General features: G+C 73.8%; 103 protein-coding genes, 5 tRNA genes, 1 pseudogene and 1 riboswitch (1 of these 110 cut by a window edge). Of the genes and pseudogenes, 52 read left to right on the forward strand and 57 right to left on the reverse strand.

What is annotated here, in order from left to right:
* Positions 1-359: 359 nt before the first annotated feature.
* Positions 360-1,604: pseudogene (locus ACWD4U_RS16525) on the reverse strand (PP2C family protein-serine/threonine phosphatase); the annotation flags it as partial.
* A gap of 228 nt (positions 1,605-1,832) precedes the next feature.
* A complete protein-coding gene (locus ACWD4U_RS16530) occupies positions 1,833-3,173 on the reverse strand; it encodes an NAD(P)/FAD-dependent oxidoreductase (protein ID WP_363459534.1) in 1,341 nt (446 codons plus the stop codon).
* A gap of 413 nt (positions 3,174-3,586) precedes the next feature.
* Between ACWD4U_RS16530 and ACWD4U_RS16535 the strand changes: the two genes are divergently transcribed.
* Both ACWD4U_RS16535 and ACWD4U_RS16540 read left to right on the forward strand, forming a co-directional pair.
* A complete protein-coding gene (locus tag ACWD4U_RS16535) occupies positions 3,587-4,327 on the forward strand; it encodes a TetR/AcrR family transcriptional regulator (protein WP_449787210.1) in 741 nt (246 codons plus the stop codon).
* 290 nt (positions 4,328-4,617) lie between these two features.
* Entirely contained in the window at positions 4,618-6,642 is a 2,025-nt protein-coding gene (locus ACWD4U_RS16540) for a sigma-70 family RNA polymerase sigma factor (protein ID WP_363459524.1), read from the forward strand.
* Between the two features lie 6 nt (positions 6,643-6,648).
* Here ACWD4U_RS16540 and ACWD4U_RS16545 read toward each other — a convergent pair whose 3' ends face one another.
* The 3 genes from ACWD4U_RS16545 to ACWD4U_RS16555 form a co-directional block, all read right to left on the reverse strand.
* A complete protein-coding gene (locus tag ACWD4U_RS16545; protein WP_363459523.1) occupies positions 6,649-7,344 on the reverse strand; it encodes a DsbA family oxidoreductase in 696 nt (231 codons plus the stop codon).
* 120 nt (positions 7,345-7,464) lie between these two features.
* Positions 7,465-7,950, reverse strand: coding sequence for a universal stress protein (locus ACWD4U_RS16550; protein ID WP_363459531.1), 486 nt, complete (start codon positions 7,948-7,950; stop codon positions 7,465-7,467).
* A gap of 201 nt (positions 7,951-8,151) precedes the next feature.
* Positions 8,152-10,275, reverse strand: a complete 2,124-nt coding sequence (locus tag ACWD4U_RS16555; RefSeq protein WP_363459521.1) for an asparagine synthase-related protein — start codon at positions 10,273-10,275, stop codon at positions 8,152-8,154.
* A gap of 663 nt (positions 10,276-10,938) precedes the next feature.
* On the opposite strand from ACWD4U_RS16555, the gene ACWD4U_RS16560 reads away from it, so the two are divergent.
* The 5 genes from ACWD4U_RS16560 to ACWD4U_RS16580 all read left to right on the forward strand — a co-directional run bounded on the left by ACWD4U_RS16560 (position 10,939) and on the right by ACWD4U_RS16580 (position 16,125).
* Entirely contained in the window at positions 10,939-12,357 is a 1,419-nt protein-coding gene (locus ACWD4U_RS16560; RefSeq protein ID WP_363459519.1) for an MFS transporter, read from the forward strand.
* 78 nt (positions 12,358-12,435) lie between these two features.
* Positions 12,436-13,662, forward strand: coding sequence for an L-2-hydroxyglutarate oxidase (gene lhgO / locus ACWD4U_RS16565; RefSeq protein ID WP_363459517.1), 1,227 nt, complete (start codon positions 12,436-12,438; stop codon positions 13,660-13,662).
* 99 nt (positions 13,663-13,761) lie between these two features.
* Positions 13,762-14,592 carry a tRNA (guanosine(46)-N7)-methyltransferase TrmB gene (gene trmB, locus ACWD4U_RS16570; protein WP_363459515.1) on the forward strand — a complete coding sequence of 277 codons (831 nt, stop codon included), beginning with the start codon at positions 13,762-13,764 and terminating at the stop codon, positions 14,590-14,592.
* 111 nt (positions 14,593-14,703) lie between these two features.
* Positions 14,704-16,002, forward strand: coding sequence for a PrsW family intramembrane metalloprotease (locus ACWD4U_RS16575; RefSeq protein WP_363459513.1), 1,299 nt, complete (start codon positions 14,704-14,706; stop codon positions 16,000-16,002).
* Positions 16,003-16,051: 49 nt separating this feature from the next.
* Positions 16,052-16,125 (forward strand) — tRNA-Met (locus ACWD4U_RS16580).
* Between the two features lie 379 nt (positions 16,126-16,504).
* Here ACWD4U_RS16580 and ACWD4U_RS16585 read toward each other — a convergent pair.
* The 3 genes from ACWD4U_RS16585 to ACWD4U_RS16595 all read right to left on the reverse strand — a co-directional run bounded on the left by ACWD4U_RS16585 (position 16,505) and on the right by ACWD4U_RS16595 (position 18,703).
* Positions 16,505-17,212 carry a class I SAM-dependent methyltransferase gene (locus ACWD4U_RS16585; RefSeq protein WP_363459511.1) on the reverse strand — a complete coding sequence of 236 codons (708 nt, stop codon included), beginning with the start codon at positions 17,210-17,212 and terminating at the stop codon, positions 16,505-16,507.
* A gap of 119 nt (positions 17,213-17,331) precedes the next feature.
* Entirely contained in the window at positions 17,332-18,042 is a 711-nt protein-coding gene (locus ACWD4U_RS16590) for a sensor domain-containing protein (RefSeq protein WP_363459509.1), read from the reverse strand.
* A 97-nt stretch (positions 18,043-18,139) separates the two neighbouring features.
* Positions 18,140-18,703 (reverse strand): GNAT family N-acetyltransferase, encoded by a 564-nt coding sequence (locus ACWD4U_RS16595; protein WP_363459507.1) that lies wholly within the window; start codon positions 18,701-18,703, stop codon positions 18,140-18,142.
* A 50-nt stretch (positions 18,704-18,753) separates the two neighbouring features.
* Here ACWD4U_RS16595 and ACWD4U_RS16600 point away from each other — a divergent pair, with 50 nt between their 5' ends.
* Entirely contained in the window at positions 18,754-19,668 is a 915-nt protein-coding gene (locus ACWD4U_RS16600; RefSeq protein WP_363459505.1) for a hypothetical protein, read from the forward strand.
* Between the two features lie 18 nt (positions 19,669-19,686).
* On the opposite strand, the gene ACWD4U_RS16605 is transcribed toward ACWD4U_RS16600, so the two are convergent.
* Positions 19,687-20,469, reverse strand: coding sequence for a M23 family metallopeptidase (locus ACWD4U_RS16605; RefSeq protein ID WP_363459503.1), 783 nt, complete (start codon positions 20,467-20,469; stop codon positions 19,687-19,689).
* A 10-nt stretch (positions 20,470-20,479) separates the two neighbouring features.
* Positions 20,480-20,646, reverse strand: a riboswitch (cyclic di-AMP (ydaO/yuaA leader).
* 226 nt (positions 20,647-20,872) lie between these two features.
* Between ACWD4U_RS16605 and ACWD4U_RS16610 the strand changes: the two genes are divergently transcribed.
* From ACWD4U_RS16610 to ACWD4U_RS16670, 13 genes are all read left to right on the forward strand, one after another.
* Positions 20,873-21,163, forward strand: coding sequence for a YiaA/YiaB family inner membrane protein (locus ACWD4U_RS16610; protein WP_363459501.1), 291 nt, complete (start codon positions 20,873-20,875; stop codon positions 21,161-21,163).
* 143 nt (positions 21,164-21,306) lie between these two features.
* The gene (locus ACWD4U_RS16615; protein ID WP_363459499.1) at positions 21,307-22,128 is read left to right on the forward strand and encodes an alpha/beta fold hydrolase; all 822 of its coding nucleotides are present in this window, start codon (positions 21,307-21,309) and stop codon (positions 22,126-22,128) included.
* Positions 22,128-22,694, forward strand: coding sequence for a TetR-like C-terminal domain-containing protein (locus ACWD4U_RS16620; protein ID WP_363459498.1), 567 nt, complete (start codon positions 22,128-22,130; stop codon positions 22,692-22,694). Before ACWD4U_RS16615 ends, ACWD4U_RS16620 begins: the two co-directional genes overlap by 1 nt.
* A gap of 30 nt (positions 22,695-22,724) precedes the next feature.
* On the forward strand, positions 22,725-22,928 hold the full coding sequence (locus tag ACWD4U_RS16625; protein WP_363459496.1) for a hypothetical protein: 204 nt from the start codon (positions 22,725-22,727) through the stop codon (positions 22,926-22,928).
* Between the two features lie 173 nt (positions 22,929-23,101).
* On the forward strand, positions 23,102-23,320 hold the full coding sequence (locus ACWD4U_RS16630; protein ID WP_363459494.1) for a hypothetical protein: 219 nt from the start codon (positions 23,102-23,104) through the stop codon (positions 23,318-23,320).
* Between the two features lie 95 nt (positions 23,321-23,415).
* Positions 23,416-25,587, forward strand: a complete 2,172-nt coding sequence (locus ACWD4U_RS16635) for a SpoIIE family protein phosphatase (protein WP_363459492.1) — start codon at positions 23,416-23,418, stop codon at positions 25,585-25,587.
* A gap of 91 nt (positions 25,588-25,678) precedes the next feature.
* Entirely contained in the window at positions 25,679-26,938 is a 1,260-nt protein-coding gene (locus tag ACWD4U_RS16640; RefSeq protein ID WP_363459491.1) for a sensor histidine kinase, read from the forward strand.
* Entirely contained in the window at positions 26,922-27,338 is a 417-nt protein-coding gene (locus ACWD4U_RS16645) for a roadblock/LC7 domain-containing protein (protein ID WP_363459489.1), read from the forward strand. Before ACWD4U_RS16640 ends, ACWD4U_RS16645 begins: the two co-directional genes overlap by 17 nt.
* The gene (locus ACWD4U_RS16650) at positions 27,335-27,679 is read left to right on the forward strand and encodes a DUF742 domain-containing protein (RefSeq protein ID WP_363459487.1); all 345 of its coding nucleotides are present in this window, start codon (positions 27,335-27,337) and stop codon (positions 27,677-27,679) included. Before ACWD4U_RS16645 ends, ACWD4U_RS16650 begins: the two co-directional genes overlap by 4 nt.
* A complete protein-coding gene (locus ACWD4U_RS16655) occupies positions 27,657-28,256 on the forward strand; it encodes a GTP-binding protein (RefSeq protein WP_363459485.1) in 600 nt (199 codons plus the stop codon). The genes ACWD4U_RS16650 and ACWD4U_RS16655 overlap by 23 nt, the downstream gene beginning before the upstream one ends.
* A complete protein-coding gene (locus ACWD4U_RS16660) occupies positions 28,253-29,677 on the forward strand; it encodes a cytochrome P450 (protein WP_363459483.1) in 1,425 nt (474 codons plus the stop codon). Before ACWD4U_RS16655 ends, ACWD4U_RS16660 begins: the two co-directional genes overlap by 4 nt.
* Complete coding sequence (locus tag ACWD4U_RS16665; RefSeq protein WP_449787211.1) at positions 29,641-30,750, forward strand: cytochrome P450 family protein; 1,110 nt, start codon at positions 29,641-29,643, stop codon at positions 30,748-30,750. The genes ACWD4U_RS16660 and ACWD4U_RS16665 overlap by 37 nt, the downstream gene beginning before the upstream one ends.
* 72 nt (positions 30,751-30,822) lie before the next feature.
* A complete protein-coding gene (locus ACWD4U_RS16670) occupies positions 30,823-31,080 on the forward strand; it encodes a hypothetical protein (protein WP_363459481.1) in 258 nt (85 codons plus the stop codon).
* A gap of 22 nt (positions 31,081-31,102) precedes the next feature.
* Here the strand turns inward: ACWD4U_RS16670 and ACWD4U_RS16675 are convergent, their stop codons facing one another.
* A complete protein-coding gene (locus ACWD4U_RS16675) occupies positions 31,103-31,924 on the reverse strand; it encodes an isocitrate lyase/PEP mutase family protein (RefSeq protein WP_363459479.1) in 822 nt (273 codons plus the stop codon).
* Entirely contained in the window at positions 31,921-32,394 is a 474-nt protein-coding gene (locus tag ACWD4U_RS16680) for a carboxymuconolactone decarboxylase family protein (RefSeq protein ID WP_363459477.1), read from the reverse strand. The genes ACWD4U_RS16675 and ACWD4U_RS16680 overlap by 4 nt, the downstream gene beginning before the upstream one ends.
* A gap of 50 nt (positions 32,395-32,444) precedes the next feature.
* Between ACWD4U_RS16680 and pdxR the strand changes: the two genes are divergently transcribed.
* Together pdxR and ACWD4U_RS16690 are read left to right on the forward strand one after the other, a co-directional pair.
* Complete coding sequence (gene pdxR, locus ACWD4U_RS16685; protein WP_363459475.1) at positions 32,445-33,869, forward strand: MocR-like pyridoxine biosynthesis transcription factor PdxR; 1,425 nt, start codon at positions 32,445-32,447, stop codon at positions 33,867-33,869.
* A gap of 191 nt (positions 33,870-34,060) precedes the next feature.
* Positions 34,061-35,878 (forward strand): RICIN domain-containing protein, encoded by a 1,818-nt coding sequence (locus ACWD4U_RS16690; RefSeq protein ID WP_363459473.1) that lies wholly within the window; start codon positions 34,061-34,063, stop codon positions 35,876-35,878.
* Positions 35,879-35,966: 88 nt separating this feature from the next.
* On the opposite strand, the gene ACWD4U_RS16695 is transcribed toward ACWD4U_RS16690, so the two are convergent.
* From ACWD4U_RS16695 to ACWD4U_RS16770, 16 genes are all read right to left on the reverse strand, one after another.
* On the reverse strand, positions 35,967-36,143 hold the full coding sequence (locus ACWD4U_RS16695) for a DUF6126 family protein (protein ID WP_363459471.1): 177 nt from the start codon (positions 36,141-36,143) through the stop codon (positions 35,967-35,969).
* Positions 36,144-36,179: 36 nt separating this feature from the next.
* Positions 36,180-36,785, reverse strand: coding sequence for a helix-turn-helix domain-containing protein (locus ACWD4U_RS16700; RefSeq protein WP_363459469.1), 606 nt, complete (start codon positions 36,783-36,785; stop codon positions 36,180-36,182).
* A 70-nt stretch (positions 36,786-36,855) separates the two neighbouring features.
* Positions 36,856-38,589 carry a pyruvate dehydrogenase gene (locus ACWD4U_RS16705; RefSeq protein WP_363459467.1) on the reverse strand — a complete coding sequence of 578 codons (1,734 nt, stop codon included), beginning with the start codon at positions 38,587-38,589 and terminating at the stop codon, positions 36,856-36,858.
* Between the two features lie 93 nt (positions 38,590-38,682).
* Positions 38,683-39,798 carry a S53 family peptidase gene (locus ACWD4U_RS16710; RefSeq protein WP_449787215.1) on the reverse strand — a complete coding sequence of 372 codons (1,116 nt, stop codon included), beginning with the start codon at positions 39,796-39,798 and terminating at the stop codon, positions 38,683-38,685.
* A 156-nt stretch (positions 39,799-39,954) separates the two neighbouring features.
* The gene (locus ACWD4U_RS16715) at positions 39,955-42,357 is read right to left on the reverse strand and encodes a glycoside hydrolase family 65 protein (RefSeq protein ID WP_363459463.1); all 2,403 of its coding nucleotides are present in this window, start codon (positions 42,355-42,357) and stop codon (positions 39,955-39,957) included.
* Positions 42,354-43,106: an HAD family hydrolase gene (locus tag ACWD4U_RS16720; protein WP_363459461.1), complete on the reverse strand. Its 753-nt coding sequence runs from the start codon at positions 43,104-43,106 to the stop codon at positions 42,354-42,356. The genes ACWD4U_RS16715 and ACWD4U_RS16720 overlap by 4 nt, the downstream gene beginning before the upstream one ends.
* A 114-nt stretch (positions 43,107-43,220) precedes the next feature.
* A complete protein-coding gene (locus ACWD4U_RS16725) occupies positions 43,221-43,598 on the reverse strand; it encodes a hypothetical protein (protein ID WP_363459459.1) in 378 nt (125 codons plus the stop codon).
* Between the two features lie 99 nt (positions 43,599-43,697).
* Positions 43,698-44,165, reverse strand: coding sequence for an SRPBCC domain-containing protein (locus tag ACWD4U_RS16730; protein ID WP_363459458.1), 468 nt, complete (start codon positions 44,163-44,165; stop codon positions 43,698-43,700).
* A gap of 54 nt (positions 44,166-44,219) precedes the next feature.
* A complete protein-coding gene (locus tag ACWD4U_RS16735; protein WP_363459456.1) occupies positions 44,220-44,837 on the reverse strand; it encodes an SDR family oxidoreductase in 618 nt (205 codons plus the stop codon).
* A gap of 73 nt (positions 44,838-44,910) precedes the next feature.
* Positions 44,911-45,459, reverse strand: coding sequence for a GNAT family N-acetyltransferase (locus tag ACWD4U_RS16740; protein ID WP_363459454.1), 549 nt, complete (start codon positions 45,457-45,459; stop codon positions 44,911-44,913).
* A 70-nt stretch (positions 45,460-45,529) separates the two neighbouring features.
* Positions 45,530-47,296 carry an ABC transporter ATP-binding protein gene (locus ACWD4U_RS16745; protein ID WP_363459452.1) on the reverse strand — a complete coding sequence of 589 codons (1,767 nt, stop codon included), beginning with the start codon at positions 47,294-47,296 and terminating at the stop codon, positions 45,530-45,532.
* Between the two features lie 179 nt (positions 47,297-47,475).
* Positions 47,476-49,770: a discoidin domain-containing protein gene (locus ACWD4U_RS16750; protein ID WP_363459451.1), complete on the reverse strand. Its 2,295-nt coding sequence runs from the start codon at positions 49,768-49,770 to the stop codon at positions 47,476-47,478.
* Positions 49,771-49,879: 109 nt separating this feature from the next.
* The gene (locus ACWD4U_RS16755; RefSeq protein ID WP_363459528.1) at positions 49,880-51,223 is read right to left on the reverse strand and encodes a GH1 family beta-glucosidase; all 1,344 of its coding nucleotides are present in this window, start codon (positions 51,221-51,223) and stop codon (positions 49,880-49,882) included.
* 41 nt (positions 51,224-51,264) lie between these two features.
* Positions 51,265-52,107 carry a carbohydrate ABC transporter permease gene (locus ACWD4U_RS16760; protein WP_363459450.1) on the reverse strand — a complete coding sequence of 281 codons (843 nt, stop codon included), beginning with the start codon at positions 52,105-52,107 and terminating at the stop codon, positions 51,265-51,267.
* Positions 52,104-53,093 (reverse strand): carbohydrate ABC transporter permease, encoded by a 990-nt coding sequence (locus ACWD4U_RS16765; RefSeq protein WP_449787212.1) that lies wholly within the window; start codon positions 53,091-53,093, stop codon positions 52,104-52,106. The genes ACWD4U_RS16760 and ACWD4U_RS16765 overlap by 4 nt, the downstream gene beginning before the upstream one ends.
* A 1-nt stretch (position 53,094) precedes the next feature.
* Positions 53,095-54,411: an ABC transporter substrate-binding protein gene (locus tag ACWD4U_RS16770; RefSeq protein ID WP_363459448.1), complete on the reverse strand. Its 1,317-nt coding sequence runs from the start codon at positions 54,409-54,411 to the stop codon at positions 53,095-53,097.
* A 142-nt stretch (positions 54,412-54,553) separates the two neighbouring features.
* Here ACWD4U_RS16770 and ACWD4U_RS16775 point away from each other — a divergent pair, with 142 nt between their 5' ends.
* A complete protein-coding gene (locus tag ACWD4U_RS16775) occupies positions 54,554-55,792 on the forward strand; it encodes an ROK family transcriptional regulator (RefSeq protein WP_363459446.1) in 1,239 nt (412 codons plus the stop codon).
* Positions 55,793-55,843: 51 nt separating this feature from the next.
* Here the strand turns inward: ACWD4U_RS16775 and ACWD4U_RS16780 are convergent, their stop codons facing one another.
* Positions 55,844-57,139 carry an acyltransferase family protein gene (locus ACWD4U_RS16780; RefSeq protein WP_363459444.1) on the reverse strand — a complete coding sequence of 432 codons (1,296 nt, stop codon included), beginning with the start codon at positions 57,137-57,139 and terminating at the stop codon, positions 55,844-55,846.
* A 325-nt stretch (positions 57,140-57,464) separates the two neighbouring features.
* On the opposite strand from ACWD4U_RS16780, the gene ACWD4U_RS16785 reads away from it, so the two are divergent.
* The 4 genes from ACWD4U_RS16785 (at position 57,465) to ACWD4U_RS16800 (ending at position 61,063) form a co-directional block, all read left to right on the forward strand.
* Positions 57,465-57,623 carry a hypothetical protein gene (locus tag ACWD4U_RS16785; protein WP_363459442.1) on the forward strand — a complete coding sequence of 53 codons (159 nt, stop codon included), beginning with the start codon at positions 57,465-57,467 and terminating at the stop codon, positions 57,621-57,623.
* 180 nt (positions 57,624-57,803) lie between these two features.
* The gene (locus tag ACWD4U_RS16790) at positions 57,804-57,998 is read left to right on the forward strand and encodes a hypothetical protein (RefSeq protein WP_363459440.1); all 195 of its coding nucleotides are present in this window, start codon (positions 57,804-57,806) and stop codon (positions 57,996-57,998) included.
* Positions 57,999-58,084: 86 nt separating this feature from the next.
* Positions 58,085-59,941, forward strand: coding sequence for a BTAD domain-containing putative transcriptional regulator (locus tag ACWD4U_RS16795; RefSeq protein ID WP_449787213.1), 1,857 nt, complete (start codon positions 58,085-58,087; stop codon positions 59,939-59,941).
* A 126-nt stretch (positions 59,942-60,067) separates the two neighbouring features.
* Positions 60,068-61,063 (forward strand): LuxR C-terminal-related transcriptional regulator, encoded by a 996-nt coding sequence (locus ACWD4U_RS16800; RefSeq protein WP_363456805.1) that lies wholly within the window; start codon positions 60,068-60,070, stop codon positions 61,061-61,063.
* Between the two features lie 39 nt (positions 61,064-61,102).
* Here ACWD4U_RS16800 and ACWD4U_RS16805 read toward each other — a convergent pair whose 3' ends face one another.
* The 17 genes from ACWD4U_RS16805 to ACWD4U_RS16885 form a co-directional block, all read right to left on the reverse strand.
* The gene (locus ACWD4U_RS16805; protein WP_363456802.1) at positions 61,103-62,719 is read right to left on the reverse strand and encodes a DHA2 family efflux MFS transporter permease subunit; all 1,617 of its coding nucleotides are present in this window, start codon (positions 62,717-62,719) and stop codon (positions 61,103-61,105) included.
* 41 nt (positions 62,720-62,760) lie between these two features.
* The gene (locus tag ACWD4U_RS16810; RefSeq protein WP_363456799.1) at positions 62,761-63,945 is read right to left on the reverse strand and encodes a hypothetical protein; all 1,185 of its coding nucleotides are present in this window, start codon (positions 63,943-63,945) and stop codon (positions 62,761-62,763) included.
* A complete protein-coding gene (locus ACWD4U_RS16815; RefSeq protein WP_363456796.1) occupies positions 63,942-64,793 on the reverse strand; it encodes a 4'-phosphopantetheinyl transferase family protein in 852 nt (283 codons plus the stop codon). The genes ACWD4U_RS16810 and ACWD4U_RS16815 overlap by 4 nt, the downstream gene beginning before the upstream one ends.
* On the reverse strand, positions 64,793-67,114 hold the full coding sequence (locus tag ACWD4U_RS16820; protein ID WP_363456793.1) for a beta-ketoacyl-[acyl-carrier-protein] synthase family protein: 2,322 nt from the start codon (positions 67,112-67,114) through the stop codon (positions 64,793-64,795). The genes ACWD4U_RS16815 and ACWD4U_RS16820 overlap by 1 nt, the downstream gene beginning before the upstream one ends.
* The gene (locus ACWD4U_RS16825) at positions 67,114-68,151 is read right to left on the reverse strand and encodes an aminomethyl transferase family protein (protein ID WP_363456790.1); all 1,038 of its coding nucleotides are present in this window, start codon (positions 68,149-68,151) and stop codon (positions 67,114-67,116) included. Before ACWD4U_RS16825 ends, ACWD4U_RS16820 begins: the two co-directional genes overlap by 1 nt.
* A 60-nt stretch (positions 68,152-68,211) precedes the next feature.
* Positions 68,212-70,245: a GNAT family N-acetyltransferase gene (locus tag ACWD4U_RS16830; RefSeq protein ID WP_363456787.1), complete on the reverse strand. Its 2,034-nt coding sequence runs from the start codon at positions 70,243-70,245 to the stop codon at positions 68,212-68,214.
* 54 nt (positions 70,246-70,299) lie between these two features.
* Positions 70,300-70,836: a 3-hydroxyacyl-ACP dehydratase FabZ gene (gene fabZ, locus ACWD4U_RS16835; protein WP_363456785.1), complete on the reverse strand. Its 537-nt coding sequence runs from the start codon at positions 70,834-70,836 to the stop codon at positions 70,300-70,302.
* Positions 70,837-70,838: 2 nt separating this feature from the next.
* A complete protein-coding gene (locus ACWD4U_RS16840; RefSeq protein ID WP_363456782.1) occupies positions 70,839-71,129 on the reverse strand; it encodes an acyl carrier protein in 291 nt (96 codons plus the stop codon).
* Positions 71,130-71,187: 58 nt separating this feature from the next.
* A complete protein-coding gene (gene fabG, locus ACWD4U_RS16845) occupies positions 71,188-71,940 on the reverse strand; it encodes a 3-oxoacyl-ACP reductase FabG (protein WP_363456779.1) in 753 nt (250 codons plus the stop codon).
* Complete coding sequence (sbnB, locus tag ACWD4U_RS16850; RefSeq protein WP_363456776.1) at positions 71,937-72,965, reverse strand: 2,3-diaminopropionate biosynthesis protein SbnB; 1,029 nt, start codon at positions 72,963-72,965, stop codon at positions 71,937-71,939. The genes fabG and sbnB overlap by 4 nt, the downstream gene beginning before the upstream one ends.
* Positions 72,962-74,032: a 2,3-diaminopropionate biosynthesis protein SbnA gene (gene sbnA / locus ACWD4U_RS16855; protein ID WP_363456773.1), complete on the reverse strand. Its 1,071-nt coding sequence runs from the start codon at positions 74,030-74,032 to the stop codon at positions 72,962-72,964. Before sbnA ends, sbnB begins: the two co-directional genes overlap by 4 nt.
* Entirely contained in the window at positions 74,029-76,398 is a 2,370-nt protein-coding gene (locus tag ACWD4U_RS16860) for a lantibiotic dehydratase (RefSeq protein WP_363456770.1), read from the reverse strand. The genes sbnA and ACWD4U_RS16860 overlap by 4 nt, the downstream gene beginning before the upstream one ends.
* Positions 76,395-77,600: an aminotransferase-like domain-containing protein gene (locus tag ACWD4U_RS16865; protein ID WP_363456768.1), complete on the reverse strand. Its 1,206-nt coding sequence runs from the start codon at positions 77,598-77,600 to the stop codon at positions 76,395-76,397. Before ACWD4U_RS16865 ends, ACWD4U_RS16860 begins: the two co-directional genes overlap by 4 nt.
* Positions 77,601-77,613: 13 nt before the next feature.
* Positions 77,614-77,868 carry an acyl carrier protein gene (locus ACWD4U_RS16870; RefSeq protein ID WP_363456765.1) on the reverse strand — a complete coding sequence of 85 codons (255 nt, stop codon included), beginning with the start codon at positions 77,866-77,868 and terminating at the stop codon, positions 77,614-77,616.
* Complete coding sequence (locus ACWD4U_RS16875) at positions 77,849-80,461, reverse strand: AMP-binding protein (RefSeq protein WP_363456763.1); 2,613 nt, start codon at positions 80,459-80,461, stop codon at positions 77,849-77,851. Before ACWD4U_RS16875 ends, ACWD4U_RS16870 begins: the two co-directional genes overlap by 20 nt.
* Before the next feature lie 93 nt (positions 80,462-80,554).
* Positions 80,555-81,352: an ABC transporter permease gene (locus tag ACWD4U_RS16880; RefSeq protein ID WP_363456761.1), complete on the reverse strand. Its 798-nt coding sequence runs from the start codon at positions 81,350-81,352 to the stop codon at positions 80,555-80,557.
* Positions 81,352-82,308 (reverse strand): ABC transporter ATP-binding protein, encoded by a 957-nt coding sequence (locus ACWD4U_RS16885; RefSeq protein WP_363456758.1) that lies wholly within the window; start codon positions 82,306-82,308, stop codon positions 81,352-81,354. Before ACWD4U_RS16885 ends, ACWD4U_RS16880 begins: the two co-directional genes overlap by 1 nt.
* 707 nt (positions 82,309-83,015) lie before the next feature.
* Here ACWD4U_RS16885 and ACWD4U_RS16890 point away from each other — a divergent pair.
* The 6 genes from ACWD4U_RS16890 to ACWD4U_RS16915 all read left to right on the forward strand — a co-directional run bounded on the left by ACWD4U_RS16890 (position 83,016) and on the right by ACWD4U_RS16915 (position 88,602).
* Positions 83,016-83,582, forward strand: coding sequence for a TetR/AcrR family transcriptional regulator (locus ACWD4U_RS16890; protein WP_363456755.1), 567 nt, complete (start codon positions 83,016-83,018; stop codon positions 83,580-83,582).
* 114 nt (positions 83,583-83,696) lie between these two features.
* Positions 83,697-85,223: an MFS transporter gene (locus ACWD4U_RS16895; protein WP_363456814.1), complete on the forward strand. Its 1,527-nt coding sequence runs from the start codon at positions 83,697-83,699 to the stop codon at positions 85,221-85,223.
* 2 nt (positions 85,224-85,225) lie between these two features.
* Positions 85,226-85,666, forward strand: a complete 441-nt coding sequence (locus tag ACWD4U_RS16900) for an SRPBCC family protein (RefSeq protein WP_363456752.1) — start codon at positions 85,226-85,228, stop codon at positions 85,664-85,666.
* 86 nt (positions 85,667-85,752) lie between these two features.
* Complete coding sequence (locus ACWD4U_RS16905) at positions 85,753-87,129, forward strand: carotenoid oxygenase family protein (RefSeq protein WP_363456750.1); 1,377 nt, start codon at positions 85,753-85,755, stop codon at positions 87,127-87,129.
* 274 nt (positions 87,130-87,403) lie between these two features.
* The gene (locus ACWD4U_RS16910; protein ID WP_363456747.1) at positions 87,404-87,820 is read left to right on the forward strand and encodes a hypothetical protein; all 417 of its coding nucleotides are present in this window, start codon (positions 87,404-87,406) and stop codon (positions 87,818-87,820) included.
* On the forward strand, positions 87,817-88,602 hold the full coding sequence (locus ACWD4U_RS16915) for a hypothetical protein (protein ID WP_363456744.1): 786 nt from the start codon (positions 87,817-87,819) through the stop codon (positions 88,600-88,602). Before ACWD4U_RS16910 ends, ACWD4U_RS16915 begins: the two co-directional genes overlap by 4 nt.
* Positions 88,603-88,609: 7 nt before the next feature.
* On the opposite strand, the gene ACWD4U_RS16920 is transcribed toward ACWD4U_RS16915, so the two are convergent.
* Complete coding sequence (locus ACWD4U_RS16920; protein WP_363456741.1) at positions 88,610-89,119, reverse strand: carboxymuconolactone decarboxylase family protein; 510 nt, start codon at positions 89,117-89,119, stop codon at positions 88,610-88,612.
* A gap of 261 nt (positions 89,120-89,380) precedes the next feature.
* Here ACWD4U_RS16920 and ACWD4U_RS16925 point away from each other — a divergent pair, with 261 nt between their 5' ends.
* The 3 genes from ACWD4U_RS16925 to ACWD4U_RS16935 all read left to right on the forward strand — a co-directional run bounded on the left by ACWD4U_RS16925 (position 89,381) and on the right by ACWD4U_RS16935 (position 90,536).
* Complete coding sequence (locus ACWD4U_RS16925; protein ID WP_363456739.1) at positions 89,381-89,647, forward strand: hypothetical protein; 267 nt, start codon at positions 89,381-89,383, stop codon at positions 89,645-89,647.
* Positions 89,644-89,907, forward strand: a complete 264-nt coding sequence (locus tag ACWD4U_RS16930) for a hypothetical protein (protein ID WP_363456737.1) — start codon at positions 89,644-89,646, stop codon at positions 89,905-89,907. Before ACWD4U_RS16925 ends, ACWD4U_RS16930 begins: the two co-directional genes overlap by 4 nt.
* 98 nt (positions 89,908-90,005) lie before the next feature.
* Entirely contained in the window at positions 90,006-90,536 is a 531-nt protein-coding gene (locus ACWD4U_RS16935; protein WP_363456734.1) for an NUDIX domain-containing protein, read from the forward strand.
* Here the strand turns inward: ACWD4U_RS16935 and ACWD4U_RS16940 are convergent.
* A complete protein-coding gene (locus ACWD4U_RS16940) occupies positions 90,533-91,957 on the reverse strand; it encodes a hypothetical protein (RefSeq protein WP_363456731.1) in 1,425 nt (474 codons plus the stop codon). The genes ACWD4U_RS16935 and ACWD4U_RS16940 overlap by 4 nt on opposite strands.
* A gap of 211 nt (positions 91,958-92,168) precedes the next feature.
* Here ACWD4U_RS16940 and ACWD4U_RS16945 point away from each other — a divergent pair, with 211 nt between their 5' ends.
* Genes ACWD4U_RS16945 through ACWD4U_RS16955 form a run of 3 tightly spaced genes read left to right on the forward strand, consistent with a single transcriptional unit; the run spans position 92,169 to position 92,934 of the window.
* Complete coding sequence (locus ACWD4U_RS16945; protein WP_363456728.1) at positions 92,169-92,345, forward strand: hypothetical protein; 177 nt, start codon at positions 92,169-92,171, stop codon at positions 92,343-92,345.
* A 56-nt stretch (positions 92,346-92,401) separates the two neighbouring features.
* On the forward strand, positions 92,402-92,635 hold the full coding sequence (locus ACWD4U_RS16950; RefSeq protein WP_363456725.1) for a hypothetical protein: 234 nt from the start codon (positions 92,402-92,404) through the stop codon (positions 92,633-92,635).
* Entirely contained in the window at positions 92,632-92,934 is a 303-nt protein-coding gene (locus tag ACWD4U_RS16955; protein ID WP_363456722.1) for a hypothetical protein, read from the forward strand. The genes ACWD4U_RS16950 and ACWD4U_RS16955 overlap by 4 nt, the downstream gene beginning before the upstream one ends.
* Before the next feature lie 379 nt (positions 92,935-93,313).
* On the opposite strand, the gene ACWD4U_RS16960 is transcribed toward ACWD4U_RS16955, so the two are convergent.
* Together ACWD4U_RS16960 and ACWD4U_RS16965 are read right to left on the reverse strand one after the other, a co-directional pair.
* Positions 93,314-93,389, reverse strand: a tRNA-Lys gene (locus ACWD4U_RS16960).
* Positions 93,390-93,534: 145 nt separating this feature from the next.
* On the reverse strand, positions 93,535-94,206 hold the full coding sequence (locus ACWD4U_RS16965; RefSeq protein WP_363456719.1) for a nucleotidyltransferase domain-containing protein: 672 nt from the start codon (positions 94,204-94,206) through the stop codon (positions 93,535-93,537).
* Between the two features lie 283 nt (positions 94,207-94,489).
* On the opposite strand from ACWD4U_RS16965, the gene ACWD4U_RS16970 reads away from it, so the two are divergent.
* Positions 94,490-95,680: a DNA glycosylase AlkZ-like family protein gene (locus ACWD4U_RS16970; RefSeq protein WP_363456716.1), complete on the forward strand. Its 1,191-nt coding sequence runs from the start codon at positions 94,490-94,492 to the stop codon at positions 95,678-95,680.
* Positions 95,681-95,743: 63 nt separating this feature from the next.
* Here the strand turns inward: ACWD4U_RS16970 and ACWD4U_RS16975 are convergent, their stop codons facing one another.
* Positions 95,744-96,358 carry a transglutaminase domain-containing protein gene (locus tag ACWD4U_RS16975; RefSeq protein WP_363456713.1) on the reverse strand — a complete coding sequence of 205 codons (615 nt, stop codon included), beginning with the start codon at positions 96,356-96,358 and terminating at the stop codon, positions 95,744-95,746.
* Between the two features lie 137 nt (positions 96,359-96,495).
* Here ACWD4U_RS16975 and ACWD4U_RS16980 point away from each other — a divergent pair, with 137 nt between their 5' ends.
* Together ACWD4U_RS16980 and ACWD4U_RS16985 are read left to right on the forward strand one after the other, a co-directional pair.
* Complete coding sequence (locus ACWD4U_RS16980) at positions 96,496-97,245, forward strand: SDR family oxidoreductase (RefSeq protein WP_363456711.1); 750 nt, start codon at positions 96,496-96,498, stop codon at positions 97,243-97,245.
* A 143-nt stretch (positions 97,246-97,388) separates the two neighbouring features.
* Positions 97,389-98,090, forward strand: a complete 702-nt coding sequence (locus ACWD4U_RS16985) for a tyrosine-protein phosphatase (RefSeq protein ID WP_363456708.1) — start codon at positions 97,389-97,391, stop codon at positions 98,088-98,090.
* Between the two features lie 94 nt (positions 98,091-98,184).
* Here ACWD4U_RS16985 and ACWD4U_RS16990 read toward each other — a convergent pair whose 3' ends face one another.
* Positions 98,185-99,330 (reverse strand): low temperature requirement protein A, encoded by a 1,146-nt coding sequence (locus tag ACWD4U_RS16990; protein ID WP_363456705.1) that lies wholly within the window; start codon positions 99,328-99,330, stop codon positions 98,185-98,187.
* Positions 99,331-99,499: 169 nt separating this feature from the next.
* Between ACWD4U_RS16990 and ACWD4U_RS16995 the strand changes: the two genes are divergently transcribed.
* Complete coding sequence (locus ACWD4U_RS16995) at positions 99,500-99,799, forward strand: hypothetical protein (RefSeq protein ID WP_363456702.1); 300 nt, start codon at positions 99,500-99,502, stop codon at positions 99,797-99,799.
* Positions 99,800-99,865: 66 nt separating this feature from the next.
* On the opposite strand, the gene ACWD4U_RS17000 is transcribed toward ACWD4U_RS16995, so the two are convergent.
* The gene (locus ACWD4U_RS17000; RefSeq protein WP_363456700.1) at positions 99,866-100,678 is read right to left on the reverse strand and encodes a TIGR02452 family protein; all 813 of its coding nucleotides are present in this window, start codon (positions 100,676-100,678) and stop codon (positions 99,866-99,868) included.
* A gap of 162 nt (positions 100,679-100,840) precedes the next feature.
* Here ACWD4U_RS17000 and ACWD4U_RS17005 point away from each other — a divergent pair, with 162 nt between their 5' ends.
* Positions 100,841-101,248 (forward strand): YciI family protein, encoded by a 408-nt coding sequence (locus ACWD4U_RS17005; protein WP_363456697.1) that lies wholly within the window; start codon positions 100,841-100,843, stop codon positions 101,246-101,248.
* 7 nt (positions 101,249-101,255) lie between these two features.
* Positions 101,256-102,395: an RNA polymerase sigma factor gene (locus ACWD4U_RS17010; protein ID WP_363456695.1), complete on the forward strand. Its 1,140-nt coding sequence runs from the start codon at positions 101,256-101,258 to the stop codon at positions 102,393-102,395.
* 60 nt (positions 102,396-102,455) lie between these two features.
* On the opposite strand, the gene ACWD4U_RS17015 is transcribed toward ACWD4U_RS17010, so the two are convergent.
* A complete protein-coding gene (locus ACWD4U_RS17015) occupies positions 102,456-104,786 on the reverse strand; it encodes a DEAD/DEAH box helicase (protein ID WP_363456692.1) in 2,331 nt (776 codons plus the stop codon).
* 202 nt (positions 104,787-104,988) lie between these two features.
* Here ACWD4U_RS17015 and ACWD4U_RS17020 point away from each other — a divergent pair, with 202 nt between their 5' ends.
* On the forward strand, positions 104,989-105,591 hold the full coding sequence (locus ACWD4U_RS17020) for a hypothetical protein (protein WP_363456689.1): 603 nt from the start codon (positions 104,989-104,991) through the stop codon (positions 105,589-105,591).
* Positions 105,592-105,633: 42 nt separating this feature from the next.
* Here ACWD4U_RS17020 and crcB read toward each other — a convergent pair whose 3' ends face one another.
* Entirely contained in the window at positions 105,634-105,993 is a 360-nt protein-coding gene (gene crcB, locus ACWD4U_RS17025) for a fluoride efflux transporter CrcB (RefSeq protein ID WP_363456686.1), read from the reverse strand.
* Positions 105,990-106,436 carry a FluC/FEX family fluoride channel gene (locus ACWD4U_RS17030; RefSeq protein ID WP_363456683.1) on the reverse strand — a complete coding sequence of 149 codons (447 nt, stop codon included), beginning with the start codon at positions 106,434-106,436 and terminating at the stop codon, positions 105,990-105,992. The genes crcB and ACWD4U_RS17030 overlap by 4 nt, the downstream gene beginning before the upstream one ends.
* A 103-nt stretch (positions 106,437-106,539) precedes the next feature.
* On the opposite strand from ACWD4U_RS17030, the gene ACWD4U_RS17035 reads away from it, so the two are divergent.
* The 5 genes from ACWD4U_RS17035 (at position 106,540) to ACWD4U_RS17055 (ending at position 107,980) form a co-directional block, all read left to right on the forward strand.
* Positions 106,540-106,881 (forward strand): metallopeptidase family protein, encoded by a 342-nt coding sequence (locus tag ACWD4U_RS17035; protein WP_363456811.1) that lies wholly within the window; start codon positions 106,540-106,542, stop codon positions 106,879-106,881.
* A gap of 119 nt (positions 106,882-107,000) precedes the next feature.
* Positions 107,001-107,073, forward strand: a tRNA-Glu gene (locus tag ACWD4U_RS17040).
* Positions 107,074-107,115: 42 nt separating this feature from the next.
* Positions 107,116-107,189 (forward strand) — tRNA-Asp (locus ACWD4U_RS17045).
* A 28-nt stretch (positions 107,190-107,217) separates the two neighbouring features.
* Positions 107,218-107,291: transfer RNA gene (locus ACWD4U_RS17050), tRNA-Phe, on the forward strand.
* A 143-nt stretch (positions 107,292-107,434) separates the two neighbouring features.
* Positions 107,435-107,980, forward strand: a complete 546-nt coding sequence (locus tag ACWD4U_RS17055; RefSeq protein ID WP_363456680.1) for a Uma2 family endonuclease — start codon at positions 107,435-107,437, stop codon at positions 107,978-107,980.
* Between the two features lie 130 nt (positions 107,981-108,110).
* Here the strand turns inward: ACWD4U_RS17055 and ACWD4U_RS17060 are convergent, their stop codons facing one another.
* Both ACWD4U_RS17060 and ACWD4U_RS17065 read right to left on the reverse strand, forming a co-directional pair.
* Positions 108,111-110,738, reverse strand: a complete 2,628-nt coding sequence (locus ACWD4U_RS17060) for an RICIN domain-containing protein (RefSeq protein WP_363456677.1) — start codon at positions 110,736-110,738, stop codon at positions 108,111-108,113.
* A gap of 138 nt (positions 110,739-110,876) precedes the next feature.
* A protein-coding gene (locus ACWD4U_RS17065; RefSeq protein ID WP_363456675.1) for a serine hydrolase domain-containing protein crosses the window boundary here: on the reverse strand, positions 110,877-112,105 show its 3' portion. Its footprint extends 148 nt past the window's final position; the window shows 1,229 of its 1,377 coding nt (coding positions 149-1,377); its start codon lies off the right edge, out of view; its stop codon occupies positions 110,877-110,879.

The following is a 112,105-nucleotide window of genomic DNA, read 5'->3' on the forward strand; positions in this document are numbered from 1 at the left end:
CGCTGTTGAGTTCTCAAGGAACGGACACTTCCTTCAGGCGGCCTTCCGACCGACCCTCCGGGCGCTTCGTTCTTTCGTGTTCCCAGCTTATCAGATCCGAGCTTGTGCTCTTTCCCGACTCGCTTTCGTCTTCTGCGACCTGACGGCCCGTCCGACGTTTCAAACTCTAGCCGATCCCCGCTCCGAAAAGCGAATCGGCCGCAATCTCCGAAAAAGCGCGCAGCAAATACGAACGGAGACGCGAAAAGACGCGACCCGGTACGGATCAGCTGGTGGTTCTCAGGGATTGGCCACCCCGGGACCGTCCACGTCGACACGTGTCCGGTGCTCCCTGTCGGGCAACTCGAAGAACTTTACACACCTGTGGGCCCGGGTTCAAGTGGCACCTGGAAGACCAGTACCGCGACGTCGTCGTCGTGCTCGGCGGAGACGCCGAGGGCGCGCAGGAGGCGGGCGCAGACGGTGTCGGGGGTGCCGACGGGGCCGGTGAGGGTGTGGGCGAGGAGGTCGAGGCCCTGGTCGATGTCCTCCTCGCGGCGTTCGACCAGGCCGTCGGTGTAGAGGACGCCGGTGGTGCCGGGGAGGAGGCGGAGGGTGTGGGACAGGTGGCCGGCGCCGCCGGTGCCGAGGGGTGGGCCGTTCTGTTCCTCGCCGCGCAGGACGGTGCCGTCGGGGCTGCGCAGGAGGAGGGGGAGGTGGCCGGCGGAGGCGTAGACGAGGGTGGTGGTGGCGGGGTCCCAGACGGCGTAGGTGCAGGTGGCGATCTGGTTGGCGTCGATCTCCATGGCGAGGCCGTCGAGGAGGGTCATCACCTCGTGCGGGGGGAGGTCGAGGCGGGCGTAGGCGCGGACGGCGGTGCGGAGCTGGCCCATGACGGCGGCGGCGCGCAGGCCGCGGCCCATCACGTCGCCGATGACGAGGGCGGTGCGGCCGCCGCCGAGGCCGATGACGTCGTACCAGTCGCCGCCGACGGCGGCGTCGGTGCCGCCGGGTTGGTAGGTGGCGGCGACGCGGAGGTCGGCAGGCTGTTCGAGTTTCTGCGGGAGCAGGCTGTGCTGGAGGGTGACGGCGGCTTCGCGTTGGCGGCGTTCGGCTTCGCGGAGGCGGCCGGCGGCCTGGACCTGGTCGGTGACCTCGGTGGCGAAGATGAGGACGCCGGTGGCGGCGGCGTGTTCGTCGGGGCCGAGCGGGACGCAGGCGATGTTGTAGTACCGGTTGCCTCCGAGGCCGAGGATGCAGCGGGACTTCACGCTGCGCGGGCGGCCGCTGCGCAGGACCTGGTCGAGCAGCGGGAGCACGCCGAGGGCGGTGAGTTCGGGGAGCGCTTCGGCCGCGGGGCGGCCGGTGGTGCGGGCGCCGAACAACTCGCGGTAGGCCTGGTTGGCGTAGCCGAGCAGGTGCTGCGGGCCGTGGGTGAGGGCGATCGGGGCGGGCAGCCGGCGGACGACGTCGCGGAGGTCGTAGCGGAGGTCGGGGTCACGGGGTTCGGCGGCGGGGGTGCCGGGGTCGCGCTGGCCGGGGACCGTGACGGGTTCGTCCGCGGTGGTGGGAGCGGTCCGCCATGCGGCTCCGGCGAGCCGGGCGCTCCAGCGCATGAGGTTCAACGTCGGCCGCTTCCTCGGTACGGGTGGGGGTGGTCCTCGGTGAGACGGGATGCGGTGTGATCATCACGATGTGTGCGCGGTGTGGTACACGCCGTGATGGTCCGGTGGGGTCGATCCTGTCAGGCTCCGGTGTGATTCCGGAAGTCGAGCCCCCGGAACGGCGCGTTTCGGGGGCGCACGCCGGGGGCGCGCCTCACCTGCCAGCACGTGCGCGTGGGGATCGGCGGATCAGGTGCCGGGTCCGCCGGTGAGGTCGGACTCGAAGCCGGACTCGAACTCGGCGCGCGGATGCTCGATGGCGCCGATCGAGACCACCTCGCGGTGGAAGAGTCCGCCGAACAGCCAGTCCATCAGCACCCGGACCCGGCGGTCGGCACTGGGCAGGCGCCGGAGTTGCCGGGCCCGGTGCAGCCACCAGGCGCGGCGGCCGGTGAGCCTGGTGCCGCGGCGGGTGTGGGCCACCGCGCGGCGCAGGCCGAGCGAGGTCGAACAGGCCGGGCGGTCGGGACGATAACCGGCCAGCGGGTGGCCGGCCAGCTCGGCGGCCAGGTTCTCGGCGAGCAACTTGGCTTGGGCGAGGGCGTGTTGGGCGTTGGGGGTGCAGGGTTCGCCGTGTTGGTCGGGGACGGCGGCGCAGTCGCCGGCGGCCCAGGCGTCGGGCAGGGGGGTGCCGTCGGGGCCGGCGATGCGCAGGGTGGGCAGGCAGCGGATCCGGCCGGCGGCGTCGAGCGGGAGGTCGGTGAGGGAGAGCACCGGCGCGGGGCGGATGCCGGCCGTCCAGACCAGGGTGCGGGCGGCGAAGCGACTGCCGTCGGAGAGCACCATCAGCCGGTCGGCAGCGGATTCCAGGGTGGTGCCGAGCCGGACGTCGATGTTGCGTTCGCGCAGTTCGGCCAGGGTGTGGGCGGCGAGTTCGGGGGTCTCCTCGGTGAGGATCCGGTCGGTGGCCTCGACCAGGATCCAGCGCAGGTCCTCGGGCGCGAGGTTGTGGTAGCCCTTGGCGGCGTAGCGGGCCATGTCCTCGAGTTCGGCGAGGGCGCCGACGCCCGCGTAGCCGGCTCCGACGAAGACGAAGGTGAGCGCCGCGTGGCGGAGTTCGGGGTCGCGGGTGGAGGAGGCGAGGTCGAGCTGTTCGAGGACGTGGTTGCGCAGGGCGACCGCCTCGCCGACGGTGGCGAAGCCCATGCCGTGCTCCGCGAGGCCGGGGACGGGGGCCGTGCGGGAGACCGAGCCGGGGGCCATCACCAGGATGTCGTACGGGAGTTCGGTGGGCAGCCGGAGTTCGCCGCGCGGGGCGGCGTCCACCCAGGCGCGGCGGGTGGCGTGGTCGATCTTGGTGACCCGGGCGGTGAGCACCCGGCAGTCGGGCAGCGCGGTGCGCAGCGGGACCACCACGTGGCGGGGGTCGATGGAGCCGGCCGCGACCTCGGCCAGCAGCGGCTGGAAGGTGAGGTACGGCTGCGGTTCGACCACCGTGATCTCGACCTGCTCGTCCCTCAACTGTGCGCGCAGCAGGTGTTGCAGGCGTAGGGCGGCGGTCAGTCCGGCGCAGCCGCCGCCGATGATCAGGACTCGAATGGGGCACCTCCGGCCGGCCTCGGGCTGTGACCCGCTTCACGTTCCCCCTATGACGCACCCCCGGACGGGTTCTTGTCCACACTCCGGGCGGGATCGGTCCGAACCGTTCCGGTGGAGGGTCCACTTCTGCGGCGAACTTCCTTGAACTATGGTCGGATTGTGCTTCGGACCGCCGATGGTGCCGGTCCATGCCTGGGGCCTGGTGGCATCGGCGCGGACTGCCCGGCAGCCATCCGGGGAAGGGTAGTGCGCGGACGTCGGACGATGGCCGGTGTCGGCAGCGCGTGCCAGGGGCGCAGTAACCGTTCGGGTACCCGGGACGGGGTGCCTCGGGGGAGGTTGGCATGTCGGAGCAGGATCAGGTGGCGGGGCGTTTGCCGGTAACGGCGTTCGGAAGGACCGCGGTGGACGTGGTGCCCGAGCAACGCGGGCCGGGTGAGCGGGAGCGGTACGCCTTTCCCCGCCCGGAGCGTCCGGCGGAGGGCGGCCGGGGTTCCGGTTCGCGCCTGCGGGTGGACGCCCGGCGGAATCTGGAGAGCGTCTTGCGGGCCGCCCGCGAGGTGTTCGGTGAACTCGGCTACGGCGCTCCGATGGAGGAGGTCGCCCGGCGGGCCGGGGTCGGCGTCGGCACGGTGTACCGGCGCTTCCCGAGCAAGGAGGTGCTGGTGCAGCGGATCGCCGCCGAGGAGGTGTCCTGGCTGACCGCGCAGGCCCGGGAGTCGCTGTACGGCGGCCTGACCGGTCCGTGGGACGCGCTGGCGGGCTTCCTGCAGCGGGCGGTGGCGTCCGGCGCGGGCCGGCTGCTGCCGCCGGAGGCGTTCCGGTACGCCGAGGAGATCGGTCGGGTCCCGGAGCAGCGCGGCGCCGAACTGCGGGCGCTGAACGTCGCGTCGGTGCAGGCCGAGGGTGAGCAGAGCGCCGATCCGCGGCTGCTGCTGCACCTGCTGGCGGCGCTGGTGGCGCGGGCGGGGGCGGCCGGCGAGCTGCGTCCGGGGGTGACGGTGGCCGACGTGGTGCTGGTGCTCACCGCGGCCGTTCCGGTGCACGCGACGACTGCCGTGCCGGCGGCGCAGGACGGCGTCGCGGAAGGGGCGGCCGGCAACCGGCTGCTGCAGATCCTGCTGCAGGGCCTGCGGGCGGTCTGACGGGCGCTCGGTTCGACCGGACGACGGCCGGTGTGGACGCGGTGGCGGCGGCACCGCGTCTCGCACGCCGGGTGGGTGACGGTCCGAACGCCTTGTCGAGGGACGGTCCGAACAAGTCCGCGAGCGGCGGCCCGGAAGAGTGGGTCGGGGCCGGGGCGGCTACCGGTGGTGGCTCCGCTATGCCATTCTTTGCCCGTGGTTGGAGCCATTGTCCCGTTGCGCACCGTGACCGCCGTCGACTCCGAGGGGCGGCCTGCGGCGTGCGCCGGACGGGCCCTGGACGGTCTCCGGTGATCCCCGAAGAGCCGCTCGACGCCGGGGAGTTCGGATCCGGCCTGGAGACGCCCGGCCAGGTACCGGACCAGGGCGGCAGCCCGGCCCGTGAGTCGCTCAGCGGCCGGGTCCCGGGCCAGGCCGCCGCCGGACGCGGCGGGGTGACCCCGGAGGCCTTCGTCGGAGAGGACCGCCCGGTGCGCGTCACCGTTCCCGCCCCCGCCGATCCCGTCGACGGTGAACGTCCGGCTTCCGACGCCGAGTTGACGGCCCGGGTGCGGGCCGGCGACGACGCCGCCTACGAGGAGATCTACCGTCGGCACGCCGACGCCGTCCGGCGCTACGCGCGGACCTGTTGCCGGGACAGCTTCACCGCCGAGGACCTGGCCGGCGAGGTGTTCGCCCGTACCCTGCAGGCGCTGAAGGCCGGCAAGGGACCCGAGTTCGCCGTCCGCGCCTACCTGTTGACCGCGGTCCGCAACGTGGCGGCCGCCTGGGCCCGCTCCGACCGGCGCGAGCAGCTGGTGGACGACTTCTCCACCTTCGCCGAAGTCTCCGCCGCCACCGTCGAGTTCGACCTGGCCGACCCGGGCGCCGACGCCTGGGCGATGGCGCTGGCCGACCAGCGCATGGTGATGCGCGCGTACGCCGAACTCCCGGAGGACGACCGGGTGGTGCTCTGGCACACCGAGGTCGAACGGGAGTCGCCGAAGACCGTCGCGGTGATGCTGGGCAAGACCGCCAACGCCACGGCCGTCCAGGCCCACCGGGCGCGTGACCGGCTCGCCGCCGGCTTCCTGCAGGCCCATGTGTCGGGCAGTCAGGACACCGCGTGCGCCGGGTACGCCAACCGGCTCGGCGCCTACGCCCGCGGCTCGCTGCGCAAGCGCGCGTCGGCGGAGGTCGGGCGGCACGTCCAGGACTGCACCCGGTGCACCGCCGCGTACCTGGAGCTCGCCGACATCAACCACGGTCTGCGGGCGGTGCTGCCCGGCGGAGCGCTGCTCTGGGTCGGTGCCGGGTACTTCTCCGCCGCGGCGGCCGCGGTCGGCGCCGGGGTGGCGGCGACCGGTGCGGTGGCGGGCGGCGCGGCGGTCGCGGGTTCGTCGGCGGCGGGGACCACCGGCGGTGCGGGTACCGCGGCGGCGGCCGGGTCGGCGGGCGGCGCGGCCGGATCGTCCGGCGGTGGCGCCGGGGCGGCGGCCGCGGAGGGGCTGGGGACCGCGGCCAAGGCGGGGATCTCGGCGGCGATCGCGGTGGTCGCGGCGGCGGTGGCGGCGTTCGCGCTGACCGGTTCGCCGGCGCCCAAGCCGCCGGTCGCCGCGCCGCCGCCGTCGGCGGCGCCCGAGTCGCCCGCCCCGCCGGCGCCGACGCCCTCGCCGTCGCCCTCGGTGCCGGAGCCCTCGCCGAGCCCGACGCCGTCCCCGACGCCCACTCCCACTCCCACGCCGTCCCCGACGCCGAGCCGTCCGCCGGTGCGGGCGATCACCCCGACGCCGACGCCGCCGGTGGTCGAGCGCCCGGTGGTGCCGGACCCGCCGGTCGTGCCGACGCCGACGCCGCCGGTCGTCCCGACCCCGGACCCGCCGAAGCCGCCGCCGACGCCCAGCCAGTTCTGGCTGGACGACCTGCCGTTGAACCGCGGACACCGCGAGTCGGCCGAGCAGCCGACGATCCGCGGCGGCGGCCGGGTGGCCCAGCGCGACGGGGCGTGGATGCGCGGCACGTACTACACGCACGTGCTGGCGGTGCCGATCCCCTCCCGGGTGACCATCGACCTGAACCGCTCCTGCACGGCCTTCGACGCCGTCGCCGGGCTGGACGACCTCGACGTCACGCTGGGCCGGGTGGTCTTCTCGGTCCAGGGCGACGGCGGTCAGGTGCTGTGGTCATCCGGCGAGCTCGGGCCCTGGGACAAGCCGGTCCGGGCGCACGTCGCGCTGACCGGGCAGCGGACCGTCCGACTGGTCGTCACGCCGACCCGGGGGACCGTCCAGGTGATCGACGTCGCGGACTGGGCGCAGGCCCGACTCACCTGCTGAGGACCGTCAGATCGCGCAGCTGTCGTCCGCGCAGGCCTCGCCGGCCGGGGCGAGCTGGGTGATCTTCTTGGCGGTCTCGGCCTCGACCTGGCGCAGCACCTGGAGGAAGGTCTCGGCCTCCTGGCCGCCCTGCACGGCCCACTGGCCCTCGAAGACGAAGGTGGGGACGGCGGAGATGCCGAGCTGCCGGGCCTCGTCGAGCCGGGCGCGGACCTCGGCGACGCCCTCGCCGCCCGCGAGGTACGCGGCGGCGCGGTCGCGGTCGACGCCGACCTCGGCGGCCAGGTCGGCGAGCACGGCGGGGTCGCCGACGTTCAGGCCGTCGGTGAAGTGGGCCTTGAGCAGGCGCTCCTTGAGCTCCGCCTGGACGGTCGCGCCGTACTCGGTCTCGGCGAGGTGCAGCAGGCGGTGCGCGGTGAGGGTGTTGACCTCCAGCGCGGCGTCGAAGTCGTAGTCGATACCGAGGGTCCGGCCGAGCTCGGTGATCCGGTCGTCCATGGCGACGGACTGCGGGCCGTAGCGCTCGGCGAGCCACTCGCGGTGCGGCCGGGCCTGCTCGGGCGCGTCGGGGACCAGCTGGTACGGGCGGAAGACCACCTCGACGCCGTCCTTGCCCTCGAAGCGGGCGAGCGCCTGCTCGAACCGGCGCTTGCCGACGTAGCACCAGGGGCAGGCGATGTCCGAGTAGATTTCGACCTTCATGGGTGGGCGGGCTCCTGTCGGTGGTTCTCGGCGGCCGGGCGGCCTCGGTCGCGGCCCGGGCGGCCTTCGACAGGAAGGTGAACGCTCAACGATCCGGAGTCATTCCAGCTCAGCCGCCCGTCAGGTGGCCGCGGCGGGGGCCGGGACCACCAGCACCGGGCAACTCGCGTGGTGGACGGCGGCGGTGGAGACCGAGCCGAGCAGCAGCCTCGTGAAGCCGCCGTTGCCGCGGGTGCCCAGCACCAGGGTGTGCCGGCCGGTGGCGGCCTGCAGCAGCACGTCGATGACGTTGCCGAGCACCACGTGCAGGCCGAGCTCGCCGCCGTACGGACGCGGCCGGGCGGCCTGGACGGTGGCGACCGCGCGGCGCAGGCCGTCGGCCATCGACTCGGTCAGCCGCTCGACGCTCTCCTGGACCAGCTCCGCCATGCCCGGCGGGTAGCCGGTCGGCGACGGGTTGACCACCGCGAGCACGTGCAGCGGCAGGCGGTACGCCTCGGCCTCGGACATCGCCCGGTCGAGCGCCCAGAGCGAGGCGTCGGAGCCGTCGCAGGCCGCGAGGACGGCTGCGCCGGGCGGGGGCGGATCACTGCGCACGGGAAGCATCTCGGTCACCGGTGTCCTCCGGGGTCGGGGTTGCGACGGTAACCCGCCGCCGGCTGGGGCGAAGGGAGGACGCGCGGAGCCCTGCGGGCAGCACGCGCGACGCTCTACGTGGGGAGACAAGCGCGGGAGCAGGGCAAACGGGCGGGACTGCGCGGACGGCGGGCAGCACGCGCGGTGGGTGCCGATGGGTGTGACGGGGCCTCAGGGGGTAAGGGCGGTGCGGCGGGGGGTGGGGAGGCCGGTCCAGGAGGAGCCGGGGCGGCGGGCGGCGAGGCGGCGGAGCCAGAGTTCGGTGGCGACCAGGTCGGCGAGGGCGGCCAGGACGGCGGGCGGGGCGGGGCGGTGGCCGGGGTCGGTGGCGGCCGCCAGGGCCTTGCGGACGGCGGGGGTGTCGATCAGTCCGGCGTCCGCGAGCAGCGGCCGGTCGAACAGCTCGGTGAGCTGCGGGGCGGCGGCGCGCAGGCCCGCGCGGGCGGGGGCGTGCGGGTCGGGGCCGGGGGTGCGGCCCCAGTCGGCGGGCAGGTCGGCGCGGCCGGTCCCGGCCAGCACCGCGGCGAGCAGGGCGTGCCGGGCACCGGGGTGCAGCCGCACGTCGTCGGGGAGCAGGCGGGCGGCGCGGACCACCTGGTTGTCCAGGAAGGGCGCGTGCAGCCGCTGCCCGTGCTGCTCGGTGGCGTGCACCAGGGTGCGGAAGTGGGCGGCGTGCCGGTGCAGGGCGAGGCGGGCGCGGCGGGCGCCGGGGGGTTCGGTGGGCGCGGGTTCGCGGGCGGCGGTGCGCAGGTGCTGGGCGAGGGCGGCGAGCGGTTCGTCGGCGAGCAGGTGGGCGGCGGGGCCGGGGAGGTGCCAGGCGAGGTCCGCGGCGAGGTGGCCGCCGACGGTGGCGCGCTCGGCGGGTGGGTGACGGAGCGTCAGGCGCAGCGCGAGTTCGTCGAGGGCGTCGGCGTAGCGGGCCCGGGCGAGGCGGCGGGCGGCGCGCAGCACGGTGACGGGGGTGCGCAGGGTGCCGGTGAGGGCGCCGGCGGTGGCGCGGTCGGCGCCGGCCAGGGCGGCGACGGGGGCCAGCAGGTCGAGGGAGCGGCCGGAGCGGATCAGGTCGGCGAGCCGGGCGGGGTGGCCGTCCAGGACCTGGCGGGCGCCGTGGCCGGTGAGGTGGTCGGCGCCGCCGGCGCGGTGGGCGGCGGTGTACCGGGCCGTTTCGAGCAGGGCCGGGCCGGGTTCGTCGGTGAGCGGTCCGGCCTCGGGGTACCAGCCGGCTTCCGTCGCGGCCGCGGACGGGTCGCCGAGGCCGGCGTAGGGCGGGCGGTCGGGGACGACGAGGTGCCGCAGCCGGGGGGCGTGCACGGCGAGGGCGAGTCCTTCGGCGGCGCCGAGGGTGACGGCGGCGAGGCTCTCGGGGGCCGCGGTGTCGTCGGGGCGGCGGGTCCAGGAGCCCTTGACCGCGCCGCTGCGCGGGGTAGGGAGGTCGGCGGCGGTGCGGTCCGCGGACGGGCTCGCGGGCAGCGGGACGGCGGCGGCGAGCAGGGCGACGGTGGCGGACGAGGTGCCGTATGAGAGGTCGACGCCGAGCCGCGGCCGGTCGGCGGGGGCGGTGGCGCGGACCCGGCAGCGGACGGCTTCCAGCAGGGCGCGGGTGAGTTCGCGGACCGCGGGGGCCTCGGCGCGCGGTTCGGCGGGGTCGTCGAGGTAGGAGGTGTGGTCGGCGCGGCCGCCGCGGATGCCGAGCGCGCTGCCGGGCGGGACCCGGCGGACGCCCCGGTACGGGGTGCGGTCGCCGAGGGTCTCCGGGGTCTCGGGGGTGGCCAGCCGGGCGGCCAGGTGGGCGGCGTCGACGGGGGCGCCGACCAGGTCGGCGAGCGGGAGCGCGGCGGTGGCGTACGCGGTGCCGCCGGCGAACGGGGTGTGGAAGACGGGCTGGGCGCCGGCCAGGTCGGTGAGCAGCACGGTGGAGCGGGTGCCGGCGCGCAGCACCACGGTGTAGCTGCCGGGCCAGTGGGTGAGGTGGCGCAGCGCGCCGCCGCGGGCGGCGGCGATGCCGTCGGCGAGTTCCCGGTCGGTGGCGCCGCAGCGGCCGACCACGGCGAGGCGCAGGGTGGCGGGGGTGTCGCGGTCGGCGTTGTCGGCGGGGTCGTGCGGGTCGAGTCCGCCGCGGACCGCGGCGGGACCGCCGGGGCGCAGGACGGCGACGCGCAGTTCGTCGGGCCGCCAGTCGCCGACCGCCCAGAGCGGGTTCGGGCCGCCCCACAGCAGGGTGGCGGCCAGGGGGCGGACGGCAGCGAGGGCCGGGTCGGCCGCGGTCAGCCCGCTCCAGCCGGTGAGCCACCGCATCGCGCCTCCACCTGACGTGCCGCAGCGCGCGCCGAACGCCCGTGCGGGCGTCGCGGTGTGGCGCGCCGTCAGGAGACATCGTGCCACCGATGGGGCGATCGAGCGCCCGGCTTTCCGGCAGGACGGGCTGCCGGACCGGGCTCCCCCCTCCGGGGCCCGGGCCGTGCGGTGCCGCCCGTCGCGGCCGGGAACTCGCGTTCCGGGCGCGGACGGTGGGCTTCGGGCGGCGGTCCGTGGACGTCCGCACTCGGCCGCGGATGGCCGAAAGCCGTCGCACGGTCCGGGAGGGCATCCGCATGCCCTCCCGGACCCGCCGCTGCCCGCGGGGATTGAGGCAGCGTTTCCCCCGGCCCGCCGGGTCCTCGGCGGCGGGCCGATCCACAGGCTCCAGCGAATCGCCGACCTGCCGCTGCGGCCTAGGGAGCACGGGTGGCGCATGCGGGCACGGGACCGGAGCACGCGCGTCCGGCAGGTGCCCGCGGACCCCGGCGCGGGCATCCGGCCGCCCGCCGTGCAGGGTGCGCGTTCCCGCCATCCGGAATGCGGCCTCTTAACCCTCGGAACGCGGACGACTACGCTAGGTGCAGCAGTCCGGTGGCGCGCTGCTGCCGTCGCACTCGCCGCCATCCGCGCACGACGTCGCCAGGGGGTGCCACCGCCACCATGACCGTCAGCTCACGAGGGCCGAACGACCGGCTGGGCGCCCTCCTCGCGCTCGCCCAGATCAGCAACGCCGGACTTGCCCGCCGGGTCAACGACCTGGGCGCGCAACGCGGCCTGACCCTTCGTTACGACAAGACCTCGGTGGCCCGCTGGGTGACCAAGGGCATGGTCCCGCAGCGCCCGGTGCCGCACCTGATCGCCACCGCGCTCGGCAACAAGCTGGGCCGGCCGGTGCCGCTGGAGGAGATCGGCCTGGCCGACTCGCACCCGACCCCGGAGCTCGGCCTGGAGTTCCCGCGCGAGGTGCCGGAGGCGGTCCGCTCGGCCACCGAGCTGTGGCGGGTCGACCTGGACCTGCGCCGCGGCCCCGGCGGCGGGCGCTGGAGCGACAGCCTGGCCGGCACCTTCTCGGTGGCCGCGTACGCCACCCCGGTCTCCCGCTGGCTGATCACCCCCGCCGACGGCTCGGTGGCCCGCGAGGCCGTCCCCGACCTGTCCGGCTACCGGGTCGGTCACGCGGACGCCGCCAAGCTCCGCGAGGCCGCCCAGGAGGCCCGCCGCTGGGACTCCAAGTACGGCGGCGGGGACTGGCGTTCCTCGATGGTGCCGGAGTGCCTGCGGGTGGAGGCCGCGCCGCTGCTGCTCGCCTCGTACAGCGACGCGATCGGCCGGGCGCTGTTCGGTGCGACCGCCGAACTGACCCGGCTGGCGGGCTGGATGGCGTTCGACACCGGCCAGCACGAGGCCGCCCAGCGCTACTACATCCAGGCCCTGCGGCTGGCCCGGGCGGCCGGCGACGTGCCGCTCGGCGGGTACGTGCTGGCCTCGATGAGCCTGCAGGCGTCCTACCGGTCCTTCCCGGACGAGGCGGTCGACCTGGCGCAGGCCGCGCTGGAGCGCAACCGGGGCCTGGCCACCGCCCGCACCATGAGCTTCTTCCACCTGGTGGAGGCCCGGGCGCACGCCAAGGCCGGCAACGCCGCCGCCTGCGGCACCGCGCTGGCCGCCGCCGAGGCCGCCCTGGACCGGGCCCGCCCCGGCGACCAGGACCCGACCTGGATCGACTTCTACGCCTACGACCGGCTCGCCGCGGACGCCGCCGAGTGCTTCCGCGACCTCGGAGTCCCGTCCAAGGTCCGGCAGTTCACCCGCGAGGCGCTGGCCCGCCCGACCGAGGGCTTCGTCCGCTCGCACGGCCTGCGGCTGGTGGTCTCCGCGATGGCCGAGGCCGAGGCGGGCGACCTGGACGCCGCGGTGGCCGCGGGCGAGCGCGCCGTCGAGGTGGCCGGGCGGATCTCCTCCCACCGCAGCCGCGAGTACGTCGTCGAGCTCCTGCGCCGCCTGGAGCCCTACCAGAACGAGCAGCGGGTCAAGGAACTCGCCGAACGCGCACGGCTGGTGCTCACGGCCTCCACCTGACCGTTTCCCGGTACCCCCGCCACCCGCCCGTGGCACCATCGGGGCGGGGGTCGGGTCGCGGAGGATCGGGGTGCGGGGTTGAAGCACGACGTCGAGGTGCTGGTGGTCGGCGGTGGCATCGTCGGGCTGTCCACGGCGTACGCACTGACCCGGGCCGGGCACGGGCGGTCGGTGACCGTGCTGGAGAAGGAGGGTGCGCTCGCCGCGCACCAGACCGGGCGCAACAGCGGGGTCATCCACAGCGGCGTCTACTACCGGCCCGGTTCGCTCAAGGCCCGCTACGCGACCGGCGGCGCCGCCGAGATGGTCGAGTTCTGCCGCGACCAGGGCATCCCGTACGAGGTCACCGGCAAGCTGATCGTCGCCACCGACCCCGCCGAACTCCCGCGCCTGGCCGCCCTCGCCGAACGCGGCCGGGCCAACGGCATCCCGCTGCACGAACTCGACGCCGCCGGGATCCGCTCGTACGAACCGGAGGTCACCGGCATCGCCGGACTCCACCTCGCCACCACCGGCATCTGCGACTACCCCGCGGTGGCCCGCCGCTACGCCGCGCTGGCCGCCGAACGCGGCGCCGAACTGCGCCTCAACACCTCGGTGCTGGACATCGCGCGGCGCGCGGACGGGGTGACGGTGCAGACCTCCGGCGGCGAGCTGCGCTGCGCGGTGCTGGTGAACTGCGCCGGACTGCACAGCGACCGGATCGCCCGGCTGGCCGGCGACGACCCCGGCGTGCGGATCGTCCCGTTCCGCGGCGAGTACTACGAACTGGCGCCCGAGCGGCGGACCTTGGTGCGCGGGCTGGTCTACCCGGTGCCCGACCCGGCGTTCCCGTTCCTCGGCGTGCACCTCACCCGCGGCATCCACGGCGACGTCCACGTCGGCCCCAACGCGGTGCCCGCGCTGGCCCGCGAGGGCTACGACTGGCGGACCGTCAGCCTGCGCGACCTGGCGGAGACGGTCCGCTTCCCCGGCGCCTGGCGGATCGCCCGCCGGCACTGGCGCTACGAGATCGGCGAACTCCACCGCTCGCTCTCCAAGCGCGCCTTCACCACCGCCGTCCGCCGCCTGCTGCCCGCCGTCACCGAGGCCGACCTGGTCCCCACCGCGGCCGGCGTCCGCGCCCAGGCCGTCGCCGCGGACGGCACCCTGCTCGACGACTTCGCCTTCGCCGGCTTCGACCCGGACGACCCGCGCTCCCCGCGCCGGGTGGTCCACGTCCTCAACGCGCCCTCGCCCGCGGCGACCGCCTCGCTGGCGATCGGCCGGGAGGTCGCCCGGCGGGCGGTCGCCGCACTCGCCTGAGGCCCCGCGCGGCCGCCCGCGAACCTGGTCCCGGCCCGGTTGTAAGCCTTGTCACGACCCGGTCCGGGGCCGGAGTCCGACCCGTAGACTGGTGCGATTGTGACTGCCACCGCCCCCAGCTCCCAGTTGACCCCGTCCGCCCGGCTCTCCGCCGCCCCGGCGGCGTACCCCGCGCCGATGTACCCGCACAAGGCCACCGAAGCCCAGCACCGCGAGCAGCGGATCCGCAGCTTCCAGCCGCGCCGGGGCCGGATGACCAAGGCCCAGGCCGGTGCGCTGGACCGCAGCTGGGAGGCGTACGGCTTCGCCATCGACGGGACGCCGCTGGACCTGGTCGCGATGTTCGACGGCCGTCCGGTGACCCTGGAGATCGGCTTCGGGATGGGCGACACCACCGCCGCGATGGCCGCCGCCGACCCGTCCGCGGGCATCCTCGCCGCCGACGTGCACACCCCCGGCCACGGCAACCTGCTGCAGTTCCTGGAGCGCGACGGCTCGGACAACGTCCGCCTGGCGGCCGGCGACGCGGTGATCCTGCTCCGCGACATGCTGCCCGACGCCTCGCTGGCCGGTCTGCGGGTGTACTTCCCGGACCCGTGGCCGAAGCCCAAGCACCACAAGCGCCGGCTGATCCAGCAGTCCTTCCTCGACCTGGTGCTGCCGCGCCTGGCCCCCGGCGCGCTGGTGCACTGCGCCACCGACTGGGAGCCGTACGCCGAGCAGATGCTGGCCGTGCTGTCGGACTCACCCGAACTGGAGAACCTCCACCCCGAGGGCGACGGCACCGGCTGGCTGGAGCCCGCCGAGCACCCCGAGGGCAGCCACCCCGGCTACGCGCCGCGGCCGGACTGGCGCCCGGTCACCAAGTTCGAGCGGACCGGCCTGGCCAAGGGGCACGTCGTGCACGACCTGCTGTTCCGCCGCCGCTGACCCACCTCCGGGGTCACGGCAGTTGACCCCATATCACCAACCGTCACCGGGTGGGTACGGTTCGTCCCGACCCCTCCCGCCGGAACGGGGCCTTCGCCTACGCTTCTGCAGGTGAGCAGTCCGCCCAGCGGCAACGCCATTCCCGGCGGGCCCGTCGGCGCGGCCGCCATGGCCGCCGACGACCCGACGACCCCTGCCGGTGTCCGGCCGAACCCCGCGTCCGGGGTCCGCCGGGCCGGTCGGCTGCTCCCGCACCGCCCGCGCCGCACCGTCCTGAGCGGGCGCATCCCCGGGCAGCCCACCTCGTCACCCGGCACCGACTCCCCCGCCCCCGCCGACGCCGCCGCCCCGGTCTCCGGTGCGGCGGCCGTCCTGCCCCGGGCACTCCGGCTGCTGCGGCGGCTGCTGCCGATGCGCCGGCCGGCGCTCTCCTCCGCGCTCGCGGCGCTGGCACTGGCCGGGTCCGGGCTGCTGATCCTGCACCTGGTGCAGCGGCAGACCGGTACCACGGGGCTGCTGGTCGGACTCGGACTGGCACTGCTGCCACTGCCGTTCGTGCTGGGCTCGCTGGCCTGGCTGAACCAGACCGCGCGGGTGCCGATCCGGCACACCCTGTTCTGCCTCGCCTGGGGCGCGTGCGCCGCGACCACCGTGGCGATCATGGCGAACGGCTGGGCCAGCGACTTCCTGGTCGCCCACCAGGGCGCGCGCGGCGAGACGCTCGGCGCGGAGTTCGCGACCCCGCTGATCGAGGAGGTCGCCAAGGGCTCGGCGCTGGCCATGTTGCTGCTCCCGCTGCGCCGCCGGCACCGCTGCGACGCGGCCCGCCCCTGCGGACGCCTGCGCCGCCTGCTCTGGCACCGCGGCGGCCGCACCGCGCCCTACCTGCGCCCCGCCCCCCGCCGCCGCTCCCGCGCCAACCCGCGCACCCTGGCCGCCGGGATGGTCCTCGGCGGGGTCACCGCCTGCGGCTTCGCCTTCACCGAGAACGCGCTCTACCTCGGCCGCGCCTTCACCGCCGACCAGCAGGCCCGGCTGGACTCCATCGGCCTCGGCCAGACCCCCAGCCTGCGCGACTTCGACGGCACCGTGCACACCTTCGTGCTGCGCGCCCTGCTGTCCCCCTTCGCCCACCCCCTGTTCACCGCGCTGACCGGACTCGGCCTCGCCGTCTCCCTCACCACCGGCCGCCGCTGGCTCGCCCGCCTCGCCGCCCCCGTCGGCCTGCTCCTCGCGATGTCCCTGCACGGCGCCTGGAACGCCGCCGCCGACCTCGGCACCGACGGCTTCCTCCTGGTCTACGGCCTGGTCATGGTCCCCGCCTTCGCCACTCTGGTCTGCTTCGCCGTCTGGGCCCAGACCCGCCGCGCCCGCCAACCGGTCCGCCCGGCCCCCGACCCCGCCCCGTGAAACCCGATTTCCTTTTCCCGTGGCTCTCACGTACTGTTGGGTTCACCGACGCGGGGTGGAGCAGCTCGGTAGCTCGCTGGGCTCATAACCCAGAGGTCGCAGGTTCAAATCCTGTCCCCGCTACTCAGTAGCACGAAGGCCCGGAGGCATCGCCTCCGGGCCTTCGGCCTTTCTGTGCGAATAATCCGTTGCCTCCGGCGGAGGGCGGTGCCTATGGTGGCGGCACACTGAAAGGAGGTGATCCTGAATTGAGTTCCATCAGGATGCGTGAGGTGGCTGCTCGCTAGAGCCGCCCCTGCCTGTGCAGGATGAGGCCGCCTGGCCTCCGGCTCAGGCGCAGACCCAAGCAGTCACCCGGCCCGTGGGCTCACCGGTACATCCCCGGTGCCTCGACCGCCGCTCCCGCCCTCGTGCGGGACCCCGGCCCGAGGAAGCAGCCCACGGGCCGCCTGCTTTTCCGGTGCGTTTTCCGGTGCTTTCCCGGCCAGGTCGCGGCGAGTGGTCAGCGGCGGCGCAGGACGAGGGTGCGGTGCGGGGGGCTGGTGGTGAGGACCCGGCCGGCGATGCCGTGGTGGCGCAGCGCGGCCCGCAGTTCCGGGAGGTGGGGGCAGGGGCGCCCGGTCCCGTCGAACAGCGGGTAGACCCGGACTTCGCCGGTGGGGGCGGTGACGCGGGTGAGTTCGAGGAGGGCTCGCAGCTGCTCGGCGGGGGCGAAGTGCGCCGGGTACGCGAAGAGCAGGTAGGAGCTGAGGGTGAGCGCGAAGGTGTGGTCGGCGAACGGGAGCCGGGGCAGCGCGGCCGCGATGTAGCGCTCGGGGTGGGCGGCGGCGTCGGCGGTGAAGAGCCGGCGGGCGCGGTCCCAGCTGCGCAGGTACTTGTCGGGGTGGTGGCGGCCGGGCGGCAGGTGGCGGCGGGGGTCGCGGTGGATGGCGCCGGCCATCCGGTCGCGTCCGGCGTCGGCGAGGGCGGCGAGGCGGTCGGGGCCGGCGGCGTACGCGGGGTCGGCGGCGATCACCTCGCAGCCGAGGGTGCGGGCTTCGGCGGCGAGCGCGGCCGCCCCGCCGGGACAGTCGAGGACCGGTCCGGGCAGGGCGGCGAGGTCGGCGCGGGTGAGGCCGAAGTAGGCGCAGTACTCGTCCAGCGGCCGGGAGGTGACCAGGACCGCCTCGCGGTCCGGTCGCTGACGCAGCGTCGGGGGCGCGGCGCTCATCGGGCTCCTTCGGCGGAGGGGCTTCGGCCCGTCCCATCCGAACACGGGGCCCTGGGCGGCGCATGTTCGTGCGTGCGGTCGGCACGGGGCCGGGCGCTGGGCCCGGCCCCGGCGCGTGGTCAGTGGCCGGCGAGCAGGGCGCGGGCGGCGAGGCGGTTGACGTTGGTCAGGCCGCGGATCAGGTGCGGGGTGAGGAAGACCAGGACCAGGCCGACCACGGTGACAGCGGCGATCTGCCAGAACGAGGTGAGCTCGTAGACGTGGTGCACGCCGTGGCTGTCGGTCCAGTCGGCGACCCGGTAGCCGTTCCAGTCGGTGTAGCGCGCGAAGACCCACTGGTAGGCGGGGAACAGCACGAGCGCCCAGCCGACGGTGAAGAACACCAGCGAGACGCTGAAGCTGAACACCGCCCACGGGAACATCACGAACTGGTGCAGCACCGCCTTCCACCCCGCGGCGTCGCCGAGCCGCGCGGTGATCGCGCCCCACACGCCCTCCCGACGGACCGTCACCGGCCGCGGCGCGGGCAGCTCCAGCCCGAGCAGGCTGCCGACCCGGTACCGCTCCCCGGCGCCCAGCCCGCGGGCCGCCACCAGCAGCAGCGCCAGCACCGGCAGCCCCAGCATGGTGACCGCCGTCCCGATCCCCAGGCAGAACAGCGTCACCACCACCGTGAACCCGAGGATCGCCATCGGCAGTCCGGTCAACGTGTACCCGAACTCGCGGAACGTGAAGGAGGAGAACGGCGCCCGCCAGAACCCCGGCCGCGATTCAACGGCCGGCTTGCGCGAGACGCTCGGAGCGGAGACCGGGTGCGAGGCGGTGGACATCAGCGGGCCCTTCGGATCGGGTGACTGGCTACTCCTCCAAGGTGCCGCAGCGGGCTGCCCGGTCGGAATGACGCCTGCTGCCGGATCCGAGGTGGGGTTAACCCCCCTGCCTGCGCTGCAGCTCCTGCCACTCCGGGGCGAGGAGGGAGTACTGGAGGGCGTCGTGCCAGGTGCCGGAGCGGTGGGTGTCGTGGCGGAGGCGGCCCTCGTAGTGGAAGGCGGCGCGGGTGAGGACACGTTGGGCGGGGGTGTTGGCGGGGTGGGTGCGGGCGGTGAGGCGGTGCAGGGCGAGGTGGTCGAAGGCGAGGGTGCAGAGCAGCGCGGTGGTCTCGGCGGCGTAGCCGTGGCCCCAGGTGTCGGGGCGCAGGGCGACGCCGAGTTGGGCCGCGTGGTCGCCTTCGCGGGTGAGCGCGGCCTGGCCGATCACCTCGCCGGAGAGGTGCTCGACGGCGAGGCGGTAGTGCTCGCGGGGCTCGCGTTCGGCCTCGTCGAGGTAGAGCTCCAGCTGGTCGGCGCAGCCCTCGAAGTCCTGGGCTTCGAAGGCCAGGTGGCGGACGACTCGCGGGTCGCCGTGCACGGCCTGCAGCGCGGCGACCTCCTCCGGGGTGTGCCGGTACTCGCGGAGGGTGAGCCGGGGCCCGGTCAGCCGGACGGTTTCCATGGCGCCCGACCCTACCCGGCGGTGGGGTGGGGACCGGTTAACGTACCTGGGTGGATGACGACGACCTGCAGCTGCTGCCCCGTACCCGGACCGCCGACCTGCTCGACTGGGCGGCGGGCGAGGGCCTGCCGCCGGTGGACGAGGGGGCGGTGCGGGCCGTCCTGACGCTGTTGGAGCTCGGTGGGGCCCGGCTGCACGACGGGTTCCCGGAGCTGTCCTCACCGATGGTGGAGCAGCTGCTGTACGAGCGCCTGCACCTGTACGTCCAGCCGGACGGCGACCCGTTGGCGTACGGCGCGGCGGTGCGGCTGCTGATCGACCGTCAGCGTACGGCGCGGCGGCTGAACGCCAAGCGGTGGGAGCGGCTGCACGAGGAGGCCGACTGGCAGGGCGAGCTGCTGGCGGGGCTGCTGCGGCGCTCGGACCTGGTGACCTGGCCGCGGCTGTACGCGTTGCTGCTGCGGGCGGACGGGGTGCCGGAGTGGGACCTGGACGCGGTGCGGGTGTGGCTGGACGGCTTCCGGGAGTTCACGCAGGAGGAGCGGCAGGCGGCGTTCGAGCAGGTGCCGGGCCTGGAGCCGGGCGACGCGTGGAGCCCGGAGCGGATCCGGGTGGTGGGGATGGCCACCGACGGGGCGCGGCGGCTGCTGGAGCAGGGCCTGATGCACCGCTCGTACCGCAACCTGGCCGAGCTGACCGCCCGCGGGCTCCCGATGCCGGCCGAACTCGCCGGTGACTTCGAGGGGTTCGAGGCGGCGGTGGCCGAGGCCGCGATCGACCTGTGCGGCGAGTGGACCGTCCCGGGCCTGGCCCGCCTGCTGCTGGAGGAGTACCCGGACCTGGCGCCGGAGGACTACGTGCCGGGTCCGGCCCAGCGGGAGGCGTTCGCGGACCTGGCGCCGGAGGAGTACCTCCCGGGCCAGGCCGAGCGGGACGGGCTCCCGGGCCTGGACCCGGAGGGATAGCCGGTCAGGCGGCGGTGCCTACGGCTGGAGGCCGTGGGCGGTGAGCCACGGGAGCGGGTCGATCGGGGCGCCCGCGGCGGGGCGGACCTCCAGGTGGAGGTGGGGTCCGGTGACGTTGCCGGTGGCACCGACCGCGCCGAGGACGGTGCCGGCGGTGACCTGGCCGGACGGGGTGGCGATCTGCGACAGGTGGCAGTACCAGATCTCGGTGCCGTCGGGCAGGGTCTGGATGACGCGGTAGCCGTAGGCGCCGGACCAGCCGGCCGAGGTGACGGTGCCGGCGGCGACGGCGGCGACGGGGGTGCCGGTGCGGGCGGTGAAGTCGAGGCCGGTGTGCAGCAGCGCCCAGTGGTCGCCGGACTGCGCGAAGTGTGCGGTGAGCTGGTAGTCGGCGAGCGGGAGGGCGTAGGCGTCGCGGTGCGTCCCGGCCTGCTGGGCGGCCCGCTTGGCCTCGGCCTCCTGGGCGGCGGCGACCCGGGCGCTCTCGTCGGCCGCGGTGCGCTGGCCGTCGGCCTGCTGCTGGATGCGGGCGGCGAGGGCGAGCCCGGGGTCGGCGGCCAGCAGGCCGTCCGACGCCTCGTCAGCGGCGGTCACGGCGGGTGCGGCGGGTGCCGGGGCGGCGGCCTGCGCGGGGGCGGCGGCGAGTCCGGTGGCGCCGAGCGCGGCGGTCATCGCGGCGGCGCCGAACAGCGGGGCTGCTCCGGCGCGGGACTGGCGGGGCAGGCGGTGCCGGACGGCGTCCTGCTCGGCCGGGTGGTCGAGCAGCCGGGTGCCGGTGCTCTCGGTGTAGGTCGACGCCACGGGGGCGTGCTCCTTCCTTCCCTGTCGCCGACCGGGTTAGCTGACGGGTTCGGAGGTGGAAGGTCTCCTACGGTCGGGCCCGAGGGCCGTTCCGATTCACCCCGGTGGAAGGTGGTTCCCCGGCTCCTGGGCGGCCCGGTGAAGGGCGTGCCCGGTTGGATTAGGCGTGGCGCACGGTGCCGCTTGGTTACGGCGTTGCCGACCGCGCTGCGTTATCAAACGTTAATCCTATGGACCCCATGATTCCAAGCTCCTACCGAGGGGCTGTGAAACTTTCCTGACGACCTATGGGTGATTTGTGACGGTTTACCAGAAGCCCCCACCGCCGGCATGACGGACCGTGACGGCGGAGTTGAGTATCCGTGCTCACGACCCGGGCCGACCGCGCCCCGACCCTGGTGCCATGACCGCACCGATGCCCCACCGGACCACCGCGGCGTTCTACCTCCAGGCCGCCGCCTCCTTCGTCCTCGCCACCGTCGCGCTCGTCGTCGGGATCGCCTACCTGCCGGTGAACGCCTGGATGCGCGCGTTCCTCGCCGTCGGACTGCTCTTCGAGATCACCTCCGCGTTCACGTTGGCCAAGGTGATCCGCGACCGCCAGGACGAGGGGGCGCTCACCAGCCGGGTCGACCAGGCCCGCCTGGAGAAGCTGATCGCCGAACACGACCCCTTCAAGGTGGACGGCATCTGACCGCACCCGCCGACCGCCGTTCCGGCGGGCCTCCAGGCCTCCGCCACCTCCAGGACTTGACGGCTAAGGCTATTAGCCTTAGCTTTATGGCTATCGGCAGTCAGCCGAACCCCGGAGAGCCCGGACCAGCCAGGAGGCCCGCCATGAACAGCACCCTCGGCACCACCCAGTACCTCGACGTCACCGGCGGCACCCTCGCCTACGACGACACCCCGGGCGACGGCGTCCCGGTGGTCCTGCTCCCCGGCATGCTCGACTCCCGCCGGGTCTACCGGTTCCTCGCCCCGCTGCTGAGCGCGGCCGGCCACCGGGTGGTCACCATGGACCTCCGCGGCATGGGCGAGACCTCCACCGGCTTCGCCGACTACAGCCCGGCCGCGATCGCCGACGACCTGGTCGCCCTGCTCGCCCACCTGGACCTGCGCGGCGCCGTGCTGGTCGGCAGCTCGTACACCGGTGCCACCGTGGTGCGCGCCGCCACGCTCGCCCCGGAGCGCACCGGCGGCGTGGTGCTGATCGACGCCTTCGTCGAGAACCTGCCGCTGAACGCCTTCCAGAAGGCTCTGTTCGGGGTCGCCGGGCCGGTCATCGGCGCCTTCCCCGGCATCTGGAGCCCGATGCAGAAGTTCTACTACCCGAAGGGCGCCCGCCCGGCGGACTTCGACGACTACCGGGCCTCGCTCGGCGCGATGCTGCGCGAGCCGGCCCGCAAGGCCGCGGTGGCCGGGTACCTGCACGGCAACTCCGCGCCGATCGGCTGGTGCGCGGAGGTCACCGCCCCCGGGCTGGTGCTGATGGGCGCCAAGGACCCCGACTTCCCGAAGCCGGAGGTGCTGGCCGACCGGCAGGCCGCGGCGCTGAAGGGCCGCAAGGTGATGATCGAGGACGCCGGCCACTACCCGATGGCCTCGCACCCGCAGCTCGTCGCCGACGCCCTGCTCGCCTTCCTCGGGAAGATCGCCTGATGCCCCGCGCCGGACTCTCCACCGCCGCCGTGGTGGACCACGCCCTCGACCTGATCGATGCTCAGGGCGCCGAGGCGCTCACCCTGGCCGCGGTCGCCGCCAAGGCCGGGGTGGCCACCCCCTCGCTGTACAAGCACGTCTCGGGCGGTCTCGCCGAACTGCGCCGGCTGGTCGCGGTGCGGACCACCGACGACCTGACCGAGCGGCTGGCGGCGGCCGTGCTCGGCCGCTCCCGGGAGGCGGCGGTGGCCGCGCTGCTCACCGCGTACGCCGGGTACGCCGACGAGTTCCCGCGGCGGTACGCGGCGCTGCCCCAGGCGCCGGACCCGGACCCGGAGTTGAGCGCGGCGGGCGGACGGCTGGTGGAGGTGCTGTTCGCGGTGCTGCGCGGGTACGGGCTGGCGGGGTCGGAGGCGGTGCACGCCGCCCGGACGCTGCGGGCGACCGCCCACGGGTACGCCTCGTTGGCCACGGCGGGGGCGTTCCAGCTCGCCGAGGGCCGGGACGTGACGCTGGAGCGCCTGACGGAGGTGCTGGTGGCGGGCCTGGCGCACTGGCCGTCGTGACCTCCCGGCGACTCGCGCGTTCTACCCGGTATGAAGAAGCGCAGCATGCTCGCCTTTGCCTCGCTGGCCGTCGGCGTGGTCGCCTCCCTTGCCGCCCCCAGCGCGCACGCCGCCCCGCACCCGGTCGGCACCGGTCCGCTGACCGACGCGGTCACGGCGCCCGACCTGCCGCTCTCGCCGGACTACCCGGAGTCGGTGGCGCAGGGGCTGACAGGGCAGGCGCCGTCGCTCTGAGCACCTCCGGGACGAGCGGCGCAATCGCCGCATTCCCGCGCGAATCCCCGAACTCGGTGCCGGTTCGAGACCTTCTCGTCATCCTCCGCGCGTAACACTGTCTGTCGGTCGGGAAGTCATACCGATGAAGACCGCCTTCACGGTCGTGACCGACAGCACGGAGGACAGCGCACATGCCGCAGGCGACCCAGCACACCGAGCCGGCCACCGGACTGATCCCCACGCCCCGGACCGCCCTGGACGACGCTCCGCCCGCCTGGGCGGGAACGACCCGGCCGAAGAGCCTCGGGGCGGTGCTGCAGCGGGGTTTCTCGGTGGCGCGCGGGGTGTTCTCGCTGCGCCCGGTCGCCGCGCGGCCGCAGCCGGGGTACGGCGAGGTCGACGGGCAGTGACACGGCGTCGGCCCGTGTGGTGAACCGCCTGGTCGGCCGGTGCGTCCATAGGATGGTCGGCACTGGCACGACGAGCGGAAGGGCCGGCGCTTCGGATGGACCAGAGCTCGCCGCGGCCTGCCAGTCGCACCGAGTTGCGGTGCCTGCGGCTGCTGCTGCGCGCGTCGAGCGCGGCGGACCTGCTGGGGACGCTGCTGGCCGAGGGCCCGGCGTGGATCACCGGTGAGGGTTCGGCGCTCTACCTGCTGGACGACGGGATGCTGCGGCTGACCGCTTCGCACGGGCTGCCGGACTGGGTGCACCAGAAGTACGGGGTGGTCGATCCGGCGTCCGAGCTGCCGGCCGCGCTGGCGCTGCGCACCCGGGAGCCGGTGCTGCTGTCGCCGCGGCAGACCAGTGCCGACTATCCGAACGCGGCGGCGGGGCTGGGCACCGAGCTGGTGGCGCTGGCGGTGCTGCCGCTGGTGGTGGACGGCGACCCGGTGGGGTCGCTGGCGTTGGCGCTGGCGCACCGCGGGGCGGTGCCGCAGCGGGACCTCGACCTGTTGGAGACGCTGGCGGAGGCGTGCGCGCACCGCTTGGCGCACCTGCTCGACCACGTGCACGCGGCGCAGCCCGCGCCGGGCGGGGCGCGGGCCGAAGCGCCGTCGGGCGACGCGCAGTTGCTCGCCCTGGCCGTGCACGCGGCCGGCGCGGGCGCGTTCGAGCGGGACCTGGTGACCGGCGAGACGGTCTGGGACGAGCAGGCGTACCGGGTGGTGGGCCTGGAGCCGCCGGGTCCGGGCGGGCCGATGCCGGACCTGGCGCGGGTGGTGCACCCCGAGGACCTGCCGGACGTGCAGGCGGGCCTGGCGGAGGCGCTGGCCACCGGCGGCGGGTACCGGCTGCGGTACCGGGTGGTGCGGCCGGACGGGTCGGTGGGGCTGGTGGACGAGGCCGGCGAGGTGATGCTGGACGTGCACCGGCGGCCGGTGCGGATGGCCGGGCTGGTGACGGTCCGTCCGTGGCGTCCGGACCTGGCGGAGCCGAACCCGGCGGCGGGTGCGCGGACGGCGCTGCTGCTGGCGCTGACCAGGGCGCTGTCGCGGGCGGTGACGGTGCGCGAGGTGACCACGGCGCTGACCGACGTGGCGCGGCCGGCGCTGGGCGCGGCGAGCGTGGTGCTGGACCTGGTGGACGAGGGGCGGCTGCTGCCGGTGTCGCCGACGGTGTTCGGCGGTCCGCACCGGGCGGAGCTGAACCGGCTGCACGAGCTGGCCGGCGGGGTGATGGAGAGTGCGTTGGCGCGGGCGAAGCCGCTGTTCAGCGAGCCGGGCGGCGGGGCGCGGCCCGCGGGGGCGCCGGCGGCCTGGACGGTGCTGCCGCTGGTCGCGTCGGGCCGGCAGGTGGGGTCGTGCCTGATCACCTTCGCCACCGAGCGGTCCTTCGGGCGCGAGGACCGCACCATGTACTCGGCGTTCGCGGGCATCCTGGCGCAGTCGCTGGAGCGGGCCCGGCTGTACGACATCCACCTGGAGCGGGCGAGCGAGCTGCAGCGGGCGATGCTGCCGCGTTCGCTGCCCGAGGTGCCGGGGATCGTCTCGGCGGCGCGCTACCTGCCGTCCACCGAGGGGATGATGATCGGCGGCGACTGGTACGACCTGCTGCGGCTGCCGGACGGCCAGGTGGGGCTGGTGATCGGCGACGTGCAGGGGCACAACGCGGAGGCCAGCGCGGTGATGGGCCAGCTGCGCAGCGGGCTGCGGGCGTACGCGACGGACGGGAACGATCCGGCGGCGACGCTGGAGCGGACCAGCCGGCTGCTGTCCGAGCTGGACACCGAACTGTTCGCCACCTGTCTGTACCTGACGCTGGATCCGGCCACCGGGCGGGTGCGGGCGGCGCGGGCCGGGCATCCGTCGCCGGTCCTGATCGGCGCGGACGGGGCGCGGGAGCTGCGGCTGCCGGGCGGGCCGCCGCTGGGGGTGCTGCCGGGGGCGCGGTACCCGCTGACGGTGGAGGAGCTGGCGGTGGGCGAGACGCTGCTGGCGTACACCGACGGGCTGGTGGAGGTCCGGGACGAGGACTACGACGAGTCGGTGCAGCGGATGCTGGGCGGGCTGGGGCTGTGGGTCGCGGAGACGGGCGGGGCGCGGCGGTTGGACGAGCCGGAGGCGCTGTCCCGGCTGGCGGACCTGCTGACGCTGAATGTGACGGAGCGTGAAGTCCGGGCGGACGACGTGGCGTTGCTCCTGCTGCACCGCTCGGGTAGCGCCGTCGAGGGCTAGTCGGGGCAGCTTGTCCAATATTGACGTGGTCTGAACAGCCAAGCTCTGATCTGTTCATACGGCAGTAGTAACACCACCTTAGAATCCCCGCGTGACGACCACTCAATGGTGCCTGGCAGCAGCCGGATTGCTCACCCTCCTCGCCCTGGCGACCGCCGTGCGGCTCCGCGCCGTCACCCGCACGCTGCGTGCCCGGCTGGCGCGCGGCGAGCGCGAGCTGGCCGCCACCCGCGCGGAACTGGCGGCCGAGCTCGCGGACCGGCGGGCCGGCGCCGAGTCGGCGCTGCGCGAGCAGGAGACGAACTCCGCCACCACCCGGGCCTTCCTCAGCGTGGCCCGCCGGATCCTGGTGATGGCGCACGACCAGCAGGCCGGGCTGGACGAGATGGAGCGCACCCACGACGACCCGGCGCTGCTGGAGGGCCTGCTCAAGGCCGACCACGCCGCCGCCCAGCAGGCCCGGCTGGCGCAGACCCTGGCGGTGCTGTGCGGCGCCCGGGCCGGCCGGCACTGGCCGGAGCCGGTGGCGCTGGAGGACGTGGTGCGCGGCGCCCAGTCGCGGATCCTGCCGTTCCAGCGGGTGGTGGTGCACAGCCGGGTGGACAGCGCGGTGGTCGGCGCCGCCGCCGAGGCGCTGATCCACGCGGTGGCCGAGCTGCTGGACAACGCGACCCGCTACTCGCCGCCCAACACCCAGGTCTTCGTCACCCTGATGCCGGTGCACAACGGCGCGGTGATCGAGATCGACGACTGCGGCGTCGGGATGACCGACGTGTCGGTCGCCAAGGCCGCGGCCGCGCTGGCCGGCGGCGGCTCGCTGGAGGTCTTCCGGCTCGGCGAGACCCCCCAGTTGGGTCTGGCCGCGGTCGGCCGGCTCGCCGAGCAGTACGGCTTCCGGGTCACCCTGTCCTCCGCGCCCTCGCCGTACGGCGGGGTGCGGGTGGTGGTGCTGCTGCCGAACGCGCTGCTCACCGACCCGCTCTCGGCCGGCGCCCCGGCGTCGGCCGTCCCCGCGCCGCACCGCGGTGCGGCGTCCCCGTTGCCGACCCGCCCGACTCCCCCCGCGGGCCGTGCGGCGACGGTGCCTCCGCAGCAGGCACCCGGCCTGCCGCGGCGGATCAACCGCCGGGGCGGCACTCCGCCGCCCCGTCCGCAGGCCGAGGCCGCGCCCGCCCCCGCGCGCTCCGCGCACGAGGCGCAGGCGTTCATGTCGCTGTTCCAGGCCGGCACCGCCACCGGGCGGTCGGCCGCCGAACAGCACCGGCAGTCCGCTCAGGACCGCCCCGACGCATTTCCCGCTTCCCCCCAACTTCCCCAGCGCACGGGAGACTTCGATGACCACCAATCCTGATCTCGGCTGGCTGCTGACCGACATCGTCAACGTGCCGGAGGTCCAGCACGCGGTCGTGGTGTCCAACGACGGCCTGGAGATCGGCCGCAGCCCGCGGATCGGCCGGGACGACGCCGAACGGCTGGCCGCCGCCTGCTCCGGACTGCAGTCGCTCTCCCGGGGCGTGGCGCAGGGCTTCGGCGACGGCAGCGGCGTCACCCGGCAGATCATCATCGAGTACGGCGGCGGCTACCTGTTCATCGTCGCCGCCGGGGCGGGCGCGCACCTCGCGGTGGTGACCGGCGAGGCGGTCGACGCGGGCCTGGTGGCGTACCAGATGCAGATGCTGGTGGAGCGGATCGGCACCCACCTGACCGCGCCGCCGCGGCAGGAGCACGCGATCGCCGGGGAGCTCCGGTGAGCCGGGGCCCGGTGCGCCCGTACGTGATCACCGGGGGGCGCAGCCGGCCGAGCCGGAACGTGCTGGAGTTCGAGAGCCTGGTGCGGTCGGTGCCCGGGGCGCAGCTGGAGCCGGGGGCGCTGAACCGGGAGCAGCAGGCGCTGCTGACGATCTGTCGGGAGCTGCTGTCGATCGCCGAGGTGGCGGCGCACCTGGGCCTGCCGATCAGCGTGGTGAAGGTGCTGGTCGGCGATCTGTGGGACCTCGGAGCGGTGCAGGTCGTACCGCCGGTGCGGCCCGCCGAGCGGGCGCCGACCGCGTTGCTGGAGGAGGTGCTGGTTGGCCTCCGTGCGCTCCGCTGAGCCCGCCTACCTGCCGTCGACCGTCCAGGGGACGGTGAAGATCCTGGTCACCGGCCCGTTCGGGGTCGGCAAGACCACGCTGGTGGGTTCGCTCAGCGAGATCGTGCCGCTGCGCACCGAGGAGACCATGACGGCGGCCGGCGCCGGCGTGGACGACGTGGCCGGGCGTCCGGGCAAGACCACCACCACGGTGGCGCTGGACTTCGGCCGGATCACCCTCAACCCGCAGCTGGCGCTGTACCTGTTCGGCACGCCGGGACAGCAGCGGTTCAAGCCGTTGTGGGAGGACCTCTCGCGGGGGGCGCTCGGCGCGATCGCGCTGGTGGACTCCCGCCGGATCGAGGAGTCCTTCGACGTCCTCGGCCAGTTGGAGGAGCACCGGATCCCCTTCGCGGTGGCCGTCAACCTCTTCCCGGACTCGCCGCGCTACCCGGAGCAGGAGCTGCGGGCCGCGCTCGACCTGCTGCCCGACGTGCCGGTGATGCAGTGCGACGTCCGCGACCGGCGGGACGCGCACCGGCTGTTGATCGACTTCGTGGACCATCTGCGCACCGCCGCCCTGGAGTACCAGCGATGACCACCCCCGACTCCGTCCCCACCACCGCCCCGGCCGCGGGCTGTCCGTACGTGCCGCCGCGGGTGGCCCCGCTGTACGGCCCGGCGGTGGCCGAGGACCCGCACGGCCTGTACGCCCGGCTGCGCGAGCAGCACGGCCCGGTCGCCCCGATCGAGCTGGAGCCCGGCGTCGAGGCGTGGCTGGTGCTCGGCTACCCCGAGCTGCTCGAACTCACCCGCAACGAGCAGCAGTTCTCCAAGGACTCGCGGCGCTGGCGGGTGGCCCGGGAGGGCCGGCTGAGCGCCGACTCCCGGCTGCTGCCGATGACCGCCTGGCGGCCCACGCTGCTCAACCTGGACGGCGCCGAGCACCAGCGGCTGCGCGCCGCGGTCGCCGACACGCTGTCCCGGGTCGACCAGCGGCAGCTGCGGGAGACCACCGAGGCGGCCGCCGAGGCGCTGATCGACGGCTGGGGTCCGGACGGCACCGCCGACCTGATCGCGCAGTACGCCCGGCGGCTGCCGCTGCTGGTGTTCACCCGGCTGCTCGGCCTGCCCGCCGAGGCCGGGCCGCACCTGATCGAGCTGATCAGCCACTTCGTGGACAGCAGCGAGAAGTCGGTGCGCGCCAACGCCGAGTTCCAGGCGATCCTGGTCGACCTGGTGCGCAGCCGCCGCGAGCGGCCCGGCGCCGACCTCACCTCCTGGCTGCTGGCCCACCCGGCGGCGCTGAGCGACGAGGAGGCGGTGCACCACCTGGTGGTGATCCTGGTCGCGGGCAACGAGACCACCATCAACTGGACCGGCAACACGCTGCGGCTGCTGCTCACCGACCGGCGGTTCCGGGCCACTCTGGCGGGCGGCCGGGCGACCGTCGCGGACGCCCTGGACGAGGTGCTGTGGCGGGACCCGCCGACGCAGAACTTCCCCGGCCGGTGGGCGACGTCGGACACCGTGCTGGGCGGCCAGTACATCAGCGCCGGGGACATGCTGGTGCTCGGCCTGGCCGCCGCCAACGCCGACCCGGTGGTGCACGGCCGGGACGGTGTGGCGGGCAACCGGGCGCACCTGGCCTGGGGCGCCGGCAAGCACGTCTGCCCGGCGCAGGACCCGGCCCGGCTGATCGTGGAGACCGCGGTGGAGACCCTGCTGCACCGCCTGCCGGACCTTCAGCTGGCCGTTCCCGCACACGAGTTGGCGTGGCGACCGTCACCGTGGTCGCGGGCCCTGGTCAGCCTGCCGGTGCTGTACAGCGCCTTCACCCCGCCCCGCCCCGCCACCACCGAGAGGCCCGCATGGACACCACCACCACTGCCGAACAGCTCGTCCCGATCCGGCTCGACCCCGCAGGCGCCGACCAGCACGGCGAGAACCGGCGGCTCCGGGAAGCCGGACCGGCGGCACTGGTGGAACTCCCTGGCGGGGTGGTGGTCTGGGCGGTAACGCACCACGACACCCTGCAGGAGCTGCTCGCCGACCCGCGGATCGGCAAGAATCCGCAGCTGTGGTCGACCTTCCGGGAGGGCCGGCTGCCGGAGGGCTGGCCGCTGCTGAACTTCATCAGCGTCCCCGGCATGATCACCGCCGACGGCGCCGACCACCGGCGGCTGCGCGGCCTGGTCACCCAGGCGTTCACGCCGCGCCGGATCGCCGAGCTGGCCCCCGCGATCGAGGCCCGGGCCGCCCGGCTGCTGGACGCCGTGGCCGAGTTGGACGGCGCGTTCGACCTGCGTCGGCACTTCGCCTACCCGCTGCCCATGCAGGTGATCGGGGAACTGCTCGGCCTCGCCGAGGAGCAGCAGGACGCCCTGCACGAGCTCTCCGACACCCTGGTCAGCAGCTCCGCCACGCCCGCGGCCGCGGTCGCCGCGCAGCAGGACCTGTTCGGGTTGCTCGCCGCGGTGGTCGAGGCCAAGCGTTCGGCTCCGGGCGACGACCTGACCACCGACCTGATCGCCGCCCGCGAGGAGAGCGACCGGCTCAGCGAGCAGGAGCTGGTCGGCACGCTGCTGCTGATGCTGGTGGCCGGCCACGAGACCACCCTCAACCTGATCACCAACGCCGTCCGCGCCCTGCTCGCCCACCCCGAGCAGCTCGACCTGGTGCTGAAGGGCGAGGTCCCCTGGTCGGCGGTGGTGGAGGAGACGCTGCGCTACGACTCGCCGGTCGGCCAGTTCCCGCTGCGCTACGCGGTCGAGGACGTCCGGGTCGGCGAGGTGGTGATCCGCCGCGGCGAGGCGCTGCTGGCCTCGTACGCGGCGGTCGGCCGGGACTCGGGGCACTACCCGGACGCCGACCGCTTCGACATCACCCGCAGCCCGGTGCGCCACCTCTCGCTCGGGCACGGCCCGCACTTCTGCCTCGGCTCCGGGCTGGCCCGGCTGGAGGCGGAGACCGCGCTGCGGCAGCTGTTCGAGCGGTTCCCGACCCTGCGGATGGCCGAGGGCGCGCCGCCGGAGCCGATCGGCTCGTTCATCAGCAACAGCGTGCGCACGCTGCCGGTGGTCGTCGGCTGACGGACCGCCACACCCGGTCCCCCGTCAGGTGAATCCACGTGACCGGGCGGGGGCCGGGTCGTTGCACCGGCCATGAAGAAGCTCACCGCGCTCGCCGCCCTCACGATGGCCGGGCTCGCCCTCACCGGCGCCCCCGCCGAGGCCGCCCCGCTCGCCCAGGCCGGCGGCCTCGCCCAGGCGGACGGCCTGGACACCGGCTACCACGGCGCGCTCCCCTCCACGGCCGAGCTCTGCCACCGCGACCTCGCCCAGTACCCGCTCGTGGGCCCGCTCGCGGACTCCGCCACCGGGGCCTGCGAGGCCCTGGGCTCGACGGTCGACGGGCACTGACGGATGACCGGCCGACGGTCGTTCAGTTCGCGAACAGGCCGTTCAACTCGCCGTAGTCCAGGCCGCCCTCCAGTGCTCCGTACGTCCCCGCGCCGTAGACCTCCTCGGCGACGCGCCGCACCGCCGCGTAGGCCGCCTTCGCCGGGCCCGGGCCGAGACTGATCCGGGCGACGCCGAGCGCGGCGAGTTCGCCGACCGTCGGCAGGCCGGGTCCGGCGAGCACGTTGAGGCGGAACTCCTTCGCCAGGGCCGCGATCTCGGCCGGATCGGCGATGCCCGGGACGAAGAAGCCGTCGGCGCCGGCCGCCAGGAAGGCGCGGCCGCGGGTGAGCGCGAGTTCCAGCCGGTCGGCGGGCTCGCCGACGCCGTGCAGGTACACGTCGGTGCGGGCGTTGAGGTAGAGCGGTACGCCGGCCGCGTCGGCGGCGGCCCGGGCGGCGGACACCCGGGCGACCGCGTCGTCGAGCGGGCGCAGTCCGGGGCCCGCGCCGCCGTCCTCCAGGTTGGCGCCGACCGCGCCCGCCTCCAGGGCGGCGGCGACGGTCTCGCCGACCCCGGCGGGGGTGCCCGCGTAGCCGTCCTCCAGGTCGGCGGTGACCGGCACCTCGACGGCCCCGGCGACCAGGGCGAGCTGGGCGACGGCGAGCTCGCGGGTGAGGCCGCCGCCGTCGCGGACGCCCAGGCTCCAGGAGACCGAGGCGCTGGCGGTGGCCAGTGCGGGCGCGCCGGCCTGCTCGACCAGGCGGGCGGTGGCGGCGTCCCAGACGTTGGTCAGCACCAGGGGCTCGCCCGGGCGGTGCAGGGCGTGCAGCCGCCGGGCGCGCTCGATCCGGCGGGCGGTCACCGCTTGGGGGCGGGGCTGAGTCGGGAGGTGACGCCGATCCGGTTCCAGGCGTTGATCGCGACGATCAGGGCGATCAGGTGGGCCAGTTCGGCCTCCGAGAAGTGCTTGGCGGCCTCGCCGTACACCTCGTCCGGGACGTGCGTGTCGGCGACCAGGGTGACCGACTCGGTGAGGGCCAGGGCGGCGCGCTCGCGGGCGGTGAAGTACGGGGTCTCGCGCCAGGCGGCCAGGGTGTGCAGCCGGTGCTCCTGCTCGCCGTTGGCGCGGGCGTCGGTGGCGTGCATGTCGAGGCAGAACGCGCAGTGGTTGAGCTGGGAGGCGCGCAACTTGACCAGGTCGGCGATCACCGGGTCGCCGAGGCCGGTCACGGCGGCCCGGTCCAGGCTGATCATGTGACGGTAGAACTCCGGGGCCAGCTTGGGCAGCGAGAGGCGCTGGAGCGGGGCGGGGACGAGTGCGTCATCGGTCATGTGCTCCACCGTAGGGGCGAACTGGCCCGGTGGTGTGGTTCATTTGAAGCATGGATTCCTGGGCCACTTTCGGCGGCGACCTGCACTTGGACCTCGGCGCGGGCCGGGCCCGCGGCCTGGGGGTGCGCGCCGCGCTGGAGGACGCGGTCCGGGCGGCCGTGCGCGACGGGCGGCTCGCCACCGGGACCAGGCTGCCGTCCTCGCGGGCGCTCGCCGCGGACCTGGGGATCGCCCGCAACACCGTCGCCGAGGCGTACACCCAGCTGGCCGCCGAGGGCTGGCTGACCTCCCGTCAGGGCTCCGGCACGGTGGTCGCCGAGCGCGGCCCGCAGCCCGCCCCCAGCTCCGCCCCGCCCGGGCTGCGCCCGCAGCCCGCCGTCCCGTTCAACCTGGTGCCGGGCACCCCCGACCTGACCCGGTTCCCGCGCGGCCCCTGGCTGGCGGCGGCCCGCCGGGCGCTGAACGCCGCCCCGCACGACGCCTTCGGCTACGGCGACCCGCGCGGCCGGATCGAACTGCGCCGGGCGCTGGCCGGCTACCTGGCCCGGGTGCGCGGGGTGCGCACCGACCCGGAGCGGCTGCTGGTCTGCTCCGGCTACACCCAGGGCCTCGGCCTGCTCTGCGCGGCGCTGCGCGAACACGGCCTGGCGAGCGTCGCGGTGGAGGAGTACGGGCTGCCGCCGCACCACGAGATCATCACCGCCGCCGGGGCCGCCGTCCGTCCGCTGCCGCTCGACGAGGGCGGTGCCCGCACCGCCGAACTCGCCCGCACCGACGCCGGGTTGGCGATCCTCACGCCCGCCCACCAGTTCCCCACCGGGGTGCCGCTGCGGGCCGGCCGGCGGGCCGCGGCGGTGGCCTGGGCCCGGCAGACCGGCGGGTACGTGCTGGAGGACGACTACGACGGCGAGTTCCGCTACGACCGGCAGCCGATCGGCGCCATGCAGGCCCTCGACCCGGACCGGGTGGTGTACGCGGGCACCGCCAGCAAGTCGCTCGCCCCGGCCCTGCGCCTGGCCTGGCTGGCCCTGCCCGCCGCGCTGGTCGAACCGGTGGCCGCCCGCAAGCAGCTGGCGGGCGGTCAGAACGGCGTGCTGGACCAGCTCACCCTCGCCGAGCTGATCACCTCCGGCGACTACGACCGGCACATCCGGCGCTCCCGCCAGCTGCTGCGCCGCCGCCGCGACCGGCTGGTCGCGGTGCTCGCCGAGCGCGCGCCCGCGGTCCGCGTCACCGGCATCAACGCCGGGCTGCACGCCGTCCTGGAGCTGCCGCCCGGCTCCCTGACCGAGGCCGAACTCCAGCGCCACGCCGGGTGGCTGGGCCTGTCCGTCAACACCCGCTCGTGGTGCCGGGCGGCCGGTGCCCCGCCCGCGCCGGACGCGCCGCCGGCCCTGGTGATCGGCTACGGCACCCCGCCGGAGCACGCCTTCGAGGGCGCGCTCGACGCACTGTGCACGCTGGTCACGCTCTGAGCCGCCCCGGCGGGCGGTGCCCGGAAGAAGTCTTCGCGGTGCGGGGCAACCTTTCCGGGGGCGGTGACAACTGGGTGGTGTCCGGACAGGGGTCCGGCCAGAGGCCACGGCTGAAAGAGAGCATCGACATGTTCCCTCGCCCATCCACGTCGCCGGAGGCGGCGCCCGGCGGCCACGGCCGCCGTGGCCGCTTGTCGTTCCGCTCGGCCGTCCCGGGGCGGCGGCAGGCGCACCGCGGCCGTCGGCTGTACCAGCGCCGGAGTTTCTGGGCGGCCGTCAGCCTGGCGGTCCTGGGCGGCTCGGTGGTCGTGGTCAGCACGGCCTCGGCGGGAACCGTGGACACCAACGCCTGGTACACGCTGGTCAACCGCAGCACCGGCGAGTCGCTGGACGCCCTCGACTACGCCACGTACGACGGTTCTCCGCTGGGGCAGTGGAGCCGCACCGGCGGGACCAACCAGCAGTGGAAGTTCGTCGACTCGGGTGACGGGAACTACCGGCTGCAGAACCGGAACTCCGGCAAGGTGCTGGACGACTACGGCTGGTCGAAGACCGAGGGCTCCGGGCTGGTGCAGTGGCGCGACCTGAACGGCGCCAACCAGCAGTTCCGCCTGGAGAAGTCGTCGGACGGCTACGTGCGGCTGATCAACCGCTTCAGCGGCATGGCCGTCGAGGTCCCGGGCGGCTCCAAGACCGAAGGGAGCCACCTCGCCCAGTACCACGACTGGAACGGCCCCCAGCAGCAGTGGCAGCTCGTCCCGGCCGGCAGCGTCAACGGCGGTGGGACCACGGGGGGCTCCGGCAGCACCGCCACGCCCACCACGCCCGCCACGCCCACCAAGCCGGCCGGCAGCGCTCCGGCGAGCCAGGCTCCGAGCACCCGCCCGGCGTCGACGCCGCCGGCGTCTCCGGCCACCGGCGGCGGCAGCTCGGCGAAGAGCCTCATGGGCAGCAGCACGATGCTCCTCGGCGGCTCGATGGATGACTCCACGGCGAACGCCGCGCCGTTCGACGTGCGGTACGCCTACATCCACAGCCAGCCCGCGCCCTCGTCCGACGCCTACACGGCCTCGCGCTGCAAGTCCGAGTGGTCGGGCTGGTGGGGCTGCTGGACCGGCGACACCACGGCGCCCGGCACCCAGGTGACCATGCTCAACGACCGCGCGTCCAAGGCGACGTACCAGGGCAAGCCGCGCCCGCAGAAGTACCTCTTCACGTGGTACTCGCTGCGCGACCTCGGCGATGCGGCGGGCCAGGGCGACGGTCCCGGCGAGGTCCAGGCCATCAACCGGGCCGACCTGCTCACCCGGTACCTGAACGACTACCGCTTCTTCCTCCAGAAGCTCGGCACCTCGCAGGACATGATCGATCTCGAGCCGGACTTCTGGGGCTACGTCCGGTCGCTCGGCAACCCTCACCAGGTCGCCGCGCAGGTCAGGGCCGCGAACCCGACGGACTGCGGATCGCAGGAGAACAGCGCCGCCGGCCTGGCCCAGTGCCTGATCGCGATGGCGCACAAGTACGCGCCCAACACCGGCGTGGGACTGCACCTGTCCTGCTTCGACTGGCAGCAGAACACCCCGCAGTGCGTCAAGGACTACACGGACCTCGGGGCATCGAGCGCCGACTTCCTGGTCACCGACGTGACGGACCGCGACGCGGGCTGGTACGCGCTGCCCGCCCACGGCAGCCGTGACACCTTCTGGAACGACCAGAAGGGCTTCGCCGCCCTCGCGTTCTACAAGACGATGTCCGAATCGGTGGGCAAGCCGGTGGTCCTGTGGCAGATTCCCCTGGGCAACATGGCGCAGAACAACACCCCCGGCCACTACAAGGACGACAAGGTCGACTGGCTCTTCTCGCACCTGGACCAGACGGCGAACGCACACGTCGGCGCCCTCCTGTTCGGCGCCGGCTGGTCGGAGCAGACCACGCCCGAGACCGACGGCGGGAACCTGGTCAACAAGACGATCGCCAACCACAACGCGGGTGGCACGCCGCTCAGGTAGCGGAACCGCACGCACAGGAGCGAAGCCCCAGGCTGCCGGCCTGGGGCTTCGCCCGTCCCCGGGCTTTCGGCAGGCCCGGAGCCCTCCGTCAGTGGCCGCGGCTGCCCAGGTAGAACAGCAGGAACAGGAAGGCGACGAAGACGTGGCCGGACACGATGTAGATGATCGCCCGGACCCAGACCTGCTTGGAGGCGCTGATCCCGGCGTCCATGGTCTCGGCGGGCGCCGCAGCGGTCTTCGGGGCGGGGACGGTGTGGTCGGCCATGGCGGTCTCCTAGCGGTGGTGGCCGTGGATGGATGGCTACAGGCGCGGGGCGTCGCCGAGGCAGAGGTCGCCGCCCGGGCTCTGCAGCAGGGTGTGGACGAAGATCAGGTCGAGGCCGGCGGAGGAGTCGGCGGCGATGCAGTGCGGGGTCAGCGAGTCGAAGTGCGCGGAGTCGCCCTCGTCGAGCAGGTGGGTGTGCTCGCCGAGGGTGAGCCGCATCCGCCCGCGGGTCACGTACAGCCACTCCTCGCCGGGGTGCACCCGCACCACCGCGTCCTGCAGGCTCGGCGGGACGTGCACCCGCAGCGCCTGCATCGCCCGGCCCGGCGCGCCGGCCCGCCGGTACCCCCAGCCGCCGGCCCGCCCGGGCTCGATCGCCCCGCCCCGGATCACCGGGTCGGGCTCCGCCGGCTGCTCGCCGAGCAGTTCGGACACGCTGGTCCCGTACGCCCGGGCCAGCCCCAGCAGTACCGGTAGCGAGGGCTGCCGCCGGCCGGTCTCCAGCCGCGACAAGTAAGCTGGCGACAGGCCCACCCGAGCCGCCGCCGTCTCCAGCGTCAGCCGGCTGGACACCCGGTGCTCACGCAGCCGCGCGCCGAGGCCCGCGACCTCCTGGTCGTCACCGAGAAGGCTGTCGTTCATGCCTCCAGTGCACACCCGCCGTGCCTGCGGGGCAACAATTTTGCCCCGCAGGCAAATCCGACTCCTCGGCTCACGGCCGCGGGATGTTGCGGAGGTTGGAGCGGGCCAGGTCGATCATCTTGCCGACGCCGCCGGTCAGCACGGTGCGCCCGGCGGCCAGCGCGAAGCCCTTGAGCTGGGCGGGGGTGATGTGCGGGGGGATGGAGAGCGCGTTGGGGTCGGTGACCACGTCGACCAGGGCGGGGCCCGGGCGGCGGAGGGCGTCGGTGAGCACCTCGCGGACCTTGGCGGGGTCGGTGACCCGCTTGGCGGGGATGCCGCAGGCCTGGGCGACGGCGGCGTAGTCCACGTCGCCGTTGTCGATCTGGGACTCGGGGTAGCCGGAGACCAGCATCTCCAGCTTGATCATGCCGAGCGCGCCGTTGTTGAAGACCACGGTCTTCACCGGCAGCCGGTGCTTGGCCACGGTGAGCAGCTCGCCGAGCAGCATGGAGAGCCCGCCGTCGCCCGACATGGAGACCACCTGCCGGTCGGGGAAGGCCAGTTGGGCGCCGATGGCGTGCGGCAGGGCGTTCGCCATGGAGCCGTGCAGGAAGGAGCCGATCACCCGGCGGCGGCCGTTGGGGGTGAGGTAGCGGGCGGCCCAGACGTTGTTCATGCCGGTGTCGACGGTGAAGACCGCGTCGTCGGCGGCGACCTCGTCGAGGACCGCGGCCACGTACTCGGGATGGATCGGGCGGTGCTTGTCGATGCCCTTGGTGTAGGCGCCGACCACGGTCTCCAGCGCCTTGAAGTGCCGGGTCAGCATCGCGTCGAGGAACTCGCGCTCGCGCTTCTGCTCCAGCAGCGGCAGCACCGCCCGCAGGGTGGCCGCCACGTCGCCGTGCACCGCGAGCTCCAGCGCGGTGCGCCGGCCGAGCCGGGTGGCGTCGTGGTCGACCTGCACCGTGCGGGCCTGGGGCAGGAAGCTGTCGTACGGGAAGTCGGTGCCCAGCAGCAGCACCAACTCGGCTTCGTGCAGCGCCTCGTGGCAGGCGCCGTAGCCGAGCAGGCCGCTCATCCCGACGTCGTACGGGTTGTCGTACTGCACCCACTCCTTGCCGCGCAGCGAGTGGCCGACCGGCGCCTGCAGGGTGCCGGCGAGCTGCATCAGCTCGTCGTGGGCGCCGCGGACGCCCGCCCCGGCGAAGACCGCCACGGTGCGCGCCCGGTTCAGCGCCTCGGCCAGCGCCTGGACCTGGGACCAGGGCGGGGCGGCCACCGCCTGCTCGGTGAGGAAGGTGCTGCGGCCGGTGGGAGCGGGCGCGGTGACCCCGGCGACGTCGCCGGGGAAGGCGAGCACGGAGACGCCGCGCGCACCGAGCGCGTGCTGGATGCCGACCCGCAGCAGCCGGGGCAGCTGGGCGGGGTTGGAGAGCATCTCGCACCAGCTGCTGCAGTCGGTGAACACCCGCTCCGGGTGGGTCTCCTGGAAGAAGCCGGTGCCGATCTGCACGGACGGGATGTGCGAGGCCAGCGCCAGCACCGGGACGCCGCTGCGCTGCGCGTCGTACAGGCCCTGGATCAGGTGGGTGTTGCCGGGGCCGCAGCTGCCCGCGCAGACCGCCAGACGGCCCGTCAGCTCGGCCTCCGCGGCCGCCGCGAAGGCCCCGGCCTCCTCGTTCCTGACGTGCACCCAGGAGATGCCCTCCGCCCGCCGGATCGCGTCCACCACCGGATTCAGGCTGTCCCCGACCACCCCGTAGACCCGCTCGACACCCGCCTGCCGGAGCACTTCCACCATCTGGTCGGCCACGCTGCCCACGGGATCCACCTCACACTGCGTCAGGAACGGACAATACGCACGATAACGGGATGTTCAGCACCACGAGCCGTGCCCCGCCAGGGGCGCTGTCGGCTACTGCCGGAACGCGTTCGGGCCGGCCGGGGTGCCGAGGCCGGTGGGGCCGTCGTAGCCGGGGCCGGCGGTGCAGAGGTAGGCGGGGGTGCAGGTGGCGGTGGCGCCGGCGGTGAGGTCGTTCAGGGCGGCGGGGTGGGCGTAGGGGAAGCCAGCCGGGCGGCTGTCGGCGGCGGGGGTGCCGGCAAGGGCGTAGACCGCGGCGATCAGCGGGGCGGACGCGGAGGTCCCGCCGTAGGTGTACCAGCCGTTGCCGCCGTAGGTCTGGTAGACGGCGACGCCGGTGGCGGGGTCGGCGACCGCGGAGACGTCGGCGACGGTGCGGCCCGCGCAGCCCGGGTCGTGCTGCCAGGCCGGCTTGGCGAGGTACGCGGAGCAGCCGGAGCCGGTGCCCTCGTCGGAGCTGGTGGACCAGGCGGTCTCGGTCCAGCCGCGTGCGGCGCCCGCGTCGCGGCGCAGCGTGGTGCCGCCGACCGCGGTGACGTACGGGGAGGCGGCGGGGTAGTTGACCCCGTAGCCGCCGTCGCCGGAGGCGGCGGTGATCGCCACGCCGGGGTGGTCGAGGTAGCGGCTGTCGTAGGCGGGGCCGTCGGCGTTCTCGGGGGCGCCCCAGCTGAGCGAGACGTACCGGGCGCCGAGCCGGACGGCGGTGTTGATCGCGGTGCCGAGGTTGGTGAAGGAGGCGGAGTCGGCCTCGACCAGGATCAGCCGGGCGCGCGGAGCGAGGGCGGAGACCATGGCGAGGTCGAGGGAGATCTCGCCGGCCCAGCCGGCCGAGGCGCGGGGCAGCCGGGTGCCGCCGCGCTGGTCGACCTTGTGGAAGCACCCGTTGGCGGTGGTGCAGGCGGGCAGGCCGTAGTGGGTGCGGTAGACGCCGAGGTCGGCCTCGGCGTGCGGGTGGTCGTACGCGTCGACCACGGCGATCACGGCGCCCTCGCCGCCGTCGGCGGGCAGCCCGTAGGCGGCGCGCAGGTCGGCGGGGCCGAGGCCGCCGTCCCCGGCCTGGGCGGCGACCACCCGCAGCGCCTGGCAGGCGGCAATATCACTGCGGGTGGGGGCGGCGCAGCTGTGCACCCAGTGCGGGCCGGCGTGGGCGGGGGCGGGGGCGGCCGCCATCGGGGTGAGGGCGAGGGCGGCGGTGAGGAGTGCGGCGGTGCGCAAGGGACGGTCCTCCGGTACGGGGGCGGGGAACCGGTGGCGGGCTGCTCCCCGCACCACCGGTTCGCGGGGTGCAGGGAGTGTTGACGGTGTGTGAGCTGACTATGCGTCTTATCACTCGGCCGGCAGATGGTCGACGGTGCCGCCCTGGACGCCGGCCTGGCCGTGCCGGCGGGCCGGTTCCCGGCCCGGGGGCTGGCTGGGGCGCTCGGCGGGGGCCTCGACCTTGGCGGTCGGCCGGGTCACCGGTTTGCCGGATTCCACCCGCAGCGTCTCGTCGTCGTGCAGCACCGGCAGCACGCTGCCGCGGCGCAGCGTGTAGGTGGTGGCGGCGTGGGTGATGTCGACCCGCAGCAGGTGGTCGCGGACGGTCATGGAGAAGCACAGCCGCTGGAGTCCGGCGGGCAGCCGGGGGCGGAAGGCGAGCTGCCCGCTGTGGTCGCGCAGGCCGCCGAAGCCGGCCACCAGGGCGATGATGGCGCCGGCCAGCGAGGCCATGTGCAGGCCGTCACGGGTGTTGCCGCCGAGGTCGTGCAGGTCCATCAGGGCGGCTTCGGCGGTGTAGTCGTAGGCCAGGTCGAGCTGGCCGACCTCGGCGGCGATCACCGCCTGGGTGCAGGCGGAGAGCGAGGAGTCGCGGACCGTCAGGCGCTCGTAGTAGGCGAAGTTGCGGGCCTTCTGCTCGGGGGTGAAGGCGTCGCCGCGCAGCTGCATGGCGAGCACCAGGTCGGCCTGCTTGACGACCTGCTTGCGGTACAGGTCGAAGTACGGGTAGTGCAGCAGCAGCGGGTACTTGTCCGGCGGGGTGGCCTCGAAGTCCCACTGCTGGTGGTCGGTGAAGCCGTCGGCCTGCGGGTGGACGCCGAGCTGGGAGTCGTAGGGGACGTACATCTTGTCGGCGGCGTCGCGCCAGGCGGCGGCCTCCTCGGTGTCGACGCCGAGGGCGGCGGCCTCGCGCTGGTGGCGCAGGGCGGTGGCGGCGGCGTTCCACAGGTTGGCCTGGGCCATCAGGTTGGTGAAGACGTTGTTGTCGGCGACCGCGCTGTACTCGTCGGGGCCGGTGACGCCCTCGATCCGGAAGTTGCCCTTGGCGTCGTGGTGGCCGAGCGAGCGCCACATCCGGGCGGTCTCCACCAGCAGTTCCAGGCCGTGGCCGCGCTCGAACTCGAGGTCGCCGGTGGCCCGGACGTAGCGGACCGCGGCGTCCGCGATGTCGGCGCCGATGTGGAAGGCCGCGGTGCCGGCCGGCCAGTAGCCGGAGCACTCCTCGCCGCGGATCGTCCGCCAGGGGAACACCGCGCCGGCCAGGCCGAGTTGGGCGGCGCGCTCGCGGGCCATCGGGAGCGTGGTGTGCCGCCAGCGCAGGGCCTGCTTGACGGCGTCGGGCAGGCAGTAGGTGAGGACGGGCAGCACGAAGGTCTCGGTGTCCCAGAACGAGTGGCCGTCGTAGCCGGGCCCGGTGAGGCCCTTGGCGGGGATCGCCCGCTCCTCGCTGCGGGCACCCGCCTGCAGCACGTGGAACAGCGCGAAGCGGACGGCCTGCTGGAGTTCGACGTCGCCCTCGATCTCGATGTCGTTGTCGGTCCAGAACCGGCCGAGGTACTCCTTCTGCTCGGCGACCAGGCCGTCCCAGCCGGTGTAGCGGGCGGCGGTCAGCGCGGCCTCGACCTGGTCGCGGACGGCGGGCAGCGAGCGGGTCGCCGACCAGCCGTAGGCGATGAACTTGACCAGGCGCAGTTTCTGACCGGCGTTCAGCACCGTGGTGGCGGTGACCCGGGCCTGGTCCTCGGAGGACTCGGCGGCGGTGTCGATCCGCTCCTGGCCCTCGATCACGTGGTCGATCCCGGCGGCCACCCGCAGGCCGCTGAACCGGGTGCGGTGCACCAGGACGCCCTTGGTCCCGTCGGCGTGCCGGAGTTCGGCCGCCAGCGGGGCCTCCAGCACGGCCGCGGCGCGCGGGTCGCCGTCCCCGGCGTGGCCGGGGAGTTGCTCGTTGGCGACCAGCTCGGACTGGATCACGATCCGCACCGGGCCGTCCACCGCCTCCACGGTGTACTCGATCGCGCAGACCGCCCGCTGGGTCAGCGACACCAGCCGCTGCGAGCTGACCCGCACCGTCCGGCCGGCCGGCGAGGTCCACTCGGCCTCGCGGCGCAGGATGCCGTCGCGGAAGTCCAGGCTGCGCTGGTGGCTGCGGAGTTCGCCGTAGCGCAGGTCGAACGGCTCGTCGTCGACCAGCAGCCGGATCAGCTTGCCGTTGGTGACGTTGATGACGCTCTGCCCGGACTCGGGGAAGCCGTAGCCGCTCTCCGCGTACGGCAGCGGGCGCAGCTCGAAGACGCCGTTCAGGTAGGTGCCGGGCAGGCCGTGCGGCTCGCCCTCGTCGAGGTTGCCGCGCAGGCCGATGTGGCCGTTGGAGAGCGCGAACACCGATTCGGCGCGAGCCTGCCCGGGCAGGTCCAGGCCGTGTTCGCTGATCCCCCACGGGTCGACGGTGAAGGCCTCCGAGGGGCTCATGCGCCCTCCTCCGTCGGGATCAGCTCGGCGAGGTCGTCGACCACCAGGTCGGCGCCGTGCTCGCGCAGCGCCGCGGCCTGGCCGGTGCGGTTGACGCCGACGACGGTGCCGAAGCCGCCGGCCCGGCCGGCCGCGACGCCGGCCAGCGCGTCCTCGAAGACCGCGGCGTGCTCGGGCGGCACGCCCAGCTGCCGCGCGGCGGACAGGAAGGTGTCGGGGGCTGGCTTGCCGGCCAGGTGGTCGCGGGCGCTGGTCAGCCCGTCCACCACCACCTCGAACAGGTCGTCGATGCCGGCGGCCCTCAGGACGTCCCGGCAGTTGGCGCTGGAGGACACCACGGCACGCGGCAGGCCGAGGTCGCGCAGCCGGTGCAGGTAGGCGACCGAGCCGGGGTAGGCCTGCACGCCCTGTTCGCGGATCAACCGCAGCACGGTGTCGTTCTTGGCGCCGGACAGCCCGTTGACGGTCCGCGTCCCCGGCGCGTCCTGCGGGGTGCCCTCGGGCAGGTCGATCCCGCGGGAGGCCAGGAACTGCCGGGTGCCGTCCAGCCGGGGCCGCCCGTCGACGTACCGGTCGTAGTCCTCGACCGGGTCGAAGGGCACGAACGGGGTGCCGTCGCGGGCGGCCTCGGCGCGCAGGAAGGAGTCGAACATGTCCTTCCACGCCGCCGCGTGCACCTTCGCGGTCTGGGTCAACACCCCGTCCAGGTCGAACAGGTACGCCTTGATGCGGTCCGGAAGTCCCAACATGGCGCCAGTCTCACCCGAACGGGCCGGGCGAACCGGGTTATCGCGTGAATCCGGCGCGTCGCGCGCGCGGAGGGCGCGCGGAGGGCGCGCGGCCCGGCCCGGACGGCGCGGGGTTCAGCGCGGGCGGACCTTGTACTTCGCCCCGGCCAGCGCGCGCAGCCGGGCGGTGAACTCCTGCGCGTCGGCGACCGTCGTGCGCGGCACCAGGGCCACGCCGGTCGGCTTGAACTGCACGACCCAGGCCTTCGGCCGCTCGTTCACGCTCGCGACCTCCACCCACGGCACCACGCCGCGGGTGATCCCGTTGCGGGTGTGCTTGATGCCCGCCTCGGAGAACTCCACCTCGTTCGCCCCGGTCAGCTGGAAGGACGCCGACGCCAGCACCTTCTCCATCAGCTTCTGCTGCAGGCCCTTGAACAGGCCGGTGGCCGGCCGGTCCAGCACCTCCCGCACCTGAGCGTCCGTCAGTTCGAACTCCGCGATGAGCGGCACCGCTCCCACCTCTTCCCTCCCGGTGCGGGCGTCGGACACGCCCGCGAGCCAGCGGAGGCTACCAGCGGGCCGCGGCCACGACCAGGGGATATGCCCGGGTCAGTCGGCGGGGGCGTGGACCGTCGGGTGCGGGTGTCCGGTGGGGACGAAGTACGGCTGCGGCTTGCCGCTCTGGGCGTAGTCCTTGAGCCGGACGATCAGCTCGGCCCAGGTGCCGGCCACGGCGGGGACGGCGGGGGCCGCGTCCGGCGGCCAGCCGAGGTGGCGCAGCAGGAGCAGGGTGTGACGGGGGTCGTCGGGGTGGTCGAACAGGTCCCAGGTGACGGTGGTGCCCTGCCAGGTGGGCGGGAAGGCGCCGACGCTGCGCCAGGCCACCCGGTCGAGGTCGGCGCGTTCGCGGCGCAGTCGGAACTGCTGGGGGGCGTCCGGGAAGGTGAGGAGCAGGTCCTCGCCCTCCCGGTCGACGCCGGTGGTCCACCAGGACGTCAGCCCCTCGTGGGTGTCCAGTGCCGCCAGCAGGCGGCCCCGGGCCGCCGCGACGTCGATCTGCAGGGCGATCTCGGCCATCGCACTCACCTCTCCCCCACGATCGCGCCGGAGCGGGGGACGGGCAAGCGGGTCTCAGGTGGTGAGTTCCAGTGTCTGGTGGACGGTGGTGGCGTCGTCGAGCAGCCGGACCAGGGTGTGCGCGACCTCGTCGCGGGAGACCTGGCCGAAACGGTTGGGCGGCGGGGCGAGGTGGGCGTGCCGGTCGGTGGGGGCGTCGGTGAGGGCGGCGGGCCGCAGGATCGTCCAGTCCAGCGGGCGGTCCTTGATCGCTTCCTCCGCGGCCCACTTGGCCTTCAGGTAGGCGTCGAACTCGGGGGTGAGCTCCGGGTCGCCGATCCGGTCCAGGCCCATCGAGGAGACCAGCAGGTACCGGCGCGCCCCGGCGAGCTGGGCGGCGTCCGCCAGCAGCACCGCACCGGCCCGGTCGACGCTCTCCTTGCGGGCGGCGCCGCTGTCCGGGCCGGCCCCGGCGGCGAAGACCACCGCGTCGGCGCCCTTGAGATGCGCGGCGAGGGTCGCCGGGTCGGTCCGCTCCAGGTCGCAGACGATCGGCCGGGCTCCGACCGCCTCCAGGTCGGGGCCCTGGGCGGGGTTGCGGATCAGGCCGCCGACGGTGTCGCCGCGGGCCGCGAGCAGGCGCGAGAGGCGCAGCGCGATCTTGCCGTGTCCACCTGCGATCACTACGTCCATGGCGGCGACGCTACCCCGCGTGGCCGCACCGGCCCGGGCACGGCGCGCCCGGGAGCGGCGACCGCCGGGGCGGCTACTCCTTCCACTCGGTGCTGAGCACGCCCATCTGGACCTGGTCGTGCCAGCTGCCCGCGCGGAAGACCGCCTCCCGGCGGCGGCCCTCCTCGGTGAAGCCGGCCCGGCGGTAGGCGGCCAGCGCGCGGGTGTTGTAGCTGTTGACGGTCAGCTCGATCCGGTGCAGGCCCAGCTCCTCGAAGCCGTAGCCGATGGTGGTGCGCAGCACGTCGGTGCCCAGGCCCCGGTCCTGGTAGGGCGGGCCGATGATGATCGCCAGGGTGGCGCAGCGGTCCTTCGGGGTGGCGCCGTACAGGGTGACGTGGCCGGCCAGCAGGCCGGAGTCGAGGGTCTCCACCGCGAGGCCGAGGTCGGTGCCGGTGTTCTGGCTCCAGGACCGGAACATCTCGGCGAGCCGCCCGTCCGGCTGGGGGTGGACGGGGCCGGTGACCTGCTGGATCGCCAGTCCGGGTTCGCGCCACCAGGCGGTGAGCAGCGGCAGGTCGGTCTCCCGCAGCTCGCGCAGGCGTACCAGCTTGCCGGTCAGCGGATCGTGGTCGATGGCCATGCGGTGGGGGTCCTCTTCCGTCGTGGGGTGAGACCCGCGGGTGGGCGGGTCCGGGCGGGCGGACGGTCCGTCAGGCGAGCTGCGCGGACTGGAGTCCGGCGTAGGGGCCGCCGGCGCGCAGCAGGTCGGCGTGCGAGCCGACCTCGGCGATCCGGCCGTCGTGCATGACCACGATCCGGTCGGCGCCGCGGATGGTGGACAGCCGGTGGGCGACCACGAAGACGGTGCGGCCGCGCACCAGGCGGGCCAGCGCCTGCTGGACCAGCGCCTCGGAGCGGGAGTCCAGGGCCGAGGTCGCCTCGTCCAGGATCAGGATCCGCGGGTCGCGGATCAGTGCCCGGGCGATCGCCAGGCGCTGCTTCTGGCCGCCGGAGAGCCGGGCGCCGCGCTCGCCGACCACGGTGTCCAGGCCGTCCGGGAGCCGCTCGATGAACTCCAGCGCGTTGGCGTCGCGCAGCGCGGCCAGCACGGTCTCCTCGGGCACGTCCTTCAGCCCGTAGGTGACGTTCTCCCGGATGCTGCCCTCGAACAGGATCGACTCCTGCGGGACGACCGACAGGAACTTCCGGTAGGAGCGCAGGTCCAGCTCCTCCATGTCCCGCCCGTCGAGCAGGATCCGGCCCTCGGTGGGCCGCAGGAAGCCGATCACCAGGTTGAGCACGGTCGACTTGCCCGCGCCGGACGCGCCGACCAGGGCGATGGTCTCGCCGGGCCGCACCGTCAGGTCGAAGCCGTCGACCGACGCGGCGTCGGCGCCGGGGTAGCGGTGGCCGACGCCCCGGAAGTCGATCCGGCCGGTGACCGCGCCGACCTCCGCCTTGCCGGAGTTCTCCTCGAGGTCGGGGGCCTGCAGCACCTCGCCGACCGAGCGGACCGAGGCCAGGCCCTTGCCGAGCTGCGGGGTCAGGGTGAGCAGCGTGGTGACCGAGCCGGTCAGGGTGGAGAAGTAGGCGCTGAGCATCACCACGGCGCCCGGGGTGACGTCCATCCAGCCGTAGTAGGCGACCAGGGCGGAGCCGGCCAGGCAGCCCACGCCGAGCGCGTTCAGCAGGATCCAGGCGAGCGAGCCGAACCGGCCGTTCAGCAGGTCCAGGCGCAGGCCCGCGTCCAGCACCCGGCCGAGCGTCCGGTCGACCCGGCGCAGCGCGGTGCGCTCCAGGCCGTGGGCCCGGGTGATCGGGATCAGCGTGGTCATCTCGCCGATCCGGGAGGAGAGTTGCTCCACCTCGCGGCGGAACGACTCGTTCTGGGTGCGCAGCCGCTCGCGCAGCCGCACCACCAGCAGCGCGCTGGCCGGGACCAGCACCACGAAGACCGGCAGGAAGGCGGGGGTCTGCCAGCCGATCACGACGAGTCCGCCGGAGAGCGTGGCGATCGCGGCCAGGCCGTTGTCGGCGGTCTGCTGGGAGGCGGTCTCGATGCCCTCCACGTCGCGGATCACCTTGGCCTGCAGCACGCCGGCGCTGACCCGGGAGTGGTAGCCGATGGACAGCTGCTGCATCCGGTGGCAGAGCGCCGAGCGCAGCCGGGTGCCCGTGCGGCGGATCGAGCCGTGCATCCAGTGCACGTACAGCAGGTGCAGCGGCAGGTTGAGCAGCAGGATCACCAGCAGGACCGCCGAGTTCCACCACAGCACCGATATGTCCCGGTGCTTCACCACCACGTCGACGATGTTGGCGGTGATCAGCGGCAGCAGCCAGACCGGGGCGTGCTTGGCGAGGAAGACCCCGATCGCGCCGAACACCCGGGCGCGGTCGGGGCGGAAGAGGAAGAGCAGGGTGCGGACGGGGTGCTCGCCGCGGTAGCGGTGGCTGAGCGAGCCGTCGGGCAGGGCCATGGGGGTACTCCTGTGCGGAGGGCGAACCGGTGGGGCTCGTTCCATCCTTCCAGCGCCCGGGCACGGCGGACCTGTCCGCTACCGGACAGCGGAAGCTCACGGACCGTCGGGGCGATCCGCGAGAATCCGGGGCCCCGGGAGCGGAGGGTGCTCCCGGGGCGGTCGGGGTGGTGCGTCGGTCAGGGGTAGCTGACCACGTCGGACGGGCCGCCGAAGGTCGGGCTGACGGGGGCGCCGACGCCGTTGACGACGGAGTCGATGCCGCCGGAGCCGTTCAGGAACACCGTCAGCAGGTCGTGCAGGTGCACGCCCGGCGCGTTGGGCGCCTGGAAGGCCGTGGAGTTGTGGATGTCCACGCCCTGGCTGAAGTAGGAGTAACTGCCGAGGCCCCAGCCCTGGAAGCTGGTGACGGCGGGGCCGACGGCCAGCGCCGGGTAGCCCTTCTGGGTCGAACTGGCCATCCAGGAAGCCTGGTTGGGGACCTCGTACGGGTTCTCGTTCTGGAAGAAGACCAGCTTGCCGTCCTGGCCGAGCCAGTTCGCCTCGGTCTTCTGGAAGTGCTCGACGGCCAGGCCGAGGGCCACCACGTGGTCGCCGTTCACGGTGATGCCGGTGTCGGACTGGTCGCTGGTCCAGGAGCCGCCGCCGGCGCCGTGGTCGGCGCGCCAGATCCACGCGTCGTCGATCAGCGTGTGGTCGCTGTTGACGACGACCGCGGTGTCCACGCTGCCGACGGTGGCGCCGCCGACCCGGACGAACACGTCGTGCAGGGTGGACGGGTCGGCCGCGTGGGAGACGTGCGAGCCGGGGGTGCCGACGCGCAGCAGGTACGGGGAGCGGACCGGGCCGGCGTCCAGGATCAGGCCGGTGAGGTCGACGCCGTCCACGTCCGCGGTGGTGATCACGGTGTTGCCGTTGGTCGGGACGAGGGTGGCCATGCCCAGGCCGAGGATCTTGGTGTCGGCGCGGGTGACGTTCAGCGCGGTGGCGAACCGGTGCACGCCGGGGGCGAACAGCAGGTTGTCACCGGCGTTCAGGGCCGCGTTGACGGTGTCGGCGCCGGTGCCGGGCTGGACCACGTAGAAGCTGCTGAGCGGCAGCGAGGTGCCGGGGGTGGCGCCGTTCAGCCAGGTCGGGCCGGTGGAGTCGGTCCGGGTGTCGGGGACGAAGACCTGGTAGGCGCCGGCGGCGTCCAGGTACAGGTACGGGGCCTCGCGGGTCACCGGGCAGGTGGCCAGCGTGGTGTACGGGTTGGGGCCACCGGACAGGCCGGAGTTCGCGGCGAAGGACTGCGCCGGGGCGCCCGGGGAGCCGCAGAAGACCTGGTTCCACACGCCGTTGCTCCAGCTGTCCATGCTGGTGTTGCGGGCGAAGTACTGCTGCTGCGAGCCGTTGGTGATGCCGCCGCCGGTCTCCTGCGAGTCGGCGATGAAGCCGCCGCTGGCCCACGCCGGGGAGCCGGTGCAGTAGTCCATCAGCGTCAGCTTGCCGTTGACGCGCACCCGGCGCAGCGGGGCGGCCTGGGAGACGGCCCAGAAGTCGGCGCCGTTGTAGCAGCCGGACTTTCCGGCCACGTTGACGGTGAGGTTGCTGAGCGAGCGCCAGAAGTTGGTGGTGGCGTAGCACTGGCTCTGGTCGCCGCCGGTGCACTGGTTGTAGACGTCGACGCTGCCGTTGATCACCACGTCGCCGGGGTTGCGGCCGAGGCCGGCGACGGTCTCGTAGAAGCCCAGGGAGAAGTTCAGCGGGGCGGCGGCGGTGCCGTAGGTGCCGGGCTTGAACAGCAGCGCGTAGCGCTGGGCGCCGAACTCGTTGGCGCCCTGCTGGTTGGCGAGCGCGTCCAGCCGGGACTGGATGGCGGACTGCGCCATGCCCGGGTCGAAGACGATCACGTTGTCGCCGAGCGCGCCGCCGGTGGGCGGCGGCGGGGTGCCGGTGCCGGGGTCGGTGCCGGTGGTGCCGTCGGTGTAGAGGTTGAGGTCGACGATCGACCACCAGTTGGGGCTGACCCCGGTGGTCAGCTCGATCCGGACGTAGCGGGCGTGCTGGGCCGGGAAGGTGGCGGTGACCGGGTTGGCCGCGGCGGTCTCGGTGTCGACGGTGGTGAAGTTCGTGCCGTCGCCGGAGACCTCGACCTGGTAGCCGTGGGCGTAGTCGCCCGGGTAGCCGCCGGAGTCCATCGTCAGCTGGTTGAAGGACTGCGCCGAGCCGAGGTCGAGCTGCAGCCACATGCCGGCGGTCATCGCGGTGTCGGAGCTGAACCGGCTGCCGGTGTCGGCGTCGACGGCGTGCGCCGGGGCGTCGCCGGTCGAGGAGGGGGTGTTGGAGGTGGCGGTCCAGCCGGTGCGGCCGAGCGCCGTCTCCGTCCCCGCCGCCCCGGCCTGGGTGGCCGGGACGGCGAGGGCGGCGACCAGCGCCGCCAGGGCGACGGCCGCACGGCCGAGGCGGCCGCGCTCTCCGGTGGGGTGGTTCATTCTGCGTTGCTCCCTTGTGGTGGGGGCCCGACAGCTGCCGGGCAGTCAGGGGGCGGCACGCGGTGGGCGGCGCGACGAGGTGGGGGGTGCCGCGCCGGGTCGCGGGCCGCTAGGCCCGGGCGCGGTGCGCGGAGATGAGCTGCGCGTAGCGCTGCCCGCTGGCCTTCACGGTGCGGGTCTGGGTGGGGTAGTCGACGTGGACCAGGCCGAAGCGCTTGTCGTAGCCGTACGCCCACTCGAAGTTGTCCAGCAGCGACCAGGCGAAGTACCCGGCCAGCGGGGCGCCCTTGGCGACGGCGCGGGCGCAGGCGGCCAGGTGGCCCTCCAGGTAGGCGGTGCGCTCGGGGTCGTCGACCCGGCCGTCGGCGGTGACGGTGTCGCGGTAGGCGGAGCCGTTCTCGGTGACGTAGAGCTCGCGGACGCCGTACTCCTCGGTGAGGCGCAGCAGCAGTTCCTCGATGCCGGGGGCGTGCACCTCCCAGTCCATCGCGGTGCGCTCCGGGTTGGGGCCGGGCACCTGGACGAAGCCGGGGACGCCGCCGTTGGGGTCGGCGGCGACGATCTGCCGGAAGTAGTAGTTCAGGCCGACCCAGTCGAGCGGGGCCGAGATCAGCTCCAGGTCGCCGTCGCGGACCGGGAGTTCGACGCCGTACAGGTCGACCATGTCCTGCGGGTAGCCGCGGCCGAGGACCGGGTCGAGCCACCAGCGGTTGATGTGGCCGTCGGCGCGCCGGGCGGCCTCCAGGTCGGCCTCGGACTGCGAGGCCGGCTCGATGGTGGAGAGGTTGTTGACGATGCCGATCCGGGCGCCGGGCACGGCCGCGCGCAGCGCCTGCACGGCGAGGCCGTGGCCGAGGTGCAGGTGGTAGGAGGTGCGGACGGCGGCGGTCAGGTCGGTGAGGCCGGGCGCCATCGCGCCTTCGAGGTGGCCGATCCAGGAGGAGCAGAGCGGCTCGTTGAGGGTGCACCAGTCGCGGACCCGGTCGCCGAGCCGCTCGGCGACCACGGCGGCGTACTCGGCGAAGCGCTCGGCGGTAGCGCGCTCGGGCCAGCCGCCACGGTCCTGCTGGGCCTGCGGGAGGTCCCAGTGGTACAGGGTCGGGAAGGGCGTGAGGCCGCGCTCCAGCATGCCGTCGACCAGGCGGTCGTAGAAGTCCAGGCCCGCCGCGTTGACCTTGCCGTCGGCCAGCGGCACCACACGGGGCCAGGCGATGGAGAAGCGGTAGGCGTCCAGGCCGAGGCCGGCGGCCAGGTCGAGGTCCTGCGGCCAGCGGTGGTAGTGGTCGCAGGCCACGTCGCCGGTGTCCCCGCCCGCGACCTTGCCCGGGGTGTGCGAGAAGGTGTCCCAGATCGACGGGGCGCGGCCGTCGGTGCTCGCGGCGCCCTCGATCTGGTAGGCGGCGGTGGCGGCGCCCCAGCGGAAGTTGGCCGGCAGCGCGTCGAGGGGGTTCACGGTGGTCCTTTCGAGGGTGAGCGGGCGGGCCTGACGGTCCGTCACTTGACGGCTCCGGCGGTCAGGCCGGCCACCAGGTAGCGCTGCAGCAGCAGGAATCCGGCGACGACCGGGAGGCTGACGACCAGTGAGGCGGCCATCACCTGGTTCCAGTAGACGTCCGTCTGGGTGGCGTAGCCCTGGAGGCCGACGGCCAGCGTGCGGGTCTGGTCGTTGGTCATCACGGAGGCGAAGAGCACCTCGCCCCACGCGGTCATGAAGGCGTACACCGCGACCGCGATGATGCCGGGCAGCGCGGCCGGGACGACGATCTGCACCAGGGTGCGGATCGGGCCGCAGCCGTCGACCGAGGCGGCCTCGTCGAGGTCGCGCGGGATCGAGTCGAGGTACCCGGCGAGCATCCAGATGGAGAACGGCAGCGAGAAGGTCAGGTAGGTGAGGATCAGTCCGCCGCGGCTGCCGTACAGCGCGATGCCGGTGGTGTTCCCGATGTTGACGAAGATCAGGAACAGCGGCAGCAGGAACAGGATGCCCGGGAACATCTGGGTGGAGAGCACCGTCACCGTGAAGATCTTCTTGCCGCGGAAGCGGTAGCGGCTGACGGCGTAGCCGGCCAGCAGCGCGATCACCACGGACAGGCCGGTGGCGCTGCCCGCGACGATCAGCGAGTTGGTGAAGTACTTGGCCAGCGGGACGGTGCTCCAGATGTCCACGTACGGACGGAGCGTCAGCTTGCTGGGGATCCACCGCCAGGGGCCCTGGACGTCCTGCAGCGGCTTGAGCGAGGAGCTCAGCATCACCGCGACCGGGGTGAGCGTGAAGACGGTGAGCACCAGCAGCACGATCCGGCGCAGCCAGCGGAAGGAGGCGGGCGGGTTGATCATTCGGCGTCCCTGCGGCGGTTGGTGACGGCCAGGTAGACCACCGTCACCAGCAGCAGGAACAGCAGCAGCAGGACCGACATGGCCGAGCCCTGGCCGAAGTTCCAGGTGATGAAGGAGGACTGGTAGATGTGGATCGAGATCAGGTCGGCGGCGGCCGGGGCGGCCTTCCCGAACAGCACGAACGGGGTGTTGAAGTCGTTGAAGGTCCACAGGAACAGGACCAGCACGAGCACCTGGTTGACCGGGCGCAGCGAGGGCAGGGTGATCCGGCGGATCTGCTGCCACACCCCGGCGCCGTCGATCGCGGCGGCCTCGTAGAGCTCGCGCGGGATGTTCTGCAGCCCGGCGGTCAGGCTGAGGAAGGCGAAGGGCCAGCCCTTCCAGACCGACACGGTCAGCAGCGCCCAGAAGCTGTTGTCGCCGATCAGCCAGAACGGCTTGTCGCTGGTCAGGTGCAGCTGGTCGTGCAGCACGTGGTTGATCAGGCCGGTGTCCCGCTGGAACATGAACGACCAGGTGATCACCGCCGCGAACACCGGCAGCGCGTACGGCAGCATGAACGCCGCGCGCAGCAGCCCGCGGCCGCGGAAGGCGTCCTGGGTGAAGATCGAGGCGGCCATGCCGACCAGCCAGGACAGGCCGACCGAGAGGACGGTGAACAGGCAGGTCGTCCAGAACGAGGCGAGCAGGGCCTTGCCGACCGGGGCGTCGAACTTCAGCGCCACCTGGTAGTTGTCGAAGCCCGCCCACGGGGCGGCGGACCAGTCGCGGATGAAGAACTGGGTGAGCTGCTTGAAACTCATCACGATGCCGGTCAGCATCGGCACGATGTGGATGAGCAGCTCGGCGGCGAGCGCCGGGAACAGCAGCACGTACGGCAGGCTGCCCTTGCCCAGCTTGAGGCGGCGGCGCCGGGGGGCGGGGGCCGCCCCGGTCGGGGCGGCCTCCTCATCGGCGGTCTGACGGTTGATCAGGTTCTGCGGCACGTCAGCTCGCCGGCATCTGCTGCTGGGCCTTGGACAGCTCGTCCTTGACCGTGGCCTCGGTGACCGGCTTGCCCGCGGCGGCCGACGCCAGCAGGTTCTTCACCGCGGTGCCGATCAGCGTCTCGAACTGGCTCTCGCTGGCGACCTGCGGCAGCGGGGCGGCGCTCTTCTGCAGCACGCCGGCCAGGGTCTGCAGCTCCGGGGTGGCGAACTTCGCGTCGGACTGGGCGGCCTTCACCGGCGGCAGCGAGCCGTAGGTGCCGTTGAGCAACTTCTGCTCGTCGTCGCTGGTCATGAACTTCACGAAGTTCAGGGCGCCGTCGAGGTTCTTGGTGTTCTTGAAGACCGCCAGGTTGATGCCGGCCACCATCGAGCTGGTGGCCTTGTCGCCGGTGGCGCCGGCCGGGACCGGCACCGGGACGACGCCGTAGTCGTCCGGGTTCATCCCGTGCGACTTCAGGTTGGCGCCCGCGGACTGCCACATCAGCATCGCGGCCTTGCCGGTGGCGAAGTCGGTCACCGACTGGTTGGCGGCGTACTCGGCGTTGCCCGGGGCGGCGATCTTGTCGTTCGCGATGAAGTCGACGTACTGCTTGACCGCGGCGACCGCCTCGGGGCTGTCGAACTTCGGCTTGCCGGAGGCGTCGTAGAAGCCGGTCCCGTGCTGCATGCCCAGGGTGAAGGCGTGGTGGACGTTCTCCGAGACGTTGCCGCCCTCGATCGCCAGGCCGTACTGCGAGCCGGTGGTCAGCTTCTTGCCGTCGGCGACCAGGTCCTCCCAGGTGGCGGGCGGGTTGGCGATGCCGGCCGCCTGGAAGAGCTTCTTGTTGTAGTACAGGCCGTACGCCATCGAGTACAGCGGGACGGCCGCCGGGTCCTTGCCCTTGGCACCGGCCGAGGCGATGGTCGAGGCCAGGAAGCGGTCCTTGCCGCCGATCTTGTCGAAGGTGGCCTGGTCGAACGGCAGCAGCGCACCGGTGGCCTGCAGCGACGCGGACCAGGTGTTGCCGATGTTCAGCACGTCGGGGCCCTGGCCGGAGGCCGTGGCGGCGAGGATTCTGTTCAGCAGGTCGGACCAGGGGACGACCTCGAGGTTGACCTTGATGCCGGTCTGGGCCTCGAACTTCTTCAGCTCCGGCTCCAGCACCTGCTTGTCGTTCTCCAGGCTGCTGCCCTGGTTGGACGCCCAGTACGTCAGGGTCTTCGGGCTGGAGTTGGTGCCGCCGCCGCTGCCGCTGTCGCCGCCGCCGCAGGCGGTGGCGGTCAGCGTGATGGCGGCGGTGAGGGCGAGGGCGGCGGGAATCCGGTGGGTGCGCATGGAGAAGCCCCTCTCGGGCTGTCGTCTCGTGGGGGTGAAGTACGGCACCAGGGCGCTTACTTCACGGCGAGATTTAACGTCTGAGAAAAGTGGACGTCAAGAGCTGCGACCGCGTAGATTCTGCAACGGAGGAGGAGACCCCATGACACCGCGAGGCAAGCAGACCGTTCGCGACCTGCGCCGATCCAGCCGTTCGACCTTGTTGCGGCACCTGTACTTCAACGGTCCGCTCAGCCGCCAGGAGCTCGGTGCCGCCACCGGACTGAGCGCCGGATCGGTCAGCAATGTTACGGGCGAGTTGATCACCGACGGCCTGATCGAGGAGTGCGGCTCGGTCGAGTCCGACGGCGGCCGCCCGCGGATCCTGCTCCGGGTCACCCCCGGCCAGGCGCACCTGGTGGGCATCGACATCGGCGAGACCCAGGTCCGGGTCACCCTGTTCGACCTCGCGCTCACCGAACTCGCCTCCGCCGACCAGCCGCTGGAGACCGCCCACGACCCGGAGCGGGTGGTGGGGATGATCGCCACCGGCCTCACCGAGGTGCTGGCCTCGGCCGGCGTCTCGGCCGACAGCGTGCTCGGCGTCGGCCTCGGCGTCCCCGGCATCGTCGAGCAGGGCACCAGCGCCGACCCCGGCGCGGACGTGGTCGTGCACGGCCAGACCTTCGGCTGGGACGCCGTCCCGCTCGGCCGCCTGCTGCGCGAGCACACCGCACTGCCGCTGTACGTCGACAACGGCGCCAAGACGCTCGGCCAGGCCGAGATGTGGTTCGGCGCCGGGCGCGGCAGCCGGCACGCCGTGGTCGCGCTGTTCGGCTCCGGCGTCGGCGCCTGCGTGATCGCCGACGGGGTCCGCTTCCGCGGCGCCACCAGCTCGGCCGGCGAGTGGGGCCACACCAAGGTGCACGTCGGCGGCCGCCGCTGCCGGTGCGGCTCGCGCGGCTGCCTGGAGGCCTACGTCGGCGCCGAGGCACTGGTCGAACGCTGGGACGGCACCCGCCCCGGCACCAGCGAGAAGGCGGGCCTGGCCGCGCTGCTGCGCGCCGCCGAGGCCGGACAGCCCAGCGCCGTCGCCCTGCTCGACGAGGCCGCCGAACTGCTCGGCGCCTCCATCGCGGACCTGGTCAACCTGTTCAACCCCGAGCGGATCGTGATCGGCGGCTGGGCCGGACTGCTGCTCGGCCCGCGCCTGCTGCCCGCCGTCCGCGAGGCCGCCACCAGCTACGCCCTCACCTACCCGCGCTCGCGCACCACCATCGAGCTCAGCCACCTCGGCCCCGACGCGGTCACCCTCGGCGCGGCCACCCTCCCGCTCACCCACTTCCTCGACAGCGGAGGCGAACTCCCCGACCACATCGCGGTCACCGCCGCCGTCGGCTGACCACCGCGGCGGCGGTCGCCCCCGCCCGCCGCCGGCCCTCCTGCCTCCGCCCTACCGCGCAGCCGCCAGCGGACGCTCCGGCGCGGCCTCCGCCGCACCCTGGTCCCCGCCGCCGCCGGACGCAGCCAGCCGCTTGACGACCCGTCGGCCGAGCCGCTGGAACGGCAGCTCCACCCACCGGTGGCTGAGCCAGGACAGCACCAGCAGCGCCGCCAGGAACCCGCCGAATTGCAGGGCCCGGTCGGGCCACGAGGTGAACGGCGCGGTGTCCTCCAGCAGCCACTCCATGGCGTGGATCACCGGGTTGTGCAGCAGGTAGACCGAGTAGCTCACCGCGCCCAGCCAGGTCAGCGCGCGCGGGAACCGGCGGTGGCGCAGCGCCATGCCCGCCAGGAACACCACCCAGGCCGCGAGGTAGGCGAAGGAGAACGCCCGCCAGGTCTCGCTCCAGGTGCGCCACAGCGCCGGGCCGTGGTCGTAGAGGTAGCCGGAGAGCACGCCCGCGCAGATCACGAAGGCGCAGGTCAGCGTGGCCTTGAGCCGGTCGATCTGGCCGTGCTCCCAGCGGTAGAGCACGGTGCCGGCGAACATCGTCGCGAAGATCATCATGGTCTCGAACGCCGCCGACCGGCCGTTCACCCCGGCCAGCAGCAGCCCCAGCAGGCCCAGCAGCACGCCGCCGGCCCGTACCAGCGCGGCCCGGCCGGTGAGGATCGCGGCCATCGCTGCGCCCACCGCCAGCAGGCAGCCCAGCACCAGGTACCGGGTGGCGGACTGGCCGTCGGAGAGCGCGCCGAGCGGAAGCCGGGAGCCGAACAGCAGGGCGACCGCCGCGAAGCCCACCGAGATCGGGGCGCTGCGCCGGTGCTGCCCGGTCACGAACAGCGCGGTGGCGAAGTAGTAGAAGACCATCTCGTAGCTGAGGGTCCACATCACGCCGATCGCGTTGGTCACCCCGGAGAGGTCCTGCAGCATCAGGCCGTTTCCGGCCAGCGCCAGCAGCGGGTGGTCGAACACCCAGCCCTGCACCACCTGGTGCCGGCGCGGCAGCACCAGCAGGCACAGCAGCACGGTCACCGCCACCACCGGGTAGATCCGGAAGGCCCGGCCGACCCAGAACGAGCGGACGTCGCCGCGGCGCTCCAGCGAGGCCGGGATGATGTAGCCGCTCACCAGGAAGAACAGCATGACGCCGAAGATGCCCGGGTCCAGGTAGCGCGGCTCGTGGTTGGCGTGCAGCCAGACGAACGGCAGCGCCAGGTGGTAGATCGCGACGGAGAGCGCGGCGATGCCGCGCAGCGCGTCGAGCCAGCCGAGGCGGCTGGACGGGGGTTCGGTGAGCTTCACAGCCAGGAGGGTAGCCGCCGGGGCGGAACAGGCCAGAGGCGGGACCCGGTCCGGAACACCCGTCGCTCGCGCAGGTTTTCCGCACTCTTCCCCCACGCGTCACCGGGACGCTTTATGCCATGGCATAAAGCGTCTATCCGGAAACGGTTCGGGTACCTCATCAGGGACCGAAGATGGACGTATGTATCTCGTGCATGCAAGGCTGCGGGCTCCGGCCGGTCGGGGCGTTCCGCCGGGGCTCGCGGAAATCATCGGGTCCTATGCGCTGGAGCGGGACGCGCTGGAGCACGTGACGGTCCATCCGGAGGCGTCCGGGGAGGTCACGGTGGGTCTGTTCAGCCTGGCCGGGAGCCTCGCGGAGGCGGAGGCGGGGGCCGGCGCGCTGGTCGTGCGGGCGACCGCGGGCGACCCGGGGCTGGCGGGGTTCGAGGTGGTGCAGGTCGGTGCGGCGCTGGTGCCCGGACCCTGGTGGGGCTTCGACTGACGGCCCTTCGGCTGCTCGCGGTGGACGGCTTAGGACAGTGCATGTTCCGTCCAGGCGACTGCTGTTCCCTCGGCGGGCCGGGCGGAGCACAGTAGAGATGTCGGCGGGAGCGAAACGCCGGACCCGAACCCGGGCGAGGCGCCCGGGGAGAAATCCGAAACCACACTTGAGGAGAATTCCGTGCTGGCCACCCGTGTCGCCAAGTTCGCCGCAATCTCGGTTCTCGCGCTCACCGCCCTGGGTATTTCGGCGGCCTCGGCGGAATTCTCCGGGAACGTCGCGGACGGCGCCGTCACCGTACCGGTCGACCACCCCGGCGCACTCCCCACCCTGCCGCCCACCGTCCACACGGACGACGTCACCTGGGGCTCCTGAACCACCGTCAGCGAAAGCACCGCACCGCGGTATCCGAAGAATCCGACCGCAGTATCCGGCTCCGACCGACGACGGGGGTGAGTGAGATGGAATTCCTGGTCCTGGGCGCCCTGGAGGCGCGTCAGTCCGGCGTGCTGGTGGACGTCCGCGGCATGCGGCAGCACCGGCTCCTGGCGCTGCTGCTGCTGAACGCCAACCGGGTGGTCCCGATGGACGCCCTGGTGGACGAGCTGTGGGAGGACCCGCCGCCGTCCGCCCGCCCCCAGGTGCACAACGCGATCCGCGACCTGCGCCGGGTGCTGTCGGTGAGCGAGCACCGGCTGGTGACGGTCGACGTCGGCTACCGGCTGGTGGTCCCGGAGGACGCGGTGGACGCGCACCGCTTCGCCCGGAAGGTCCGGGAGGCGCGGGCCGCCGAACGGGACGGGCGGTTCGCCGAGGCGATCCGGCTGCTGCAGTCGGCGGTCGACCTGTGGCGCGGCGACGCCTTCGCCGGCATCCACTGCCCGGCGGTGACCAGCGCCGCGGTCAAGCTGAACGAGCAGCGGCTGACCGCGATCGAGGACCTGATGGCGCTGCGCCTGAAGGTCGGTGAGACCAGTTCGCTGGTAGGCGAGTTGACCGCACTGCTGGCGGAGTACCCGCTGCGCGACTCGCTGCGCCGCAGCCTGATGACGGCGCTGTGCCGCAGCGGCCGGCAGGCCGACGCGCTGGCGGTGTACGACGAGGGGCGCCGGTTCCTCGCCGACGAGCTGGGCCTGGAGCCGAGCCCGCAACTGCGGGCGCTGCAGGCGGAGATCCTGGCGGACGCGCCGGGGGTGCACGGTGCCGCGACCCCCACCGCGGCGGGCCGCCGCCCGGAGGCGGCCGGCGAGGCTCCGGCCGCCTTCCCGGCCGGAGCGCGCAACTGCCTCCCGCACGACCTGGCCGACTTCACCGGGCGGGCGGCCGAACTGGCACTGCTGCGCGAGGCGGTCGGCCGCGGCGCCGCGGGTGCGCCGCTGATGCTGGCGGTGGACGGGATGGGCGGCGTCGGCAAGACCACGCTGGCGGTGCACCTGGCCCACCAGGTCACCCGGGAGTACCCGGACGGGCAGTTCTTCGTCGCGCTGGAGGGCTTCAGCGACACCCGCGCCCCGGTGCCGCCGGCCCAGGCGCTGGCCGTGCTGCTGCGCGCCGACGGGCTGGAGCCGGAGCGGATCCCGCGGTCCTTGGAGGAGCGCAGCAGCCTGTGGCGGGCCCGGCTCGCCGGCCGGCGCTGCCTGGTGGTGCTGGACGACGCCGCGGACACCGCGCAGGTCCGGCCGCTGCTGCCGGGTGCCGGGGACTCGCTGGTGCTGGTCACCAGCCGCCGCAAGCTGACCGCGCTGGACGGCGCGCTGGCGCTGCCGCTGGACGTGCTGCCGCCCGGCGACGCGGTGGCGCTGTTCGCCCGGATCGCCGGGGAGCACCGGATCGCCCGCGAGCCCGCCCGGGCCGCCGAGGCGGTCGGGCTGTGCGGCCACCTGCCGCTGGCGATCCGGATCGCCGCGACCCGGCTGCGCGACCGCCCGGCCTGGGCGGTCGCTGACATGGTGGAGCGGCTGGCCTGCCCGACCCGCCGGGCGCGCTGCCTGCAGACCGCCGACCGCGACCTGATGGCCCTGCTGCGCGCCTCCTACCAGCACCTCGACCGCGCCGAACGGGACTTCAGCCGGCTGATCAGCCGTCATCCGGCGGCCGCCTTCGACGTGGCGGGCGCGGCCGCGATCACCGGGCTGTCCGCCGACGAGGTGGAGGGCCACCTCGACGTCCTGTTCGAGAACAACCTGATCCGGCAGGACGCCCCGGCACGTTTCTCCTTCCACTCCCTGGTGCGCGACTGCACCCGGGACCTCCCGGTCGGCGAGGGCCCCGCCGCCCGTCCGGCAACGGAGCTGGTCGGACAACTTCTCGCCCTCTGATCGCCGCAGCCGTCCGCTGACCGGACACTTCTCCGGAACGCGAGAGTCAGCGGACGGCTACTCGATGTCAGTAAGCTCCCCCGCGTACCTCACTTACTGGCACTGATCGAAAACGGGGACGATCCAATGCTGGATATCCTGGGGCTTGACGCGGAATCAGAAGCCGTCTACCGCGCGATGCTGGCGGACCCGGAGGCCGGGGTGGCCGCGCTCGCCGCCCAACTCGGCGTGACCGAGGAACGGGTGCGCGCCGGGCTCGACCGGCTCAGCGAACTCGCCCTGGTGCAGCCGTCGGCGCGGGAGGGCATCGGGTTCCGGGCGATCGGGCCGGAGACCGCGATGGAGTTGCTGCTGGCCCGTCAGCAGGCGGACCTGGCCGCCCAGCAGATGCGGGTGGAGGCCTCGCGGGCAGCCGCCGCCCAGCTGATCGCCGAGTGCTCGGCGCTCAGACCCACCGCCACCGACGCCTCCTCCGAGCAGCTGATCGGACCGGAGGCGATCCGCGAGCGGCTGGCCGAGCTGGCCGGCTCGGTCTCCCAGGAGGTGGCCACCTTCGCGCCCGGCGGCGCGCACTCCGAGGAGGACCTGCGGGCCAGCCGGCAGCCGAACGCCGCGCTGCTGGAGCGCGGCGTGCAGATGCGCACGGTCTACCTGGACAGCGTCCGCAACCACCGGCCCACCCTGGACCACGTGACCTGGCTGAACCAGCACGGCGGCCAGGTGCGGACCGTTCCGGAGCTGCCGATCCGCATGATCATCTTCGACCGGCGGCAGGCCGTGCTGCCGATCGACACCGAGGACGCCCGGGCCGGCGCGGTGGTGCTGCGCGGCTCCGGCACGGTGGCCGCACTGTGCGCGCTGTTCGAGGGCGTGTGGACCACCGCCATCCCGGTCGGCGACACCCCCTGCTGCACCGGCGACGAACTCCCGCCGCAGGAGCTGGCGGTGCTGAAGATGCTCGCCCAGGGCTACACCGACGAGGCGATCGCCAAGCGGATGGGCGTCTCCCCGCGCACCGCCCGCCGGTTCGCCGCCAACCTGATGGAACGGCTGGACGCCCGCAGCCGCTTCGAGGCCGGGGTGCACGCCGTCCAGGACGGCTGGCTCCCCACCACGCGCTGACCGCGGGCGTCCCCTGACGGATCGCCGGGTGTCGGTCCGTCAGGCGGCGGCCGCCTCCCGGCGCTTCTCGCTGCGGTCCGCGAGGAGCAGGGCCAGGGCCGGCAGCAGGGTCAGCGCGTACACCCCGAGCAGCCAGCCGAAGGAGTGCGCGAAGGCGGCCGGCACCAGGCCGTGCCGCTCCTTCGCCGCGTCGGTCAGCACCACGGTGACCACCGCGATGGCCAGTGCGCCGCCGATCCGCTGGGTCAGGTTGAGCTGCGAGGCGGCGTCCGGGATGGACTCCTGACGGATCGACTGGAAGGCCCGGGTCATGGTCGGCACGATGGTCAGCCCGGTGCCGAGGCCGCGGATCACCAGGCTGCCGCAGAACAGCAGGTACGAGGTGTCGCCGGTGAGCCGGGTGAGCGGCGCGGTGGCGATCATGGTCAGTGCGATGCCGATCAGCACGGTCGCCCCGCCGCCGATCTTCCGCAGCAGCACCCGGGACAGCCAGGCCGCGGTGACCACGCCCAGGCCGCCGGTGGACATCAGCAGGCCGGTACTGACCGAGGACAGGCCGCGGGCGTCCTCGAAGTACAGCGGGATCAGCATCATCGGCGAGTAGAGCACGAAGCCCAGGCAGAAGATGTTCACCACCGCGGTGGCGTACACCGGGATCCTGAACAGCCGCAGGTCCAGCAGCGGGAAGCGCGCCGTCAGCCCGCGCGCCACGAACACCGCGGCGCCCGCGACCGCCAGGCCGAGCGGCACCAGCAGCTCCGGGGTGGCCGTGGCGCCCTGGGCGGCGTACTCGTGGATGGCCAGCACCAGGCAGACGGTGGCGGTCGCCGAGGAGACCAGGCCCAGCAGGTCCAGCGGCTTGGCGCTGCCGCGCGGCGGGGCGTCGTTGCGCACCCAGCGCAGGGTGACCGCGAACAGCGCGACGCAGAACGGGATGTTCACCACGTACACCGCGGACCAGCCGCCCCAGGCGACCAGCAGGCCGCCGATGGTCGGACCGAGCAGCGGGCTGATCAGCATCACCGAGCCGTTCAGGGCCTGCACCCGGCCCAGGTGCTCGCGCGGCACGCCGCGGGTCAGCAGGATGGTGGCGACCGGCGTCAGGATGCCCGCCGCCGCGCCGGACAGGCCGCGCGCCGCGATCAGCTGGTCCAGCGACTGGCTGGCGGCGCAGCCCAGCGAGCCCAGCGCAAACAGCGCGGTCGCAGCGGCGAACACCCGCTTGGCGCCGAACCGGGTGGCCAGCCAGCCGGTGGCCGGCATCACCGCGGCCAGCGCCAGCAGGTACGCGGTCACCACCCACTGCACCTGGTTGATGCCGCCGAACCGGGCGGTGGTCTGCTGCATGGAGACGTTGACGATGGTGGTGTCGAGCAGCGCCAGGAATCCGCCGGTGATGGCGGCGCCCATGGTCAGCAGCGCGGAGACGGACGGACCGGAGTCCGCGGCCGGCGCGGCGGCGGGCTCCGCGGAGGCCTCGGCGGAAGCCTCCTCGGCGGGCTCGTCGTCGGCGCTCTGCTCGGCGGTCGGCTGCTCGGCTGCGGTGTCGGCGGTGTCGGCGGCGTCGGCCGCAGGGGCCTCAGGGGTCTCGGCGGTCGGCGGGGCCTCGTCCTCGGCCTCGGTCACCGGGTTCGGGGCGGGCTTGGTGGTGGGCATCTTCGCAGGTCCTTCATCAGCGGGAGGAGTGTGAGCCGGGGTCAGTCGGCTTCGAGGAGGGCGCGCTCGACCTCGTCGAGGACCGCCTCGGCCGCCGGGCGGGCGTCGGGGCGGTTGCGGCAGGAGAGGGTGAGTTCGGTGCGGTCGTCGAGCTGACAGGTGCTCAGGAACATCTCGGCGTACGGGACGAGCATCGGCAGCGTGTAGTACTCGGTCGGGTGGAACCGCTCGGTGCGGTAGAGGTCGGTGTCGATCCGGCCGTGGTCGGTGAGGATGGCGGTGCACGGGAAGCGGCTGCCGTCCAGCTCCTGGGCCTCGCGCAGCGAGTTGGCGAACGGGTTGCTGCGCAGGAAGTCCCGGTCCAGGACGGCGACTTCGCGCTTGCGGAGCATCGCGGCGAGCAGCTGGCTGTGCAGCCGGTTCCAGCGGTCCTCGTGGTGCAGGTCGAGCACAAGCTGGGAGGTCAGGTTGGCGGTGGAGCGGACCGTGCGGTCGTGCCGGCGCAGGTCGACCGGGATGATCAGCCGGCCGGAGTCGGCGGCCAGGTGCCGGGAGATCGCCGCACCGACCCGGGCGGTCACCGCGGACGGGGTGGCCCGCACGCTGCGGCGCAGCCACAGCGCGGTGCCGTCGGCCGGGCCCTGCCCGAGGATCGCCGGGTGGCCCGGTACCCGCGCCGGGGCGGGGGCGGCGGGCACCGGGGCGGCGGCGGCGCGGAAGTGCGCGTCGTCGACGGTGGCGTCGGCGCCGACCACCGGCTCGCCGCGCAGCGCGCGGAACAGGTCCTCGATCCAGTACCGCAGGCCGCGGCCGTCGGTGACGATGTGGCTGGCCCGGACCACCAGGCGGGTGACCGGCCCGTTGGCCAGGCCCACCTCGCAGACCGGGCCGGCCACCACGTCCAGGTCGCGGTGGAAGAACGGGTGGTCGAGGCCCGCGCCGGCGGGGAGTTCGACCACCGGCGGCAGCTCGTCCCCGGCCCGCCAGGCGGCGCCGCGGCGCCGCACCGCGAGGCCGGGGCTGACGGCGGTGGCCTGCCGGACGGCGTCGGTGAGTTCGTCCAGGCCGATCCGGCCGACGCCCTCGATCACCATCTGGATCAGCTGCGGGGTGCCGGTGGCGGCGGCGTTCAGGTAGCCGCGTTCGATCGGGGAGATCCGGCGGGTGTAGCGGCGGCCCGCGGTGGCGGGCGCGGTCTCGGTGGCCGCGGTGGCGGTCGGGGTCATGCGGCGGGCTCCAGGGTCAGGGCGGCGGTGCGCACCGCCGGCTCGGCCGGGCCCGGCTGCCACCACCAGCGCACCGGGGTGGGCGCGTCGGTGGCGAGGGCCAGGTGCAGGCCGTGGCCGAGGTCGGCGGAGCGCACCAGGTAGCCGACGTTGGTGGGGCGCCAGCCCGGCCGCCAGTCGGGCAGCCGGACGCCGGCGAAGGTCTCCTTGCGGAGGTGCGAGGCCTTGATCAGCGCCTCGCACTCGGCGAAGTCCCGCAGGGTGGCGGCCTCCCCGGCCGGACGGCCGAGCAGCGCGCCGAGCCACTGCATCGCGAGGGGGCGGTCCCGGTGGTCCTGCAGGTCCACCCCCACGCGCTGCCCGGGCGCCAGCGCCACCGTGCTGTACTCCGCGCAGTGCGCCACCGAGGCGTTCAGGCCGAGCTCCGGCACGCTCCAGCGCCGGTGCTCGTCCCTGGCCAGCTGACGGGGGCTCAGCCGGACCCCGTACAAACCGGCCAGCGCCTCGGTGACCAGCCACCGGCCGGCGTCGTTCAGCCGGTGGCCCATCCGGTCCCGCGGCAGGTGCGGGTGCCGGGTGACCAGGCAGTCGATCGCCAGGTCGTCCCGCTCCGCCGGCCCGGCCGGGAGGCCGGTCGAGCGGTTCGCCGGACCGGTGCCGGAGGCGTCCCGGCCGGAGGCGTCAGGCCTCCAGGCCGACCCGCCCCCGGCGGGGCCGGAGCCGTCGACCCGCACCCGGCCCGAACCCGTGCCCGCCCGACCGGTGGAGCCGATGACATGACTGTCCGTCAGTTCATCTCCGTGCGGCGCAAGTTCGGCGGGCCGCAGGCCGGTGGGCGTAGCGGCCATCACGGCCTCGCGTCGAACACGGCCGCCGCGTAGCTGCCGCCGTAGGCGAAGCTGGAGAGCAGCAGCCGGCCGGCCGGGGCCCCGCCGGCCAGCGCGGCCACCAGGCCGAGCGCGCCCGCGCTGCCGTAGGTCTCGCCGAGCTGGGACTTCGGGGTGATCGCGGGCCGGTCGGCCAGGCCGGCCAGGGCCAGCGCCCGGGACTGGGCCAGGTCGACCAGGCTGAACCCGGAGGCCGCGGAGACCACGGTGTCGATCTGCTCGGGCGTGCTGTCCGCCTCGGCCAGGGCGGCGCGCAGGGCGCGGGCCCAGGCCTCGCCGTCGCGGCCGATCCGGCCGATGCCGGCCGACTCGCCGGAGGCCCCGAAGCCGCGCACGTCCGCCAGGACGCCCGCGCCGCGGGCGGCTGCGGAGGCCTCGGACTCCAGCAGGATCGCGGCCGCGCCCTCGCTGAGCACCGCGCCGGTGCGCCCGCCGGGGACGACGTGCGCGGTCCTGGCGTATCCGGGCAGCCGGGCCTGGGTGGCCAGGGCCTGCTCGGGGAACTCGTCGGCGACCACCACCATGATCCGGTCGGCCATGCCGCGGGCGATCACCCGGGCGGCCAGCTGCAGGGCGAGGACCGAGCTGGTGCCGCCGTTGGCGATGGTGGCGGTGTAGCCGCGGTAGCGGTGCAGCATCGCGACGTGCCCGGCCGCGGCGTTGACCACGGTGTTGGCGAAGGTCGCCGGGTTGGCCCCGCTGATGCCCTGCTCCAGCACGCCCTGATGGAAGTTCAGGACCGAGGTGACCGGGCCGTAGCCGGTGGCGAAGACGATGCCGGTGCCCTCGGCCTCGGCGCGGGACGGCTTGCCGTACCGCTCGTACAGGTCGCCGACGGCGCCGGCGGCGAGCACGCCCAGCGGGTCCATCCGGCGGGCCTTGCTGGGGTTGAGGCGCTTGGTGACGGCCTTGACGTCGACCCGGCCGATCGGGCGCTCGCCGACCCCGGCCACCTGCTCCAGGGCGTCGAAGCCGACCCGGCCCTCGGCCAGCACCGCGGTCAGCTCGGCGGTGGTGCCGGCCGAGCCGGCCATCCCGGCGACGCCGGTCACCACCACGTGGTGCACGGGGGCCGTGCGGCGGGCCGAACGGGCGGGCCGGCCCGGCTTGTTGAGCACCACGGTGGCGTTGTTGCCGCCGAACGCGAAGGAGTTGGAGGCGACCACCTCGAGCGGCGCGGGCCGCCCGGTGTCCGGGACGATGTCCAGCCCGAACGGGGAGGCCACCCCGCGGGTGTTGACGGTCGGCGGGATCACGCCCCGGTCGATCGCCATGGTGGAGACGATCGCCTCCACCGCGCCGGCCGCACCGAGGGTGTGGCCGAGCATCGACTTGGTGGAGCTGGCCGGCGGCACCTCGGCGCCGAACAGCAGCTTGACCGCCTTGGGCTCCGACACGTCGTTGGCGGGGGTGCCGGTGCCGTGCAGGTTGACGTAGTCGACGTCCTCGGGGGTGAGGCCGGCCGTCGCGAGGGCCTGGGCCATCGCGGCGGCCGCGCCCTTGCCGCTCGGGTCGGGGGCGGTCTGGTGGTAGCCGTCGCAGGAGAGGCCGTAGCCGCCCAGTTCGGCCAGCGGCGCGGCGCCGCGGGCCGCGGCCCGCTCCGCCGACTCCAGCACCATGAAACCCGCGCCCTCGCCGAGGGTCAGCCCGGTGGAGGCGGACATCGGCGCGCACGGCTCGGGGTCGAGCGCGCCGAGCGCACTGAACCCGTACGCCGAGAGCTGGGCCAGCGGGTCGACGCCGCCGCAGATGACGTAGTCGACGTCGCCCTTCCAGAGCAGCTCGGCCGCGTAGCCGAGGGCGACCGCGCTGGCCGCGCAGGCGTTGGAGAGCACCACCCGCGGGCCGCGCAGGTCGAACTCGGCGGCGATGTAGTCGCCGACGCACGGCAGTTGGGAGGAGGCCGCCTGGGCGGCGTCCAGCCGGCCCTCCTTGACCAGGTCGCGGTGGACGGACTCCAGGGTGGGCATGGCGCCGAGGCTGGAGCCGACCACCACGGCCACCCGGTCGCGGTCCACCGCGTCCAGGTCGAGGCCGGAGTTGCGCAGCGCCTCGCGGATCGCGGTGGCCGCCAGCGCGTAGCAGCGGTCCAGGTCGGCGGGCTGCTCGCCGGTGACCATGCCGGCCCAGTCGGTGAGCAGCTCGGTGGTGTCGAACAGGGTGTTGGTCCGGATGCCGGAGATGCCCTGGGAGATGGCGGCCCAGCTCTTCTCGACGTCGTCGCCGGCGCCGGTGATCAGTCCCAGCCCGGTGAGGGCGATGCGTTCGGTGGTGTTGGTCATCAGTGGATCCGGGTGGTCAGCGAGCGGGCGATGACGCGGGGCTGGGTGACGGTGCGCAGCGGGGTGGCGGCGCCGTCCGCGGCGGTGGCGACGAGCTCCAGGCCGGGCACCCAGAACGGGGCGTCCAGCAGCGCGACGACCAGTTCCTCGTCGGCGTTGGCGGACGGGGCCTGCCAGACCACGGTGCCGATCTTCCGGCCGCCGGCGGTGACCTCGGCGCCGTTCTCGAAGGAGCTGCCGACCGGGGCGGCCAGCGCGGTGATCTTGGCCAGCTCGGCGGTGGGCTTGACCAGTTCCTCGGAGCCGAGGAAGTTGCCGATCCGGTTCCAGTCGACCATCCAGGCCAGGTCGGCCTCGTGCACCGGCAGGCCGGCGAAGCCCGCGGCGTAGACCGCCATGCCGGCCTCGGCCTGGACCCGGGCCAGGCCCTCGGTGCCGACCTCGGCGCCGCCCTCGGCGACGACCGCCTCGACGGCCGCGGCGTGGCCGGCCTCGGGGGCGTTGGAGATCAGCAGGTAGCCGTACTCGCCGGTGGTGCCGACCCGGGCGAGGTGGGCGATGGCGGTGTCGTCACCAGGCACCGCGGACTCGGTGACGGCGTGCAGGGTCAGGCCGGAGATGTCGAACTCGACGAACTTCGCGGCGGCCGACCAGGCCGTGGGGCCCTCGAACGCGGTGGCGCCCCAGCCCTCGGGGGCGATCTCGACGGTGACGTCGGACGGGGTGTCCAGGGCGTCCAGGTAGGCGGACAGCTCCTCGGCGGTGACCGGGGTGCGCGGCAGCAGCCAGGAGTCGTCGCCGATCTCGAAGTGCAGCACGATCGCGAACGGGGAGCCGTCGGCGTTCAGCGCCAGCGCCTCGCGGACGGTGTCCGGCTCGACGTACTCGCTCGCCTTGGCCAGGAACTGGTCCAGCAGGTCGTAGCGGTCCCCGCCGGAGATCCGCACCAGCGGGGCGGTGATCCGGTAGACGCCGATGGTGGAGCGGACGGTGGTGTAGTCGTCCTGCGCGGTACGCACGGCAACGGTGGTGGTCATGGCTGTTCGGTGTCCTTTCGAGGGGTCTTCAGGGTTGGTGGTGCGTCAGGTGGCGGTGCGTCAGATCGCCGGTTCGGCGAGCACGGTCAGCTGCCAGGCGGCCTCGGTGGCGGCCGGGGCGACGCAGCCGACCAGCAGGCCGGAGGCGGTGGTGCGCAGGACGATCTCGTGGTCGCCGCCGCCCTGGACGGGGGCGAGGTGCAGCCACTGGCCGCCGGTGAGCCGGACCGCCGCGGCGGCGGCCCACACCTGCCGGAAGCCGGTGGTCTCCACCTCCCAGCGGGTGCCCGCGGATTCGAGCACCACGGCGGTGGCGGCGGGGGTGTTCGGGGTGAGCCAGAGGACGATCTCCTCGTCCGCGCCGGGGGCGTGGACGTCGACCCGGACCGGCTGGGCGGTCTGCTCGGGGGCGGTGACCTCCCAGCTGATCCGGTCCTGCGGGGCGGCGAGGCCGAGCGGGTGCTTCTGCTCCCAGTCGCCCTCGGTGGGGACGCCCCAGCCGAGGCCGGTGGCGAGGCTGTGCCGGTGGTGCTCGCGGGTCACCCACATCCCGGCGCTCCAGCGCGGGTTGCAGCCGAAGGCGCGGGTGCGGGGGTGGGGGCTGCGGAGCACCTTGGCGCCGTCCTCGGTCCAGCCGGTGACTCCGCCGGCGGCGGCCTGCAGGGTGAGCTGCCGCCGCCCGTCGACGGTGCGCGGCGCGGCGGGGACGCGCGTCGCGGGGTGGCGGTCGGCGCCGGTGGTGAACTCGGTGCGCAGCCGGGCGGTGCCGTCGGCGTCGGGTTCCAGGTGGCGTTCGACCAGGGTGGAGTGGATCAGCCGGACCGGGTGGGTGGCGGGGAGGCTGATCCGGGTGGCGCCGTCGGTCCAGGCGAGTTCGCTGCCGGACGGGGCGGTCTGGGCGGCGGCGACCACCTCGGAGGTGTCGCGGACGCCGATGCCGGTGCCCAGCAGGTGCTGCCGGACGGTGCCGCCGGACGGCTCGGCCAGGGTGAAGGCGCCCTGGCGCAGTCCGACGGTCTGGAAGATCCGGCCGGGCCGGGTGGTGAAGGTGAAGTCCTGGCTGAGCACCCCCTGGTGGAGGGTGATGGTGCCGGTGACCTCGTTGCCGCCGGTGCGCTCGCTGACCCGGACGCCGTGCTCGACCGGGTGGATCTCCAGGTCGCGGGCCTGTCCTTCGCGCCAGCCGGCCGAGCGGTCGGCTTCGGCGCTGGGCCAGGTGGAGACCAGGACCGGGCCGAGGTGTCCCTCGGCGTGCACGGTGAGGGTGCCCTCGCCGGCGTCGAGTTCGGCGGTCAGTCCCGCGCCGCCGAACCGGTGCGGCTCGCCCTGGTGGGCGGCGCGCACCCGGTACGGCGGTTCGGCGACGGCCAGCGCGCGGGTCGCGCCGGCCGGGGTGGTGAGCGCGGCGTCCAGCATCAGGCCGCGGTCCACGTCGATGGTGGCGGAGAGTTCGAACTCGCCCAGCGCCAGAGCGTAGGCGACGGTCCGGATGCCGTCCACCACCCGTACGTCGGACCGGAGTTCGTCGTCCCGGCCGCCCGCGACGCCGCCGAAGCTGCTGAGCTGGCTCAGCGCGGCGATCGCCTCGGGGCCGAGGTCGTCGAAGACGCTGCGCAGGATCAGCGGGATGTAGTTGTGCAGCTCGACGTTGCCGTCCTCGCCGGGGACGGTCTCGCCGACGGAGACGCAGCCGACCCGCCGGTAGAGCTTGAAGGCGACGGTGTTGGCCGGGTTGACGGTGAGGCGGAGCACCAGGCAGCCGCACCGCATCATCCATTCGACCGCCTCGGTGAACAGCCGCCCGGTGATCACGCCGTTGCGGTAGGCCGGGGCGACGAAGAACATGTCGGCGATCAGCTCGCCGGCCCGGGCGGACCGGCGTCCGGTGCTGTGGAACAGCCCGAAGGTGCCCACCACCCGGCCGTCGTCGACGGCCACCAGGAACGTCGCGGTGTCGCGCTCGGCGAGTTCGCGTTCCAGTTCCTCGCCGCTGATCCCGCCGGCCACCGGGTTGGGGTTGTCGCGGTGACGGTTGTAGAGCTCGGCGATGTCATGCGCGTCGCCCTCCTGGTACGGGCGGATCGTGACGGACATTCCACACCTCCTTGTCGTGTCGAATCCGTTGGGTGGGTGGGCCCTGACGGGCGGTCAGCCCTTGCGTCCGGTGGTGACGATCAGCGAGCCGGCGGCGGCCAGCTCGGTGCCGACGGTGGCCCGGACCGAGACCGAGCGCAGGCCGCCCAGCTTCTGGCCCAACTTGGCCTCCAGGGTGAGCTGGTCGCCGGGGACGACCAGCCGGGAGAACTTCATCGAGCTGATCGAGCCGAGGTAGCCGACGCTGGCCGACGGGTCGGCGGGTGCGTCTCCGGCGGCGGGCGCCGGGGCCTCCAGCAGCTCGGCGACGTAGACCACGGCGACCAGCTGGGCCATCGCCTCGATGATCATCACGCCGGGCATGATCGAGTGGTCGGGGTAGTGGCCGGCGAAGAACGGCTCGTTCACGGACACGCTCTTGACGCCGCGTCCGGAGACCCCGGGGACCACGTCGTAGGCGCGGTCGATCATCAGCATCGGCCAGCGGTGCGGCAGCATCCGCTTGATGTCGTCGGAGGAGTAGGCGAAGGTCTTCGGCTTCTCCTTGACGGCGCCAGCCCGGGCGGGCGCCGTCTCGGGGGCGATGGTCATGGTCAGACCTCGCGGGCTTCGATGAAGTCGACCAGGGCGTTGATCGAGCCGAAGGCCTCGAAGTCGTCGTCGCTGATCAGCACGTCGTACTCGTTGTTGATCATGACGACGATCTCCAGGGTGTCCAGCGAGTCCATCTCCAGGCCGCGGCCGAACAGCGGCTGGTTGTCGGAGACGATCTCGGCCTCGGCGTCCAGGCCCAGGCGGTCGATGATCATCGACTTGATCTTGAGGTTCTTCTCCAGGCGCTGCTCGGCCTGGGCGCGGACGTCCTCGAAGGTGGCGGTGGACATGGTGGCGGGTGCCTTTCTGATGGGGTGATGGAACGTCAGTTCGATTACGGAGCGGCGATCAGCTGTAGAGCATCCCGCCGTCGACGGTGAGCACCTTGGCGGTGATGTACGAGGCGGCCGGGCTGGCCAGGAAGACCGCCGCCTGGGCGACCTCCTCCGGGGTGCCCATCCGGCCCAGCGGGATGGCCGCGGCGGCCTCCTTGAGCTGCGCCGGCGGCACCTTCTTCACCATGTCGGTGTCGATGAAGCCGGGGGCCACCACGTTGACCCGGATGCCCTTGGCGGCGCCCTCGTAGGCGAGGGTCTTCGCCATCGCGATCACCCCGCCCTTGGAGGCGGCGTAGTTGGCCTGGCCGACCCGGCCGGCGATGCCGCTGGTGGAGGCGATGAAGACGATCGACCCGCCGGTGGCGTACATCTGCTTGGTGGCCTCACGGGCCGTCAGGAAGGCGCCGGTGAGGTTGGTGGAGATGACCTCCTGCCACTTGGCGGCGCTCATCGCCGCGAAGTGGCCGTCCGCGGTGATCCCGGAGTTGAGGACCGCGACGTCCACGCCGCCCCAGGCGGTGCGGATCTCCTTGTACATCGCGGCGACCTGCGCCTCGTCGGAGACGTCGGCCCGGACCAGCAGCGCTCGCCGGCCGATGCCCTCGATCTTCTCCGCGATCTGCTCGGCCTTCCCGGCGCTGCTGCGGAAGTTGAGGGCCACGTCGCAGCCCTGCTCGGCCAGCGCCAGCGCGATCGCCGCGCCGATGCCGCGGGAGGCGCCGGTGACCACGGCCCGGGTGCCCTCGGTGAACAACTGGCTCATGCCGCACTCCCGGCGAGGTTGGAGGTGACCTTGTGGCTGCCCGGGTCGAAGCCCTCGACCTCGGTGCCCAGGCCCTGGGCGTCGGCCGCGTTCAGCACCGCCTCGGCGACGGCGAGGTCCAGCACGCCGAGGCCGAAGGGCGAGAACACCACCGTGCGGTGGCTGCCGAGCTCGACGGCGCCGTCCAGCAGTGCGCCGATCTCGGCGTGCACGAAGCGGCGGTGGCCGGCCTGCTGCTCGGCCCGGTGCAGCGAGGTCTGCTCGCGCACCGCGTGGTGCGCGTCGTCGACCACGTTGTAGGCGTTCAGCACCGAGGAGACCGACAGGTCGCGCAGCGACAGGTGCAGCACCACCTGGCCGATCGGACGGTTCGGGTGGGCCGCCAGGTCCAGCCAGTAGCTGGAGTCGGTGGTGGCGATCGAGACGGTGTCGGCGCCCAGCGCCTGGCCGAGTCCCGCCGCCCGGAACTCGATGTCCGGGTACTCCGCGGCCAGTTCCCCGGCGAACACCTCGGCCCGCTCCGGGAAGGCGTCCTGCAGCAGCACGGTGCGCAGCTCCGGGTGCACCTGGGAGAGGAAGTGGACCACCCGGTGGTTGATGGTGCCGCAGCCGACCAGGCCGACCGTGCGGACCTCGCGGCCCCGGTTCAGCAGTCCGGAGGCGAGCGCCGCGCTGGCGGCGGTGCGCACCGCGGAGATCTGGCTGCCCTCCATCAGGGCGAGCGGGTAGCCGGACTCCAGGTCGTTCAGGATGCACAGCGAACTGGCGCGCTGCATCCCGCGCTTGACGTTCTCCGGGAAGGACGAGATCCACTTCAGGCCCATCACCGGGGCCGGGCCGCCGAGGTAGGCGGGCAGCGCGATGATCCGGGAGTCGGAGCGGTGCAGCGGGCGCAGGAAGGTGGAGAACGGGAGGTCGGACTTGCCCTGGCTGTGCAGCACGTAGGCGTTGCTGACCAGGTCGATGACGGTGGAGTCGAGGCCCGCCAGGGCGGTGCGGACCTCTTCCCGGCCGAGGATCCTCATGGCTCACTTCTTTCGTGGTCGGACTGCGGCGGTGCGGTCTCCGGCAGGTACTGCCGGAGGTAGTCCTCCACCCACCGGTCGTCGTAGATCGTGTCGAGGTAGCGGTCGCCGCCGTCCGGCAGCACCGCGACGCAGGTGGCGCCCGGCTCGATCCAGGAGGCGGACTGCTGGAGCGCGGCGATCACCGCGCCGGAGGAGCCGCCGGCCAGGATCGACTCCTCGGCCAGCAGCCGGCGGCAGCCGCGGATGCACTCCGAGTCGGTCACCTTGACCACCCGGTCGGCCAGGTCGGGCTTGAGCAGCGCGGGGACGACCGCGGCGCCGTGGCCGGGGATGGTGCGCTTGTGGGAGGACTCCCAGGGCTCCGGCGGGCCGAAGATCACGCTGCCGACGGCGTCCACCGCGATCACCCGGGTGGCCAGCGCCTGGTCGCGGATGTACTCGGCGCAGCCGCGCAGGGTGCCGGTGGTGCCGGCCGCCAGGAACAGGTAGTCCGGGGCCTGCGGGAGGGCCTCCACGATCTCCCGCATGGTGGTGTGGTGGGCGCGCGCGTTGTCCTCGTTGGCGTACTGGTTCGGCCACCAGGCGTCCGGCACGGTCTCCAGCAGGTGGCGCACCCGGGCGATCCGGGCCGGCAGGTACTCGCCGGTCGCCGGGTCGCGGTGCTCGACCACCTCGACCCGCGCCCCGTACGCCCGCATGATCGCGAGGTTCTGCGGGGTGGTGCGGGGGTCGACCACGATGACCAGGCCGAGCCGGTAGAAGTTGCACAGCTGGGCGAGGGCGATGCCCAGGTTGCCGGAGGAGGACTCCACCACGGTGGACACCCCGGGGATCAACCGACCGGTGGCGATGGCCTGTTCGACCATCGACTTGGCGGCGCGGTCCTTGATGGAACCGCCCGGGTTGAACCGCTCGCACTTGGCGTACACCTGGAAGCGGGCGGGCGGGAACAGTCGGTCGAGGGCCACCAGCGGCGTTCCGCCGATCGTGGCGACGATGTCGGGGTCCGACGGCCGGCGCGGGCTGACCCGCGCCACCGGGCCGTCGGGGACGAGCACGGTCATTCCGGCACCTTCCTGCTGATCTGGAGCCGCAGCTCACTGACGTAGCGCTCGCCGTCGGCGTCCGGCAGCCAGGACTCCTCGGGTGCCGGCAGCGGCTCGCTGAGGGTCACCTTGGTGTCGGGGTCCGACTGCACCGCCCGGCGGACGAGGTTGACGAAGGAGAGCACCACCGTCGGGCTGGTGAAGTCGACCAGGGACGGCTTGGTCTCCTCGGGGAACTTGACGAAGGCCCGGTCGGGCAGCGCGTTGGCGCTCACCCAGCGGCGCACCGCCAGGTAGTCGCGGTGCCGGTCGGCCTTGGGCGACAGGCCCAGCTCGTGGAGGGGCAGCCGCCAGGTCTCCCGGAACAGCACCAGGTCGTCGAGGGTGACCCGGGGGGCGTGCGGGCGGTCCAGGCCGATCTTGAAGGCGTCACAGGCGATGATCGAGATCAGCACCGCGAGCAGTTCGCTGATCGTCCAGGTCCGCCCGTCGGAGGTGGTCGCGGTGACGGTTCCGTCGACCTCGGCGAGGGTGACGGCGACGGCCGGCTCGATCCGCTCGCGCCGGTCGAACGGGGCGCGGGTGAAGCCGAGCAGCCGGTCGCCCTCGCCGATCGGGGCGGGCACCATGCGGCCGCTGTTGCGGCGCCAGCCGACCGGCAGCAGCGGCACCAGCCGCCGGGCGCCGATCGCCCGGTTGACCTTGTCGCGCACCGAGCCGTCGTCCGCGGTCCAGTCCAGGAACGGCAGGTCCAGGGTGGCCAGGCAGGCGTGCATCTCGCCCAGCACCACCTGGTAGTCGCCGGCGTTGACGGCCTCCACGGAGCTCGCCACCACCTGCAGGTCGGGGCTGTGCACCGCCAGGTGCGGCGAGCGCACCGGGCCGGTGGCGAACACCTCGCGGACCCGGTCGCGGACCTGGTCGGACGCCAGGTCGACCCGCTGCAGCCCCTCGGGCACCGGGCCGATGACCTGACGCCACTTCAGCGCCAGCTCCCGGGTGGCCTGTTGGACCGGGGTGTTGTGCTCGCCCCAGAACAGCGCCAGGGTCTGCGGCCAGACGTCGGCCAGGGTGACGGTGCGGTGCCGCTCGGCGGCCCGGCGGACCTGGGCGGCGACCTCGGCCTCGACCAGTTCGGCGAGCCGGTTGCCGAACCAGTCGGCGGCGTCGGCGATCAGCGCCAGCGGGGCGGAGACGGCGTCCAGGAGGTCCTGGCCGAGCTCCATCCGGCAGTCCCGCACCGCGTCCTGGTAGAGCAGGGTGCGGCCGGCGTACGCCTTGCCCTCCTCGCGGGAGGCGGACTGCCCGGTGATGCCGACGAAGTAGACGTCCAGCGCGTCGAGCGCGGCGACCAGCTGCTCGGCGTCCTCGGCCCGGCCGATCTCGGCCTTGTGGCGGGCGAGTTCGGTGAGCACCGCGTCGTAGCGGACGAACAGCTGCGGGTCGCCGATCGCCGCGACCCGGCGGCGCAGCACTTCCTCTGCGCGCACGTCGACCGGGATGTTGGCGTCCCAGCCGAGCACCCGCTGCCGCAGCAGCCGGTTCAGCACCTTGTCGGTCTTCTCGCGGGCGGTGGCGGCGTCCCAGCCGTGCTCGGCGACCAGCGCGTCGGCGATCTGCTCGCCGTTGCGGTCGCCGTCGGCGAGCCGCAGCACCTGGGCGTCCTCGGGGCGCAGCCGCATGGTCTTGCGGTTGCCGAGCTGCAGCTGCTCGCCGTCCAGGTGGACGTCGGGGCGCAGCATCGGCGGGAACCACCAGCGGGCGCCGGGCTGTTCGGCCATCCAGTCGGCGACCGCCGCGATCGTCCAGCGCTCGAAGGCGGTGTGGGAGGCGGCGACCAGGCCGGGGCCGGGCTCGACCGCGATGGCGGGCCGGGTGCGGCCGACCGACATCCAGGCGGCGGGGCCGAAGAAGCCGATCGACTCGGCCTTGGCGCAGTACCGCAGCCAGTACATGGCCAGGGTGCGCTCGCGCTGGCGGCGCTTGGCCTCCTTGCCGCCGCCGGCCGCGATCGAGTCGAGCAGGCGGTAGAAGGTGCGGTTCTGCCAGGCGATGGCCAGGCGCAGCTTGGGGTCGGCGGCGAGGGCGGTGAGGCGGGCGCTCTCCTGCTCGACGTCGGCCTGGTAGGCGGCCAGGAACTCCTCGTGGACGCCCTCGCCGGTGGCGAGCCGGTCGGCGGCCTGCGGGGCGCGGGTGCCGCCGATCAGGTCGAGGCCGGAGACCGGGAAGCCGGCGTTGCGCAGCAGGCCGATACCCCAGACCTGCCAGTCGGATCCGCCCAGCGCGCGGGCCGGGCCGAGCTCCGCCCAGTCCACGGCGCGGGCGGCGGGGGTCGCCGCGGTCGTGGCGGCCGTGGCGGTGGCCTCGACGGCGGGGGCGCTCATCCCGCCACCTCCGCCAACTCGCGCTCCGTGGCGGCCGGTTCGGCCAGCGCGGCGGCCAGCCGGGAGATCCCCTCGGCGATCTTCTTGCGCGGCACGTTGCTGAAGCACAGCCGGATGCCGTGGGCGTGCTCGCCGTCGATGCTGAAGTGCCCGCCGGGGACGAACGAGACGCCGTGGGCGGCGGCCGCCCGGGCGTAGCGGGTGGCGTCGACGCCGTCGCGGTGGCGCAGCCAGAGGTAGAAGCCGCCACCGGGGCGCTGCCAGGTCCACGGGCTGTCGGCGCCGAGTTCCCGGTCGAGGGCGTCGGCCATCAGGGTGCAGCGCTCGCGGTAGCTGTCGCGGTAGCGGTCGATCAGCTCGGTCCAGCCGTTGCGGGAGTGGAAGGCCGCGAGGGCGCCCTGGGCGAGCGCGGACGGCGAGAGCGAGATGATCTCGGCGACCCGGGCCAGGTCGTGCTTGACGTGCTCGGGGGCGGCGATCCAGCCGGAGCGCAGGCCCGGGGCGAAGATCTTGGAGAAGGTGCCGAGGTAGACCACCTGCTGCGGGTCGAGGGCCTGGAACAGGGGGGTGGTGGCGCCGTCGAAGCCGAGCAGCCCGTACGGGTTGTCCTCGACCAGCAGCAGGTCGAGCTCGCGGCAGGCGGCGAGGATCTCGGTGCGGCGGTGCACGCCGAGGGTGGCGCCGGTCGGGTTCTGGAAGGTCGGGTTGACGTACAGCAGTCGCACCGTCCGCCCGGCCGCCCGCAACTCCCGTACCGTCGTGCGCAGTTGCTGCGGGTCGAGGCCCTCGGCGTCCTCCGCCGCGGCCTGCAGCTCGAGGCCGGCGGTGCGGAACGCGGCGGTGGCGCCCGGGTAGGCCGGGGTCTGCACCACGATGGTCTCGCCGGGCGCGCCGAGCGCGAGGGCGACGGCGGTGAGGCCCATCTGCGAGCCGCTGGTGGGGATCAGGTTGTCGGCGTCGGCGTGGCCGTCCTCACGCGCCATCAGGTCGGCGACGGCGGGGACGAGGGCCTTGGCGACGTGCGGGGTGGTGTACTGCAGGGCGAGCTTGCCGCCGAGGCGGACGAGCCGGGAGAGCTGGCCGGAGATCGTCTCCAGCGGGAGGACGTCGAGGTCGGGGAGTCCGCCGGAGAGGGATATGACGTCCCCGCCCCGTTCGAACAGCCGGGGCAGTTCGGCCGCCGGTCTGGTGTCGGTCCACATGGCTGTCGGCCTCTCAGATTCCGGCCGGGGCCGGGGCGGCGTCGGCGGCCCAGGACTGCACGTAGCGGAACAGGCCGGCCGGGGAGGCGAGCGCGGGGTCGGCGAGGGCGTCGGGGTCGACCTCGATGCCGAACTCCTCCTCGACGGCCATCACCAGCGCGATGGTGTGCAGCGAGTCGACGCCCAGGTCGACGAGCGGGGTCTCGGGGTCGGTGACCTCGACCGAGCAGATCCGCTCGACGAGCTGGTCAAACTGCGACTGGTTCATGGCTGCTCCTCGGGGAGGTGATGGTCGGCTGGGCGGTCCGGGCGGCGTCCACCAGGCGCTTGGCGGCGGCCCGGTCCGGCTTGCCGTTGGCGGTCAGCGGGACGCTGTCGAGCGGGACGATCTGGTCGGGCATCCGGGCGTGGTCGAGCCGCTCGGCGAGGCGGGCGCGGATCGCGTCCGGGGGGAGCGCGGAGTGCACGGCGAGCACCAGCGGGCCGTCCTCCGGCTCGGGGCGCAGCGCCACCGCGGCGGTGACGCCGGGGATCCGCTCGGCGGCGTCCTCGATCTCGGTGAGCGCGAGGCGGATGCCGCGGCGCTTGATCACGTCGTCGTCGCGGCCGACGAAGTACAGCCGGCCGTCCTCGTCGAGCCAGCCGCGGTCGCCGGTGTGCAGCTCCAGCGAGCCGTCGGGGCGGGCGATGAACCGGTTCTGCGCCTCCAGCGGGATCCGCCAGTAGCCGGCCATCACGGTCGGCCCCCAGACCACGATCTCGCCGGTCTCGCGCGGGCCGAGCTCCGCGCCGTCGGCGCCGACGATGCGCACCGCGTCGCCGGGGATCGGCGGGCCGACCGAGTCGGGGTGCTCGGCGTACTCCGCCGGGTCGAGGATGGAGATCCGCTTGCACTCGGTCATGCCGTACATCGAGGCGAACACCGAGCCGGGGAAGACCTCCAGCAGCTCGGCCATCACCGCCCGGCCGGGGCGGGCCCCGGTGTTGGTGAACAGCCGCACCCGGGTGGGGCGGCGCAGCTTGCCCTGGAGCAGCGTCAGCATCTGGGCCAGCGAGGGCACCAGCGGGACGACGGTGACGCCGGTGCGCTCGATCAGCCGGAGCAGTCCGACGTCCTCGGAGCGGCGGGCCAGCACCAGGGAGCCGCCGACCAGGGTGGCGAGCAGCGCCTGGTAGAGGCCGTAGTCGAAGGAGAGCGGCAGTCGGCAGAGCACCACGTCGGCGGCCTCGTAGCGCAGCCGCTCGTTGATGGCGTGCAGCGCGGCGAGCATCTGGCGGTGCGGGCAGACCACGCCCTTGGGGCGGCCGGTGGTGCCGGAGGTGTAGATCAGCATCGCCACGGCGGTGTCCGGGACGTCGGCCCGGAAGTCGTCCTCGGCGCCGGCCAGCACCTGCTGCCAGGCCTGTTCGGCCTCGACGGTGCGAGCGGCCCGGCGGCCCGCGCCGGGCGGGCAGATCGCCAGCGCGGCCTCGCAGTCGGAGACGATGTGGTCGACCTGGTGGTCCGTCAGGTCCGGGTGGACCGGGACGAAGATCGCACCGATCCGCAGGGTGGCCCAGAACAGCGCGAGGAACGAACGGTCGTTGCCCCCCGCGTACACCACCCGGTCACCCGCGGCGATCCCCTGCCCGCGCAGCCACCCCACCGCCCGGTCCACGGCGGTCCCCAGCTGACGGTAGGTCACCCCGCCCTCGGCATCGGTCACCGCGAGGTGCTCGGCCCGCTCGACGCGCGGGCGGTCGATGAGGTCAGACACGAGCGCCGCGGCAGGCAGGCTTCGCCCGTCGAGGAGCGGCCCGCCGCGCCCGGCTGGGCGTGCCGCCGGAGCGCCCTCGTACTGGGTGTACTCGGGTGCTTCGGCGGGGCGTCCAGGCGGGATGTGTCGGGCCGCGACGGGGCGAAGGCTGCCTGCCGCGGCGCTGGCATTGGCGGGCTCTCCTCGTCTGGCGGGGGCGGCGAGGCGCTCCTGGGCGCGGGTGATGTCGCGGGCGCTGGTGAGGGACAGGACCTCGAGTTCGGGGTGCTGGCGCTTGAGGATGCTCGCCAGGGTCTTGGCGGGCGGGAGGGAGACGGTCAGTTCGGGGGCGAGCGCGGCCAGCGAGGTCAGGCAGAGGTCCCAGCGGACCGGGCTGACCACCTGGTCGACCAGCCGGCGGCGGATCTCCGCGGGGTCCTCGACCAGTGCGCCGTCCGCGTTGGAGAGCAGCAGCTGCCGGGGCCGGGCGAAGCGCACGGTCTCGGCGGCGGCGGCGACCCGCTGCCGGGCGGACTCCATGTACGGGGTGTGGAAGGCCCCGGCGACGGTGAGCGGCTTCACGGTCGCCCCGGGGGGCGGGTCGGACTGCAGCTCGGCCAGGGCGTCGACGGCGCCGGCGGCGACGATCTGGCCGGGGCCGTTGAAGGTGGCGGCGGTGAGGCCGGCCGCGGTGATCCGGGCGAGCACCTCGGCCGGATCACCGCCGACCACGGCGGCCATCGAGGTGGGCGCCTCGGCACAGGCCTCGGCCATCGCCCGGCCGCGGATCGCGGCCAGCCGGACGGCGTCGGCGGGCTCCAGCACCCCGGCGTACACCGCCGCGGTGAGCTCGCCGACCGAGTGGCCGGCGGCGACCGCGCCGCCGTCCTCGACGAGGCCGTCCAGCGCCGCGTGGGCCAGCAGGCCGGCGGCGACCAGCAAGGGCTGGGTGTGCTCGGTCCGGGCGATCTCCGCGGCCGGGGCCTTGGTGCCGAGGTGGACCAGGTCGCAGTCGGCGGCCTCGGACCAGGCGCGCACCCGTTCGGCGACGGCCGGGTCGCGCAACCAGGCGGCCAGCATGCCCGGGGTCTGGGAGCCCTGCCCCGGTGCGATGAATGCGAACATGTGTTCTAACCCCCTTTCGTGTGGGGCCTGCGCACGGCGGGCCTGGCCCGGTGCGGTTCGGTGGCTACGAGGTGCTTGCGGGGCCGGCCGTGGTTACGGGCGGCCGGTGGACTTGCGGAAGCGGCGGATCGCCAGGAAGGAGAAGCCGGCGAACCAGGCCAGCAGGTTGAAGACCGCGCCGGTGACGCTGGAGTGCTCCCCGTGGAAGGAGAAGCCGTCGTTCAGCGGGTAGCGGGCCAGGGTGGCCACGCCGTACATCGGGGTGTAGCGGGAGACCTCGAGCATGGTCCCGGTGAGCGGGATGAACAGGTTGCCGAGGAAGGCCAGCGCGGTCATGGTCAGGCCGGGCATGTGCATCACCACGTCGGGCTTCATCGCCAGGCCCATCCCGATGCCGAGCGCGGCGAAGACCGCGGCCCCGACCCAGGCGACCAGCAGCGAGACCACCCAGACGTTGGTGTCGGCCTGAGCCCCCGTCAGGGCGCCCAGCACCCCGACGATGGCGACCGGCACGCCGGCCATCAGCACCGAGCAGACCACCTTGACCAGCAGGTAGCCGGGCGGGGTGAGCGGGCTCATCGCGATGGTGCGCATCCAGCCGACCGACTTCTCCACCGAGATGGTGGCGGCCGAGCTGACCGCCGCGGTGGCCGCGCCGTACACCGCCTGACCGATCATCATCCAGGCGGCGAAGTTGCCGTGCGGCAGGCTCGCCCCGCCGGACGGGGCGGTGCGGAACAGGGCCAGGTAGAGCACCGCGGGCAGCAGCACCGTGAAGATGGTGGTCTGCCGGTTGAACCGGCGGCGCAGCTCGTAGCGGACGAACGTCGGGTTCACGCCGTTGAAGGCGGAGGTGCGGGTGCGGGCGGCGGGCGCCGTGACGGCGGCCATCAGATCTCCTTCGAAACGGTACGGCGGTGCTCGGTGATGGCCATGAAGGCCTCTTCGAGGCTGCGCGGGGCCACCTCGATGTCCGTCGCGGCGGTCTCGCCGACCAGCACCCGCAGCAGCGCGTCCGAGTCGGTGCAGGTGAAGTACGTGCGCTCACCGCGGACGCTGCTGGAGCGCACCCCGGGCGTCCGGGAGACCACGCCGGCCTCGTACGGGCTGAGCACCGCGGAGACGGTACGGCCGCTGGTCGCGGCGCGGATCGCGGAGGCCGAGCCGTCGGCGACCACCGAACCTCGGTCGATCAGCACCACCCGGTCGGCGAACTGGTCCGCCTCCTCCATGTAGTGGGTGGCGAACATGACGGTCATGCCGCGGGCCGCGTCCTCCCGGACGGCCGCCCAGAAGTCCCGGCGGGCCACCACGTCCATGCCGGCGGTCGGCTCGTCCAGCACCAGGAAGTCGGGGCGGGACAGCAGCGCCAGCGCGAACCGCAGCCGCTGCTGCTCACCGCCGGAGCAGGCCGCCACCCGGCGGCTGCGCAGCTCGGTGATGTTCGCCCGGGCCATGCAGCGCTCCGGGTCGGCGCCCGGGTGCAGCGAGCCCAGCATGTGCATGGTCGCCTCGACCGTCAGGTCGGGCAGCAGCCCGCCGGTCTGCAGCACCGCGGCCACCCGGCCGGCCCGCACCGCCTGCTCGGGCTCCTGCCCGAACAGCCGCACCTCACCCTCGTCGGGCCGGGTCAGCCCGAGCAGCATGTCGATGGTGGTGGTCTTGCCGGCACCGTTCGGGCCGAGGAACGCCACCACCTCGCCCCGCCGGATCCGCAGGTCCAGCCCGTTGACGGCCGTGAACGGCTCGCCCTTGGCGTTGGTGAACCGCTTGACGACACTGGTCAGTTCAGCGGCGAGGGGAGACGCCGTCTCCCTCGACGCCGTACGGCTCTGGTAATCGATCATCTTCCGAGTCCTCACGTTCCGGCGGAGGTCGCCTTCCGGGAACCACTCTCCGACCCCCGGCTATCGGCCCGAACCGACTCGGCTATCCACCCGCTATCCCGCCTGCGGCGGCCCCTCCACCAACCCCAGCCCCGGCACCGACCCGCACACCACCCACCCGGCGCGCCGACCCTCCGCCAACCCCGCCCCCGGCACCAACCCGCACACCACCCCGCCCCGGCACGCTGGCCACACCGACCCGCCCCGGCGCGCCGCCCCCTCCGCCAACCCCGCCTCGGCGCACCGACCCTCCGCAATCCCCGCCCCGGCGTGCCGCCCCGTCCGCCAACCCCACCCGCGACACCAGCCCGTCTGCCATCCCCGCCCCCGGCGCGCCGCCCCCTCCGCCAACCCCGCCCCGGCGCACCGACCCTCCGCCAACCCCGCCCCGGCGCACCGCCCCTCCGCCAACCCCGCCTCGGCGCACCGCCCCTCCGCCAACCCCGCCCCGGCGTGCCGCCCCGTCCGCCAACCCCACCCGCGACACCAGCCCGTCTGCCATCCCCGCCTCCGGCTCGCCGCCCCGTCTGCCATCCCCGCCTCCGGCTCGCCGCCCCGTCCGCCACCCACGCCCCGGCGCGCCGCCCCGTTCGCCAACCCCACCCCCGGCACCGACCCGTCTGCCAATCCCGCTTGACACTCAAAAGTGTGAGTGGTTGAGTACTCACATGAAGACGGAACGCCCCCGCCAGCTCTCCACCGCCGAGGAACGCCGCGAGACGGTGCTCCGCACCGCAATCGGCGCCTTCGCCGCCCGCGGCTACTGGGGCACCACCACCACCGAGGTGGCCAAGGCGGCGGGCATCTCCCAGGCCTACGTCTACCGGCTCTTCCCCAGCAAGGAGCAGCTGTTCACCGCCGTGGTCGAGCACTGCTTCGTCCAGGTCCGGGCCGCCCTGGAACAGGCCGCCGCCGACGCCCGCGGCAGCTCCGCCCAGGTGGTCCTGGACGCCATGGGCGACGCGTACGCCCGGCTGATCAGCAACAACGACCTGATGCTGATCCAGTTGCACGCCCAGGCCGCCGCGGTCTCCGAGCCGGCCGTCCGGGCCGCCGCCCAGCAGGGCTACGCCCGGCTGGTGGAGTACGTACGCGGGGCCTCCGGCGGCACCGAGCAGGAGGTCCAGCAGTTCTTCGCGCTGGGCATGCTGTGCCACCTGATCGTGTCGATCGGCGTGGACGAGGTGGACGCCCCGTGGACCCGCACGCTCGCCGCGGGCATCACGCACTACTGACGCACCGACACCCTTCGCTTGCCGGCGGGGCTCCACGCCTCGCCGTTCTTTCGGCCCAGAGAGTGAGTGGTCAACCACACTAACCTGCACTCGGAAGGAGTAGCCGTGACCCGCATGCGCCGCCCCGGACCCGCCCTCGCGGCCCTCGCCGCCGGGCAGTTCACCGTCCTGCTCGCCACCTCCAACGTGAACGTCGCACTCCCCGACATCGCCGCCGCCACCGCCCTCACCGGCACCGGCCCGACCTGGGTGGTCAACGCCTACGGCCTGGCCTTCGGCGCGCTCCTGCTGCCCGGCGGCCGGCTCGCCGACCGGCTCGGCCGCCGCCGGGTGCTGCTCGCCGGACTTGCCCTCTTCGCCCTCGCCTCGCTCACCGCCGGCCTCGCGAACGGCGCGACCCCACTGATCGCCGCCCGCGCCCTCCAGGGCCTCGGCGCCGCCGCCATCGCCCCCGCCGCACTCGCCCTACTCCTCGACCTGCACCCGCCAGGTCCTGACCGCGGCCGCGCCCTCGCCGTCTGGGGCGCCGTCTCCGGAGCGGGCGGAGCGGCCGGCGTCCTGCTCGGCGGAGCCGTCGCCCAGAGCTGGGGCTGGCCGTGGATCTTCCACCTCACCGCGCTCGCCGCCGCCCTCGCCTTCACCGCCACCGCCCTGCTCGTCCCGGCCACCCCGAGCGCGCTGCGCACCGACGGAACCTCACCCTCCTCCACGCCTTCCCCCGCTCACCTCCCCCCTCCCGCTCCCACTCCCCCCTCCTCACCCACCCCCGCTCTCCCCTCCCCTCCCGCCCGCTTCGACCTCGCCGGTGCCGCCACCGTCACCCTCGCCCTCACCGCCCTGGTCTGGGCCCTGACCACCGCCCGCACCAGCGGCTGGACCAGCACCCCCGTCCTGACCGGCCTCGCCGTCGCCGCGCTGCTGACCGGCCTGTTCGCCCGGATCGAGCGCCGCCACCCCGACCCGCTGCTGCCGCCCCGGCTGCTGCGGAGCGGCACCGTCGCCGTCGGCAACCTGCTGACCGCCCTGCTCGGCTCGGTGTGGATCGCCCTCTTCTACTTCCTGCCGCTCTACCAGCAGCAGGTGCTCGGCGCCGGACCACTGCTCACCGGCCTCGGCCAACTTCCGCTCGCCATCACGATGATGCTCGGCTCGGCGGCCGCCCCACGGCTCGCCGCCCGGATCGGCGACCGGGCCACCCTGCTCGGCGCGCTGCTCGCCGCGGCCACCGGACTGCTCTGGCTCTCCCGGCTGGACGCCCACGGCAGCTACGCCGCCGACCTGCTCGGCCCGATGCTGCTGATCGGACTCGGCCTGAGCACCGCGTTCGTCCAGCTCACCGCCCTCTCGGTGGCCGGCGTCCCGGCCCGCGACGCCGGACTGGCCGGCGGACTGGCCAACACCACCCGCCAGTTGGGCGGCACCCTCGGCCTCGCCGTGCTCGCCACCCTGGCCGGGGCCGCCACCGCCCACGCCGCCCACCAGCCGCTGCCCGAGGCCCTGACGGCCGGCTACCGCACCGCCTTCGCCGTCTCCGCCGCCGTCCTCGCCGCGACCGCCGGCCTGGCCGGCGCCCTCACCTGCCGCCTGCGCACCGCCCCGACCCTGATCACCCGTCAGCCCGCCGTCAGGAAAGGCCTGTAGCCATGATCACCATCGACCCGACCGCCCCCGTCGTCGTCCTGCTCGCCATCGAGATCGACGCCCCGATCGAGCGGGTGTGGAACCTGCACACCGACATCGACCACTGGGCCGACTGGCTCGCCGACATCGACAGCGCCACCCTCGACGGCCCGCTGGCGACCGGCGCCTCCTTCCGCTGGCACACCCACGGCCTGGACATCACCTCCACCGTCCAGGAACTCGTCCCCGGCGAGCGGATCGTCTGGGGCGGACCGGCCTCCGGCATCGACGGAGTCCACGTCTGGAGCTTCGAGCGCCACGGCGACGGGGTGCTGGTCCGCACCGAGGAGTCCTGGGCCGGCGCGCCGGTCGAGGCCGCCACCGAGCCGCTGCGCGCCGCGCTGCACGACTCGCTGACCGCATGGCTCGCCACCCTCAAGTCCCGCGCCGAGCGGTCCGCCTGACCCGCCGACTCGTCCTCTCACCCCCGGCTCGTCCTCTCACCCCCCGCCTCGCCCACCCGCCACTCAGCTGCCTAGGAGACACCGCCATGACCACCGCCACGACGTTCGCCGACTCCGCCAAGCCCTACCTGATCGGCCACTACGAGCCCGCCGTCGACGAGATCACCGCCACCTCGCTCCCCGTCGAGGGCACCCTGCCGACCGAGCTGACCGGCCGGCTGATCCGCAACAGCCACAACCCGAAGGCCGGCGTCACCCCGTCCCACTGGTTCAAGGGCAGCGGCATGGTGCACGGCATCCGGCTGCGCGAGGGCCGCGCCGAGTGGTACCGCAACCGCTGGGTGCAGACGCCCGCGCTGGACGGTGCGCCCTACCTCACCGAGCACGGCCCGGACCTCACCGCCTCCTCCGCCGGCACCCACGTCATCGAGCACGGCGGGAAGCTGCTCGCCCTCTGCGAGGCCAACCTCCCGTTCGAGCTGACCGCCGAGCTGGACACCGTCGGCGCCTACGACTTCGGCGGCCGGCTGCGCACCGCGATGACCGCCCACCCGAAGACCGACCCGGTCACCGGGGAGCTGCACTTCTTCGGCTCCTCGCCCTTCCCGCCGTACCTGATGTACTACGTCGCCGACCCGAGCGGCCGGATCACCGAGGCGATCGAGGTACCGGGGGCGAGTGCCGCGCTCAAGCACGACTTCGCGCTGACCCGCAACCACGTGGTCTTCGTCGAGGGCAACGTCACCTTCGACCCGGCCGAGCACTCCGGCATTCCGTACTCCTGGCAGGACGGGCAGCCCGCCCGGATCGGCGTCATGCCGCGCGGCCCGCGCGGCGCCGAGCAGGTCCGCTGGTTCCCGATCGCCCCCGGCAGCATGCTGCACACCGCCAACGCCTACGAGGACGCGGCCGGCCGGATCGTGCTGGAGGGTCCGACCGTCGACCGCGAGGGCTTCCGCCTCTCCTGGAACTGGTGGGTCGGCGCGCCGGACCGCGGCAGCGAGCCCAACACCCGTTCCCTGAACCGCCGCTGGGTGATCGACCTGGCAGCCGGCCGGGTCCGCGAGGAGATCGTCGACGACCTGGCGATCGAGTTCCCCACCTTCAACGAGGACCTCCTCGGCGCCGAGCACCGCTACCTCTACGCCGTCTCCTTCCCCGACCAGCACGGCCAGGGTGGCTACGGCCTGGTCAAGTACGACCGCACCACCGGCGAGCGCCTGCTCTCCCCCGTCGGCGACGCCCGGATGCCCAGCGAGGCGGTCTTCGTCCCCGCCGACGGCGCCACCCGCGAGGACGACGGCTACCTGCTCACCGTCGTCTCCGACCTCAAGCAGGACGCCTCCCAGCTCCTGGTCCTGGACGCCGCCGACCTCGCCACCGTCGCCACCGTCCACCTGCCCCGCCGGGTCACCGCCGGCATCCACGGCTCCTGGATCCCCGACACCGCCCTGGGCAACTAGGCGCTCGCTACGGCCGGCCCCGGTGGAGCACCCGCTCCACCGGGGCCGCGACACGCCCCGCACCGGGCCTCTGTCCGGCCCTCGCCTTCGCCTTCGCCCCCGCTCTCGCCCTCGCCCTCGCCCTCGCCCTCGCCCTCGCCCTCGCCCTCGCCGGCACTCTCCGCCTGGCCGCCCTCTTCCCCTTCCCATCCGGCCCGGGTCCCGCGCTTGAAAGCGGGTCGGCCGGTGTTGGATGCTGTCTGCACGCATTCAACTTGCTCGGGGAGAGGCAGAGTTGAACTGGTTGGCGGCGGCGGGGTACGGGGCTGTGGGCGGCGCGCTGGTCGAACTGGTGGTCACCAACGGCCGCCTGCTGGCCTGGCAGGCCGCACGGCACCGCGCCCGCGAACACCCCCGCCGCCGGGTGCCGCCACTGCGGAACTTCATCGACCCGTCCGCGGACGTCGCCGCCGCGCTCAGCCGCATCGCCCTCGGCGCACTCGGCGGCTGGCTGCTGCACTCCCAGATCAGCGGCCTGTACGCCGCCGTCGCCGCCGGAGCCTCGGCGCCCGCGCTGCTGCGCCAACTCGGCACCGCCACCAGCCTGCAGAACATCGTCGGTGGCACCGAGCCGCCCCCGCCGAATCCCCCGGACGACCGCCCGCTGGCCCCGCTCCCCGCCGGCAGCCCGACCGGGGAGGTCGGCCCGTGACCTTCGGCAACCGCTACCTCGGCTCCCTCCTCACCCGCACCCCACAGCCGCCCACGCCGACCGGGCACCGTCTCAGCCGCGAACTCCCCTGGTGGCGCCGCTACCTGGCCTCGCTCATCGACGCCCCGGCCACCGCCCCGGCCACCGACGCGGCCGCACCGCTCGCCGCGACCGCCCCGCGCCGCGCCGCCACGGCGCCGCCCGTCCTGGCGTCACCGCCGCAGCGGCTCCGGAGCAGCGTCGGGGCGGGGGCCATCGCTGTCCCCGGCCGCACCGCCCGGGCCTGGCCGGGTTTCGTCGCCGCCGCGGCCGGCCTGGTCAGCGTCGTCCTGGTCTTCGTGGCCGTCAGCATCTCGCCGTCCTCGTCACCGCCCCCGGGCGCCACGACGATGCCCGCCAACCCCACCTCCCCTCCCCACACCGGCAACCCGCGACCCGCGACGCCGACGCCCGAGCCCTCGCCGACTCCGTCCCGCACACCGTCGGTCCGCCTGGTCTGCGACCAGGCCACGCAGTCCCTGGCCGCCTTCCACCGAACCGCCGACGGCACCCCGGACAGCCGGGCGGACGCGGCCGACCGGGCCGTCGTCGAGCTCGACCGCCTGCTCCCGATTGCCTCGGCCGCCCTCTACCGACTGATCGCCGACCTGTCCGACGACCTCGGCCAACTGCGCGGCGACCAACTACGCGGCGACCCGTCCGTCCGGCTCGCGAAGATCGACGCCGACGCCGCCCAGCTCGGTCAGACGTGCGGCGCCCTCACCCGTCCCGCCGACACCTGAGCCCGGCTCAGGTCCACTGCTCGGACGGCTTCACCCCCGGCACCGGCTTGCCGATCAGCGCGAGCGGGACGAAGAAGTTCACCTGCCCGATCGCGAGCACCAGCGTGGTGAGCGCCTTCGGGTCGTAGAGCGCGGCCGCCTCGGCGTACAGCTCGTCCGGGACACGCTCGCCGCGCTGACTCGGCGTCAGCACCGCCTCGACCAGCGCGAGCGCCACCCGCTCCGCAGGAGTGAAGTACGGTGCCGTCCGCCAGGACGCCACCGCGGTGATCCGCTCCTCGGTCTCCCCCGCCTTCCGCAGCATCCCGGCGTTCAGCATCACCAGGTAGGTGCTCTCGACGAGTTGACCGGCCCGCAGGTGCATCAGCGCGATCGTCGTACGCGGCACCGACCGGTTCCCCGTCGCCCGGAACAGCCAGCCCGACAGCTCCTCCAGCTCCGGCACCTGCGCCACCGGGTCCGACATCCGCGACCGGAGTTCCTGGGCCTCGACGCTCTGGGTGGAAACAGTGTTCATGGGTCATCCCTCTCTCGGGTGCGTTCCTCGCTCTCACCGCACTGACCCCGCCCAGCCACCGAATGTGACACGCGCCGCCGACCGCATGCCGCGGCCCCCGCTCGCCGCACACGCATCCGGGGGACCCGCGCTCGGCGCACCCACATCCGGCGAGCACGCGTTCGGATACCCAGGCCCAGCTGGACGCCGCCGCGGCGGCTGGCGCCCGGGCCGCGCTCGGCGCCGCGCTGCCGAAGGGGACCTGACCATGAAGGACTCGACTTGCGCGTCGTCCGTACCGTCTTCGCGGTCGTGGTCGGTGCCGCCGAGGGCATGCCGCTGCTCGTGCACAGTGCCGGGATCCGGGACACCGTGCCGGGCCTGGGTGTCGTGCTCGCGGTCTCCGGTTCCGTTACCCGGCTGCTCGCGCTGCCGCTGGTGGCCGGCTGGCTGCCGTCCTGGCTGCGGGCCTGGCTGCGGGCCGCGCCGGCCAAGGCGTCGCTGCCGCTGATCGAGCCGGTCCCACCGCTCCCGCCGGAGGCCACGTGACGTCCCCACCGCAGGATGGCGGCGTCTCGGTCGCCCTGGAGCTCGCCGAGCTGCGTAGGAGCGTGGACGTGGGATTCGCCCACACGGACGGGCAGTTGAACCTGCTGCTGCAGCGCGCGGACCAGACCGACGCGCGGGTCGCGGACCTGGACAAGCGGGTGGACGGGCCGGAGCGCAACCACTTGCCGCTGCCGGCCCTCGGCGCGTTGACGGGCCTGGCCGCGCTGGTCCTCGCCGCGATCACTCTGATTCAGCACTGAACACGCCCCGCCCCTCGGCTTCGGTCGACGGGCGGGGCGCTTCGTCCTGTCCGGGGTCAACGGCCGTACCGGACAATGCCCGTGGGATGATCACGGGTATGAGCGAGTGGACCGTGTACGGTAGCCGCCCCATCTACACCAGCCCTTGGGTGAACTTGGAGCTGGTCGACGTCGAACCTCCGGGCCAGCCGCGCTACGAGCACCATCTGGTCCGGTTCGCGCCGGTCGCTGCCACCGTGGTGCTCAACAACCGCGACGAGGTGCTGATGATGTGGCGCCACCGCTTCGCTACCGACACCTGGAACTGGGAGATCCCGTCAGGCATCGTCGAGGGCGGGGAGACCTTGGCCGCGGCAGCCGCCCGGGAGGTCGAGGAGGAGACCGGCTGGCGCGTCACCGCAGTCAAACCGCTCGCCTATAACCAGCCCATCGGCGGGATGAGCAACGCCGAGCACCACGTCTTCCTGGCCCGCAGCGCCGAGTTCATCGCCCCGCCCGTCGACACCCACGAGGCCGACCGGATCGAGTGGATCCCGCTCGAGCGGATCCAGGACATGATCGACCGGCGCGAGATCGTGGCCGGCGTCGCCGTCACCGGGCTGCTGCAGGTACTGGCCCGCCGACCCTAGCCGGGGAGCGCCAGGAACTCCGACTCCTCGATCATCTCCCGCAGTCCGGCCACCATCGGACTCCGGACGCCGCGCATCGGCACGTTGGCGGCGACCTCCCGGGCGCGGGCCAGGACGATGCCCGTCCGGTGCTCGGCGGGCAGGGAGTCCAGCGCCATCGTGCCGACCTGCGCGCCGGTGCTGATCTCGCCGACGCCGATCAGGCCGGCTGCCTGGTCGAGCGCGATCAGCGCCCGGTCGAGCCGCTCGGCTGGGGAGTACATGGCCAGGGCCTCGTCGAGGGCGAGCTGGGCGCGCCGGGTGTCGCCGAGAGCGGTGTGCATGCTGCCGATGTGCCAGCGGAGTTGGCGGGCGGTGTAGCCATAGGCGAGGTCGCTGGTGTGCCGGTCGTCGAGGCGCTCGAAGGCGCGCTCGGCGAGCGCCATGGCCGCGCGTGCGTCGTCGGCGCGGCCCAGCCGGGCCAGCGACCGTGCCTCCAGGGCCGGCGCCCACGCGGCGGTCGCGCAAGCCGTGGATCCGGCCACCAGGCGGGCCCGCTCCGCGAGCTGGGCAGATGCCGCTGGGCTGCCGTAGTAGAAGGGGATGACCGCCTCGCGGGCCAGCAGCCACGCTCGCAGCGCGCGGTCGCCCGTCTCCTCCGCAGCGAGCTGCGCGCACCGGAACCACTCCCTCGCCTCGCGGTGCGCGCCGAGCGCTACAAGCGCCATCCCGGCCGCGCCAGCGAGCTGGGCGGCCACGTGGCAGAGGCGACTACGCCGATCGGCAGGCTGCCGGTGCGTCAGGAACTGCTGCACCTCGACGAAGTCGAGCACTGCGCCACCGAGCATCTGCCCCGGGGGGACGACCTGGTACGACTGGCCGTGCTCGGCGGCCGACCGCTCCCACTGGTCGATGGTGGTCTCGGCCAGCCCGTCGGCGAGGGTTTCGGACATGCCATGCCGGGCGGCAGCGAGGGTGTCGAGAACCTGTCCCGACAGGGTCACCCCGAGCCCGTCGAGCAGGCCGTGCAGTATCGCCCGCTGCTCGGCAGGCGCCTGATGCCCGCGTTGTGCGATGCGTCCAGCGAGCGGCGCCGTGTTATGGGCGACGCCTTGCTGGCCGGCTGGGGTGTAGTCCCGCCCGAACCCGAGTCGGTCGGGACGGGTCTGGTACAGCTCGCACAGTCCGTCGAGGTGGGAGTCTCCGGGGCGGACCGCGCCAGTCTCCCAACTGGAGAGCTGCTGCACCGTCACGGGGCCACGGGCCGCACGATATGCCGCCGCTGCCTGGACGAGAGTCCAGCCGCGGGCGAGCCGGTGAGCCTGGGTGAGCGACACGTCGGCAGCCTGGGCGATCCGGGACGCGAGGTCCCACGCCGTCCAGCCCTCCGTCTCGGCGGTCGCACGTAACTGGGCGGCTGTGCTCCGGGCCGACGGGCTCATGCTCACTCCTGCAGCGGTAGTGGCGGTGACACCACGGTAGCGCCGGGGGCTGGCACGCATGGCCGCCTTCACGGGCTGACGGTGAGAACCCTGCTGAAGCATCATCACCACACCGTGAGAACCCGCGGTTGTCATGACGGGACCGTCATTGCCTGCCCCGCAGTCCTGGTCGAACCTGATCGCGATGCGGTCAGCTCGCAAGGAGGAACCCATGGCCGAGACCAGAGAGCACCCCTGCCTCGCCCCCCTGCCGGGCGAGGAGCCGCGGCACCGGCCGTGCGGCACGTGCGGGCGCTGCGTGTCCGGAACTGGCCGGGACCGTAACCCGAACACCACCGACTGCTACGACGACTACCTCACCGCCGCCACGACCTGGCGGTCGGCGTGAGCCGGGTCTCTGCGGCACCAACGCGCCCAGCGGTCACCGTGGGGATCACTGGGATCATGGAGCCCCGCGAGTTCCCCACGCTGCCCGCCGCACTCAGAGTGCTGTGGGATGCCCTGCGGGCGCTGCCGATGGGCAGTGGCCAGTACGACGCGTACCAGTCTCTCCTCTGCGGCGAGGACGCTGCGGAGACCGTCACCCTGCTGTTCGACCGACGGCCAAGTGTGACGTACTCCGTGGTGATCGAGGGGCGAACGCACGCCGTGGTGATCTCACGTCAGGCGGGCGCGTGACGTCCACCATCGCCACGGCGGCATACCGCGAGGTCGTGCTGGACGCCGCATGCCAGTACGTGCGCGGCACTGGGTTCGACGTGGCGATACGGCAGATGCGCTGCCGGTGCTACTACCTGATGGCCATGGCCGACCCGAACTCGCCATCCGACCACGCCGCCATCCTCCAGCTCACGCAGGCTGCTGGCAGGTTGGCGATCAGCGCCAGCAGCGACACCGACACGTTGAGCAACGTCGTGGCCGTGATCGCTGAGCCAATGTGTTCCAGTCGGGAACTCCCGCCCGGGTGGCCGGTGTGAAGGCACCGCAGGCGCCGCCAATTCAGGCGTCCGGGTTCTGTGTGCGGTGCGGGCAGTACGCCCGGGGCGAGCTGGTCGCCTCGATCAACCGGTACGCGGAGTCGATCCGGAACCACCCAGGCTGCCGGCCGGACGCCCGACCGTCGCACCTTCGACGCACCGGCCGCCTAGCTCAAGGCGACTCATACACTAGTTCGATACCATGCGAACCGAACGGATCGAGGGCTGCAGCCCCGACGCCGTCCGAACCTCCGCTCCACCAGCGCGACCTCATCGGCCCGGCTGCCCTTCAAGCGGTCGGGCCGACGCACACCACCGGCGTTCGAATGAAGACGGCCCCTCATCAGGCTCAAGTAGCTGATGAGGGGCCGTCTTACTGTGGTGGGCCGCCAGGGGTTCGAACCCTGAACCTACGGATTAAAAGTCCGCAGCTCTGCCAATTGAGCTAGCGGCCCGGTGGCCGGCGGTTGTCCGGTGGGACAGCGCCTGCCGGGGTGATCCTACCTGGTGACCCGTGGCGGATGGCCAGCGGATTGCCGGGGCGGGTCGCGGGCTCGGCGAGGTGTCGACGGTGGGTCAGGGACCAGGTCGGGTCGCAGGTCAGGCGGTTGGGAGGTGGGCGGCGCGGACGCGGCGGAGCCAGTCCTCGACCGGGCGTTCGTCGGGGGCGTCGGGGAGGACGCCGGGGCGGGCGAGGCGGTGTTCGGCGTCGGCGAGCAGCGCGGCGGCCTCCTGCGGGTGTTCCGCGTAGCGTTCGCCGAGCTCGCGGACGCCGTCCGGGTCGGGCAGCCGGATCTCCAGGCGGCCGGTCTCGTGGAGGTGGACGCCCTGGCGGACCAGCCGGACCAGGTGGCGGGCGTTCTTCGCGGCCTTGGCCCGGCCCCGCGGGTCGGCGGTGTCCCGGGCGGTGAGCTTGCGGAACTGCTGGCCGGCGTAGCCGAGATAGGAGTTGCGGACCGCGCCCGCGCTCAGGAAGCTGCTCCGGATGGCGATCAGCTCCTCGCCGAGCGGCGTCCGGACTTCGTACAACTCCTCGGGCAGCCAGGCCAGTTCGGCGGCGGTCGGGTTGCCGCCGAGCGCGAGGCGGCACCACTTGGCGGCCTCGTGCAGGGTGCGGTCGGGCGCGGTGGTGACGTGCGACTCGGTGGGCCGGTGCAGGCCGTGGAAGGCGACGGTGGGTGCGGCGAACAGGCCGAGCCGGTCGAGGTCGGAGCCCGCGTGGGCGAGGCCGTACGCGGTGGAGCCGACGATGCCGGAGAGCAGGACGTGCACGGGTGGTCGCCTCCCAACGGACGGGCCCTCGCGGGCGTCACGGGCGTCACGGGCGTCACGGGCCTCGCGCGGCCGCAACGACCCGCGACGGCCCGCGGCGACCCTCGACGGCCCTTGACGGGCCTGGATTCGGTTCCGGCAGTCTGACCGCTCCGCACCCGGACACGCGAACGATTTCCGCCCCCCGTCGCCCCCGTCCGCCCGCCCCCCTCGCCCACGCTCCCGACACGGCCCGGGGCCGCCGCTACCGGCCGGGTGCCCGCCGCCGCCGGATACTGGGCGCATGGCGAACGGCGAGATCCCAGCGGCGAAGCTGCGGGCCTGGTGGGCGCAGCGGCAGTGGTTGGACGGCGGCCGACGCGTGGGGGCGTCCGCGGCCGAGGTGTTGGCGGCGACGGGGTGGGCCCGGTCGGTGGGCGGGGCGGCGCCGTACCTGGGGCTGTTCGCCCGGGCGGGCCTGGGGCGGGCGGCGGTGGACGCGGCGGTGGCGGCACTGGAGGTGCACGAGCTGCCCTCCGCCCGGGGCTGTACGTACGTGCTGCCGGCGCGGGACTTCGCGCTGGGCCTGGCCGCGGGCGCAGGTGCGCCGGAGGCGGAGCTCACCGCGGCGGCCAAGCATCTGGGAGTGACCCGGGACGAGGTGGAGCAGCTCTGCCTGACCGTGCGCCAACTCCTGGACGACGAACAGCCGTTGGATCCATCGGCGATTCGCGCCGGAGCGGGCCCGACCGCCCGTTCGCTCGGGGAGCCGGGACGCAAGCGCGGACTGTCGACCACCCTGCCGCTGGCGCTGGGCCTGCTGCAGGCTCGCGGGCTGATCCGCCGAGTGCCGGTCAACGGCCGCCTGGACCAGCAGCGTTACGGTTACGTGCGCTGGGAGCAGCCGGTGCACGGTTCGGCGGCGGAGCTGGCGGAGCGGTACTTCGCCTGGGCGGCGCCCGCCTCGGTGAAGCACTTCCGCTGGTTCTCGGGCTTCACTGCGGCCACCGCCAAAGCCGCACTGACGCCCCTGGAACTGGTCGAGCTGCCGGGCACCGACTTGCTGATGCCCGCCGAACTGCTGGACGAGTTCCAGCAGTTCACCATCCCGACCGAGCCCTCGTACGCGCTGCTGGCCGGTATCGACGGGTTGCACCTGCTGCACCGCGACCTGTCCAGGCTGGTCGACGCACTCGACGCCGGCCGCCCGGTCCCGGCGTCCCGGACCGGGCGGAGCTTCGGCGGCGAGGCCGACCCGCAGACCCACCTGGTGGTGGACCGCGGGCGGATCATCGGCTTCTGGGAGTACGACCCCGAACAGCGCGAGCTGGTGCACCAGTTGTTCGTACCGAAGGACGCCGCGCTGCAGGAGGCGATCGAGCGGACCGAGGCGTTCGTCCGCGACGAGCTCGGCGACGCCCGCGGCTTCAGCCTGGACTCGCCGAAGAGCCGCGCCCCGAAGCTCGCCGCCCTCCGCGCGGCGGCCGACACCTGACGCATCGTCGGCCACCACGTGACGGCCCGCCCGCAGACGCCTGATGTCCCGCCGGTCCCCGTGCTAGCTCGCGTCCGGGAGTTCCAGCGGCAGGTGGTCGAACCCGGCGGTTCCCGGGCGGCCGGTGGCGAGGCCGGCCAGCAGCTCGGGCGGCACCGCGGCGTAGACGGTGCCGTAGTGGTGCTCTCCGAGGGCGGGGTCGTTCGCCCAGGCGGGCTGCTCGTCGGCGGGGCGGACCGCGAAGCGGCCGTCGGCGCCGTTCCGGTTGCCCCGGGCGTCCAGTCGCACCCAGGACGAACTCTCCGGCCAGTACACGGCGTTGAGGCCGTGCAGCACCTCCAGCTTCTGGTAGCAGAGGCCGGTGGGGATGCCGTTGGCGCGCAGCAGCGCGGCCAGCAGGTGGGCCTTGCCGTGGCAGATCGCGTTGCCCGCGGCGAGCACGTCCGAGGCCCGGTACGCGGCGCTCCACTCACCGATGTCGGCGGAGTGGTCGATCTCGTCCCGGACGTAGGTGAACACCGCCTCGGCGGTGGCCTCCGGGTCGGAGCGCCGCAGCGCGGCGGCCCGTTCGCGGATCAGCGGGTGGTGGTGGTCGACCACCTCGTCGGCGGCGAGGTACGCGGCCGGGTCGGCGTGGTCGGGGCTCAGCGGCCCGTGCGGGGAGGCGGGTTGGTCCATGGCGCCGATGCTGCGCGGGCGGACGGGTCGACTGCAAAGGCATTTCGCCCCGTGGACCACGGCATCGACTACGGTCGGTCGTACCTCAACGGAGGTGCTGCCCCGACAGGGGACCGGCCTCACCGGAAGGAGCAGGCATGACCGACGAGGTACTCGTGGTCACCGGCGGCGGACACGGCATCGGGGCGGCCACCGCGGTGCTGGCGGCGGAGCGCGGCTACCGGGTGTGCGTCAACTACCGGGCCGACCAAGGCGCGGCGGACGCGGTGGTGGAACGGATCCGGGCGGCGGGCGGCACCGCGGTGGCGGTCCGCGCGGACGTCACCACCACCGCCGAGGTGGAGCGGCTGTTCGACACCGCGGAGCGCGAACTCGGGCCGGTGACCGCGCTGGTGAACAACGCGGGCACGCTGGAGAAGCAGAGCCGGCTGGACCAGCTCGACGAGGACCGGCTGAACCGGATCTGGGCCGCGAACATCACCGGCCCGTTCCTGTGCGCGGCGGCGGCGGTGCGCCGGATGTCCACCCGGTACGGCGGGCGCGGCGGGGCGATCGTCAACGTCGGCTCGGCGGCGTCCCGGCTCGGCTCGCCGAACGAGTACGTCGACTACGCGGCGTCCAAGGGCGCGCTGGACTCGATGACCCGCGGCCTGTCGCTGGAGGTCGCCGCCGAGGGCATCCGGGTCAACGCGGTGCGGCCGGGGCTGATCCACACCGGCATCCACGCGCTCGGCGGCGAGCCCGGCCGGGTCGACCGGGTCGCCCCCCACCTGCCGATGCAGCGCGGCGGGCAGCCCGAGGAGGTCGCGGAGGCCATCCTCTACCTGCTCTCCCCCGGCGCCTCGTACGTCACCGGCTCCTTCCTGGACGTCGCGGGCGGACGCTGACGCCACGACGCCCGGGCTCGTCCGAGTCCCACGGCGCCGGGCTCCGTCGAAACCCACGCCGGCGTGAACATCACGGAATCCGGCGGTACCGGTTCGGTCAACGCGGGGGCGCGCGGGCCCGCCGCGCGCCTACCGTTGCCCGCATGACCGACAGAGAGCTGGACGCCGCGCCCTTCCTCGCCATCCCCGACGTGCCGAACTTCCGCGACGCCGGAGCGGGGGTGTTCCGCCCCGGGCTGCTCTACCGGTCGGCGACCCTGAACCGGCTCACCGAGGAGGGTGCCGCCAAACTCAAGGAGCTCGGCGTCCGTACCGTCGTCGACCTGCGCAGCTCCGTCGAGCTCGACCACTGGCCGGACCGGCTCCACGGCCTGGACGTCGACTACCGCCACCTGCCGCTGCTGCCCGACCCGGCCACCACCGACCGGGCATGGCCGGAGGACCAGGCCGCGCTCTACCCGTTCATGGCCGAGGTCGGCGGCGTGGCCATCGCCGGCGCCGTCCGCGCCCTCGCCGCCGGCGGGCCCGTGGTCGTCCACTGCGCCGTCGGCAAGGACCGCACCGGCCTGACCATCGCCGTCCTGCAGTCCCTGGCCGGCCTCCCCGCCGCCCGGATCACCGAGGACTTCGTCCGCTCCAACACCGGCCTCGGCCTCGACGGCGGCCCGATCCCGTACACCGACGAGGCCGGTGTCGAACGCCTCTCCCGCCCCGTCGCCGCCGATCATCTCCACTCCGCCCTCACCCGCATCCAGGACCTCCACGGCTCGCTCGAGTCCTACCTCCTCGCCCACGGCACCACCGAGGAGGAACTCACCACCCTCCGCACCCTCGGGCCCGCCTGAGCGACCCGCCAGAGCGACCCGCCAGAGCGACCCGCCAGAGCGACCCGCCAGAGCGACCCGCCGAAGGGACCCGCCGAAGGGACCCGACGGAGCGTCAGGAAGCGGACGTCCGGCGCTCCTCCGCCGCGAAGGCCGCGGCCAGGATGGCGGCGGTGGCGAGGAGTTGCGCGACGGCGGAGAGCTGGGTGCCGAGCGGGACCGCGGCGAGGACGAGGGCGGCGGCGAGCAGACGGGTGTGATGGGGGGTCAGGGCAAAGGTGCGGCGGATGGCGGTGTTGGCGAGCAGGAAGAGGGCGGTGCCGCCGGCCAGGGCGAGGGCTTCGGGGAGGTGCAGCGGGGCGCCGGGGTGGGCGGTGGCGGACTTGGCGCCGGTGGCCAGCAGGATGACCCCGAGCAGGAGGGCGTAGTGGCCCAGGTTGTAGACGCGGACGGCGAGTTGGTTGCGCCGCGCGTCGTCGAGGGCAGCCATCGCCGCCGCCGCGCGCTCGTCGTCGTCGGCGCCGAAGTACGCCCACCAGAGGCCGACGCAGACCGCGAGGGCGAGCAGCGCGGTGCCCACCAGCAGCGGGGTGAGCTCGGTGTCGCCGACGCCCACGCCGATGGCGATCACGGACTCGCCGAAGGCGATGATCACCACCAGGCCGTGGCGTTCCACGAAGTGGTCGGCGCGCAGCCGGAACCGGGGTAGGTCGACCAGGTACGGGTTGGCCAGCTGGATGCCGAACGCGGCGGTCCAGAGCAGGAGTTCCGCCCCGCCCTGGAGATGGCCGCCGATGATCACCAGCACGGCGATGGCCAGGTTGAGCCCGCCCATCCGGGCCACCGCGCCGGGCCGCACCCCGGCGGTGGCGAACATCCCGGTGTGCACGGCGACCACCAGCAGGTAGGCCCAGCCGAAGACCTCGCCGGCGCCCTCGAAGGCGCGCGGCACGCTGAGCGCGATCACCAGGAAGCCGACCATGCCGAGCAGCATCAGCCCGCGCCGCGGGTGGGTGCGCGGTGGCAGCGCGTTGGCGACCCAGATGAAGGCGTCGTACATCCACCAGATCACGGCCAGCATCACCAGCACCCGGGCGAGGCCGCCGGGTGTGAGGTGGTGGGAGAGACTCCCGGTGAGCTGGGTGATCACGAACACGAAGACCAGGTCGAAGAAGAGCTCCAACGGGCTGGCCCGCAGCTCGTTCTCCCCCGCCTGCACCGCCTCGGCGTCCCCCGCCTGCGCAACCTCTCGGTACGTCACGGCCCGAGTATCGCAGTCGCCCGCCACCGCCCCGCGGGGCGGCTCGTTAGCACCGTTACCGTGGACGAACCGTTCCGGCAGCCGCTCCACCCGCCCCACCCCCCAAGCATTCCGTGCCCCACTCCGGACACCCCGTCCCGTGCACCCCACCCTGTGAGGAGTCGATCCCATGGCCCGTTTCCCCGCCACCACCGCCGTCGCCGCCGTCGGACTGCTCGGCGGCTACGCCACCGCCCGGTTCAGCGGTCGCCGCGAACTCGGCGGCGCGGTGCTGGCCGCCGCCGGGACCACCGCCGCGGTGCGCTGGCAGCGCCGTTCCGGCACCCCCGCCGCGGCCGGCCTGACCGCGCTGTACCTGGCCGCGTTCGGCGGCTCGCACCCGCTGGCGAAGAAGATCGGCGCCTGGCCGGCCGTCCTCACCGTCACCGGCGTGGTCGCCGCAGCCTCCGCCCTCGCCACCCGCGACTGACCGGACAACCGGCCGGCCCACGAACCGACCGCCCGGAGAGCCGGCGGACCGCTGGCTGACGCAGCGTCAGGAGCCGAAGCGTGCCTCGAACGCGGCCCGGTTCGCCGACACCGGCGTGCGGTCCCACACCGCGAACACCACCCGCTCGAACGCCGCGCCCCGGCGGTCCAGGGCGTGCGCGAAGGCCTCGGCCACCTCGGCCGGGTCGTTGCGGAAGACCCCGCAGCCCCAGGCCCCGAGCACCAGGGTGCGGACCTCGTGCCGGGCGGCCACCGCGAGGACGCGTTCGGCGCGCTCGGCCAGCACCCCGCGGACGTCCGGCGGCGCGGCGGGCGAACGCAGCGCCAACTGGCCCGCGTTGGGCGCCGGCGAGGTGAGGAAGCCGACCCGGTGGGGGCGGTCCAGCAGCCTGCCGTGGTCGTCCCGGATCACCGGCACGTCCGGCGACCAGATCACCCGGTGGCTGTAGTGCAGGTCGGTGGAGGCCCGGTGCGCCTCGTAGTAGTCGGGGGCCTCCAGCAGGCAGCGGTACAGCAGGGCGCTGCGGCAGAGGTCCTCCTCCTGCGCCTTCGCGCCGCGCAGGTACCCGCCGCCGGGGTTGCGCGCCGAGGCGAAGTTCAGCACCGCGACGCCCGGCCCGCCGGCCTCCACCAGCCGCCGGGCCGCCTGCATGCTGCCCTCCGCGGTCACCTCGACCGTCCCGGCGAACCGTCCGCTCCCGGGCCCGAAGTCGGCCTCCGGCGGGTAGGACACCGTCCCGGCCCGGGCCGCGGCCAGCTGCTCGGCGATCTCCACCGCCACCCCGGCGTCGCTCCGGTAGCCGCCGCGGTCGGCGATCTCCTCGTTCTGCGCGGCGACCTCGCGCTGCCTGCTGCTCATGCCCCGGACCGTAACCGGGCCCGGCGACCCGCCACCACCGCATTTCACCGACGCACCGGCCGCCCGGGAAAAATCTTCGGCGGCGTTGTCGAGAACCCGCGCGCTGCTCCGTCCCCGGGGTGAAGGCGACCACAATGGGTCGCACCGCACCGAGGAGAGACCATGGCCAAGTACCTGCTGCTGAAGCACTACCGCGGCGCCCCGGCCCCGGCCGGCTTCGTGCCGATGGACCAGTGGACGCCGGCGGAGATCTCCGCGCACGTCCAGTACATGCGTGACTTCGCGGCCAAGCTGGAGCAGACCGGAGAGTTCGTCGACGCCCAGGCGCTCGCCCCGGAGGGCACCTGGGTCCAGTTCGACGGCGAGGGCCGCCCGCCGGTCACCGACGGGCCGTTCGCCGAGACCAAGGACCTGATCGCCGGCTGGATGGTGATCGACGTCGACAGCTACCAGCGCGCCCTCGACCTCGCCGCCGAGCTCTCCGCCGCGCCCGGGAAGGACGGCAAGCCGATCCACGAGTGGCTGGAGCTGCGCCCGTTCATGTCCGAGCACCCCGGCGTCACGGAGTAGCCCCACCATGGACGAGGCCCTGCTGCGGAGCCTCACCCCGGGCGTGCTCGCCGTCCTCGTCCGCCGCGGAGCCGACTTCGCGGCGGCCGAGGACGCCGTCCAGGACGCCCTGGTCGAGGCGGTCCGGGTGTGGCCCGCCGACCCGCCGCGCGACCCCAAGGGCTGGCTGGTCACGGTGGCCTGGCGCAAGTTCCTGGACGCGGCCCGCTCGGACACCGCCCGCCGCCGGCGCGAGGACCTGGTCGACGAGCAGCCGCTCCCCGGGCCGGTGTCCTCGGTGGACGACACGCTCTGGCTGTACTTCCTGTGCGCCCACCCGTCGCTGACCCCGCCCGCCGCGGTCGCTCTCACCCTGCGCGCGGCGGGCGGACTGACCACGCGTCAGATCGCCGCCGCGTACCTGGTCCCGGAGGCGACCATGGCGCAGCGGATCAGCCGGGCCAAGCGGACGGTCTCGGCGGCGCGCTTCGACCGGCCCGGGGACGTCGCCACCGTGCTGCGGGTGCTCTACCTGGTCTTCAACGAGGGCTACTCCGGGGACGTCGACCTGTCCGCCGAGGCGATCCGGCTGACCCGGCAGCTGGCCGGCGCGATCGACCACCCCGAGGTGGCGGGCCTGCTCGCCCTGATGCTGCTGCACCACGCCCGCCGGGCCTCCCGCACGGCGTCCGACGGCGCGCTGGTGCCGCTCGCCGAGCAGGACCGGACCCGCTGGGACACCGGCATGATCGCCGAGGGCGTCGCCGTCCTGCAGGCGGCCCTCGCCCGGGACCGGCTCGGCCAGTACCAGTGCCAGGCCGCGATCGCCGCGCTGCACGCGGACGCGTTCGCCGCCGAGGAGACCGACTGGGTGCAGATCGTCGAGTGGTACGACGAGCTGGGCCGGTTCACCGACAGCCCGGTGGTCCGGCTCAACCGCGCGGTCGCGGTCGGCGAGGCCGACGGGCCGCAGGCCGGACTGGCCGCCCTCGACGCCCTCGACGACTCGCTGCCCCGGCACACCGCCGCAGCCGCCTACCTGCACGAACGCGCCGGCGACCGGGGCACCGCCGCCCGGCTGTACGCGGAGGCCGCCCACCGTGCGCCCAACCTCGCCGAACGCGACTACCTGACCCGCCAGGCCGCCCGGCTGCACTCCGCCGGGTAACGCGGACGGGCCCGCCCCACCGAAGTGGAGCGGGCCCGTCGGGCGTGCTGTGACGAGGTGTCAGTTCTTCCAGCGCGGCTTGCGCTCGCCACCGTTGAAGCCACCGCGGTCGCCGCGGTCGTCACGGTTGAAGCCACCGCGGTCGTCACGGTTGCCGCCGAAGGAACGGCCACCGCGGTCGTCACGGTTGAAGCCACCCTGCGGACGCCCACCCGTGCGGTGGTCGTCGCGGCGCACGAACGGACGGCCGGCGCCGCGCTCGCCGCGGTCGTCACGGTTGCCGAAGGACGGACGGTCCGAGAAGGAACGCGCCGGACGGTCACCGAAGGAGCGGCTGCCGCGGTCGTCACGGTTGAAGCCGCCACGCTCACGGTCTCCACCGAAGGAGCGGCCGCCACGGTCGTCACGGTTGAAGCCACCGCGGTCGTCGCGGTTGCCGAACGAGCGGCCACCGCGGTCGTCACGGTTGAAGCCGCCACGCTCACGGTCTCCACCGAAGGAGCGGCCGCCACGGTCGTCACGGTTGAAGCCACCGCGGTCGTCACGGTTCCCGCCGAAGGAGCGGCCACCACGGTCGTCACGGTTGAAGCCGCCACGGTCGTCGCGGTTGCCGAAGGAACGGCCGCCACGGTCGTCACGGTTGCCGAAGGAACGGCCACCGCGGTCGCCACGGTCCTCGCGGTTGAAGCCGCCGCGGTCGCCGCCACGGTCCCGGTCGCGGTCCCGGTTGAACGCCGGGCGCTCGGTGCGGGCCTCGCGGTAGGACGGCGCGCGCTCGTCACGCTGCTCGGCCGCCGGGGCCTCGCCGGTGGTCGGCTCCGCGGCCTCGACGACGGCCTCGGCGGCGACGGTCTCGTCGGCGGCCTCCGGCTCCTCGTCCTCGATGCCCAGGTCGGCACGCTCGCGGGCGGCACGGGCGGCCAGGCGGTCGGCCTCCTCGCGCAGCTCGTTGGCACGGCGCTGGGCGCGCTCCAGCTCGCGGGCGAGCTCGGCGACCTCGCGCTCGGCGGCGCCGGCGATGCCGGCCGCGCTCTCGGCCTGCACCTCGACCAGCGAGCGGGCGCCGGTGATCTTGGCGACCTCGGCGTCGAAGGCGTGGTCGAGGATGTGGCGCGAGGCGTCCACGCCCGCGTCCTCCATCAGGCGGAAGACGCCGCGGCGCTGGTGCGGCAGCACCAGGGTGACGACGGTGCCGGAGCGGCCGGCGCGCGCGGTGCGGCCGGAGCGGTGCAGGTAGTCCTTGTGGTCGCCCGCCGGGTCGACGTTCAGCACCAGGTCGATGCCGTCGACGTGGATGCCGCGGGCGGCGACGTCGGTGGCGACGACCACGTTGAGGTAGCCGTCCTTGAAGTCGCCGAGGACGCGGGTACGGGCGCCCTGGGTCATGCCGCCGTGCAGCGCGTCGGCCTTCACCCCGGCCTCCATCAGCTGCTGGGCGACCCGGTCGGCGCCCATCTGGGTGCGGACGAAGATGATCGTCCGGCCCTTGCGGGCGGCGATGGCGTTGGTGATCGGCGCCTTGTCCTTGGGCTTCACCACGAGGATGTGGTGGGTCATGGTGGTGACCGCGCCGGCCGACGGGTCGACCTCGTGGGTGACCGGGTTCTTCAGGTAGCGCTTGACCAGGGTGTCGATCTCGTTCTCCAGGGTGGCGGAGAACAGCAGGCGCTGGCCGCCGGCCGGCACCAGGTCGAGGATCTCGGTGACCTCGGGCAGGAAGCCCATGTCGGCCATCTGGTCGGCCTCGTCCAGGACGGCGATCTCGACGTCGTCCATCTTGGCGGAGCCGCGGTTGATCAGGTCGCGCAGGCGGCCCGGGGTCGCCACCAGGACGTCCACACCGCGCTCCAGCGCGTAGATCTGGTTGGACATCGAGGTGCCGCCGCAGACCACCTTGAGGCGCAGGCCGAGAACCGAGCCGAACGGCTCCAGCGCGTCGGCGACCTGCATGGCCAGCTCGCGGGTCGGGACCAGGATCAGGCCGCGCGGGTGCTTGGCCCGGGTGCGGTCACCGCCGGCCAGGCGGGTGAGCAGCGGCAGGCCGAAGCTCAGGGTCTTGCCGGAGCCGGTGCGGCCACGGCCCAGGACGTCCTTGCCGGCCAGCGCGTCCGGGATGGTCGCGGCCTGGATCGGGAACGGGGTGGTGACCTCGCGCTTGGCGAGGGCGCGGACGACCTCGTCCGGCAGGCCCAGGTCACCGAAGGTGAGGGTGGGCTCGGCGGCGGCGGTGTCGGTGTCCGCCTCGCCGTCCGTGTCGGCGTCGGCGTCGGCGTCGGTGAGCTCGGCCAGCTCCGCGTCGAGCGCGTCGGTGTCGAGCGAGGTGTCGAGGGTGTCGGCGGCGTCAGACCCGTTCGCGGGCATGGCGAAGCGGGCGTCGTCAACGAGAGACATGCAAAACCTTCCGGAAGTGGCACGCGCCAAAGTCCGGGGTTCTGTTGAAAACCGCCTCTATGCGGTCAGCCACGGATCGCCGGAACGCGCCAAGGGCGCCCTGAGAGTGTGAGAGGCGCCAGCCAAATAGGATCAAACGAACGATCTACCACCATAGGGGAGCCTGGGGATCAGAGGCAAATGCCCTGGCCAGAGCCCTCGAATGAAGGTTCAGTGCCCGCTGGGCGACTCGCTGGGCGCCGCGCTGCCCGGTCCGCTGGGCGTCGCACTCGGCGCCGCGGAGTGCGAGGGCGCCGGGGAGCTGGGCTGCGGGCTCGACGAGGGGCCCGTCCCGGCGGACTGGCTGGGGGCGGGCGTCCCGGGCCCGGCGCTCGGGGTCCCGGACGGCGCGACGCTGCTGCCGCTCGGCGCGGGCACCACCACGGGCGCGCCGGGCAGCCCGGCCGGCGCCGGGGTGGCACCCGGGGGCTCCGCCCCGACGGCGGGGCTGGTGCCGGGTGACGCACCGTCAATGCTCAACGTCCCGCCGCGTTCCCCGCGCTGGCCGCCCTGGTGGGCGGACGTCCCCTGCCCCGCCTTCGCGCTGGCCGTGCCCGTGCCGGACGGCCGCGCCTCGACCGGCCCGTCCGGGGTCTGCGCCCCCACCGACATGCAGCCGCTCATCCCGAGCGCGGCGAGCGTCGCCAGCACCGCGCCCGTCGTCATCCGTCGACGCGCCGACCCAACCGCCATCACCGAGCCACCTTCCGCACGGCCGACCGTTTTCGGTGCCCAACGCTCGGCGGTGCCGCCGGGACACGGGTGACGCCCCAGCATCCGCCGTCCGGGGGTCGTCAGCCGCGGATCGTCAGCCCCAGATCGCCCGGCCGAGCGCCGCGCCCGCGTACACCGCCGCCAGGCCGCCGCCCAGCGAGGCCGCGACGTTGGCCAGCGCCGCCCCGCGGGAGCCGTTCTCGGCCAGCCGCAGGGTCTCGAACGAGAAGGTCGAGTACGTGGTGAGCGCCCCGCACAGCCCGGTACCGAGCAGCAGCCGGACGTCGGCCGGGGCCTCCGCGACGAGCAGCCCGAGCAGCGCGCAGCCCAGCACGTTGACCGTCAGCGTCCCCCACGGGAAGCCGTACCCGACCCGGGAGTGCACCGCCCGGTCGGTCAGGTAGCGCAGCGGCGCCCCGAGCAGCGCGCCCGTGGCGACCAGCAGCCAGTTCACGCGCCCGCCTTCCGTTCGGCCCGGGCCAGCAGCGCCGCCCGGGTCGCCGAGGCGGCCGTCCACACCGCGCCCAGTGCGGCCAGCAGCGTGCCGCCGAGGTAGAGCAGCGCCTTCCCGGGCAGCCCGTGGTCGAACAGCAGTTGGGCGTCGACCGCGTACGTCGAGAAGGTCGTGAACCCGCCGAGGATGCCGGTCGCCAGGAACGGGCGCAGCAACGGGTGCGGCGGCCACGGCCCCTCGGTGAGCAGCACCAGCAGCACCCCGATCGCCGCGCACCCGACGGCGTTCACCAGCAGCGTCGTCCACGGGAAGGCGTCGGGTGCGGTCCGCCACAGCAGTCCCGCGCCGTAGCGCGCGCACGCCCCGAGCAGCCCGCCGGCCGCCACCACGCCGACCGTCGGGCCCTGCCCGCGCAACAACGGCGGTCTCGGCTCGGTACTCATGTCCCCCAGTCAAACACCCGCCGCAGTCGGCCCTGCCGCCCTCCCCCGCCCGCCGCACCATCTGGCATCCCGTCACCCGACTGCCCACAATGGGCGGGTGGAGATGACCCGGGACGAGTTCGAGGCGCTGGTCTCCGACGCGCTCGACCAGATTCCCCCGCAGCTCGCCGCGATGATGGACAACGTCGCGGTCTTCGTCGAGGACGAACCCGATCCCGCCACCCCCGACCTGCTCGGCCTCTACGAGGGCATCCCGCTCACCGAGCGCGGCGAGTGGTACGCCGGCGTCCTGCCCGACCGGATCATCGTCTACCTCGGCCCGACCCTGCGGTACTGCGACACCGCCGAGGAGGTCGTCGCCGAGGTCCGCACCACGGTGATCCACGAGGTCGCCCACCACTTCGGCTTCGACGACGACGAACTCCACGACCTCGGCTGGTCCTGACACCCCCGCCAGCACCCCGCCGCGCCGACGACCGGAAACCGTTTTGGCGTTCCGCCCGGCATCCCATATGCTTCTCGACGTCCCCGAACGCCGGATACACCGGCCGGAAGGGCCCGCAAGCCCTCATCGTCTAGTGGCCCAGGACGCCGCCCTTTCAAGGCGGTAGCACGGGTTCGAATCCCGTTGGGGGTACGCAGTACCGTAGTAAGGTCCTGTGCGGAGCAATCCACACAAGGTCCCGTGGAGCAGTTGGTTAGCTCGCCACCCTGTCAAGGTGGAGGTCGCGGGTTCAAGTCCCGTCGGGATCGCTCGTCTCGTCAAGAGGCGGCGTAGTACGGCCAGGTAGCTCAGTTGGTACGAGCGTCCGCCTGAAAAGCGGAAGGTCGCCGGTTCGACCCCGGCCCTGGCCACAACGTTTGACCAGCAGAAAGCCCCCGAGCGCATCGCGCTGCGGGGGCTTTTTCATGCCGATAACACTTCGCAGGAGCGCTGTCGGCCCCGGCACCGGACTACTCTGAGGGTGTTGCCCGGCGCACCCCAGGAGACACCGCGCATGAACCCGGAGCACTTCGCACTCCTCGATGAGGCCCGACGGAGCCTGCCCGACGGATTCAAGGTGGAGATCTCGGGCGACACCATCGTCATGATGGTCAGCCCCTCGGGCATCCACCAGCGGAACCTGCTTCTGGTCCGCCGCCAGTTCGACAGGCACGCCCCGGTCGATCTGCTGCCGAGCGAGAACACCGACCTGGTGTCGCCCAACGTCGGCAAGAGCCGCAACCCGGACCTGACGTACCTTCCGAGCAAGGCGCTGGAAACGTCCGACAACCAGGTCCCGTCCGAGTTCGCCGCTGTCGCCGTCGAGCTCGTCTCCCCCTCGAACCCGGAGAACGACTGGGTGGGGAAGGTTCGCGACTACCCGTTGATGGGCATCCCGCTGTACCTGCTGGTCGACGCCAGGCAGAAGACCGTCACCCTGTTCAGTCGGCCCGACGGTACGAGGTACCACCGCCGTGAGGACATCGAGTTCGGCGAGACTCTGCGCATCCCCGAGCCGTTCGACTTCGACCTGATCACGAGCGACCTGCTGCCGTACTGACCCACGCCGGCTTGCGCTACCCGCCACTGGTTGACGCCCTGGCCACCAGGTTTGACCAGCAGTCAGCCCCCGGGCGCACGGCGGCGGGGCCGCAGGCTGGTGTGCCTGCGGCCCCGCTCGGGTTTACGGGTCAGGAGGGGTCGCCGTACTGGAGACCGCGTCCGTTGGTGCCGACGTACACCCGGCCGTAGGTGTCGGGGTCACCGGTGACGATGCGGCTGCCGGCGAAGTTGCCCCACTGGTGCGCGTCGTCGTTGATTCGGACCCAGCTCGCGCCCTGGTCGGTGGAGCGGAAGACGCCGGCGACGCCCTTGACGGTGCCGATCAGGTACAGCGCCTGGTACGAGGTGCCCGGTGCGGCCTTGCCGAAGCCGACGGCGGAGGCGGACTCCACCGAGGACAGCCTGGTGAAGCTGCGGCCGCCGTCGGTGGAGTGCAGCAGGCCCGTGCCGTCGCCGGCGAGCCACAGGTCGCCCGCGATGCCGGGGACGGCGCTGAGCTTGCCGCCCGGCAGGTTGCCGGCGCGGGCGGTGAAGTTCGCGCCGCCGTCGGTGCTGGCGTAGAGGGTGCCGCCCGACAGCGAGTAGAAGGTGGTGGCCGAGGACCGGTCGGCGACGACCACGGCATCCTTGCCCAGGCCGTTGACCCGCGACCAGCTCGCACCCCGGTCGGTGGAGCGGTACGGGGCCTGGCCGGCCTCGGTCCAGACGAAGCTGGATCCGTCCGCCGCGATCGCGATGTGGCCGCTGTCCGCGCTGGGCACCGGCTCGCCCTTGAAGCCGTTCCAGGTGTGGCCGCCGTCGGTGGAGAGGGCGCCGTCCTGCGCACCGCCCCGGCCGACCCGGACCACCAGCGAGGGGCTGGACTGGGCGTAGTCGACGGAAGTGCTGTTGTAGATCGTCGGGTTGACCAGGCGGTTGGTGGGCTCCTTCGTCAGGTCGTCGTACACGAAGCCGCCCTGGTCGCCCAGCGAGGTGATGAGGGCGGCGGCGCCGGGCGGGGAGACCGCGTCGTAGTACGCCGTCTCCTCCAGCCCGCGGGCTCCGATGAACCAGTGGCTGGTGCCGCCGTTGTCGGTCGCGTTGGCGTCCTTGCTGGCCCAGATGCCGTTGCCGGTGCCGTACATCACGTGTCCGGAGTCGAACGGGTCGATGCTCAGAGCGGTCATCCAGTGCCCGATGCCGGTGCCGAGGTACGGGGCGATGGAGGCGTCCCGCACGGACCGGTCGGACTGGGTCTTCCAGGTCGTACCGCCGTCGGTGCTGCGGTAGACCTCGTCCTGCGGCCACCAGCGGTCCAGCGTGGTGACCATCACCGTGGACGGCTTCTGCGGGTCGACGGCCAGACCGGCGAACCCGTAGCCGCCCTGGGACGGCGAGATGTTCTTCCACGCCCCGCCGGAGGTGTTGTACTTCCACACCGAACCCGCCGTCACGTCGTTGGGGCCGGGGTTGTTGGAGTACGTCAGGTACAGCGAGCCGTCACCGGAGCGCACTCCGTGCTGCGGCACCTGGCCGGTGGGCTGGCCGGAGACGGCCTGCCAGCTGTTGCCGCCGTCGGTGGAACGGTACAGGTTGGTGGACCGGTCGGCGACGCCGACGTAGACCGTGTTGCTGCCGGACGGGCCGTACGTCACGAAGGAGATGCCGGTGCCGAAGCTCGCCCCGTCCTTGACCGGGAACGAGGAGACCTGATTCCACGTCACACCGTGGTCGGTGCTGCGCCACAGGCCGTTCTTGCGGGTGCCGAGCAGCAGGTTGTCGTGGTTCGCGGGGTCGATCACCAGGCGCTCGCCGGCCCCGCGGCCGTCCTCGTTGCCGCCCAGCTTGAACGGCAGGTCGGTGCGCTGGAAGGTACGGCCGCGGTCGGTGGAGCGCAGGATCGCGCCGTTGCCGGCCCAGTCGTTGGTGTAGGTGCCCGCCGCGAGGTAGAGCCGGTCCGGGTCGACCGGGTCGGTGGCCAGCGACTCGATGCCCAGCAGGTTCCAGTCCTTCTGGCCGATCCAGTCGGTGAGCGGTGTCCACTGCTCGGCGCCGACGTCCCAGCGGTACGCGCCACCCATGTCGGTGCGCGCGTACAGCAGGCCCTTCTCCTTCTGGTTGAAGACCAGGCCGGTGACGTAACCGCCGCCCGCCACCGGGGCGTTCTGCCAGGTGTACGCCCCGGACCCGGGCTTCGCGCTGCTGTCGGCCACCTTCACCAGCTTCCACTGCTGGTTGGTACCACCCCACCCGGGCCACTGGATGATCTGCGTGCCCCGGTCCGTGGAGTTGCCCATGACGTCCAGGACCTGACCGCTCCTGCGGGAGGTGAAGGTGACGGCGTCGGAGCCGCTCACGTCGTCGATCCGCCACTGCTGGGACGCGGCGGACCGGTCCGTCTGCTGCTCGGCCACGGCCGCCTGGGCGGTCGAGTCGCCGGCGATGCCCAGCACCTTGCCGCTGTTGCGGTTCACCAGCTCGAAGTAGCCGTCCCTGGTGGGCTTCAGTTTCCACTGCTGGTTGGCGGTGTTCTGGTCGGTCCACTGCTGGATCCGGGTGCCCTCGGCGGTGGAGAAGGCGTTGACGTCCATCACCTGGCCGCTGCGGACCGAGAGCAGCCGGTAGTAGGCACCTCCGTCGACCATCGCGGCCTGCGAGTCCTCGTGGGTGAACAGGAGGTACGACGCGCCGGCGAGGGGCACGCTGAGCAGCAGAGCGGTGGCGCTCAGGCGACGGCGGTGACGCCCGCGGCGCCCGCCGTTCGGGGGGTTGCTCATGGGTAGGGGTTCTCCTTGCGGACTGTGCACGAGAGAGGGACCGATCCGGCCACCGGGACTGGCCGGGTCTACCTCCTTGTGGTCACGGGCGCCGCAAAGGTTGCCGCGAGCCGGGGACTTTCCCGGATTGGCGGGGCATCAGTTCCCGTGCGGGCGGCGGAGGAAGAGGCGTCCGGCCAGGTCGATGCCGGTGACGGCGCCGGTGGCGGGGTCGCGGGTGAAGAAGCCGCGTTGGCCCTGGAAGGCGCCGGCGGTGATGAGGTAGTCGTCGTCGCGGCCGGGGAGCAGGGCGAAGGGGAAGGGCGGGTAGTCGGCGGGGAGTTCCTTCGCGGAGGCGGCCCGGAGTTCCGGCTTGATGAGCACCTCGAGTTCCAGGCCGGTGTCGTCGGCGCGGACGGCGAGGGTCATGGAGTCGGTGTCGTAGTCGCCGAGCAGGTCGGCGGCGCGGGCCGGGTCGTACGGCAGCGGCTCGGGGTCGCGGTCGACGACGCCGAGGTGGTGCTCGAGGGTCCACCGCAGCACCGCCCGGTTGAAGGCGACGCCGCCGGGGCCGCCGTTGGCGAGGACGGCGACCGCGAAGCCGTGCTCGGGGACCATCAGCAGTTCGGCGAACTGCCCGTTGGCGGAGCCGCCGTGGCCGAAGGTGGCGACGCCGTCGATCTCGCGCAGGAACCAGCACAGTCCGAAGGCGTCGCCGAGGGTGCTGCCGCGCAGGGCGACGGTCTGACGCTGCATCGACTGCCGGGTGTCGTCGGGCAGGACGGCGGCGTCGCCGTCCAGGTGGAACCGGGCCCAGCGCAGCAGGTCCGCGGCGCAGGACACCGCGCCGCCGCCGGGGTTGTTGCCGCGGGTGTCCTTCCACTGGCGGGCGACCACGGGGACGCCGTCGGCGTCGGCGTTGTGGCCGACCGCGAAGCGGCGGGTGAGCGCGTCCTCGGCGGTGAACACGGTGCCGCTCAACTCGAGCGGGCCGAGCAGCAGTTCGGCGACGGCGCGCTCGTAGCTCCGGCCGGTGACCTGTTCGATCACCCGGCCGAGCAGGTTGTAGCCGGCCTGGCTGTACGAGGCGCGGTCGCCGGGGCGGCCGATCAGCTCCAGTTCGGGCAGCCGCGCGACGTACCCGGCCAGCGCGTCGTCGCCGTCGCCGGTCTCGACGATCAGGCGTACGCCGAGTCCGGCGGTGTGGTTGAGCAGCCGGCGCACGGTGATCGTGGCGGCGGTCCGCTCGTCCGCGAGGCACAGCTCGGGCACGTACCGGCGCACCGGGGCGTCCAGGTCGACCAGGCCGTCCGCGACCAGCCGCAGCAGCGCCGTCGCGGTGAAGCTCTTGGTGACCGACCCGATCACGAACAGCGTCCGCCCGTCCA

The organism is Kitasatospora sp. NPDC002522 (genome assembly GCF_053595195.1).

Coding starts and splice junctions, on each gene's coding strand:
- ACWD4U_RS17020 (WP_363456689.1), top strand. CDS start 104,989: ATGAAGGTTCAGTGCCCGCTGGGCGACTCGCTGGGCGCCGCGCTGCCC.
- ACWD4U_RS16740 (WP_363459454.1), bottom strand. CDS start 45,459: ATGGCCATCGACCACGATCCGCTGACCGGCAAGCTGGTACGCCTGCGC.
- ACWD4U_RS16735 (WP_363459456.1), bottom strand. CDS start 44,837: ATGGACGTAGTGATCGCAGGTGGACACGGCAAGATCGCGCTGCGCCTC.
- ACWD4U_RS16875 (WP_363456763.1), bottom strand. CDS start 80,461: ATGTTCGCATTCATCGCACCGGGGCAGGGCTCCCAGACCCCGGGCATG.
- ACWD4U_RS16795 (WP_449787213.1), top strand. CDS start 58,085: ATGGAATTCCTGGTCCTGGGCGCCCTGGAGGCGCGTCAGTCCGGCGTG.
- ACWD4U_RS16610 (WP_363459501.1), top strand. CDS start 20,873: ATGACCGCACCGATGCCCCACCGGACCACCGCGGCGTTCTACCTCCAG.
- ACWD4U_RS16680 (WP_363459477.1), bottom strand. CDS start 32,394: ATGACCGATGACGCACTCGTCCCCGCCCCGCTCCAGCGCCTCTCGCTG.
- ACWD4U_RS16895 (WP_363456814.1), top strand. CDS start 83,697: ATGCGCCGCCCCGGACCCGCCCTCGCGGCCCTCGCCGCCGGGCAGTTC.
- ACWD4U_RS16885 (WP_363456758.1), bottom strand. CDS start 82,308: ATGATCGATTACCAGAGCCGTACGGCGTCGAGGGAGACGGCGTCTCCC.
- sbnB (WP_363456776.1), bottom strand. CDS start 72,965: ATGAGGATCCTCGGCCGGGAAGAGGTCCGCACCGCCCTGGCGGGCCTC.
- ACWD4U_RS16860 (WP_363456770.1), bottom strand. CDS start 76,398: ATGAGCGCCCCCGCCGTCGAGGCCACCGCCACGGCCGCCACGACCGCG.
- ACWD4U_RS17015 (WP_363456692.1), bottom strand. CDS start 104,786: ATGTCTCTCGTTGACGACGCCCGCTTCGCCATGCCCGCGAACGGGTCT.
- ACWD4U_RS16805 (WP_363456802.1), bottom strand. CDS start 62,719: ATGCCCACCACCAAGCCCGCCCCGAACCCGGTGACCGAGGCCGAGGAC.
- ACWD4U_RS16635 (WP_363459492.1), top strand. CDS start 23,416: ATGGACCAGAGCTCGCCGCGGCCTGCCAGTCGCACCGAGTTGCGGTGC.
- ACWD4U_RS17010 (WP_363456695.1), top strand. CDS start 101,256: ATGGACGAGGCCCTGCTGCGGAGCCTCACCCCGGGCGTGCTCGCCGTC.
- ACWD4U_RS16715 (WP_363459463.1), bottom strand. CDS start 42,357: ATGAGCCCCTCGGAGGCCTTCACCGTCGACCCGTGGGGGATCAGCGAA.
- ACWD4U_RS16585 (WP_363459511.1), bottom strand. CDS start 17,212: ATGAGCGCCGCGCCCCCGACGCTGCGTCAGCGACCGGACCGCGAGGCG.
- ACWD4U_RS16630 (WP_363459494.1), top strand. CDS start 23,102: ATGCCGCAGGCGACCCAGCACACCGAGCCGGCCACCGGACTGATCCCC.
- ACWD4U_RS17055 (WP_363456680.1), top strand. CDS start 107,435: ATGAACCCGGAGCACTTCGCACTCCTCGATGAGGCCCGACGGAGCCTG.
- ACWD4U_RS17000 (WP_363456700.1), bottom strand. CDS start 100,678: ATGAGCAGCAGGCAGCGCGAGGTCGCCGCGCAGAACGAGGAGATCGCC.
- ACWD4U_RS16745 (WP_363459452.1), bottom strand. CDS start 47,296: ATGGCCCTGCCCGACGGCTCGCTCAGCCACCGCTACCGCGGCGAGCAC.
- ACWD4U_RS16800 (WP_363456805.1), top strand. CDS start 60,068: ATGCTGGATATCCTGGGGCTTGACGCGGAATCAGAAGCCGTCTACCGC.
- ACWD4U_RS16945 (WP_363456728.1), top strand. CDS start 92,169: ATGGCCGAGACCAGAGAGCACCCCTGCCTCGCCCCCCTGCCGGGCGAG.
- ACWD4U_RS16825 (WP_363456790.1), bottom strand. CDS start 68,151: ATGACCACCACCGTTGCCGTGCGTACCGCGCAGGACGACTACACCACC.
- ACWD4U_RS16935 (WP_363456734.1), top strand. CDS start 90,006: ATGAGCGAGTGGACCGTGTACGGTAGCCGCCCCATCTACACCAGCCCT.
- ACWD4U_RS16890 (WP_363456755.1), top strand. CDS start 83,016: ATGAAGACGGAACGCCCCCGCCAGCTCTCCACCGCCGAGGAACGCCGC.
- ACWD4U_RS16695 (WP_363459471.1), bottom strand. CDS start 36,143: ATGGCCGACCACACCGTCCCCGCCCCGAAGACCGCTGCGGCGCCCGCC.
- ACWD4U_RS16880 (WP_363456761.1), bottom strand. CDS start 81,352: ATGGCCGCCGTCACGGCGCCCGCCGCCCGCACCCGCACCTCCGCCTTC.
- ACWD4U_RS16595 (WP_363459507.1), bottom strand. CDS start 18,703: ATGGAAACCGTCCGGCTGACCGGGCCCCGGCTCACCCTCCGCGAGTAC.
- ACWD4U_RS16995 (WP_363456702.1), top strand. CDS start 99,500: ATGGCCCGTTTCCCCGCCACCACCGCCGTCGCCGCCGTCGGACTGCTC.
- ACWD4U_RS16560 (WP_363459519.1), top strand. CDS start 10,939: ATGACCGTCAGCTCACGAGGGCCGAACGACCGGCTGGGCGCCCTCCTC.
- pdxR (WP_363459475.1), top strand. CDS start 32,445: ATGGATTCCTGGGCCACTTTCGGCGGCGACCTGCACTTGGACCTCGGC.
- ACWD4U_RS16760 (WP_363459450.1), bottom strand. CDS start 52,107: ATGATCAACCCGCCCGCCTCCTTCCGCTGGCTGCGCCGGATCGTGCTG.
- ACWD4U_RS16830 (WP_363456787.1), bottom strand. CDS start 70,245: ATGTCCGTCACGATCCGCCCGTACCAGGAGGGCGACGCGCATGACATC.
- ACWD4U_RS16620 (WP_363459498.1), top strand. CDS start 22,128: ATGCCCCGCGCCGGACTCTCCACCGCCGCCGTGGTGGACCACGCCCTC.
- fabZ (WP_363456785.1), bottom strand. CDS start 70,836: ATGACCATCGCCCCCGAGACGGCGCCCGCCCGGGCTGGCGCCGTCAAG.
- ACWD4U_RS16940 (WP_363456731.1), bottom strand. CDS start 91,957: ATGAGCCCGTCGGCCCGGAGCACAGCCGCCCAGTTACGTGCGACCGCC.
- ACWD4U_RS16590 (WP_363459509.1), bottom strand. CDS start 18,042: ATGTCCACCGCCTCGCACCCGGTCTCCGCTCCGAGCGTCTCGCGCAAG.
- ACWD4U_RS16975 (WP_363456713.1), bottom strand. CDS start 96,358: ATGGACCAACCCGCCTCCCCGCACGGGCCGCTGAGCCCCGACCACGCC.
- ACWD4U_RS17005 (WP_363456697.1), top strand. CDS start 100,841: ATGGCCAAGTACCTGCTGCTGAAGCACTACCGCGGCGCCCCGGCCCCG.
- ACWD4U_RS16555 (WP_363459521.1), bottom strand. CDS start 10,275: ATGCGGTGGCTCACCGGCTGGAGCGGGCTGACCGCGGCCGACCCGGCC.
- ACWD4U_RS16720 (WP_363459461.1), bottom strand. CDS start 43,106: ATGTTGGGACTTCCGGACCGCATCAAGGCGTACCTGTTCGACCTGGAC.
- ACWD4U_RS16815 (WP_363456796.1), bottom strand. CDS start 64,793: ATGGCCGCTACGCCCACCGGCCTGCGGCCCGCCGAACTTGCGCCGCAC.
- ACWD4U_RS16660 (WP_363459483.1), top strand. CDS start 28,253: ATGACCACCCCCGACTCCGTCCCCACCACCGCCCCGGCCGCGGGCTGT.
- ACWD4U_RS16770 (WP_363459448.1), bottom strand. CDS start 54,411: ATGCGCACCCACCGGATTCCCGCCGCCCTCGCCCTCACCGCCGCCATC.
- sbnA (WP_363456773.1), bottom strand. CDS start 74,032: ATGACCGTGCTCGTCCCCGACGGCCCGGTGGCGCGGGTCAGCCCGCGC.
- fabG (WP_363456779.1), bottom strand. CDS start 71,940: ATGAGCCAGTTGTTCACCGAGGGCACCCGGGCCGTGGTCACCGGCGCC.
- ACWD4U_RS16970 (WP_363456716.1), top strand. CDS start 94,490: ATGGCGAACGGCGAGATCCCAGCGGCGAAGCTGCGGGCCTGGTGGGCG.
- ACWD4U_RS16545 (WP_363459523.1), bottom strand. CDS start 7,344: ATGAAGGTCGAAATCTACTCGGACATCGCCTGCCCCTGGTGCTACGTC.
- ACWD4U_RS16920 (WP_363456741.1), bottom strand. CDS start 89,119: ATGAACACTGTTTCCACCCAGAGCGTCGAGGCCCAGGAACTCCGGTCG.
- ACWD4U_RS16625 (WP_363459496.1), top strand. CDS start 22,725: ATGAAGAAGCGCAGCATGCTCGCCTTTGCCTCGCTGGCCGTCGGCGTG.
- ACWD4U_RS16700 (WP_363459469.1), bottom strand. CDS start 36,785: ATGAACGACAGCCTTCTCGGTGACGACCAGGAGGTCGCGGGCCTCGGC.
- ACWD4U_RS16775 (WP_363459446.1), top strand. CDS start 54,554: ATGACACCGCGAGGCAAGCAGACCGTTCGCGACCTGCGCCGATCCAGC.
- ACWD4U_RS16900 (WP_363456752.1), top strand. CDS start 85,226: ATGATCACCATCGACCCGACCGCCCCCGTCGTCGTCCTGCTCGCCATC.
- ACWD4U_RS16710 (WP_449787215.1), bottom strand. CDS start 39,798: ATGGCGGCCGCCCCCGCCCCCGCCCACGCCGGCCCGCACTGGGTGCAC.
- ACWD4U_RS16985 (WP_363456708.1), top strand. CDS start 97,389: ATGACCGACAGAGAGCTGGACGCCGCGCCCTTCCTCGCCATCCCCGAC.
- ACWD4U_RS17035 (WP_363456811.1), top strand. CDS start 106,540: ATGACCCGGGACGAGTTCGAGGCGCTGGTCTCCGACGCGCTCGACCAG.
- ACWD4U_RS16905 (WP_363456750.1), top strand. CDS start 85,753: ATGACCACCGCCACGACGTTCGCCGACTCCGCCAAGCCCTACCTGATC.
- ACWD4U_RS16980 (WP_363456711.1), top strand. CDS start 96,496: ATGACCGACGAGGTACTCGTGGTCACCGGCGGCGGACACGGCATCGGG.
- ACWD4U_RS16840 (WP_363456782.1), bottom strand. CDS start 71,129: ATGTCCACCGCCACCTTCGAGGACGTCCGCGCCCAGGCCGAGCAGCGC.
- ACWD4U_RS16730 (WP_363459458.1), bottom strand. CDS start 44,165: ATGGCCGAGATCGCCCTGCAGATCGACGTCGCGGCGGCCCGGGGCCGC.
- ACWD4U_RS17030 (WP_363456683.1), bottom strand. CDS start 106,436: ATGAGTACCGAGCCGAGACCGCCGTTGTTGCGCGGGCAGGGCCCGACG.
- ACWD4U_RS16645 (WP_363459489.1), top strand. CDS start 26,922: ATGACCACCAATCCTGATCTCGGCTGGCTGCTGACCGACATCGTCAAC.
- ACWD4U_RS16870 (WP_363456765.1), bottom strand. CDS start 77,868: ATGAACCAGTCGCAGTTTGACCAGCTCGTCGAGCGGATCTGCTCGGTC.
- ACWD4U_RS16750 (WP_363459451.1), bottom strand. CDS start 49,770: ATGAACCACCCCACCGGAGAGCGCGGCCGCCTCGGCCGTGCGGCCGTC.
- ACWD4U_RS16950 (WP_363456725.1), top strand. CDS start 92,402: ATGGAGCCCCGCGAGTTCCCCACGCTGCCCGCCGCACTCAGAGTGCTG.
- ACWD4U_RS16670 (WP_363459481.1), top strand. CDS start 30,823: ATGAAGAAGCTCACCGCGCTCGCCGCCCTCACGATGGCCGGGCTCGCC.
- ACWD4U_RS16865 (WP_363456768.1), bottom strand. CDS start 77,600: ATGTGGACCGACACCAGACCGGCGGCCGAACTGCCCCGGCTGTTCGAA.
- ACWD4U_RS16550 (WP_363459531.1), bottom strand. CDS start 7,950: ATGCTTCCCGTGCGCAGTGATCCGCCCCCGCCCGGCGCAGCCGTCCTC.
- ACWD4U_RS16810 (WP_363456799.1), bottom strand. CDS start 63,945: ATGACCCCGACCGCCACCGCGGCCACCGAGACCGCGCCCGCCACCGCG.
- ACWD4U_RS16615 (WP_363459499.1), top strand. CDS start 21,307: ATGAACAGCACCCTCGGCACCACCCAGTACCTCGACGTCACCGGCGGC.
- ACWD4U_RS16820 (WP_363456793.1), bottom strand. CDS start 67,114: ATGACCAACACCACCGAACGCATCGCCCTCACCGGGCTGGGACTGATC.
- ACWD4U_RS17060 (WP_363456677.1), bottom strand. CDS start 110,738: ATGAGCAACCCCCCGAACGGCGGGCGCCGCGGGCGTCACCGCCGTCGC.